At 68.0% G+C, this 89,988-nt stretch carries 83 protein-coding genes, 1 tRNA gene, 1 pseudogene and 2 riboswitches (1 of these 87 running past the window's edge); of the genes and pseudogenes, 21 read left to right on the top strand and 64 right to left on the bottom strand.

Going from position 1 to position 89,988, the window contains the following annotated elements; all coding sequences use genetic code 11:
• The 27 genes from CJ179_RS52755 to CJ179_RS54030 all read right to left on the bottom strand — a co-directional run.
• Nucleotides 1–1,257: condensation domain-containing protein (locus CJ179_RS52755; protein ID WP_257015602.1), on the bottom strand; the 1,257-nt coding region annotated here is incomplete at its 3' end.
• Nucleotides 1,244–2,101 carry a 3-hydroxyacyl-CoA dehydrogenase family protein gene (locus CJ179_RS18510; RefSeq protein ID WP_072947114.1) on the bottom strand — a complete coding sequence of 286 codons (858 nt, stop codon included), beginning with the start codon at nt 2,099–2,101 and terminating at the stop codon, nt 1,244–1,246. The genes CJ179_RS52755 and CJ179_RS18510, both read right to left, overlap by 14 nt.
• Nucleotides 2,098–6,549 (bottom strand): condensation domain-containing protein, encoded by a 4,452-nt coding sequence (locus CJ179_RS18505; RefSeq protein WP_072947159.1) that lies wholly within the window; start codon nt 6,547–6,549, stop codon nt 2,098–2,100. Before CJ179_RS18505 ends, CJ179_RS18510 begins: the two co-directional genes overlap by 4 nt.
• A 44-nt stretch (nt 6,550–6,593) precedes the next feature.
• A complete protein-coding gene (locus CJ179_RS18500; protein ID WP_373560145.1) occupies nt 6,594–15,722 on the bottom strand; it encodes an amino acid adenylation domain-containing protein in 9,129 nt (3,042 codons plus the stop codon).
• On the bottom strand, nt 15,715–17,289 hold the full coding sequence (locus CJ179_RS18495; protein ID WP_095862460.1) for an amino acid adenylation domain-containing protein: 1,575 nt from the start codon (nt 17,287–17,289) through the stop codon (nt 15,715–15,717). The genes CJ179_RS18500 and CJ179_RS18495 overlap by 8 nt, the downstream gene beginning before the upstream one ends.
• Nucleotides 17,286–18,338, bottom strand: coding sequence for an HAD family hydrolase (locus CJ179_RS18490; RefSeq protein ID WP_095862737.1), 1,053 nt, complete (start codon nt 18,336–18,338; stop codon nt 17,286–17,288). Before CJ179_RS18490 ends, CJ179_RS18495 begins: the two co-directional genes overlap by 4 nt.
• Complete coding sequence (locus CJ179_RS18485; protein ID WP_072947116.1) at nt 18,335–19,345, bottom strand: 3-oxoacyl-ACP synthase; 1,011 nt, start codon at nt 19,343–19,345, stop codon at nt 18,335–18,337. Before CJ179_RS18485 ends, CJ179_RS18490 begins: the two co-directional genes overlap by 4 nt.
• Entirely contained in the window at nt 19,342–20,439 is a 1,098-nt protein-coding gene (locus tag CJ179_RS18480; RefSeq protein WP_072947117.1) for an acyl-CoA dehydrogenase family protein, read from the bottom strand. Before CJ179_RS18480 ends, CJ179_RS18485 begins: the two co-directional genes overlap by 4 nt.
• A complete protein-coding gene (locus tag CJ179_RS18475) occupies nt 20,436–20,735 on the bottom strand; it encodes an acyl carrier protein (protein WP_072947118.1) in 300 nt (99 codons plus the stop codon). The genes CJ179_RS18480 and CJ179_RS18475 overlap by 4 nt, the downstream gene beginning before the upstream one ends.
• 44 nt (nt 20,736–20,779) lie before the next feature.
• A complete protein-coding gene (locus CJ179_RS18470; protein WP_095862459.1) occupies nt 20,780–21,922 on the bottom strand; it encodes an LLM class flavin-dependent oxidoreductase in 1,143 nt (380 codons plus the stop codon).
• Nucleotides 21,919–22,833, bottom strand: coding sequence for an LLM class flavin-dependent oxidoreductase (locus CJ179_RS18465; RefSeq protein WP_095862458.1), 915 nt, complete (start codon nt 22,831–22,833; stop codon nt 21,919–21,921). Before CJ179_RS18465 ends, CJ179_RS18470 begins: the two co-directional genes overlap by 4 nt.
• A gap of 2 nt (nt 22,834–22,835) precedes the next feature.
• The gene (locus tag CJ179_RS18460; protein ID WP_095862457.1) at nt 22,836–23,633 is read right to left on the bottom strand and encodes a DUF1684 domain-containing protein; all 798 of its coding nucleotides are present in this window, start codon (nt 23,631–23,633) and stop codon (nt 22,836–22,838) included.
• Nucleotides 23,630–24,994 (bottom strand): NtaA/DmoA family FMN-dependent monooxygenase, encoded by a 1,365-nt coding sequence (locus CJ179_RS18455; RefSeq protein ID WP_095862456.1) that lies wholly within the window; start codon nt 24,992–24,994, stop codon nt 23,630–23,632. The genes CJ179_RS18460 and CJ179_RS18455 overlap by 4 nt, the downstream gene beginning before the upstream one ends.
• Before the next feature lie 4 nt (nt 24,995–24,998).
• On the bottom strand, nt 24,999–26,132 hold the full coding sequence (locus CJ179_RS18450; protein ID WP_095862455.1) for an LLM class flavin-dependent oxidoreductase: 1,134 nt from the start codon (nt 26,130–26,132) through the stop codon (nt 24,999–25,001).
• Nucleotides 26,125–27,783, bottom strand: a complete 1,659-nt coding sequence (locus tag CJ179_RS18445; protein WP_095862454.1) for an ABC transporter ATP-binding protein — start codon at nt 27,781–27,783, stop codon at nt 26,125–26,127. Before CJ179_RS18445 ends, CJ179_RS18450 begins: the two co-directional genes overlap by 8 nt.
• A complete protein-coding gene (locus tag CJ179_RS18440) occupies nt 27,780–28,700 on the bottom strand; it encodes an ABC transporter permease (RefSeq protein WP_095862453.1) in 921 nt (306 codons plus the stop codon). Before CJ179_RS18440 ends, CJ179_RS18445 begins: the two co-directional genes overlap by 4 nt.
• A complete protein-coding gene (locus CJ179_RS18435; RefSeq protein ID WP_072947126.1) occupies nt 28,693–29,685 on the bottom strand; it encodes an ABC transporter permease in 993 nt (330 codons plus the stop codon). Before CJ179_RS18435 ends, CJ179_RS18440 begins: the two co-directional genes overlap by 8 nt.
• Nucleotides 29,686–29,688: 3 nt before the next feature.
• On the bottom strand, nt 29,689–31,320 hold the full coding sequence (locus CJ179_RS18430) for an ABC transporter substrate-binding protein (protein WP_095862452.1): 1,632 nt from the start codon (nt 31,318–31,320) through the stop codon (nt 29,689–29,691).
• Nucleotides 31,321–31,475: 155 nt separating this feature from the next.
• The gene (locus CJ179_RS54035; RefSeq protein WP_310794466.1) at nt 31,476–31,559 is read right to left on the bottom strand and encodes a putative leader peptide; all 84 of its coding nucleotides are present in this window, start codon (nt 31,557–31,559) and stop codon (nt 31,476–31,478) included.
• A gap of 4 nt (nt 31,560–31,563) precedes the next feature.
• Nucleotides 31,564–31,657, bottom strand: a riboswitch (SAM riboswitch).
• 46 nt (nt 31,658–31,703) lie between these two features.
• On the bottom strand, nt 31,704–33,098 hold the full coding sequence (locus CJ179_RS18425) for an NtaA/DmoA family FMN-dependent monooxygenase (protein WP_095862736.1): 1,395 nt from the start codon (nt 33,096–33,098) through the stop codon (nt 31,704–31,706).
• A 15-nt stretch (nt 33,099–33,113) separates the two neighbouring features.
• Nucleotides 33,114–34,172 carry an LLM class flavin-dependent oxidoreductase gene (locus CJ179_RS18420; RefSeq protein ID WP_072947128.1) on the bottom strand — a complete coding sequence of 353 codons (1,059 nt, stop codon included), beginning with the start codon at nt 34,170–34,172 and terminating at the stop codon, nt 33,114–33,116.
• The gene (locus tag CJ179_RS18415; RefSeq protein ID WP_095862451.1) at nt 34,169–35,230 is read right to left on the bottom strand and encodes an LLM class flavin-dependent oxidoreductase; all 1,062 of its coding nucleotides are present in this window, start codon (nt 35,228–35,230) and stop codon (nt 34,169–34,171) included. Before CJ179_RS18415 ends, CJ179_RS18420 begins: the two co-directional genes overlap by 4 nt.
• On the bottom strand, nt 35,227–35,763 hold the full coding sequence (locus CJ179_RS18410) for a GNAT family N-acetyltransferase (RefSeq protein WP_095862450.1): 537 nt from the start codon (nt 35,761–35,763) through the stop codon (nt 35,227–35,229). Before CJ179_RS18410 ends, CJ179_RS18415 begins: the two co-directional genes overlap by 4 nt.
• An 11-nt stretch (nt 35,764–35,774) precedes the next feature.
• Entirely contained in the window at nt 35,775–36,746 is a 972-nt protein-coding gene (locus CJ179_RS18405) for an ABC transporter substrate-binding protein (RefSeq protein WP_095862449.1), read from the bottom strand.
• Nucleotides 36,747–36,782: 36 nt separating this feature from the next.
• On the bottom strand, nt 36,783–37,565 hold the full coding sequence (locus CJ179_RS18400; protein ID WP_072947132.1) for an amino acid ABC transporter ATP-binding protein: 783 nt from the start codon (nt 37,563–37,565) through the stop codon (nt 36,783–36,785).
• Nucleotides 37,562–38,554 (bottom strand): amino acid ABC transporter permease, encoded by a 993-nt coding sequence (locus tag CJ179_RS18395; RefSeq protein ID WP_072947133.1) that lies wholly within the window; start codon nt 38,552–38,554, stop codon nt 37,562–37,564. The genes CJ179_RS18400 and CJ179_RS18395 overlap by 4 nt, the downstream gene beginning before the upstream one ends.
• Nucleotides 38,555–38,700: 146 nt before the next feature.
• On the bottom strand, nt 38,701–38,775 hold the full coding sequence (locus CJ179_RS54030) for a putative leader peptide (protein ID WP_369426197.1): 75 nt from the start codon (nt 38,773–38,775) through the stop codon (nt 38,701–38,703).
• A gap of 7 nt (nt 38,776–38,782) precedes the next feature.
• Nucleotides 38,783–38,879: riboswitch (SAM riboswitch) on the bottom strand.
• Nucleotides 38,880–39,091: 212 nt separating this feature from the next.
• On the opposite strand from CJ179_RS54030, the gene CJ179_RS18390 reads away from it, so the two are divergent.
• Both CJ179_RS18390 and CJ179_RS18385 read left to right on the top strand, forming a co-directional pair.
• Nucleotides 39,092–39,859 (top strand): sulfite exporter TauE/SafE family protein, encoded by a 768-nt coding sequence (locus tag CJ179_RS18390; protein WP_072947134.1) that lies wholly within the window; start codon nt 39,092–39,094, stop codon nt 39,857–39,859.
• Nucleotides 39,860–39,935: 76 nt separating this feature from the next.
• Complete coding sequence (locus CJ179_RS18385) at nt 39,936–40,724, top strand: HAD-IIA family hydrolase (RefSeq protein ID WP_095862448.1); 789 nt, start codon at nt 39,936–39,938, stop codon at nt 40,722–40,724.
• A 24-nt stretch (nt 40,725–40,748) separates the two neighbouring features.
• Here CJ179_RS18385 and CJ179_RS18380 read toward each other — a convergent pair whose 3' ends face one another.
• Both CJ179_RS18380 and CJ179_RS18375 read right to left on the bottom strand, forming a co-directional pair.
• Nucleotides 40,749–41,267: an LppA family lipoprotein gene (locus CJ179_RS18380; RefSeq protein WP_257015600.1), complete on the bottom strand. Its 519-nt coding sequence runs from the start codon at nt 41,265–41,267 to the stop codon at nt 40,749–40,751.
• A gap of 11 nt (nt 41,268–41,278) precedes the next feature.
• The gene (locus tag CJ179_RS18375) at nt 41,279–42,949 is read right to left on the bottom strand and encodes an alpha/beta hydrolase (protein ID WP_095862446.1); all 1,671 of its coding nucleotides are present in this window, start codon (nt 42,947–42,949) and stop codon (nt 41,279–41,281) included.
• Nucleotides 42,950–43,043: 94 nt separating this feature from the next.
• Here CJ179_RS18375 and CJ179_RS18370 point away from each other — a divergent pair, with 94 nt between their 5' ends.
• The gene (locus CJ179_RS18370) at nt 43,044–43,364 is read left to right on the top strand and encodes a WXG100 family type VII secretion target (RefSeq protein WP_095862445.1); all 321 of its coding nucleotides are present in this window, start codon (nt 43,044–43,046) and stop codon (nt 43,362–43,364) included.
• On the opposite strand, the gene CJ179_RS18365 is transcribed toward CJ179_RS18370, so the two are convergent.
• The 13 genes from CJ179_RS18365 to CJ179_RS18305 all read right to left on the bottom strand — a co-directional run bounded on the left by CJ179_RS18365 (nt 43,361) and on the right by CJ179_RS18305 (nt 56,744).
• On the bottom strand, nt 43,361–44,389 hold the full coding sequence (locus CJ179_RS18365) for an alpha/beta fold hydrolase (protein ID WP_072947139.1): 1,029 nt from the start codon (nt 44,387–44,389) through the stop codon (nt 43,361–43,363). The two genes, CJ179_RS18370 and CJ179_RS18365, sit on opposite strands and share 4 nt — an antisense overlap.
• A 65-nt stretch (nt 44,390–44,454) precedes the next feature.
• Complete coding sequence (locus CJ179_RS18360; protein WP_083395786.1) at nt 44,455–45,438, bottom strand: ABC transporter permease; 984 nt, start codon at nt 45,436–45,438, stop codon at nt 44,455–44,457.
• 2 nt (nt 45,439–45,440) lie between these two features.
• Nucleotides 45,441–46,940, bottom strand: a complete 1,500-nt coding sequence (locus tag CJ179_RS18355; RefSeq protein ID WP_257015666.1) for a sugar ABC transporter ATP-binding protein — start codon at nt 46,938–46,940, stop codon at nt 45,441–45,443.
• Nucleotides 46,941–47,018: 78 nt separating this feature from the next.
• Nucleotides 47,019–48,326 carry a sugar ABC transporter substrate-binding protein gene (locus CJ179_RS18350; protein ID WP_179377611.1) on the bottom strand — a complete coding sequence of 436 codons (1,308 nt, stop codon included), beginning with the start codon at nt 48,324–48,326 and terminating at the stop codon, nt 47,019–47,021.
• Nucleotides 48,319–49,491, bottom strand: a complete 1,173-nt coding sequence (locus tag CJ179_RS18345; RefSeq protein ID WP_218834829.1) for an agarase — start codon at nt 49,489–49,491, stop codon at nt 48,319–48,321. Before CJ179_RS18345 ends, CJ179_RS18350 begins: the two co-directional genes overlap by 8 nt.
• 430 nt (nt 49,492–49,921) lie before the next feature.
• Nucleotides 49,922–50,494, bottom strand: coding sequence for a TetR/AcrR family transcriptional regulator (locus CJ179_RS18340; RefSeq protein WP_072947141.1), 573 nt, complete (start codon nt 50,492–50,494; stop codon nt 49,922–49,924).
• A 255-nt stretch (nt 50,495–50,749) separates the two neighbouring features.
• Nucleotides 50,750–51,547, bottom strand: a complete 798-nt coding sequence (locus CJ179_RS18335; protein WP_083395783.1) for an oxidoreductase — start codon at nt 51,545–51,547, stop codon at nt 50,750–50,752.
• Nucleotides 51,548–51,608: 61 nt separating this feature from the next.
• Nucleotides 51,609–52,493, bottom strand: a complete 885-nt coding sequence (locus tag CJ179_RS18330) for an alpha/beta fold hydrolase (RefSeq protein WP_095862442.1) — start codon at nt 52,491–52,493, stop codon at nt 51,609–51,611.
• A gap of 25 nt (nt 52,494–52,518) precedes the next feature.
• A complete protein-coding gene (locus tag CJ179_RS18325; protein WP_167372206.1) occupies nt 52,519–53,346 on the bottom strand; it encodes an SDR family NAD(P)-dependent oxidoreductase in 828 nt (275 codons plus the stop codon).
• Between the two features lie 112 nt (nt 53,347–53,458).
• On the bottom strand, nt 53,459–54,256 hold the full coding sequence (locus tag CJ179_RS18320) for an SDR family NAD(P)-dependent oxidoreductase (RefSeq protein ID WP_072947143.1): 798 nt from the start codon (nt 54,254–54,256) through the stop codon (nt 53,459–53,461).
• Between the two features lie 3 nt (nt 54,257–54,259).
• A complete protein-coding gene (locus tag CJ179_RS18315; RefSeq protein WP_083395781.1) occupies nt 54,260–54,724 on the bottom strand; it encodes a nuclear transport factor 2 family protein in 465 nt (154 codons plus the stop codon).
• A gap of 26 nt (nt 54,725–54,750) precedes the next feature.
• The gene (locus CJ179_RS18310) at nt 54,751–55,851 is read right to left on the bottom strand and encodes a maleylacetate reductase (protein ID WP_095862441.1); all 1,101 of its coding nucleotides are present in this window, start codon (nt 55,849–55,851) and stop codon (nt 54,751–54,753) included.
• Nucleotides 55,848–56,744 carry an intradiol ring-cleavage dioxygenase gene (locus tag CJ179_RS18305; RefSeq protein WP_072947145.1) on the bottom strand — a complete coding sequence of 299 codons (897 nt, stop codon included), beginning with the start codon at nt 56,742–56,744 and terminating at the stop codon, nt 55,848–55,850. Before CJ179_RS18305 ends, CJ179_RS18310 begins: the two co-directional genes overlap by 4 nt.
• A gap of 466 nt (nt 56,745–57,210) precedes the next feature.
• Between CJ179_RS18305 and CJ179_RS18300 the strand changes: the two genes are divergently transcribed.
• Together CJ179_RS18300 and CJ179_RS18295 are read left to right on the top strand one after the other, a co-directional pair.
• Nucleotides 57,211–57,630 (top strand): cupin domain-containing protein, encoded by a 420-nt coding sequence (locus CJ179_RS18300; RefSeq protein WP_179377610.1) that lies wholly within the window; start codon nt 57,211–57,213, stop codon nt 57,628–57,630.
• Between the two features lie 158 nt (nt 57,631–57,788).
• The gene (locus CJ179_RS18295; protein ID WP_244163735.1) at nt 57,789–58,466 is read left to right on the top strand and encodes a cupin domain-containing protein; all 678 of its coding nucleotides are present in this window, start codon (nt 57,789–57,791) and stop codon (nt 58,464–58,466) included.
• 66 nt (nt 58,467–58,532) lie between these two features.
• Here CJ179_RS18295 and CJ179_RS18290 read toward each other — a convergent pair whose 3' ends face one another.
• The 3 genes from CJ179_RS18290 to CJ179_RS18280 are packed head-to-tail and all read right to left on the bottom strand — an operon-like array spanning nt 58,533 to nt 60,673.
• Entirely contained in the window at nt 58,533–59,756 is a 1,224-nt protein-coding gene (locus CJ179_RS18290; RefSeq protein ID WP_083395780.1) for an O-succinylhomoserine sulfhydrylase, read from the bottom strand.
• A complete protein-coding gene (locus tag CJ179_RS18285) occupies nt 59,753–60,172 on the bottom strand; it encodes a rhodanese-like domain-containing protein (RefSeq protein WP_072947168.1) in 420 nt (139 codons plus the stop codon). The genes CJ179_RS18290 and CJ179_RS18285 overlap by 4 nt, the downstream gene beginning before the upstream one ends.
• A 48-nt stretch (nt 60,173–60,220) precedes the next feature.
• Nucleotides 60,221–60,673 carry a hypothetical protein gene (locus tag CJ179_RS18280; protein ID WP_072947149.1) on the bottom strand — a complete coding sequence of 151 codons (453 nt, stop codon included), beginning with the start codon at nt 60,671–60,673 and terminating at the stop codon, nt 60,221–60,223.
• Between the two features lie 213 nt (nt 60,674–60,886).
• Between CJ179_RS18280 and CJ179_RS18275 the strand changes: the two genes are divergently transcribed.
• Both CJ179_RS18275 and CJ179_RS18270 read left to right on the top strand, forming a co-directional pair.
• Entirely contained in the window at nt 60,887–62,278 is a 1,392-nt protein-coding gene (locus CJ179_RS18275) for an FAD-dependent oxidoreductase (RefSeq protein ID WP_095862439.1), read from the top strand.
• Between the two features lie 145 nt (nt 62,279–62,423).
• Nucleotides 62,424–63,179: an amidohydrolase gene (locus tag CJ179_RS18270; RefSeq protein WP_072947151.1), complete on the top strand. Its 756-nt coding sequence runs from the start codon at nt 62,424–62,426 to the stop codon at nt 63,177–63,179.
• A 15-nt stretch (nt 63,180–63,194) separates the two neighbouring features.
• On the opposite strand, the gene CJ179_RS18265 is transcribed toward CJ179_RS18270, so the two are convergent.
• The 5 genes from CJ179_RS18265 to cobF form a co-directional block, all read right to left on the bottom strand.
• Nucleotides 63,195–63,959: a hypothetical protein gene (locus tag CJ179_RS18265; protein ID WP_095862438.1), complete on the bottom strand. Its 765-nt coding sequence runs from the start codon at nt 63,957–63,959 to the stop codon at nt 63,195–63,197.
• Between the two features lie 96 nt (nt 63,960–64,055).
• Entirely contained in the window at nt 64,056–64,538 is a 483-nt protein-coding gene (locus tag CJ179_RS18260) for a DUF456 domain-containing protein (protein ID WP_072947153.1), read from the bottom strand.
• A complete protein-coding gene (gene purT / locus CJ179_RS18255; RefSeq protein WP_095862735.1) occupies nt 64,535–65,746 on the bottom strand; it encodes a formate-dependent phosphoribosylglycinamide formyltransferase in 1,212 nt (403 codons plus the stop codon). The genes CJ179_RS18260 and purT overlap by 4 nt, the downstream gene beginning before the upstream one ends.
• Nucleotides 65,747–65,803: 57 nt before the next feature.
• Nucleotides 65,804–66,670 carry an Fpg/Nei family DNA glycosylase gene (locus tag CJ179_RS18250; protein WP_072947155.1) on the bottom strand — a complete coding sequence of 289 codons (867 nt, stop codon included), beginning with the start codon at nt 66,668–66,670 and terminating at the stop codon, nt 65,804–65,806.
• 55 nt (nt 66,671–66,725) lie between these two features.
• Nucleotides 66,726–67,466 (bottom strand): precorrin-6A synthase (deacetylating), encoded by a 741-nt coding sequence (cobF, locus tag CJ179_RS18245; protein WP_072947156.1) that lies wholly within the window; start codon nt 67,464–67,466, stop codon nt 66,726–66,728.
• 131 nt (nt 67,467–67,597) lie between these two features.
• Here cobF and CJ179_RS18240 point away from each other — a divergent pair, with 131 nt between their 5' ends.
• The 5 genes from CJ179_RS18240 (at nt 67,598) to CJ179_RS18220 (ending at nt 71,041) form a co-directional block, all read left to right on the top strand.
• Nucleotides 67,598–68,356 (top strand): thymidylate synthase, encoded by a 759-nt coding sequence (locus CJ179_RS18240; RefSeq protein WP_244163864.1) that lies wholly within the window; start codon nt 67,598–67,600, stop codon nt 68,354–68,356.
• Complete coding sequence (locus CJ179_RS18235; protein ID WP_074933895.1) at nt 68,356–68,847, top strand: dihydrofolate reductase; 492 nt, start codon at nt 68,356–68,358, stop codon at nt 68,845–68,847. The genes CJ179_RS18240 and CJ179_RS18235 overlap by 1 nt, the downstream gene beginning before the upstream one ends.
• Before the next feature lie 75 nt (nt 68,848–68,922).
• Nucleotides 68,923–69,249, top strand: a complete 327-nt coding sequence (locus CJ179_RS18230) for a cupin domain-containing protein (protein ID WP_012689167.1) — start codon at nt 68,923–68,925, stop codon at nt 69,247–69,249.
• The gene (locus tag CJ179_RS18225; RefSeq protein WP_095862436.1) at nt 69,246–70,316 is read left to right on the top strand and encodes a tellurite resistance/C4-dicarboxylate transporter family protein; all 1,071 of its coding nucleotides are present in this window, start codon (nt 69,246–69,248) and stop codon (nt 70,314–70,316) included. Before CJ179_RS18230 ends, CJ179_RS18225 begins: the two co-directional genes overlap by 4 nt.
• The gene (locus CJ179_RS18220) at nt 70,313–71,041 is read left to right on the top strand and encodes a hypothetical protein (RefSeq protein ID WP_072947169.1); all 729 of its coding nucleotides are present in this window, start codon (nt 70,313–70,315) and stop codon (nt 71,039–71,041) included. Before CJ179_RS18225 ends, CJ179_RS18220 begins: the two co-directional genes overlap by 4 nt.
• Before the next feature lie 12 nt (nt 71,042–71,053).
• Here CJ179_RS18220 and CJ179_RS18215 read toward each other — a convergent pair whose 3' ends face one another.
• Complete coding sequence (locus CJ179_RS18215) at nt 71,054–71,677, bottom strand: Tat pathway signal protein (protein ID WP_072947170.1); 624 nt, start codon at nt 71,675–71,677, stop codon at nt 71,054–71,056.
• A gap of 117 nt (nt 71,678–71,794) precedes the next feature.
• On the opposite strand from CJ179_RS18215, the gene CJ179_RS18210 reads away from it, so the two are divergent.
• A complete protein-coding gene (locus CJ179_RS18210; RefSeq protein WP_072947171.1) occupies nt 71,795–73,441 on the top strand; it encodes a GAF domain-containing sensor histidine kinase in 1,647 nt (548 codons plus the stop codon).
• An 8-nt stretch (nt 73,442–73,449) separates the two neighbouring features.
• Here the strand turns inward: CJ179_RS18210 and CJ179_RS18205 are convergent, their stop codons facing one another.
• Together CJ179_RS18205 and CJ179_RS50600 are read right to left on the bottom strand one after the other, a co-directional pair.
• Nucleotides 73,450–74,085 (bottom strand): response regulator transcription factor, encoded by a 636-nt coding sequence (locus tag CJ179_RS18205; RefSeq protein WP_072947172.1) that lies wholly within the window; start codon nt 74,083–74,085, stop codon nt 73,450–73,452.
• Nucleotides 74,082–74,282: a hypothetical protein gene (locus tag CJ179_RS50600; RefSeq protein ID WP_143548911.1), complete on the bottom strand. Its 201-nt coding sequence runs from the start codon at nt 74,280–74,282 to the stop codon at nt 74,082–74,084. Before CJ179_RS50600 ends, CJ179_RS18205 begins: the two co-directional genes overlap by 4 nt.
• On the opposite strand from CJ179_RS50600, the gene CJ179_RS18200 reads away from it, so the two are divergent.
• Nucleotides 74,257–75,120 carry a nitroreductase family protein gene (locus CJ179_RS18200; RefSeq protein WP_095862734.1) on the top strand — a complete coding sequence of 288 codons (864 nt, stop codon included), beginning with the start codon at nt 74,257–74,259 and terminating at the stop codon, nt 75,118–75,120. The two genes, CJ179_RS50600 and CJ179_RS18200, sit on opposite strands and share 26 nt — an antisense overlap.
• 23 nt (nt 75,121–75,143) lie before the next feature.
• The gene (locus CJ179_RS18195) at nt 75,144–76,094 is read left to right on the top strand and encodes an acyl-ACP desaturase (protein ID WP_095862435.1); all 951 of its coding nucleotides are present in this window, start codon (nt 75,144–75,146) and stop codon (nt 76,092–76,094) included.
• A gap of 14 nt (nt 76,095–76,108) precedes the next feature.
• On the opposite strand, the gene CJ179_RS18190 is transcribed toward CJ179_RS18195, so the two are convergent.
• From CJ179_RS18190 to CJ179_RS18180, 3 genes are all read right to left on the bottom strand, one after another.
• The gene (locus CJ179_RS18190; protein ID WP_095862434.1) at nt 76,109–76,999 is read right to left on the bottom strand and encodes a universal stress protein; all 891 of its coding nucleotides are present in this window, start codon (nt 76,997–76,999) and stop codon (nt 76,109–76,111) included.
• A gap of 50 nt (nt 77,000–77,049) precedes the next feature.
• Entirely contained in the window at nt 77,050–78,090 is a 1,041-nt protein-coding gene (locus CJ179_RS18185; RefSeq protein WP_012689174.1) for an LLM class F420-dependent oxidoreductase, read from the bottom strand.
• Nucleotides 78,091–78,163: 73 nt separating this feature from the next.
• Complete coding sequence (locus tag CJ179_RS18180; protein ID WP_072947175.1) at nt 78,164–79,048, bottom strand: universal stress protein; 885 nt, start codon at nt 79,046–79,048, stop codon at nt 78,164–78,166.
• A gap of 248 nt (nt 79,049–79,296) precedes the next feature.
• On the opposite strand from CJ179_RS18180, the gene CJ179_RS18175 reads away from it, so the two are divergent.
• Both CJ179_RS18175 and CJ179_RS18170 read left to right on the top strand, forming a co-directional pair.
• Nucleotides 79,297–79,770 carry an Rrf2 family transcriptional regulator gene (locus CJ179_RS18175; RefSeq protein WP_095862433.1) on the top strand — a complete coding sequence of 158 codons (474 nt, stop codon included), beginning with the start codon at nt 79,297–79,299 and terminating at the stop codon, nt 79,768–79,770.
• A gap of 1 nt (nt 79,771) precedes the next feature.
• Nucleotides 79,772–80,953, top strand: coding sequence for a globin domain-containing protein (locus tag CJ179_RS18170; protein WP_095862432.1), 1,182 nt, complete (start codon nt 79,772–79,774; stop codon nt 80,951–80,953).
• Nucleotides 80,954–80,971: 18 nt separating this feature from the next.
• On the opposite strand, the gene CJ179_RS18165 is transcribed toward CJ179_RS18170, so the two are convergent.
• A complete protein-coding gene (locus tag CJ179_RS18165) occupies nt 80,972–82,480 on the bottom strand; it encodes a hypothetical protein (RefSeq protein WP_095862431.1) in 1,509 nt (502 codons plus the stop codon).
• Between the two features lie 118 nt (nt 82,481–82,598).
• On the opposite strand from CJ179_RS18165, the gene CJ179_RS18160 reads away from it, so the two are divergent.
• Complete coding sequence (locus tag CJ179_RS18160) at nt 82,599–82,859, top strand: hypothetical protein (RefSeq protein ID WP_005251602.1); 261 nt, start codon at nt 82,599–82,601, stop codon at nt 82,857–82,859.
• Nucleotides 82,860–82,863: 4 nt separating this feature from the next.
• Here CJ179_RS18160 and CJ179_RS18155 read toward each other — a convergent pair whose 3' ends face one another.
• Nucleotides 82,864–83,652, bottom strand: coding sequence for a M23 family metallopeptidase (locus CJ179_RS18155; protein ID WP_072947179.1), 789 nt, complete (start codon nt 83,650–83,652; stop codon nt 82,864–82,866).
• Between the two features lie 113 nt (nt 83,653–83,765).
• Nucleotides 83,766–85,238, bottom strand: coding sequence for a D-serine/D-alanine/glycine transporter (cycA, locus tag CJ179_RS18150; RefSeq protein WP_072947180.1), 1,473 nt, complete (start codon nt 85,236–85,238; stop codon nt 83,766–83,768).
• Between the two features lie 133 nt (nt 85,239–85,371).
• Between cycA and CJ179_RS18145 the strand changes: the two genes are divergently transcribed.
• Nucleotides 85,372–85,623, top strand: a complete 252-nt coding sequence (locus tag CJ179_RS18145) for a hypothetical protein (protein WP_095862430.1) — start codon at nt 85,372–85,374, stop codon at nt 85,621–85,623.
• A gap of 86 nt (nt 85,624–85,709) precedes the next feature.
• Here CJ179_RS18145 and CJ179_RS18140 read toward each other — a convergent pair.
• Both CJ179_RS18140 and CJ179_RS18135 read right to left on the bottom strand, forming a co-directional pair.
• A pseudogene (locus CJ179_RS18140) lies at nt 85,710–86,847 on the bottom strand (RNA-guided endonuclease TnpB family protein).
• An 87-nt stretch (nt 86,848–86,934) separates the two neighbouring features.
• Nucleotides 86,935–87,705, bottom strand: coding sequence for a dienelactone hydrolase family protein (locus CJ179_RS18135; RefSeq protein WP_095862429.1), 771 nt, complete (start codon nt 87,703–87,705; stop codon nt 86,935–86,937).
• A 71-nt stretch (nt 87,706–87,776) separates the two neighbouring features.
• Here CJ179_RS18135 and CJ179_RS18130 point away from each other — a divergent pair.
• Nucleotides 87,777–87,849, top strand: a tRNA-Arg gene (locus CJ179_RS18130).
• Nucleotides 87,850–88,156: 307 nt separating this feature from the next.
• Here the strand turns inward: CJ179_RS18130 and CJ179_RS18125 are convergent.
• Nucleotides 88,157–88,576 carry a hypothetical protein gene (locus CJ179_RS18125; RefSeq protein WP_072947184.1) on the bottom strand — a complete coding sequence of 140 codons (420 nt, stop codon included), beginning with the start codon at nt 88,574–88,576 and terminating at the stop codon, nt 88,157–88,159.
• 54 nt (nt 88,577–88,630) lie between these two features.
• Here CJ179_RS18125 and CJ179_RS18120 point away from each other — a divergent pair, with 54 nt between their 5' ends.
• Nucleotides 88,631–88,789: a hypothetical protein gene (locus CJ179_RS18120; RefSeq protein ID WP_241031324.1), complete on the top strand. Its 159-nt coding sequence runs from the start codon at nt 88,631–88,633 to the stop codon at nt 88,787–88,789.
• A gap of 5 nt (nt 88,790–88,794) precedes the next feature.
• Here the strand turns inward: CJ179_RS18120 and CJ179_RS18115 are convergent, their stop codons facing one another.
• Together CJ179_RS18115 and CJ179_RS18110 are read right to left on the bottom strand one after the other, a co-directional pair.
• A complete protein-coding gene (locus CJ179_RS18115; protein WP_095862732.1) occupies nt 88,795–89,670 on the bottom strand; it encodes an amidohydrolase family protein in 876 nt (291 codons plus the stop codon).
• 62 nt (nt 89,671–89,732) lie between these two features.
• On the bottom strand, nt 89,733–89,988 hold the final stretch of the coding sequence (locus CJ179_RS18110; RefSeq protein ID WP_095862428.1) for a ribonuclease H. The gene runs 287 nt beyond the window's last position; only the last 256 of its 543 coding nucleotides appear in the window; its start codon lies off the right edge, out of view — the gene reads right to left on this strand; its stop codon occupies nt 89,733–89,735.

Genomic DNA, 89,988 nt, shown 5'->3' with positions numbered 1-89,988 from the left:
CGACACCGCCACCCCACCCCCACCCGCCACCACACCCCCCGCCAAAATCTCCGGCAACAACCGCACCCCCACACCTGACACACCACACACCAACCCCACACCCGACCCCCACACACCCACCCCACCCAAACCCACACCCGGATCCGCGGCTGCGGCGGTGAGGATTCGGGCGAACTGCTGGGCGTCGGCCGGGCCGTGCACGTCGACGACCCAGGTGCCGTCCCGGTCCTCGAGTTCCACGAACGCTCCGTTGCCGGCGCAGTGCCACCGCTGCACGACGGCGACGGCACTCTCCCCGATGCGCTCGACACCGAGGGGTTCGCGCATTCCGCCCGTCACCGACCACGGTTCTCCCACACCGTCTTCGGAGGCGAGGAACCGGTGCCTGCGGGATCTGCGGAGTTGCAGGCCCACGTGCCGGGTCAGTGTGTCGAACGTGAGATCCGGTGTGAGGGTGAGTCGCACGGGTGTGGTGGAGCCGTGCTCCCGGTGTCCGATCACCACGTCGTCGATGCCGGTGCGGCTGTGGGCGTAGACCGCCAGCGCGGCGAGCAGGACGGCTGCCGGGCCGCCGCCGCTGCGGCGCGCGAGCCGCACGAGGGTGCCGTCGGCGGGAATGGTGACGCGGCGCTGGCCCTCCGGACCGGGTGGGATCTCCTGTCGCGCCGCTCCGGCCGACAACTGCTCCCAGTAGTGCCGGTCGTCCGCCCAGGCGTCGCTCTCGCGGTACCGGGCATCGGATGTCAGCTGGATGATGGGCGCCGCGAACGACAGGGTCTCCGGCGGCGCGGTCGGGGCCGCCTCCCCCAACTCATAGGCCTCGGCGGTGCGGCGGACGATCGCCGCCATGCCCGGCTCGTCGTTGACCAGGCGGTGGTAGCGCTGGAACCAGCCGTATCGGCCGTGCGGTAGCCGGAACAGGACGTGCACGTACAGCGGCCCGGCGGCGGGGTCCATCGGACGGGCCAGTTCCCGGTCGATCCACGTCGTGGCGAGCAGTCCGGGGCCGGTGACGTCGAGGACGTCGGGACCGGTGACCGCGGTTCCGGCGATCTGTCCGGGCTCGGGGCCGTCGAGGACGAATGTGGCATGCAGGCCATGGCATTCGGACAGTGTCCGGTGCAGTGCGCGGCAGAACCGGTCTTCGTCGAGTGGGCCCTCGAGTTCGAGGTACTGGCCGAACGTGTTGTCGGCGAGGTGGGCGCGGAGTACCGCGATCTGGTCGTAGGTGAGGGGCAGCACCTCACCGGTACTCATGGAATCCCCGTCCGGTCTTGCGCCCCAGGTGTCCGGCCTCGACCAGGGCGACGAGCGTCGCGGGCGGGCGGTAGTGGTCGTCGCCGGTCAGCTCGCGTAGCGCGGTCATCGTGTCCTGGACGTTGTCCAGGCCGATCAGGTCGGCGGTCCGCAGCGGTCCCATCGGGTGGCCGAGGCAGCCTTCGAACAATGCGTCGGTGGTCTCCGCGTCGGCGATGCCGTCGCCGACGGCGGCCGCCGCCTCGGCGATGCAGAGCATGAGGACCCGGTTCAGCAGGAATCCGGGGCCGTCGCCGACGACGATGCCGGTCTTTCCCAATGAGGTGAGGAGAGCCAGCGCACGGTCCAGCGACTGCGGCGACGTCCGCGGGCCCCGCACCACCTCGACGGTGTCCTTGAGCGGTGCCGGGTTCATGAAATGCAGCCCGACCACCTGTTCCGGCCTGGTGGTGCTCGCCGCGAGCCGGTCGACGGGGATGCCCGACGTGCACGACGCGAGGAGGGCGTCGGGTGCGCAGACCCGGTCGAGTTCGGCGAATATCTTCTCCTTGAGGTCGATTCGCTCGGGGACGCACTCGATGACGACGGCGACGTCGCACAGATCGGTGAGCTGCCCCGTCCAGTGCACCCGCGCGGTGACCTCGGCGGGTTTCGGACCGCCGGCCCGGCCGAGGAGTATCGCCAGCCGCAGTGAGTCGCGCATCCGGGACCGGGCCTGTTCGACGGCCTGCTGGTCGGAGTCGACGACGGTGACGTCGTGGCCGGCCCGAGCCAGACTTTCGGCCACCCCGGCGCCCATGGTTCCCGCCCCCACCACACCGATGCTCAGTGCATTTCCGCTCATCGCACTGCCCCCGAGGTGAAGCCGGTGGTGAAGCCGGTGTCGTCCTGATGCACGTATTCCATCGCCACCTCCTGGGTGGGCAGGTCGGGGTGAGCCACCAGTCCGGCGTGCAGCCGGCGGAGGTCGGTGAGCATCGCTCCGACGGTGCTCGCGTCGAACAGGTCGGTGGCGTAGTCGAGTTGGAGGGTGAGCGCCGATGGACCGCGGGTCCACGACAGCCCGAGTTCGACGGGTGACCGGTCCGCCAGGACGTCGCCGCCTGCGCGTTCGCCGTCGCAGCGCACCGGGAAGTGCTGCGCCGCCGGGTCTACCGCGCCGCGGTCCGAAGACAACTCGCGGTGCACGGTCTCCACCAGTTCCGGGTAGGTGGGTTCCGCGGACAGGTCCACGGCCACGATCCGCGGCGTCGCCCCCGGCTGCGCGAGCGCGGCCACCGCCACCTCGTCCTGCGCGGTGTACCAGGCGAGCAGGGTGAGCCAGGCGGCGAGCAGTTCCGGGAGGTCCGGGTATCCGTCGAGCGTCGCCGTCACCCGTGCCACGGAATAGATCGGCGGTACGGCGCCGTCGGCGGGCTGCCGGGGCCGGTCGGCCGGGACCAGTGGTGGCGCAACCGAAAGCGGAACAGGCGATGCAGTCGCAGGTGCCGGTGACGAGTCTGCGAGGAACACCGAAATCGTCTGCGTGCGAGATGATCCCACGATTCCCTCCAGGATGCGGACGTATTCGTCGCACAGCCCGGCGGCGGTCTGTTCGGTGAACAGTTCCGTGCTGAACTCGAGTCCCGCGGCCATGTTGTCCTCGCCGCCCCGTTCCGTGGTGACGAGGGTGAGGTCGAATTTGGCCGTGCCGGACGGCACCCCGCCGAACGCGATGGCGGCGGGGTCGTCCTGGTCGAACAGCGTCTCGGTGAGTCCGTGCTGCGACTGCAGCGCCGGCAGTTCCTGGTGGACGTGGCAGACGTCGAACAGTGGTGTCCGGCTGAGGTCGCGGTCGCCGGTGAGTGCGGTGACGACGCGGTCGAACGGGATCTCCTGGTGTTCGAGGGCACCGAGCACGACGTCCCGCACCCGTACGCACAGTTCCGAGATGCTCGGTTCCCCGGACAGGTCGGCGCGCAGGGCCACCGTGCTGTTGAAGTACCCGATCATGCCGGACAGTTCCGGCCGGTTGCGTCCGGTCGTCGGCGTCCCGACCACGAGGTCGCGCTGGCGGCTGCGGCTCGCCATGAGGAGGTAGAACGCGGACAGCAGCACCACGAACAGCGACACGGACTCCCGCCGCGCCACGTCCCGCAGGCTCCGGGTCAGTTCTTCGGAGACGGTGAACGTGTGGAACGCCCCGGTGAAGTTCTTCCGCTCCGGGCGCGGGAAGTCGGTGGGCAGCCGCAGCAGCGGAACGTCGTCGAGCACTGTTTTCCAGTAGTCGAGTTCGCCGTCGAGCGCGGCGCTCGCGATCAGCTCCCGCTGCCACAGGGCGTAGTCCCAGTACTGGACGGGGAGCGGCGCGAGGTCGGCGGGGCGACCGGCGCGGCGGGCCGCGTACAGGGCGGGCAGTTCCTGCTCGAAGATCCTCGGCGAACCCCCGTCGTTGACGGAGTGGTGGGTGGTGACCTGCAGGACGTGCTCGTCCGGGCCGAGCCTGATGAGCAGTGCCCGCACGAGCGGATCGGTGGCCAGGTCGAACGGCGCCGCCGCGGCCTCGTGCACCAGTGCCCGGGCCGCGGCCACCGGATCCGGTTCCCCCGACACGTCGGCGGTGCGGAAGAAATCGCCGAGGGAGTCGCGAATCCGCAGTTCCGGCTCCCCGTCGACCTCGACGTAATTGGACAGCAGCACCCGGTGCCGTGCGGCGAGGTCGTCCCACATTCCACGGACGGCGGATTCGTCGATCGGACCGTGCAGGTCGCTGACCATCGGGAGGTTGTAGATGGTGGTGGCGGCGTCGAGCTGATGATGGAACCACATGCGTACCTGGCCGAACGACATCACGTGCCGCCCGCGCGGTGTGATCGGGGGCAGCCCGCCGGCCGCGGATGTGCCGCCGGCCAGGAGGGCGGCGAAGTCCGACACCTTCGGCCGCTCGTAGAGGTCGATGAGTTTGGGCCGGACCCCGTACCGGTCCGACACCCGGTCGACGAGTTGCATGCCGATGAGCGAGTTTCCGCCGAGGTCGAAGTAGTCGTCCTCGGCGTCGACGTCCCTCTCGGTGTGGAGCAGCTCGCGCAGTGTGGTCTGCAGCCAGTCGAGGCTGTCCTCCGGTGCCGCCGTCACCGGTTCCGGGTTCGGCTCCGCCGAAGGAACGTCGGGTGTGCCCGTCCAGTAGGGCCTGCCCGGAAGGTCGAACCAGCACCGTGAACCGCGCAACGGGTGACCGGGCAGGCGCACGCGCCAGGCGGACTCGTCGCTCGCGTCGACGGCCGTCCAGTCGAGGTCGACTCCACGCTCGTACAGACCGGCGAGGAGGTCCGTGACCGCGTCGGACGTGTCCGGCGCACGAAGTATGTCGGCGTCCCGGAGCGCGTCGGCGAGTAGTGCGCCGAGGCGCCCCGCCGGGCTCGGCTCGACGAAGACGACGGGTCTGTCGGCGAGCATTCCCTGTGCTACGGCGACGAGTCTGTCCGTGTCGAACGCGGGGTTCGCGGCCGCGGCGGCGAGGTCGGCGGCGTCCACCGCCGCCAGTGGGTCCCGCAGGTACCGGGCGGCGTAGCGGGCCACTCCGCCGCTGAGGACTGCGTCGACGGTGACGCCGGCGGCGCGGAGTTCCCGGTGGACGGCGATCTGCCCGGCGAGGAGGTCCGCCTCGTCGCCGGTGGCGGGAAGCTCCGGCGGCAGGTCGCGGCCGCGCAGCGCGGCAGGCATCCGGTCGGGTGACAGCAGCAACGCCACGGCCGGGCGTGGACGAGTGGCCGGTGCGGGGTTCTCGCCGCGGCCGCCGAGTTCCGCGGCACGTACGGCGAGCGACCGCGAGAGTTCGGCAATGCTGCGTGCCTGCACGGCCACCCGGTGGTCGTGGTGCGGCCGGCCCCGGTTGAGGGTGAAGGCGACGTCGTCGAGGTCGTACGCGCGCACGGCCGTTGCCAGTTCGGCGCACAGCGTCGCCAGCGCGCCCACGCTCTTCGCCGACACCCCCACCAGCCGCGTGGTGCCGGTGTCGGGTCGGACGGTGACGGCACGCTCCGGTGGCTGTTCCACCACGCAGTGCGCGTTGATGCCGCCGAGGCTGAACGAACTCACCCCCGCCCGCCGCGGCCCGGTGTCGTCGCTCCACGTCCGGGCCCCGGTGACCACCTCGATGCCGCTGCCGGCCAGATCGACTCCGCCGGTGGGGTGTTCGAAGTGCAGCGACGGGTACAGCTCGCCGTGCTCGACGGCCATGATCGCCTTCACGAGCCCGGACACCCCGGCCGCGTGGTCGAGGTGCCCGATGTTGGTCTTCACCGAACCGATCGGCAGGACGCCCGGGCGGTCCCGGAAAGCGGCCGCGATCCCTTCGAGTTCGACGGCGTCGCCGAGCGGGGTTCCCGAACCGTGCGCCTCCAGGTACCCGGCGTCGTCCGGGGTGAGGCCCGCGTTCTGCCAGGCCCGGGAGATGACGGCCACCTGCGCCCGGGCGCTCGGGGAGCTGATGGTCGCGGACGAATGGCCGCTGGACATCGTGGCGGTGCCGCGGATCACGGCGTGGACCGGGAGGCGGTCGGCGCGGGCGCGGGCGATCGTGGTGAGCAGAAGCGCCGCCCCGCCCTCCCCGACCGCGGTGCCGTCCGCGGTGGCGTCGAATGCGCGGCAGCGGCCACCGGGTGACATCAGTTCCGCGGATCCCTCCGCCATGTCGGCGCGGATACCGTTCACGCGCAGGCTCACTCCGCCGGCGATGGCGAAGTCGGCGTCGCCCGACCGCAGCTCCCGGCAGCCGTGGTGCACCGCGATGAGCGATCCGTTGCATCCCGAATCGACGGCGTAGCAGGGGCCGGTGAGGCCGAGGTGGTACGCGATCCGGGCAGGGACGGCGAACGGAACGTTGCCCAGGGTGCTCAGCACACCCGGTTCCGCCCACATCGCCGGATACGTCGACGCGGCGGCACTGAACACCACCGCGGTCGCGCTGTCCCGGAAATCGGTCACCGAGTAGCCGGCGTCCTCGACCGCCTGATACGCGAGGACCAGCGCGAGCCGCTGCTGCGGATCGATCAGCGACGCTTCCCGTTTCGACAGGGTGAAGTAGGAGTAATCGAACGTGGAGATGTCCTCGACGAATCCCATCGGGTGGTAGTGGGACGGAGGGCCCAGCCCGGTCGCCTCGGCCCGGGACCGCGACAGGGGACGCACCGAATCCCGGCCCGCCGCGAGGTTGGCGCGGAATTCCGCCAGGTTGGCGGCCTCGGGGTAGCGCGCGGCGATGCCGACCACGGCGATGTCGTCGTCACCCGGTGTGGAATGTCGCATGGTCACCGATGTGGAACGTCGCATGATCACGGTTGCCTCCTCCCTGCTGGTCAGAACTCGTAGGTGGCGGGCGCGGGCGCCTCGCTGTCGGTGGAATGCGAGAGCGCCTCGGCCTGCGCCGCCACGGTGACGAGGTCGAACAACTGGCCCACCCGCAGGGCGCCGGGCCACTGTCCGTCGAGACGCCGCTGCAGTTCCACGACGCGGTGGGAGTTGCCGCCGACGTCGAAGAATCCGTCTTCGGGACCGAAGTCGTCGTGCCCCAGCACGGCCGCCCAGTGTTCGGCCACCGACCGTTGCAGTGTCGTCCAGCGTGGCCGCACCGCCGGCTCCGCCTCGGACACGAGTGCGCGCAGCGCGTTCTCGTCCACCTCGCCGCCCGCCGTTCGCGGGACGGCCCCGAGTGCGACGAAACGGGTGGGCACGGAGCGGGCGTCGAGCCGTCCGGCGCTGAACTCCCGCAGGTCCTCCGCCATCGGCAGCACGGCCGCCGCGGCCGCAGGCACCCAGAAGGCGGTGACACCGGTTGCGGTCGTGAGGACCACGGCCTCACGGACCGCCGGGTGACTCTCGACGACGTCCGCGACCGACCGTGCCGGGGATCCGGCGGCGTCGACCGTCAGCAGTCGTCCGGACCGGTTCCACCGGGCGAGCGCGCCCGTGCGGACCATCCGGGAGCCCGGGGATCCGAACGGGTTCGCCACGAACGTGGTGGCCGCCGCGCGCGCCGACGTGTGGGACTCCCGCGTGTCGGCGACATACACCTCGCCGCTCACCTCCTCGGGGGTGAGCTGCAGCCGGGGATCGAGCACGAACGTCCCGGCCGCGGTACTCCATTCACGGATGCGGGTGTGCTCGTCCGGGGTCAGCAGGTCGACGTCGCCGACGGGGAAACTCGGATCCGCGACGAACGCGGCGAGGATCCGGGTGAACCTTCCGGCGAGGGCCTGCACGGTCGCCTCGTCGAAGAGGTCGGTCGTATAGGTGAATCCGGCCGTCAACCCTTCCGGTGTTCCGCAGTCGTCGTACCGCTCCCGCACCGTCAGGTGCAGGTCGAAGAGGGAGACCTCGACGTCGGGTTCGAGGACCTGGGCTTCGAGGTGCGGGAGCGTGAGATCGGGGTGCTCGGTGTTCCGGAACTCGAGCAACACCTGGAACAGGGGTGAATGAGACTGGGAGCGAGGCGGGTTCAGCGCCTCCACCACCCGCTCGAACGGCACGTCGGCGTGGGCGTAGGCCGCGAGATCGGTCTCGCGGACCCGTGCGAGCAGAGTGTCGAACGTCCCCGACACGTGGGTCCGCAGCACGAGCGTGTTGACGAACATGCCCACCACGTCGTCGAGGACGGCCTCGCCACGGCCGGCGACCGGTGACCCGATCACCACGTCGCCGGAACCACCCGAGCGGGACAGCAACACGGCGAGGGCCGTGTGCACGATCATGAACACGGTGCACCGCCGGGTCCGCGCCAAGGCCACCGCCTCGCGGTGCAGGTCGGCGCCGATCGTGAATGTCACCCGGTCGCCGGCGGCCGATCGGCGGGGCGGGCGGTCACGGTCGGTGGGCAAGTCGGTCACGGCGGGCGCATCGGCGAGCGCCGACCGCCAGTAGTCGAGTTGCCGGGAGAGCAGGGAGTGTGGGTCGTCCTGCGAGCCGAGGAGTTCCCGCTGCCACACGGTGTAGTCGGGGTACTGCACCGGCAGCGGCTCCCATCCCGGCGCGCAGCCCTCGGACCGCGCGGTGTAGGCCGTCAGCACGTCGCGGGCGAGCGGGACCATCGAGAACCCGTCGGCCGCGATGTGGTGCACCACGACGACGAGGACGTGCTCCCGGTCGCCGAGTGTGAACAGCCGTGCCCGCATCGGCACTTCGGCGGCGACGTCGAATCCTGCGGACACGAGTTCCGAGATCTGTCCGGGTACCGGATCTTCGGACGTCGACACGGTGAGTTGCGCGATGTGCCCCGCGCCGACGATCACCTGGGTGGGTCCGGTGTCGCCGTACGGGTACCGGGTGCGGAGCGATTCGTGCCGCTCCACGACGTCGGCGAGGGCGGCGGTCAGCGCGTCGACGTCGAGGTCGCCCGACAGCCGGACGATCATCGCGACGTTGTACGCGGGCGAGGACGGGTCGAACTGATTGAGAAGCCACATCCGGTGCTGCGCCCACGACAGCGGCACCGGGTCGGGGCGCCGGGGCACCGCCACCGCGGGCCGGACCTCGCCGCCCGCGGTCTCCCGGGCGATCCGCGCCGCGAGCGCCCGCACGGTCGGGGCCTCGAACACGTCCCGCACACCGACGTCCGCACCGAGCGCGGAGTTGATGCGCGCAACCACCTGTGTTGCGGTCAGCGAGTTGCCCCCGGACGCGAAGAAGTCGTCGTCGGCTCCGACGACGCCGGTCCCGAGGACCTCGGCGAACACGTCGGCCACCGCGGACTCGAACGGGGTGCCGGGCGCACGGAAGATGCGAGGGGCGAATTCGGGTTCCGGCAGCGCGTGCCGGTCGACCTTGCCGTTGGCGCCGAGCGGAAGCCGGTCGAGGACGGTCACCGAGGCGGGCACCATGAACGGGGCGAGCACCGATCCGGCGAACTGCAGCACCTCCGTGGTGTCGAGATCCGCGCCGTCCTCGGCCGTGACGTACCCGGCGAGGACCGCCTCGGCGGCGGGTGTGCGGCGCACCACGACCACCGCCTGCGCGACACCGGGGCAGCGGGTGAGCGCCGCTTCCACCTCCCCCGGCTCGACCCGCTGGCCGCGCAGCTTGACCTGGAAGTCGTTGCGGCCCAGATATTCCAGCCGCCCGTCCTTCGTCCACCGCATCAGATCCCCGGTGCGGTACATGCGCGAGCCCGGATGGTCGAACGGGTTCGCGACGAACGCGGCGGCGGTCGCTCCGGCCCGCCGGTGGTAGCCGCGTGCCAGACCGTCCCCCAGCACGTACAGCTCACCCACCACACCGACGGGCACCGGCCGCAACCACTCGTCGAGGACGAGTTCGCGGACGCCACGCATCGGGTGGCCGATCCGCACGGGGTCGCCCGGGGTCATCGGGTCGCCGATGTTCGACATCACCGTCGTCTCCGTCGGGCCGTAGCCGACGAGCAGGGTGCGCCCGGCCGCCCAGCGGGCCAGCAACTCCGGCGGGCAGCGCTCCCCGCCGACGACCAGGGCGCGCAGCAAACGCAGACCGCGCGGGTCGATCGTGGCCAGGACCGCCGGGGTCGCGAACGCGTGGGTGATCCGTTCTGCCGCCAGCAGTTCCGTCAGCGCGGCGCCGCCGTACACGTGCGGCGCCGCGATCACCAGTCGCGCGCCCGCGCCGAACGCCATCAGGTATTCGAGCATCGTCGCGTCGAACCCGGGCGACGCGAGATTCAGCACACGCGACGCGTTCGTCGTCGCATACCGCGTGCGCTGATCGATCGTGAAGTTCTGCAACCCCGCATGGGGGATCACGACGCCCTTCGGCGCGCCCGTCGACCCGGACGTGTACATCAGATACGCCGGGTGGTCCGGTCGCAGCGGCACGACCCGGTCCTCGTCGGTGATCGACCGGGACTCCCATCTCCGCGTCGGACCCGGGTAGTCGAGGAGCAGCCATTCCACGCCGTCCGGCATCCGGTCGCGCTGTTCGGCGACGGTGAGTCCCACCACGGCCCCGCAGTCGGCGAGGATGTCGGTGATCCTCGCGGACGGCAGGCTCGGATCCACCGGCACGAACGACGCACCCGATTTCGCCACCGCCCACACCGCCACCACCAGTTCCACGGATCGGACGAGCCCGATCGCCACGTGGTCCTCCGGCCCGATTCCGCGGCGGATCAGCACCCACGCGAGACGGTTCGACCAGTCGTCGAGTTCGCGGTACGACATCACCGCGTTGCCGTACGACAGCGCGACGGCGTGCGGGTCCCGGGCGGCCGCGGCGGCGAGGATCTCCGGCAGCAGCCGGGTGGTGCCGGTGGGCCGCCCGCGCACGGGCACCAGCGCCTCGCGTTCGCCTGCGGACAGCAGATCGAACCGGGCCAGCGGAACGTCCGGGTCCGCGACCACCGTGTCGAGGAGCCGCACGTACCGTTCGGCGAACTTCCGGACGGTCGCGGCGTCGAAGATGTCGGTGGCATAGGTGAATCCGGCGCTGATCCCGGCGGGCGCCCCGTTCTCCCCGAACCGTTCGGCCAGCGTCAGCTGCAGGTCGAACGTGGAGACGGAGACACCGAGGTCGATCTCGTCCACGTCCAGTTCCGGCAGGCTCGGGGTGGGCCGCTCGACGTCCTGGAATTCGAACAGCACCTGGAACAGCGGGGCGTGGGCGGTGGTGCGTGGGAGCGCGAGCGCCTCGACGACCCGCTCGAACGGCACCTCCGCGTGCGCGAACGCCTCCAGATCGCGGTCCCGCACGGCGGCGAGCACCGCGGCGAATGAGTCGGCGCCGCGGACCGGGGTGCGCAGCGCCATGGTGTTGACGAACATCCCGACCACGTCGTCGAGGACGGCCTCTCCGCGCCCCGCCACCGCCGATCCGATCATCACGTCGGCGGTGCTCCCCAGGCGGGACACCAGGACCGCGAACGCCGCGTGGGTCACCATGAACACCGTCGCATCGTGTTCCCGCGCCAGGGCGACCACCTTCCGGTGCAGGCGGTCCCCGATGTCGAACGCCTCCCGCGCGCCGGCGAGCGTCCGGTGCTCGGGGCGTGGGCGATCCATCGGCAGGTCCGTCACGATCGGCGCGTCGGCGAGCGCGGCACGCCAGTACCCGAGTTGGCGGGACATCAGCGAGTCCGGATCGTCCTCCGCTCCGAGCAGGGTCCGCTGCCAGACGCTGTAGTCGGAGTACTGCACCGGGAGCGGCACCCAGTCCGGCGCGTCCCCCCGCGCCCGCGCGGTGTACGCGGACGTCACGTCCCGGGCGAGCGGTCCCAGCGACAACGCGTCCGCCGCGATGTGGTGGACCACCAGGGCCAGGGCGTGATCACGCGGACCGATCTCGAACAGGTGCGCCCGCAACGGAACCTGCGCGGTGACCTCGAAGCCCGCGGACAGTGCCGCGGCGAGCCGGTCCCGGAGTTCGCTCTCCCTCGACACCGGGACCGCGCGGAGGCGGCGCACCGCGTCCGCCGCCGGAATCACCGACTGCACGGGCGTGTCGCCGCGCATCGGGAAGATCGTCCGCAGCGCCTCGTGCCGGTCCACTACGTCCGTCAGCGCCGCGTGCAGTGCATCGACGTCGAGGGGGCCGCGCAACCGGAAGGCCGCCGCGATGTTGTAGGCGGGCGACGTCGTGTCGAACTGGTCGAGGAACCACATCCGCGTCTGCGCCAGCGACACCGGCGCCGCCGCGGACCGGTCGGTGGCCACCAGCGGCGGCCTGCTCGCCGAGTCCGCCCGCGCCACACGGGCGGCGAGCGTCCGCACCGTCCGCGCCTCGAAGACGTCGCGCACTCCCACGGCCGCACCGAGCACAGCCTGAATCCGCGCCACGACCTTCGCCGCGACAAGCGAGTTGCCGCCGAGCGCGAAGAAGTCGTCGTCGACGCCGACCGCGGGCACGCCGAGCAGCGCGGCGAACACGACCGCGATCGCCTCCTCGGCGGGGGTGCCCGCTGCCACGAAGTCGGCGCCGGAGTCGTTGGCGGGCGCCGGAAGTGCCGCCCGGTCCAGTTTCCCGTTCACGGTGAGCGGCACGCGCTCGAGGACCGTCACCGACGCCGGGACCATGTACGAGGGCAGCGCGGTTGCCGCGAACTCCAGCACGGCCCCCGGGTCGACGACCGCACCCGCCTCGGGCACCACGTACGCGGCGGGCGCCGGTCCGGTCACCGGATCCTCGTGCAGCGTCACCACGGCCTGCGCGACACCGTCGCACCGGCCCAGCACCCACTCCACTTCGCCGAGTTCCACCCGGAAGCCGCGGATCTCGACCTGCAGGTCGTCGCGTCCGAGGTAGTCGAGGCTTCCGTCCCGCCGCCACCGCACCACGTCCCCGGTCCGGTACATCCGGTCCCCCGACGCGTCCGCGACGAAGCGGGACGCGGTGAGCCCGGCGCGGCCGAGGTAGCCGCGTGCCACCTGTGGTCCCGCCACGTACAGTTCGCCGGCCACACCGACCGGCACCGGATGCAGCCGCGCGTCCAGCACCGACACCCGAAGCCCGGGAATCGCCCGTCCGATCCCGCTCGTCCACGCGGCGGCGGCGAGCGCGCGGCCGAGCGGGAGGTGGGTGACGTGCACCGTCGTCTCGGTGATGCCGTACATGTTCACGAGCACGGGCGCGTCCTCGCCGCGGCGGGAGTACCAGCGTTCCAGCTGCCCGAAGTCGAGCGCCTCGCCGCCGAGCACGACGTAGCGCAGCGACGTCGGGCCTGCGGCGGCGTCGGCCTCGGTGGCCTCGATCAGCTGGGAGAACGCGGTCGGGGTCTGGCTCAGCACCGTCACCCGCTCGCGGCGCAGCAGCGCGAGGAACGCGGGGGGTGTCCGGGCGGTGTCGAGGTCGACGACGACGAGGGTGCCGCCGTGCAGCAGCGCGCCCCACAACTCCCACACCGAGAAGTCGAATGCCGGGGAGTGGAACATCGTCCACACGTCGGCGTCGTCGAACCGGAACAGGTCCCGGGTGCCGGTGAAGAGGGAGACCACGTTGCGGTGCGACACCGCAACGCCTTTCGGCCGCCCCGTCGATCCCGACGTGTAGACGACGTAGGCCAGCGAGTCCGGATCGGCCGGTGCCCGTTCCGTATCGGTCAGCGGGTCCGCGGAGCGGCCGTCGATTTCGGGGTCCGCCGAATCGAGAAGCAGGACCGGAACATCCGAGACGGGCAGCGTGGCCGCGGAGTCCCGGGTCGCGAGCACGCACACCGGACGGGCGTCGGCGACGACGAGGGCCGAACGCTCACCGGGGTGATCCGCGTCGACGGGCACGTACGCGGCCCCGGCCTTGACGACCGCCACGAGTGCGACGACGAGCGCTGCCGTCCGCGGCAGTGCGACGGCGACCATCGACTCCGGGCCCACCCGCAGCGAGAGGAGTTGCCGGGCAAGGCGGTTCGACCGGGCGTCGAGGTCGCCGTACGTGATGCGCTCACCACCCGACACGACGGCGGTGGCGCCGGGGTTCCGTGCGGCCCGGTCGGCGAACAGCGCGCCGAGCGTGGTTTCGCCGGCGGCGTCCGTCTGCCGGATCGACCATTCCCGTACGAGGGCCTGTTCGGCCGGATTGGCGAGGTCGATGTCGCCGACCGCGACGGACGGATCCGCGACACCCGTCGCGGCGGTGCACACGAACCGCCGAGCGAGCCCGTCCACGGTGGCGGCGTCGAACAGGTCCGTCGCGTAGGCGAAGCGGGCCGTCGTGTCCGACACCGTCACCCGCAGATCGAGGTCGCCGAGTTCCCCACCGGAGTCCGAGAATTCGAGCAGCACCTGGAAGAGCGGTGCGTGGGACGCGGACCGCGGCGGGTCGAGTGCCAGGGCGACGGCCTCCACTGGCACGCCACGGTGGGCGAACGCCTGCGCGGCGGCGTCCCGGACCGTGTCGACGACGTCGCCGAACCGGTCGGCGCCGCGCACCCGGGTCCGCGATACCACCACGTCGGCATCCGTCCGCGTGCCGAGGACGACGTCGCCGGTACGGGCCGATCGTGCCAGCACCAGTGCCAGGGCCGCGTGCGCGACGGTGGCGGCGTCCGTGCGGTGCGCCTCGGCGAGCGCTGTCAGCCCGCGCCGCAGTTCCGGGTCCAATTCGACGTCGACGGCGGCGCTGCGCCGGGACGGCCGTGCGGGGCGCGGACGATCGGTGGGCAGATCCAGCAGTGGGGGCGCGCCCGCCAGGGTGCGCGTCCAGAAGTCGAGCCGGGCCGTCTCCTCGTGGACGGTGCCGACGGGGGCGTCCGGGTCTGCCGCGAGGAAGTCGCCGAGCAGGTCCACGAACCGCCGGTGATGGGCACCGACCTCGCCGGCGTCGTAGCGGTGGGGGTTGGCCAGGAAGTGGACGACGGTCCGGACCGGGGAGCCGCTCTGGTACACGTTGACGAGCAGGTCCTCGACCGGTCCGGACGTGACGATGTGGTATTCGCCGACGAGCGGCCCGAGGGCGAGTTCCTGATGGAAGAGCATCACGTTGACCATCGGTCCCGACAGCGACTCCGCGGCAGCGGCGCCCGCGTCGCGCCGGATGTCGCCGAGCCCGAAACGCTGGTGCCGCAGCGCACCCATCAGGTCCAGTTGCACCCGCTCGACCAGTTGTCCCACGGTGTCCTCGGAGCGGATCCGCACGGGAAGCGGCACGACACCCGCGACCATCCCGCCGGACCGTCGCAGGATTGCGGTGGTGCGCGCCGACACCGGGATCTTCACGAGCACGTCCCGGCGGCCCGTCATCCTCGACAGGTAGCAGGCGAACGCGGCGATGATCGCGGCGGTTCCGTGGGTGCCTGCGCCGCCCAGCGCTCGCTCCGCGGCGTCCGGGAGAGGCCCCGCGGCGTCGGTGCTCGTGGCGACCGCGGGCCCGGTCCGCCGCGCCAGGGTCGATCCGGGTCCGAGACCGCTGATCCGATCGGCCCAGTACTGCCGGTCCGCCGCGAAGCGACTCGACGACCGGTACTGCTGGTCGGCGTCGTACAGATGCCGGGGGTCCGCGGCCTCGCCCGGTGCCGGTTCCCGGCCGAGCACCTGCGCGGAGTACCGGGCCGCGATGCGGTTGAGCATCGTCATCGCACCGTAGCCGTCCAGGGCGACGTGGTGAATCTTGCTGTACCACAAGTAGTGTTCGTCACCGACCCGGAGGATCGACGATTCGACGAGCCGGTCGCGGGTCGGATCGAGCGGGGTCTCGCAGTCGGCGCGCATCCACCGGCGGGCGGCGTCCACCGGTTCGGGGTCGTCGCGGAAGTCGACGAACCCGATCGAGCGGTCCGCGGCGGGGTCGACCATCTGGAACGGCTGACCGTCCCTGTCCATCAACCGGAGAAACGGTGATCCGAATTCGTCCGCGGTCGCGACGGTGGCCGCGCGCAGGACGTCGACGTCCAGGTCGCCGTGCACCTCGACGTACTGGGCGATGCACAGCGGCACGTCGGGGGCCAGTTGCTGCGCCAGCCACGCCTCGTACTGCGCGGAGGACAGCGGGAACGGTGTCTCGGCGTTGCCGGCCGTCCCGGGACGGTGCTCAGGCAACGCCACCACCTCCGCCGGGGAGCAGCCGGCGCAACGCCGCCTCGTCCACCTTGCTGCTCGGGGCGAGCGGAAGCGCGCCGAGCGCGAGGAAACGGTCGGGCACGGCCTGCGCGACGAGGCGTTCGGCGCAGTGCGCGATCAGGTCGCGGGGTGTGGGCAGCACGGTCGCCGTGGCCGCGGGCACCCAGAACGCGGTCAGTGTGGTCTCCCCGTGTTCGTCGGCGGTCGCGAGGACCACGGCCTGGTGGATCGCGGGATGACTTTCCAGCGCGGCCTCCACCGCGTGCCTCTCGACGCGGGCGCCCCGCACCTTCACCTGCCCGTCGAACCGGCCGCAGAATTCGATGTCGCCGTGCGGGTCGACGCGCGCGAGGTCGCCCGTGTGATACATCCGGGCGCCCGGCCGCTCCGCGAAGGGGTCGGCGACGAACCGGGCCGCGGTGGCGCCCGGGCGGGACGCGTAGCCCTCGGAAATCTGGGGACCGCCGATGTACAGGTCCCCGACCGCCCCGTACGGCACCTCGACCAGTTTCGCGTCGAGGACGTACGCCGTGCTCGCGCCCAGCGGTCTGCCGATCGGCGCGATCGAGGCGGGGACGTCGCGCACCGGATGGGCGAGACAGCTGACCGTGGTCTCGGTCGGACCGTACTCGTTGCTCAGCGGAACACCCGGCAGCACCGCCCGGTGCTGGGCGACGAGCACCCCCGGAAGGGCTTCTCCCGCAAGCGTCACCAACCGCAGGCGCTCGCACAGCGGGGCGAGGTGCGGCAGCAGCAGCCGGTAGAACGACGGAGTCGCCACCAGGTGGGTGGCCCGCCACGTCCGGGCGAGCGCGGCGACCGCCTCGGCGTCCATCAGTTCGTGCGCGGCAGGGAGCACGCTGGTGCCGCCGGCGCACAGCGCCCAGAGGGTCTTCAGCAGGGAGCCGTCCCACGTGAGGCGGAACGCGGAGAACGTGACCAGGTCGTCCTCGTCGTAGTCGTAGTTGCGGCCGTCGACCATGCTCGCGAGATTGGCGCGGCTCGCGACGACGGCCTTGGGGATGCCGGTGGAACCGGACGTCGTGATCACGTACGCCGGGGTGGCCGCGGGCACGTCCGCGGGAAGTTCGGCCGCCGGTTCGTCTCCGGGCGCGGGGCTCGCATCCCGGTCGTGCAGTGCCGGAACACGTCCGCCCGCACTACGGGCCAGTGCCCGAATCGTCTCCGGCGACGTCTTGGGATCCGCGGACCCGAAGACGATGGCACCGCAGTCGATGTCGCCGAGGAGTGCGCGGAGTTGCCCCACCGGATGTCCGGGCTCGATCACGCACCACGCCGCGCCCAGCCGCAGAGCCGCGATCATCCCGACGACCGTCTCGACGCTCTGCCGCTGATGGATCAGCACCACCTGGCCCGGTCGCACGCCGAGGGCCGCGAGCCTGCGCGCCAATGCCTCGCTCGCCGAGTCGAGTTCGCGGTACGTCAGCGCACGGTCGCCCACCACGACCGCGATCCGGCCGGGAACCCGCCTGCACTGGCGGAGGATCCCGGACGTCACTCCGCCGCTCGAGACCACGTCCGTCATGGCGTCACGTCTCCCGAGACGACCGTGACGTGATCGGCGTTCGGTGCCGCCGCACTCCGGATGTCGTTGCACAGCAGCAGCATCCGGCCGGGATTCGGGTCGACGACGTCGAAGCCCGCGAATCGCAGCGTCACCAGCATGACCCGGTTGACGTCGGTCGGCACGAACTCGGCGAGCGCCCGCCTGCCGTGGGCGCGGGCCCGCTCCACGACGTGCCGGATCAGCGCCGTCCCGACGCCACGCGACATCACCCGGCACGACATCAGCAGCAGTTGCAGGACGGAATCGTCGCCGCGGATCTCCGAGACCGCGAGACCGATCGTGCCGTACCCGCCGAACCGGTCGGCGAGCGACGCGACGAGCACCTCGTGATCGTCGGAGGCGCAGAGCCCGCGCAGTTCGTCGATCCCGAAAGTGCGTCCCGTCGTGTTGAGTTGATGAGACCGCACGGTCAGTTCGTGCGCGCGTTCGAGGTCGTCCTCGTTCGCCCTGCGGACCGTCATGACCAGGTCCAGCGCGCCCAGGAACTCGGTGTTCGACCCGTGGAACTCCTGTTCGCTCACCTGCCGGATCCGTTCGGCGCGGTACAGCGCCCTCCGCTGCCTCGCCTCCGCGGTGACGGCGGGCGGGGTCAACTCGGGAAGGTCGGGGAACGACGCGATCTGCTCGGCGGGATAACACCGCACCGGGGGCAGCGCCTCGGACACCTCGGCGCGCTCGACGGGATCGTTGTCGACGAAGGCAATGGTGTCGAGACCCAGGTTCAGGGTCTCCGCGATGCGGCGCACGGCCTCCGACTTCGGGCCCCACCCGACGTCGATGGCGCAGAACAGTTCCTCGATGCCGTGCATCCGCAGGTGCGCGGCGGCGGGTTCGAATTCGCCGCGGCTCGCCACGGCGTGCAGGATTCCGCGCCGATCGAGCACGTCCAGGGCGCGGAGGGCGTCCGCGGTCGGCACCGGGGCGTCCTGTTCGAGGACGACGCCGTCCCAGATGGTGTCATCGAGATCCCAGACCATGCACTTGACCGTCGGCGCCATCGCGATCACGCCCCGCGCCCGGGCCGGTCCGGCAGGCGCCGGAGCAGCGCACTGCTCCACGCCGCGACCGGACTGCTGTTCATGATCACGCAGTAGTCGCCGGGCGCCTGCGCGGACGCCACGCGCTCGAGATTCGCCACCACGTCGACGGAGCCGAGATGGCCGTACCGGGCCAGGTTGTCGCGGCAGACGGGATCGATCGCGACGTCGAGTGCCTCCTGCCAGAACGCGAACGCACCGAGCGACAGGTTCTGCATGAGGAACACGCCGATCCCGTCCTGCTGCACCCCGTTCCGGGCCAGCAGCTCCGCGTTGATCTCCGTGAACCGCTTCCTGCTCTCGACCGCCAGGCGAAACGAGTACGTGGGTTCGTCGGCGCATTCCTCGACCCAGTCGGCTTCGCGGACGTCGCGGTAGTCGATGTGGAACAGGTCGGCGTATTTTCCGTCACTGCGGATCATCTGGTCGACGAGTTCGTACCGTCCCGTCCCCGACGTCGTCAGCAGGACCGCGGCGGCGCCGTCGCCGAGGAGCGTCATCGGCGGCCGGTACCGCGACCGGGTGGGTGTCTTCGCCGCCGCGACGACGAGCACGTTCTGGCAGCGGGGGTCGCCGCGGAGCATCGCCGACGCGAGCGTGAACGCCGCCGAGACGGACACGCACCCGAGGTCCCCCACCCCGGTCGTGAACGCCTGGGTCGCGCCGAGTCGGTGCTGCAGCCGCGTCGCCTCGGACGCGAGCAGATACTGCGGAACCCGGCCCTGCACGAGCAGCAGCGCGTCGAGCTGGGTGGCGTCGAGGCCGGACGTGCGGAGCGCCTCCTCCGCCGCGGCCTGCGCCAGATCCACCTCGGCGAGACCGATTCCGATCCGCACCGTGTCGATGCCCAGTGCCAGCGCGTGCTCGCGCTGCGCGATCGGGAGTTCGTCGAGTTCCGGCAGTCCCGCCACGGTCACCTCGTCGTCGGGGAACCACAGCGCGACGGACTCGATCGTGACCGGCGGGTCTGCCGTCATCGCACACCTCCCCCGAGCACGTAGTCACCGATCTGGAGTTCGGCGACCTCGGTCGAGCCCTCGATGATCTGCATGACCTTCGCGTCACGGAAGAAGCGGCCCACCCTGCTGCCGGGGGCACACCCGGCGGCACCGAGCACCTGGACCGCCTGCTGGCTCACCGATGCGGCGACGCGGGCGGCGGCGTACTTCGCGGCGATCGTCGTGAACAGCGCGCTCGGCTCACGCGCATCGCGTTGTTCGGCGGCCCGTTCGCACAGCGCGCGGGCGCCGGCCGCGTCGACCCAGCTGCGCCCGAGGATCGCACGGACCGAGTCGTGCTCGGACAACACGGCACTGCCCTGCACCCGGGTGGAGGCGTGCGCGACGGCGTCGGCGAGGCACCCGCGCGCCATGCCGGCGCACCCCCACGCCACGGTGTACCGGCCGTGGTCGAGGGCCGTTCCGACCACGTGGGACAGTCCGAATCCCGGCGGTGCGATCAGGTGGTCGGCGGGGACGACGACGCCGTCCAGCGCGATGTGCGCGATCCGGGCGCCGCGCATGCCCAGCTGACCGTGGAGCGGTTCGACGGTCACCCCCGGCGCGTCCGTCTCGACCAGTGCGGTGGTCAGCCCGGCCTGCGACCGGCCGAGGACGAGCAGGACGTCCGCCACCTCGCCGAACGTGACCCACAGTTTCCGCCCCGTGATGCGGTGGTCCGTGCCGTGCTCCTCGAAACTGGTAGCCACAGAGGAGAGGTCGCTGCCCGCCCCGGTTTCGGTGGCGGCGAATCCGGCGAGGAGCTCACCCGTCGTCAGGGCGGGCAACCACCTCGCCCGCTGTTCGGCGGTGCCCCACCGATCGACCGCGGCGTTCACCATCCCCTGCACGGTCAGCAGCGACCGCAACGACGTGCAGACCGCCCCCAGTCTTTCTGCGACCGAGCCGAGTTCGGCGGCGTTCAGGCCCAGCCCCCGGCACTCCGTCGTCCGGTCCAGCCCGAGGACACCCGCCTTCGCGGCGGCCTCGATGACCTCGACCGGCAGCCCGGTCTCGTCCCAGTTGCCGGCGTCGATCTCGGCGGAGGCGACCAATGTGTCGATTCCGATCACGGCGACGCCCCGTCCGTCGCACGAAGCTGCTCGCCCCGCTTCCTCCGTATGAACCCCGCAACCCGGGCCGCAGTGCGGAAGTTGTCGAGGTCGAGATCCTCCACCTCGACCACGACGTCGTGGGAGCCTTCGATGTACGTGACGATCTCCAGTGCCCGCAACGAACTCACCAGTCCCAGGGTGAAGTAGTCGTCGTCGGGACCGAGTTCCGTCGACGTGATCGAGCTCAGGTACTGCCGTAGCTGCTCGACCAGCTCGTCATGGGACTCGGGCACAGGTGCATTTGCTGTGTCCATGGGCCTGGGATTCCCAATTGGACCAGCGTTCAATCATCGCGCTCTCAGGCGGCGAGCAACCTCGGCAGTCCCCACTCGGCCGCGAGCAGTTCGTAGGAGCGCAACCGGTCGGTGTGATCGTGGGTGACGCTGGTGATCACCAGTTCGTCGGCGTCGGTGAGCCTTCGCAGACTGTCGAGTTTGTCCGCGACGGTGGCCGGTGCCCCCACGAACTGGGTGATCAGCCGGTCCTCGACGAGCGCGCGTTCCGTGTCGCCCAGCGGTGCGGTGTGCGCGGGGTCGGGGTACGGGATCGCGCCGTGCCCACTACGGATGCTGTGCGTCCAGTGCCCGAACGTCGACGCCAGTTCCTGCGCGGTCGCGTCGTCCTCCGCCACGACCGTGTCGGCGGAGACGACGACGTACGGCTTCGGCAGACTCGGCGACGGGCGGAACGCGGCGCGGTAGGCCTCGACCGCTTCGAGGGTCGTCGACGGGCTCACGTGATAGTTCGCGCCGAACGGCAGCCCCAGCCGGCCTGCCAGTTCGGCGCTCGGCCCCGCGCTGCTCCCGAACACCCACACCTCGACGTCCGCGCCCTCACCGGGACTCGCGTGCAGTTCGATCCCGTCCGGGGTGCGGTACGTGCCGCCGAGCAGTGCCAGGATGTCGTCGACCTGCTGGTCGAATGCGGGCGACAGCGCGCCGGGCTGCTGCAGCACCGACTGCGCCGCCGCGAGCCGCGGGGACAGCAGGAGCCCGGACGGGTCGAACGGCGCCGGGATCACCACGCCGTCGCGGATCTCGGTCTCCCTGCGGGGCGGGGCCGGCTGGTTGTTGCGTTCGGCAACCGCTTTCAACGCCTCGGCCCGCCGCTGGCCCGACCGTCCGAGCCCGAGGTCCAGGCGACCCGGGTACAGCGCGTCGACTGTGCCGAACGCCTCGACGACGGCGGCCGCGGTGGTGTGCCCCAGCTGCACGGCGGCGGCACCGATCCGGAGCGTGCTGGTCGCCGCGGCCAGGATCCCGACGAGCACGGCCGGCGAGGAACTGTCGACACCGACGAAGTGGTGCTCGGCCACCCAGTACCGCTTGTATCCCCACGCCTCGGCGTGCTGGGCGAGGTCGACGGTGTTCCGCAGCGCCGTGCGGGCGGTGGCGCCCTCGCTGACGGGCGACAGATCGAGAACGGACAACGGAGTGGTCATGAGGGCACTTTCTGGAGAGAGCGGGGATTGACGGCACGATGGCTGGGCGGGGCACCGAGTCCGAGGTGCTGCCGCAGCGTGGCGGTGGTGTAGTCGGTGCGCAGAACACCACGGTCCTGCAGCAACGGCACCACCGTGTCGACGAACGGGTCGAGTCCGTCCGGGCTGAGAAGGGAGGGCAGGACGAACCCGTCCGCGGCGTCCTCGCGGACCCACCGGACGATCCGGTCCGCGACGGATACGGCGGTGCCCGCGAACGTCGCGGTGAACAGGACCTTCACCGCACCGGCGGGCCTGCCTGCGTCGACCGTCCGGCGCGCGACGTCGGTGTAGGCGGCGTGAGCGGACTCGAACGTGCCCAGCGGAGCGATGATCACGTCGCCGTGGCGGGCGGCGAGATCCCGGGCTTCCGGGCCGTCGCCGGACACGATCACCACCGGTTGCGCCTGCGGGCTGCGGGGGACGGTGAAGCGTCCGCCGATGTCGAAGTGCCTGCCCCGGTGATAGAACGCGCCTGCGGTGGGATCCGACACGAACCGCCCCGCGCCGCGGTCGAGGGTCACGACGCCCTCGGCCCAGGAATCCCACAGGGTGCGGGCGGTGCCGACGAACTCGGCGGCCCGCCCGCCGGCAGGGGCCACGGTGTTCCACGCCGCCCGGCCGCCGGACAGGTGATCGAGCGAGGCGAACCGGCGGGCCACGTCGAACGGTTCGGCGGAGGTCGTGTCCAGCGTCGCCGCGAGCCCCACCGCGTCCGTGAATCCGGCCAGCGCGTTCGCCGCGATGACGCCGTCGGCGAGGAAGAAGTCGAACCGTCCCCGTTCCGCGGTGCGGGCGGCGTCCGCGAGGACGGCGAAATCCGTCCGGCCCGCGGGCGCCGCCGCCCCGAGCACGACCTGCTTGTCGGTCATGCCTACCGCGGGTTCTTCTCGCCGGCCTCGACCGCGAGCGTCAGCCGGTTCTCGGCGGGCGCGACCGGGCAGGTGGCGTAGTCGGTGAACGCGCACGGCAGGTTGGACGCCCGGTTGAAGTCGAGGATCACCCGGCCGTCCGCGGCGGGGGCGTCGACGGCCAGCGACCGTGCCGCGGGGTACGTGCTGACCCCGCTGGTGGCATCGGTGAACAGCACCTGCAGCCCACCGTCCTTGCCCGCGAACGCAACGAGTTCGTGTGCGGCGCCGTCGTACTCGAAGGCGAGCGACCCCAGCGCCGTGTGGTGGTGCTCGAGCCCTTCGACGACGGCACCCGTCGTCACGACGCGGGACTGCGGGAACGGGGTGAACGTTGCCGGCACCGCCCACTGCCGTGCCGGCAGGAACGCCGGGATGCCGGTGAACGCGGCGAGGGTGGCGGCCTCGGGGTCGTGGATCCGCAGGGCGACGTCGCCGGTCCGGCGGATCACCTCGACGGTGCGATTGCCGTGGCGTACGAGCAGACCGGGGGCGCCCTCCTGCGGTGCGAGCGTCGCCGTGCCGTCGACCGTCTCGCCGTCGATCTCGAGACCGGCGTCGGCCGGGGCCGTGACGATCAGGCCGTCCGCGTCGGCCCGCCACTTGCCGGGCAGGTCGGGGAACGTGGTGTCGGTCTCGACGAGCCAGTGCAGCGCCGTGAGGCTCAGCCAGCCCAGCGGTTCGCGGAAGTAGTCCTCGCGCGCCGAATGCCAGTCCTGCCAGCCCTGCTCGAATGTCGCGTCTTCGGTGACTGCGGTCATGATGCCCGAACTCCTTCTGTCTGATGATGCGGATGGCGCAGTCCGAGATGGCTGCGCAGGGTCGTCCCCGAGTACTCGGAGCGGAAACTGCCGCGGTTCTGCAACTCCGGGACCACCTTCTCGACGAACTCGTCCAGCCCGGCCGGAGTGAGGTGCGGTACCAGGATGAAGCCGTCGCACGCGTCGGCCTGCACGTAGCGGTCGATCTCCTCGGCCACCTCGGTGGGGGTTCCGACGAACTGCTGGCGGGTGGTGACGGCGATGATCAGTTCCCGGATGCTGAGTTTCTCGGCTTCCGCCTTCGCCCGCCACTGGCCCGCGATCTCGCGCGGGTCCTTCGCGTGGCGGACCCGGCCGCGGGTGATGGTCGAGTCTTCCGCCGGCTCGACGTCCGGCAGCGGTCCGTCCGGGTCGTACCCGGAAAGATCACGCCCCCAGACCTGTTCGAGGAACGCGATCGCGGTCTGCGGTCCCACCTGCTGATGCCGGATGTGGTCGGCGCGTTCGGCCGCGTCCGCCGCGGAGTCGCCCAGTACGAACGTCGCTGCGGGCAGCACCTTGAGGTCGTCGTGGCCGCGCCCGTACTTCGCGAGCCTGCCCTTGACGTCCGAGTAGAACTTCCGGCCGTCCTCGAGTGATCCGTGGATGGTGAAGATCGCGTCGGCCTGGGCGGCGCCGAATTCACGGCCCTCGTCGGAATCGCCGGCCTGCAGCAACACCGGGTGCCCCTGTGGGCTCCGGGGAACGGTGAAGCGTCCCCGGATGTCGAACTGTGCGCCGGAGTGCGTGACCTCGCGGATCGACTGGTCCGGGGCGAACACTCCCCGGGCACGGTCGATCTGCAGTGCGTCCCGATCCCAGCTGTCCCAGAACTTTCGGGCGCCCTGGATCACTTCGCCGGCGCGGACGTAGCGGTCGGCCTTGTCGAGATATCCTCCGCGCCGGAAGTTCTCCCCCGTGAACGCGTCCGAGGACGTCACCATGTTCCAGGCGGCCCGGCCACCGGACAGGTGGTCGAGTGAAGCGAATTGCCGTGCCAGCTCGTACGGTTCGTTGAACGTCGTGTTGATCGTCCCGGCCAGGCCCAGATGGGTCGTCGCGCCGGCGAGTGCGCCGAGCACCGTCAACGTGTCGGGGCGGCCCACCACGTCGAGGTCGTGGATCCGGCCCCGGTGCTCGCGCAGGCGCAGGCCCTCGGCGAGGAAGAAGAAGTCGAACAGGCCGCGTTCGGCGGTCTCCGCGAGGTGCACGAACGAGTCGAAGTCGATCTGGCTCTTCGATTCGGGGTCGCTCCACACGGTGGTGTTGTTGACGCCGGGAAAGTGTGCGGCGAGGTGAATTTGCTTGCGCTGGTTGCTCATGCTGTCAGTCCTGTCCGGCGAAGCGGTTGGCGGGACGGGTGAAGCCGAGTCGTTCCCGGAGCAGTCCGCCGCCCGGGGCCGGGTCGTTCGAGCGCAGCAGGGGCAGGACGCTGCAGGTGATGGCATCCAGGCCGGACGGCAGCGCCAGCGGCCGCAGGGTGACGCCGTCGACGTCCCCGGTGGCCGCCACGTCCGTGATCAGCCGGGCCAGTCCCGGCGCGTCGCCGCGGTAGAGAACCGACGCCGGCTCGTACCGGGCGCCGGACCAGTTCTCGAGTTGCGCGAGGTCACGCTCGGCGGCATCGGCGGTCTCGGCGATCACCACCTCGACGTCGAGCAGGATCCGCAGCGTCGCGGGGTCGCGACCGGCCTCGGCCGCAGCACGTCGCACCCGGACCGCGACGTCGCGCGCGGCGTCGACGGTGGGCGCGGCGATGCGGATCACGTCGGCGCGGGCGGCGGCGACCCGGGTGGCGTGCTCGTCCCGCGCACCGATCACGATCAGCGACTGCCCCTGCGGCGACCGCGGCGTGATCGAGGGACCCTTGACGGAGAAGTGGTCTCCCTCGAAATCGATGTAGTGCAGCTTGTCCCGGTCGATGAAACGGCCGGTGGCCACGTCGCGGATCTCGGCGTCGTCCTCCCAGCTGTCCCACAGCAGGCCGACGATCTCGATCGCGTCGGCCGCCTCCGCCCACAGATTCTCGGCGTCCTGCGCGTCCTTGCGCCCGAACAGATCCGCCTGGACCTGACCGGAGGACACGTCGACCTGCCACCCGGCCCGGCCGCCCGACGCGTGGTCGAGGCTGGCGATCGCCTTGGACACGTGGAACGGTTCGGTGTGCGTGACGGTCACCGTGGGGACGAGGCCGATGCGCTCGGTGGACGCGACGGCTCGGGCGGTGATCGCCACGGCGTCCAGTTGCCCACGCTGATCGGCATGTCCGGTCGTGGCGATCGCGAAGGAATCGCCGACGAACGCGAGGTCCACGCCGGCCGAGTCGGCCTGCCCGATCAGGCCGGTCCAGTAGGCGGCGGTGAAGAGGTCCTCGGCGCGCGAGTCCTGGCGACGCCAGGACTGCGGATGAATCCCCGTGCCGTACAGATCGACGGCGACGAGACGGTGTGGCTCAGGCATGAATCGATTCCTCCAGCTGTGCGGAACGTGGGCGCCCGACGGACCGTCCCGGGATGGCGTCGAGCAGCTGCCGGGTGTAGTCGTGGCGCGGGTTGTCGAATATGTCGGCCGCGGTGCCCGATTCGACGATGCGGCCGGACCGCATCACCGCGACCGTGTCGCTGATCTGCCGGACCACGGCGAGGTCGTGCGAGATGAAGAGGTAGCTCAGCCCGAGGTCGCGTTGCAGGCTCTCGAGCAGTCCGAGGATCTGCGCCTGCACCGAGACGTCCAGGGCCGACACCGGTTCGTCCAGCACCACGAGTTCGGGGCGCAGAGCGAGCGCGCGGGCGATGGCGACCCGTTGACGTTGCCCGCCGGACAGCTCGGCCGGCCGGCGTTCGAGGTAGGTGCGCGGCAACGCGACCTGTTCGAGCAGTTCGGCCACCCGCGCGGCCCGCTCCGCCCTGGTTCCGACACCGAACGCACCGAGCGGTTCCGCGACGATGTCCGCGATCGCCAGCTTCGGATCGAGGGAGGCGTACGGGTTCTGGTACACGATCTGCACCCGCCGGCGCAGTGCCCGCAGCGCGCCGCCGCGCAGACCGGTGATGTCCCGGCCGTCGAACTCGACGCGGCCCGCGGTGGGCGACTCCAGCCGGATCGCGATCCGGGCCACCGTGGACTTGCCCGACCCGGACTCCCCCACCAACGACAGGGTGCGCCCGCGGGGAACCTCGAACGACACGTCCCGGACGGCGTCGATCGACGTGCGCCGGTCGATCCTGAACGTCCTGGACACCTCGGAGACGCGCAGCAGGACGTCGGGGCCGGCTCCGCCCGCCTCCTCGCCGCGGGTGCGGTCCTGTCCCACCGACAGGCTCGGCGCCGCGGCCAGCAGGGTGCGGGTGTACTCGTGCTGTGGGTTCTCGAGGATCTGACGGGTGGGGCCGGCTTCCACCACCTCGCCCTGGCTCATCACCACGATCCGGTCGGCCCGGTCGGCCGCGACACCCAGATCGTGCGTGATCAGCAGGACCGCGGTGCCGGATTCGGCGATCCGCGCGTCGAGATGATCGAGGATCCGGCGCTGCACGGTGACGTCGAGGGCGCTGGTCGGTTCGTCCGCGATCACGAGTTCGGGGCTGCACGCCAGGGCGATCCCGATCAGGACACGCTGCCGTTGCCCGCCGGACAGGTCCTGCGGGTACTGCCGCGCCCGCACCTCGGGCTCGTCGATCCCGGCCTCGGCCAGAATGCGCACCGCCTCGATGCCTGCCGTCCGCCGGTCGGCGAGACCGTGGATCCGGAGCACCTCCGCCACCTGGGCGCCGACCCGCAGGACCGGGTTGAGCGACGTCGTCGGGTCCTGCGGAACGAGGCCGATCCGGGCGCCGCGGACGCGTTCGAGTGCGCGTTCCGACTTGGTGTCGAGACGCTCACCGTCGAACGTGACGGTGCCGGCGACGGCCCGCCCGGATCCGCTGAGCAGTCCGAGAATGGCGTGCGCCGTGGTGGATTTCCCGGAGCCGGACTCGCCGACCACGGCCACCACCTCACCGCGCGCGACCGTGAGGTCGACGCCCTGCACGGCCACGACGGGTTCGCTCGCGCTCCCGTACGCCACCCGCAGTCCGGAGACCTGCAGCAGCGGAGTGTCGTTCGCGCTCATCGCACTTCTCTCTGTTCGAGTGCATGCCCGAGCCGGTGCGCCGACAGCACGACGGCCACGATCACCAGTCCGGGCAGGGTTGTCATCCACCACGCGGTGGCGAGGTAGTTCCGTCCCTCGGAGATCAGCGAGCCCCATTCCGGGGTGGGCGGCACCGCGCCGAACCCGAGGAAGCTCAGCGACGACACCGCGAGGACCGCCATGCCGAATTCGACCGCCGCCAGCGCGACGACGGGCGCGTACGAGTTCCGCAGCACGTGGCGGCGCAGCACCGTGTGCCAGCGGACACCCGACGCGAACGCGGCCTCGACGTACAGCGACCGCCGCACCCGCAGCACCTCCGACCGCATCACGCGGGCGAAGTTCGCGATCAGCGACACGCCCACCGCGATCGCGACGTTGACCGTGCCGAATCCCAGTGCGGTCACCAGTGCCAGCGAGAGCAGCAGCGCCGGGATCGAGAGGAGGACGTCGACGACCCGCATCAGGACGGCGTCCAGAGCACCTCCGAGGGCCCCGGACAGCAGTCCGATCAGCGAACCGACGACCAGTGCGATGCCCACTGCCAGCAGTGTCGCGGTCAGCGACAATCCGGCTCCGTGCACCACCCGGGTGTACACGTCGCGTCCGATGTTGTCGGTGCCGAACCAGTGCGCGGCACTCGGCGCCTGCAGCTTCTGCGCGGGCACCCCGACCAGCGGGTCGCCGCTCGCGAACACCGACGGCGCCACCGCGAATCCGACCGCGACGAGGAGCACCGCCGCCGAGGCGACGAGCACGAGGTTGCGACGCCACCACGCCACCACGCGGCGTCCGCGGCCGTGCGGACGGGGCGCGACTGTGGGAGGCGCGTCGACCGGCGGAGGGCCGAAACCCTCGGCCTCCTCGATCAGTTCTCTGGTGAGGATGTCAGACATGAACCTTCTCCTCCACATTCGCGACGGTGTCGCTGCGCTCGGAACTCCGCCTGCCCTCGACGATCCTGGGGTCGATCAGCGGGTAGAGCAGATCCACGGCGAGATTGACGAGGACGTAGACGAGCGAGCTCAACACCACGATGCCCTGGACCACCGGAATGTCCTGCGCCATCACGGAAGTCTGGGTGAGCCGCCCCACCCCGGCGCGGGAGAACACCGTCTCGACGACGACCGATCCCGCCAGCAGATTGCCGACGAGCACACCGGCGATGGTGAACGCGGGAATGCTCGACAGGCGCAGCGCGTGCCGGGTCTGGATCTGCCAGCGCGACGCCCCCTTCGCCCGCGCGGCCTCGATGAACGGCTGCCGCCACGTGGTCTGCAGACTCGCCGCGAGCACCTGGGCGATGACGGCCCCGGTCGGGAGCGCGAGCGTCACCGCCGGCAGCACCAGCGTCGCGACCCCCTGATCGCCGAACGCGGGGAAGGCCTTCAGCCTGAACGAGAACAGTTGCAGCAGAATCAGGCCCACCCAGAACGTCGGCACCGCGACACCGAGCGGGGGCAGGGAGAACAGCAGGTTCCGCACCCAGTGGACCCGCGTGTAGGTGGCGAGGAACGCGACCCCCGCCCCGAACACGACGGCGAGGACCAGCGCCGCGGACGCCAGCGCGAGAGTGCTGGGCACCGCGTTGCCGATGGCCTCGGTCACCGACTGCCCGGTGGCGATCGAGTACCCGAAGTCACCGCGGACGGCGTGGCTCAGCGAGTTCCAGTACTGCACCCACACCGGCTGGTCGAGTCCGTACCGCGCCTGCAGTTCCGCGACGGCCGCCGCGTCGACCGTCGTCCCGGTGGACGCCGAGTCGACGGCGATGCTCACCGGGTCGGACGGCAGGAGGAACAGCACGGCGAACGACACGGTGAACGTCGCCCACAGGACGGCGATCGCCTGCAGCACGCGGAGTCCGAGGTAGCGAATCATGGCTCAGCGTCCGCTGATCCAGGTGTCGAAGAACTGGAGCCGGGCCGAGGCCTCGAACTTCAGGTCCTGCACGTTCGGGCCCGCGCCGATCGCTTGCGACAACTCCACCGTGGGGATCCACAGGCCGTTGTCGAGGACCTGCTGCTGGGCGTCGGCGACGAGCGCGCTCCGCGCGGCGGGATCGGTGGTGGCGAGCTGCTTCGCCAGCACGTCGTCGAGCGCGGGAATCGGGCCGCGGCTGTTCAGGTTGCGACCTTCGAGCCCGAACTGGGTGCGCAGGATGTCGCCGTCGGCACGGGTGCTGTTGTAGTAGGTGGCGTCGAAGTCCTTGGAATTCTGGCGGGCGGTGGCCTCCGGGGTCGACACGAGGTCGAGCTGCAGGTCCACTCCCACCGCTCTGAGCTGCTGCTGCACCAGTTCGAGGATGGCCTGGTTGCCGGCGAACACGGAGCTGAACAGCACGGGGAAGGCGAGCTTCTGACCACCCTTCTCGCGGATGCCGTCGGCGCCGGGCACCCAGCCCGCCTGATCCAGGATCGACTTCGCCTTCTCCGGGTCGTACGTCACGTCGGGCAGTGCCACGTAGCCCGGGGTGCGGCTGGCCAGGGTGCTGGTGGCCGGCTTGAAGTTGGGGCCGAGCACGGTGTCGACCAGTTCCTGCCGGTTGATCGCCGGCACCAGCGCGCTGCGCACGACGGGGTCGACGAGCGGTCCGCGGGTCACGTTGGGCTGGAAGCCGAACGGGGTTCCGGGATTCGAGGTGGTGAGCACCTGCCCGCCCGCACCTTCGATCTGCGGGGCGTCCTGCGGCAGCGCGTCGCTGATCGCGTCCAGCTGTCCCGAGGACAGGCTGCCCGTGCGGACACCGGATTCGGGGACGACGGTGAACTCGATGGTGTCGAGGTAGGCCTCGCCGTCGTGGGCGAACACGTCGGAACCCCAGTTGTATCCGGCGCGCTTGGCGAGGGTGACCGACTTGTCCTGCTGGTAGTCGGCGTACGTGAACGGCCCGCTGCCCGAGATGTTGCCGGTGCACCGCTCTTCGGCGGACTTCGCGACGGACGCGTCGGACAGGATGCCGAGCTGCGGGGTGGACGACGCCTGGAGGAACTGCGCGTTGGGTGCGGCGAAGTCGACCTGCGCGGTCTGCGGGTCGATCACGGTGGTGCCCGTGTACCCGGTGAGGTAGCTGGCACCCAGTGCGGCCTTGGCCCCGGTGAGGGTGTTCACGATGGCGTCGAGGTTCTTCTTCACCGACTCCGCGGTGAAAGGCGTTCCGTCACTGAACGTCACCCCCTCCTTCAGATGGAACGTGAAGGAGGACGCGTCGGCGTCGGTGTCCCAGCTCTCGGCCAGCCACGGCTTCAGTTCGCCCGTCTCCGGGTCCTGGTCGGTGAGCGAGTCCACCACCTGCCGGGCCACGTAGATCGTCTGGTTGGTGCCCGACTGCGCGGGGTCGGCGCACGTGGGTGCCTGGGACAGGCCGTAGCGGAGGGTGCCGCCGGGCTGGGGCGGGCCCGCGTCCGCGGAGGAACTGCTGGAGCCGCCACCGCAGGCGGTGAGCGCCGTGGCCAGCACGGCGGCGGCGCCGATACCTGCCGCGATGCGGCCGCGGTGGGACGAGGACAAAGGCACTGATGGCACCGAGAACTCCGTGATCTCGAAGAAGTGCCGTGCGCGCTACCCGTCGAGTGGGCAGCGCTCACGCGCACAGAAAGGTGAGGGACACCGGATCCGACGCGGATGCGGTGTGTAGAGCAAGAACCCCGGATGTCTGCCGGGGTGTCAGATCAGCTGTGACAGATCGAGGTGGACAGCCGACAGAGATCGACGTGCAGACGCCCCCAGGCGCTCACGAAGCCTTCGGTCAACATGGTTCCTCCATCGATCCCGGCGGTAGCACCCGCACCCGCGGGGCGGGGGGTTGCTGCGACGTCAACGAGCCAGGTCTCTCGGTCGCTCTGGATGGTCGTTACCGAGTGTAAGAGATCGCCGGTCGCCGCGCCACACGGCCCCCGCTACCCGACTGCCTGCCGGGGCGGGAGTTCCCGTCGCGACAGCGGCGGGCGGAGACCGAGATGCTCACGCAGGGTCGCGCCTTCGTATTCCGTTCGGTACGAGCCGCGCTCCTGCAGTTCGGGTACGAGCAGGTCGACGATCTCGTCGAGTCCGGTGGGCACCAGGTACGGCGAGATGTTGAATCCGTCGGTCGCCCCGCTGCGAACCCACCGGGTGAGTTCGTCGGCGACCTGCCCCGGGGTGCCCGCGAAACCGGACCGCTGAGTGGTCGCGATCGCGACCTGCCGCAGCGACAGGTTCTGCGCCTCCGCCAGGGCGCGCCACTCGCGGGCGATGGCGAGCGGGTCCTTGCCGTCGCGGGCGGCCCCGCGGGTGACGGAGATCGGTGCGGGCACCGGATCGAATTCGGGCAGTGGACCGTCCGGGTCGCGATCGGACAGATCGCGGCCCCACACCTGACCGACCAGCGACAGCGCCGTCTGCCCGGTGTACTGGCCTTCGCGGACCCAGCGGACCTTGTCCTCCACCTCGGACGCGTTCTCCGCGAGCACGATCTGGGTGCCCGGCAAAATCTTGACGTCGTCCTCGGGGCGCCCCGCGCGGCGCAGTCTCGCCCGGATGTCCTCGGCGAAGCCGAGCGCCTCGTCGAAATGGGTTCCGTGGCGGGAGAAGATCACGTCGGCGTGCGTGGCCGCGAAGTCCCTGCCTGCCGGTGAGTCGCCGGCCTGGAAGATGACGGGATGGCCCTGGGCGCTGCGCGGCAGGGTGGGGGTGATCGTGACGTCGAACTGCGACGTGCGCCGCGACACGTCCTGCACACTGCCCGCGGTGGCCCAGGACGGCGCTTCGGTGCTCGTCGCGACGGCGCCGTCGGCCCACGCGTCCCAGATCGCCCGCGCGGTGCCCAGGAACTGCCCGGCCCGCTCGTACCGGTCGGCGTGATCGAGGAAGCCGCCGCGCCGGAAGTTCTCACCGGTCCACGCGTTGTCCGTGGTGACGGCGTTCCAGCCGGCGCGTCCGCCGGACAGCAGGTCCAGCCCGGACAGTCGCCGGGCGAGGTCGGCCGGTTCGTTGTAGGTGGTGTTCTGGGTGGCCACCAGCCCGATGTGCCGGGTGATGCCGGCCAGCGCCGAGAGCTGGGTGATCGCATCCGGCCTGCCCACGATGTCGAGATCGAGGATCTTGCCTTCCTGTTCCCGCAGGCGTAGACCCTCACCCAGGAAGAAGGCGTCGAACAGGCCCCGCTCGGCGGTCTGTGCCACCCGACGGAACGTTTCGAAGTCGATCTGCGATCCGCTCGTCGGATCCGACCAGATCGTCGTGTGGTTGACGCCCTGGAAGAAGACCCCGAAATGCACCTGGGCTTCGGGCCGGGCGTATGAGTCGTCGGTCATGATCTCCACAACCTTTCAGCGAGAGGATTCTGCGAGGCGCTCGGCCCGGAATCGGTTGGCGGGGCGGTCGAGTCCGAGCGTGCTGCGCAGAGTCGAACCGGGAACGGGACGGTGGGCGGCACCGGCGCGCAGGAGTGCCGGGATCACGTACCGCGCCAGCACCGGGAGGTCCTCGTCGACCACGGCGGGATGCAGGCGCACACCGTCGACCTGCGAATCCAGTGCGCGCAGCAGTTCCACCAGTCCGGTGGCCTCGCCGGCGAACGACAGCCGCTCACTCGACGGGGCGGGAGTGGCTGCGCCCAGCGCCACGTCGAGTTCGGCGAACACCAGCGCCGCCCCGCGGTCCTTCGCCCGCGCGGCGGCGTCGGCGATGTCACCGGGCGTCGTCCCGGACACCAGCACCACGTCGACCTGGGTCGGATCGGTCTGCCCGTCGAGTCCGAACACCACCAGTTGCCCCTGCGGCGGCCGCGGCACGATCGCCGGACCCTTCACCGAGTACGTCTCGCCCCGGAAGTCGATGTAGTGCAGCCGGTCGCGGTCGACGAAACGGCCGGTGGCGTAGTCGCGGATCACCGCGTCGTCCTCCCAGGAATCCCACAGGTTCCGGACCACGGCGATCGCGTCCCGCTCCTCCCGCGCGAGGTCGGCGGGTGCGGTGATCTCGGTCCGGCCCAGTGCGCCCGCGACCCGCGGGTCGGTGTCGCGTGCGGCGATCCAGCCGCCGCGGCCCCGCGACGCGTAGTCGAGTGTCGCGAGCTGGGAGGACGTGTGAAACGGTTCGGCGTAGGTGGTGCCGACCACCGGTACGAGACCGATCGTGCTGGTGGTCGCGGCCACGAACGCGGCGCGGTTCACGGCGTCGATCCGGCCGACGGGTCCCCCGACGGCGCCGGGCGGCAGCAGCGAATCGTCGAAGGAGGCGAATGTGAAACCGGCGTTCTCCGCCGCAGCGACCCGGTCCGCCACCGTTCGCCCGGTCAGCAACCGGTCGGGTGTGTGCGCGGCGCGCCGCCAGGCCTCGGGATGCGTTCCCTCGCCGTCGAGTTCGATGCCCAGATGCAGGCTCATGGCCGTTCCTCCTCTGTGTCGGCCGCGAGGGGGCGGCTCGGAATGGTCTCGCGCAACACGGGCGCCACCTCGGCCTGGAACAGCTCGAGGCTCTCGCGGTGCTGTTTGTCGCTGCCGACGCGGTCGGCGCTCAGGTGGATCACCTCGTGGCCGAACTGCTCGTGGTAGCGCTGCACCTTGTCGATCACCTGCTGCGGGCTGCCGATCAGCGCGGAGCTGCGTTCGACGAAGTCCTCGAGGGTCTCGAATACCACGGGAAGTCCTGCCTTGCGGGCGAAGTCGAGCCGGGCGGCGTGAATCGGCCGCCACACGTCGAGCGCGTCCTGCGAGTTCGGTGTGACGTAGAACCCGGCGGTCCCGGCGCCGACGAGGGCGTCGGCGGGATCGTGACCGTAATGGGTCCACCGTTCGCGGTAGTGCCGGACGAGTTCGGCGTAGGAGTCGATGGGATACGTCACGTTCGCGGAGAAGATCGGATCTCCGTGGCGGGCGGCGAGATCCACCGATTCCTTGCTCGTCGCGCTGCCGTGCCAGATCCGGATCCGCCGCTGCAACGGGCGGGGCAGCGCGACGGCGTGCTCGAGCGACGGCCGGAACGTGCCCTCCCAGGTGACGTCCTCGCTCTCCCACAACTTCCGGAACAGCTCGTACCCTTCTCGGTTGCGGTCCCACTGGTCGTCCGGCGTGACGTGGAACAGCTGTGCCTGCGCGGTGCCGTTTCCCTTGCCGATGATGAGCTGCAGCCGGCCACCCGACAGGTTGTCGAGCGTCGAGTAGTCCTCGAACGCACGGACCGGGTCGAGCAGGCTCAGCGTGGTCACCGCGGTCCACAACTGCAGGGTGGTGGTCCGCGCCGCGATGGCGCTGAGCACCACGGGCGGCGACGAGGACAGGAAGGGGTGTTCGTGGCGCTCGCCCACCGCGAAACCGTCGTACCCCAGTTGCTCGGCGAGGACGGCCGATTCCACGACCTCCCGCAGCCTGGCCGCGGTGCCGATCTTCTCCCCGGTCACCGGATCCGGGTGGTGAGTGATCAGGCTCATCAGCAGAAACTTCATACGGACTCGTACTCCTTTGCGGCGCAGTCGGAAGGCAGGGCGGTGTGCAGGAGCTTCTCGAATCCGTGGACCCCGATTTCCTGCGGTGGGAGGGAGCGGTCGAACAGCGCCGTGTACCCCGCGGCCAGGTACAGGGCCACCGCCTCGGGTTGCCGCGGCCCGGTGGTGAGGAAGATGCGCGAGTAGCCGGCCCGGACGATCTCGGCCTCGAGTTCCCGCAGCACGATGCGCCCGAGTCCGCGCCTGCGGTGCGAGGACGAGGTCCAGATCCGCTTGAGTTCCGCGGTCGTGCCGTCGTAGCGGCGGAAGGCGCCGCCCGCCACCGACGTCCCGTCCTCGACCACGACGAGCAGCGCGCCCCCCGGTGCGGCGAACTCCTCCGCCGGATACGTGCTGAGGTCCTCGTACATCTGGTCGCGGGACCGCCCGTACCGAGTGCTGTATTCGGTCGCCAGTTCTTCGAGCAGCGGCGCGGCCAGTGGATCGGCCTGATCGACGAACACGGTCTGCACGGGGTCGGTCCTCTCGCTCACTGTTCCTCCTGTCAGCTGGTCTTCGGGAGCCCGGGCGGGTTGACGACCGACGTGTTCACGGCCTCGTTCGCGATGTTCCAGCGGTCGAGAACCTGTGCGTACGTGCCGTTCTCGATGACATGGTTGATGGCCTCGTTGACGGCGGTAATCAGCCCGTTGTCCTTCTTGGTGAGCACGGCGATCTCACCCTGGAGTGCGTCGCCGGCGCCCGAGAACGTTCCGGCGATCTCGGTCTCCCCGGCCTGCGCCACGTGGAACGACGAGGAGGGGTTGGGGCCGAAGTAGGCGTCGATCCGCCCCGACGCGAGCGGCAGGTAGTAGTCGGTGGCGTTCTGGTAGTAGGTGATGTCGGTGGGTTCGAGACCGGCCGCCACGTTCTGCTCGCTCCACTTCACCAGCAGCGCTTCCTGATTGGTGCCGGAGGAGACCGCGATCTTCAGGCCCGCGACGTCCTTGGGTTCCTTGATCTGGATGCCGCTGCCCTTCTTCGTCTCGAACGCGACCGTGTCGAGGCGGTATGTCGAGAAGTCGTACTTCTCCTTCCGCTCCTCGGTGACGGTGACGTTGGAGATGAAGGCGTCGGCTTCCCCCGAGTCGATCCGGACGAAGTTCTGCGCCCAGTCCGCGGCCTGGAGATCGACCTTCAGGCCGAGGACGTCGCCGATCAGGTATGCGAAGTCGGTTTCCGAGCCGATGAGCGTCTTGTCGTCGTCGGCGTAGAAGCGCAGCGGCGGGGCGGAACCGGCACTGCCCGTGACGACGAGCGTGCCGCGGTCGCGGATCTGCTGGGGAACCTTCGCGGCGATCGACTCGACCTCGTCGGTGGTGATGCGATTCTGATCGGCGGTGAGGTTGTAGCCGGCGGCCGAGGTGGGCCCCGATCCCTCGTCCTCGACGTCGCCGCCCCCGCACGCGGCGGCGAGGAGCGCGACGGTGGTGAGAGCCGAGGCCAGAATCTTCTTACGGAACCGTGCGGTGGACATGTGTGCCTTTCGGGGATCCACACCGGGGTGTGGAGGTCAGAGAACTCGGGAGAGAAAAGCTTTGGTGCGGTCGTGCTGTGGGTCGTCGATGACCTGCTCGGGCGGGCCCTGCTCCACGACGACGCCGGCGTCCATGAAGACGGCCGTGTCGGCGACCTCCCGCGCGAAACCCACCTCGTGGGTGACGATGACGAGGGTGGCGCCGTCGCGTGCCAGTTGCTTGATGACGGCGAGAACCTCGCCGACCAGTTCCGGGTCGAGCGCCGACGTGGGCTCGTCGAACAGGATCACCGCAGGGCGCAGTGCGAGGGCCCGGGCGATCGCGACCCGCTGCTGCTGGCCGCCGGACAGTTGCCGCGGGTACTCGTGGGCCTTGTCACCCACGCCGACCCGTTCGAGGAGGGCGATCGCCTCGGCCTCGACCTCGGCCCGGTCACGGCCCTGCGCCGACACCGGTGCCTCGACCACGTTCTCCAGCACCGTGAGGTGGGGGAACAGGTTGAAGTTCTGGAACACGAATCCGATCCGGGACCGCTGCTTCAGGATGTCGCGTTCCCGCAGTTCGTGGAGTTTGTTGCCCTTGCGCCGGTAGCCGATGAGGTCGCCGTCGATCCGGATGGTGCCCCGGTCGACCTTCTCCAGGTGGTTGAGCGTGCGGAGCAGCGTGGACTTGCCGGAACCCGACGGGCCCAGGATCACCGTCACCTCGCCCTTGCGGACCAGCAGGTCCACACCCTGGAGGACTTCGAGTGCGCCGAAGGACTTGTGGACTCCGCGAACCTCCACCGCGAACTCTGCCTGCTGGGTGTCGGTCGTCATTTCGTGGCCCCTCTCGGTACGGAGACGCCGGCGTCGCGGATCTCGGCGAATTTCCGGGTGACCTTCTGCCACGGAGTCGGGGGCAGTGCCCGAGCCGATCCGCGGGCGTAGTGCCGCTCGACGTAGTACTGGCCGACCGACAACAGCGTGGTCAGGATGATGTACCAGATCGTCGCGACCATCAGCAGGGGCACGACGCGACCGTTGCGGCCGAAGATCACCTGAACCTGGTAGAACAGTTCCGCGATCGCCATCGTCGACACGATCGACGTGCCCTTGAACAGGCTGATCACCTCGTTCGCGGCGTTCGGCAGGATGCCGCGCATCGCCTGCGGCAGAACGATCTTGAAGAACTGGCGACGACGCGGAATGCCCAGCGACTGCGCCGCCTCGATTTGCCCGTGGTCCACCGAGATGATGCCGGAACGGATGATCTCGGCGGAGTACGCGGCCTGGTGCAGGGCCAGACCGATGACGGCGGCGGTGAAGCCGCTGATGACGCCGTTGACCTCGAACGTGAAGAAGCCCGGTCCGAACGGAATTCCCAGCGACAGAGTCTGATACAGGTACGTGATGTTGAACCAGAACAGGAGTTGCACGATCAGCGGGATCGACCGGAACGCCCAGATGTAGACCCAGGCGATCACCTGCAGCACCGGGTTGTGCGACAGGCGGCTGACCGCCAGCACCACACCGAGCGCGAATCCGAGGACCGTCCCCCAGAGGGTCAGCTTCACCGTCATCCACAGGGCCTGCAGCACGGAGCCGGCGGTGAAGTACTTGCCGAACGTCGCCCAGTCCCACCCCGGGTTGGTGGCGAGGCCGTGGACGAACTGGGCGAGCAGCACCAGCACGGCGGCGCTGACCACCCACCGCCACGGGTGCCACCGCCGTGCGACCTCCAGCGCGGCGTCCGCGGGCCGGTCACCATTGCCGGACGGTTCGGAATCAAGGGGCGCGGCCGAACGCGCCCGGACGGGGGCGCTCACGCTCGCTCACCACTGGGAACAGACATCACTGAGGCGGCCTTTCACCTGGAGACGGGACGGGGAAGAGGGCGCGTCTTCCGCGGGATGCGGGCGCGCGTCAGGCGCTCACCTGGCGTTTTACCCGGTGAGCGTGCGGTGAGACCTCGTCAACAGTGGCAGGAGGTGGTACGGCACAGGTCGATGTGCCGTCTGCGCCACGCAGGGCGCGCGGGGTAGTTCATGTGCTGCCTTCCATCGATCCCGGCGGTAGCACCCGCACCCGAAAAATTCGGAAGGGTTGCTGCGACGTCAACGAGCCAGGTCTCTCGGTCGCTCTGGATGGTTGAAGCGAACACTAGCTGCATTCCCGGACGTCGTCAACACGGGGCATTTCCCTGCAACACAGGGGAAATGGCGTCGAGCGGACGCAAGAATCACCGTGCGCAGAAGTGCTGACAAGTGGTCGGAGATGCGGTTGGATGAGACGAGCAGTCGCGTATCGCCACCGCCGCGTGACCCGGCTGCCGGGCCGTCCGAGGCCCTTGTAACGTCGCCTCGGTGACACCACTCGAAGTCATCGCGATCCTGGTAGCCGGCGTCGGCGCGGGCGCGATCAACGCCATCGTCGGCAGCGGCACGCTCATCACCTTCCCCACCCTGGTGGCTTTCGGGTTCCCTCCGGTGACCGCGACGATGTCGAACGCGATCGGCCTGGTCGCCGGTGGCGTGTCCGGCACGTGGGGGTACCGGCGGGAGCTGGCCGGGCAGGGGCCGCGGTTGCGGTGGCAGATCCCGGCGTCCCTGTGCGGTGCGGTTCTCGGCTCGTGGCTGCTGCTGCACCTCCCCGAAACGGTGTTCGAACTCGTCGTCCCGGTGCTGCTGATCCTCGCCCTGATCCTGGTGGTGCTGCAGCCGAAGATCCAGGCCTGGGCGAAGCAGCGTGGCAGCCACGAGGCGGGCCTGAGCACGGCGCGACTCACCCTGCTGACCGTCGGCACGTTCGCCGTCGGCGTGTACGGCGGATACTTCACCGCTGCGCAGGGCATTCTGCTGATGGGCGTGATGGGCGCGATCCTGCCGGAGAGCCTGCAACGGATGAACGGCGCGAAGAATCTGCTGTCGCTCATCGTCAACGTCGTCGCGGCGACCGCGTACACGCTCGTGGCCTTCGACCGGATCAGCTGGGCGGCCGCCGGCCTCATCGCGGTGGGCTCGCTGCTCGGAGGCGTCCTCGGCGCCCGCTACGGCCGCCGCCTGTCCCCCACCGCACTACGGGGAACCATCGTCGTCGTCGGTCTCATCGGCCTGTTCCGGCTGCTCGCATAGTCACGCATGCACCCTCCCGCTCCCCCATACTGAGTCGGTGAGCAACGAAGTAGAGCACCCGGGCTGGACCTATCTCATGGACATGGACGGCGTTCTCGTCCACGAAGAGCATCTGGTCCCCGGCGCCGACCTGTTCCTGGCCGAACTCCGGGAGTCCGGCACCCCGTTCATCGTCCTGACCAACAATTCCATCAGGACTCCGCGCGATCTCCGCGCCCGGCTGCTCCGCACCGGCCTGGACATTCCCGAGGAATCGATCTGGACGTCCGCCCTGGCCACCGCGACGTTCCTGGCGAACCAGCGCCCCGGCGGCAGCGCCTACGTCGTCGGCGAGTCCGGGCTCACCACCGCACTGCACGACATCGGATACGTCCTCACCGAGAACGATCCCGACTACGTGGTCCTCGGCGAGACCCGCACCTATTCCTTCGAGGCCATCACCACCGCAATTCGACTGGTGGAGAGAGGCGCTCGCTTCATCGCCACCAACCCCGACCCCACCGGACCGTCGCGCGAGGGTTCCCTTCCGGCCACGGGATCCGTTGCGGCACTGATCAGCCGGGCCACCGGCCGCGACCCGTACTACGTGGGCAAGCCGAACGCGCTGATGATGCGCTCGGCCCTGCGGGCCATCGGCGCGCACTCCGCGAACACACTGATGATCGGTGACCGCATGGACACCGACATCGTCTGCGGTCTCGAGGCCGGGCTGCAGACCATCCTCGTCCTCACCGGAATCTCGACGCGGGATTCGGTGGAGTTGTTCCCCTACCGCCCCACCGCCGTGCTCAAATCGGTCGCCGATCTGGTCGGCCGCACGTCGGATCCGTTCGGCGATGCGGCTGCGCCACCCGTGAGTACTTAGTAACCGCCGGACGTTAACAAGTACTCACGGGTGGCGGCAGCCGGTGACGCCGCGGAGGGAGGCTGCCTTGTACGTCCCGAACGTGATCCGGTTCCCGTCTCCACCGGCGAACGTCACATCGTGACGTCCGGGCTCGTCGACGTGGACGTCGACCCGATCCATCCCGGCGTCGGCGGCGACCTCGCGGACCGCCGCCAGCACCACCGGCCAATCATCGTCGCGGATCGGGTTGTCGGACAGTAGCGCTCGCGTGGTGACGGACTTCCCCTCCGTGTAGGCATACGGTCCGGGGCATCCGCCACCCTGGCTGCGTTCACGATGCCACCGCCACTGGACATCCGGAGCGATCGCGCCGACGGCTTCGCTGATCCGCACCAGCGCATCGGTGACGTGTCTCTCGGTGACGGCGAGCGTCGGCCTGCCGCTCAGGCTCTCGGCCGCCGCCGCGATCTCCTCGTCGCCGAAGTTGTACGGGTTGTCCGTCATGCCACCACATCCGCTCGTCAGGATCGCCGCGCCGATCACGGCGACCGTCTTCGTCACCCACCGGATCGTCACCGGAGCGCCAGTTCCGGCAGACCCGCCGCGATCACGGCCATGTTGTAGCCCGACGCCCGGAGTTCGCCGTTGTCACTCGGCCGTGGATACTCGCTGTGCCCGTTGGCATCTTCCCGCCGGACGCCGTCGGGGGTCGTCGCCGCACGCACCGACAGTTGCTCGAGATCGGTCTGCACCGGATCCGGTCCGAGCCGGCCGAACCCGTCAGCCACGGTGATCGGGTCGTCGTGCGCGCGCATCACGAACCCGTGGCCGGGTGCCAGCCCGAGGTCCGATTCGTCGTTCGCATCGAAGCCGGGCGAACCGTAGAACACGGCGTCGTCCACCGGTTGCCGCGGTCCCGCTACCTGCAGGGCCAGGCCCTGGGTGTACGAACCATACGAATGTCCGAGGGCGGTGATGTGCGGGTCGGGCGTCCGCGAGGCGACGTCGAGACCCTCGTAGAACGAGGCGAGCTTCGGGGCTCCCGCGGTCGCGCGGTCGGACTGCCATGCGTCGAGGAGCCATCCGCGCCCGAGGTTCTGGTCGATGAACGGGACGTCGTAATTGCCCGGGCCCGTGGTGGTCGGCGGCTGATACCCGAGCCATGCGATCGTCGACACCGTGTCGCCGGTGTGTCCGGACAGGTCCAGCTGCCGTTCGATTTCCGCCTTCAGCGCCCTCGCCTCGTCGGTCATTCCGGCGAGGGAGCCGACGGTGGTGTCGATGCCCGGGGTGGTGACGGAGATGTGGTCGGCGGTGTCGGGGTCGCCGAGCGCGAACGCGGCCATCGTCCGTTCACCCGACTGCAGGTCGAGCAGCATCAGCCTGCCGTCCGGGTGGTCGCGGACGAGTGCCTCGAGGTGGTCGAGGTCCTGCAGCTTCTGCTCGACATACCACAGGCGTGCATCGTCGTCGGTGAACGCGCCACCGAACACGTTGTGGTCCAGCCTCTCCCGGAGGCGGTCCCGTTCCCACTCCCACCGCGACCGCTCGTCGGCGAATCGGCTCACGTTCGCCTCGTGCCGCACCGCGGACGGAATGCCGTCACGGGCGCCTACCCACTCGGGATGCCGCTCGATCACCTCGCGCCGCTGAGCTGTGGGCAGGGCATCCCAGTACTCGCGGTTGGCGAGCGGGGAACCGTCTGGTGGCGGCGCGGGGGCGGACAGGCCGCGACCCACCTCACCGGGTTCGACACCGCCCTCCGCGACCCGCGTCAGGACGGCAGCCGCGTCGGCGACGAGGTCCTCCGCCTGCAGGATCAACGCCCGGGCCGCGGCACCCAGTTCGGCGCGGATTTCCTCGCGCCCCGACGCGTCCAGCACGTCGACCGGTGGTCCCGGTGCGTCCTCGACGTCCCCGTTGTCCGACACTGCCATACCGTGGGCGAGAGCAGTGTCCCGGACGCCGTCGAGTTCGGTCTGCAAGTGCGTGACCGCGTCGACCAACTCGCGGACCAGCGATTCGACGACAGCGACCGACGCCGCCTCGCCGCTCAGTTCATCCGCGGCGATCCGGAACCGCCGACGTGCGGCGTCCGCGGCCTCGTCCTGCCACGCCGGCAACCGGCCGATGTCGGCGAGACCGTCCTGCACGAACGCGATGGTCGCCGCCCGCTCGGACAGCGACCGTTGCACGGCCTGCAGCGCGCGGACGTCCCACTGGGTTATGTCCCTCAGATTCACGATCCCCCCCCAGGATGCATAATGCCCGTACCCTAGCGGATCGATCGCGCCCGCGGGAGTCCGATCTCGTCTCGACCGACACGAAGGATCGAAAATGAGCGGTTCCACCCACGTCGACACCGGTACCCTGCGCGCAGCGGCCGGTCAGCTCGACGCCCTGTTCGACGATGCACTCTCACGGCTGAACCCCATCGACGCTGCCGTCGCCGACTCGGGGGCTGCGTGGCCGGACGCGGCCGGTGCCGGGTTCGCCCTGTTCACGTCCTACCTCGACGGCAGGCAGGAGTCGTTGCAGCGCACCCTCGCCGAGATGTCGGCGACACTCGTCGAGTGCGCCCGCCGATACGACACCCAGGACGCCGCGACCGCCGAGCGCCTCCACGCGGTCGCGCCGGCCACGAGCCTCGACCTCTAGGCCCTCCGGGCTCGTGCGCCGTTCTGGTTGCTGGAACAACCAGAAAGGCGCACGGGCGGCGGAGCCGCCCAGAAGTCGATGATCTCCGCGGCCATCTCTTCAGGACACTCCTCCGGCAGGTGATGTCCGATTCCCTCGAAGACGCGGTCGCGGACGTCGGTACTGAACTGACGCATCGTGTGGAAGAGGTTGTCCGCGTCGGCGTAGGACCCGCCGAGAGTCAGGATGGGCATGTCGAGCCGCTTCTGTTTGCGCGCCTCGCTCGCCGCGCGACCGCGTGGGCTGAACACCTCGCGGTAATAGTTCAGACCTGCCCGGACCGCCCCCGGTTTGGAGAAGACCCGTAGGTACTCTTCGAATGCTTCCGCATCGATGACCCAGGTGCGCGCGAGCTTGGACGGGCCGAAGAACCAGCTGAGGAACTCTCTTTCCCGGCCGTGAATGAGTGCCTCCGACAATCCTTCGACTCGGTTGAAGTAGAAGTGCCACTGGCGGGCATTCAGACTGTCGTCCGGATAGCCGCGCTCGGGCAGCGGTGACACCCAGGGAATATGAGCGTCCGAGAGAACCAGAGTTCGGACGTCCTCCGGATAGGCTGCGGCGTGCGCGTGCGCGATCCAACTCCCCGTGTCGTGGCTGACGATGTCGAGGCCATCGGGACCGGCGAGCCCGAGTTGCTCGATGAAGACGTGTACGTCCTCGGCAACGTTGTCCAAACCATATCCCTCACTGGGCATATCGCTGTCGCCAAATCCGCGCGGGTCGATGGCGTAGACGCGGCGCCCGGCCTCCACGAGGAGGGGAATGATGAAGCGCCACGCGTACCAGCTTTGCGGCCAGCCCGGTATGAGCAGGACGGGTTCGCCCTCGCCCGCGACGACGTAGTGCAGTCGCACTCCCTCCGCGACGGGGACGAGGCCGTGCTTCAGATCATGCTTCTGGATACTCGTTTTGCTGCGCCTCGGCACCGCATAGGGCGGGGTCGCGGTTCCGAACCGTGTCGATGGGGTGGCATTGTCGGACATGACAGCGTATTACCTCCATGTGTCGAGGATGTAGGGCATGAGCATGCGGCAGTCGGGAGATCCCGCTATTTGATGAAGCTGTATCGGCTTCTGTCGATCGTCAATGCGACCGACGCGACCACTACGAGCCCCTTCACGATCTCCTGGGTGAAGTTGTTCACCCCGGTGAGGTCCATGCCGTTCGACAACAGGGCGATGACGACGACGCCCAGTACCGTCCGGTGCGCTCCTCCCAGTCCCCCGGAGAGGGCTGTCCCGCCCATGACGACCGCGGCGATCGAATCCAGCAGGAGCGCGTCACCGGCGCTGGGCGAGCCGGCTTGGACTTGGCCGGTGAGGATGACCCCACCCAATCCACACAACGCACCGCCGAGCACGAACGCGAGAACTTTGTACCTGCGCAGGTTGATTCCGGACAGTACGGCGACCGGTTCGCCGCCCCCGATCGCATAGAGATACCGCCCGAACTTGGTTCGGAACGACACGGCGGTCAGGAGGGCCGCCACAGCAAGCACGATGAAAATCACGTTGGGTATCCCGAGGACCGATTTCGAATTGACGAAGCCGGGAAGGGCCGTGCTGGAGTAGACGATCGCACTGCCCCCGGACAGGTGGCCGGCAACTCCGGCACATACCGACATGGTTCCGAGTGTGACGAGGAACGAGGGCACCTTCAGTCCCGTGTAGATGACGCCGTTGGTGAATCCGATTGCGGCACCTGCCAGGACACCCACGACGATGGCGCCCAGGAGCCCGACCCGATCGACCGCTGCCGCGGTCACGAGCCCTGACAGCGTCACGTTCGCCCCGACCGACAGATCGATCGATCCGATCAGGATGACAACCGTTCCAGCCAATGCGACGAGAAGGAGGACCGCGGCCTGCCGTCCGATGTTCGTCGCGTTGTCGAATGTCAGGAACTGAGGGCTGGTGATCGTGAAGTACGCGATGATCGCAAACACCGAGACGAACGGGTATACGAGCGTACTGTTTTTTCGCAGTGTTTCCGATATGTCGAGGGTGGTTCGTTCGAGAGTCGCGTTTGTCATGATCAGACCATCTCCTTGACGATATCTCGCTCGTCGGGCTTTGCGCTCGCCGGGCTCTTCAGCGACGCAGTGATTGCACCCGATCGCATTACCAGAATCGTGTTCGACAGCCCGATGATCTCGGGCAGGTTGTCCGACACGAGGATTACGCTTCCACCTGATTCCGCAAACGAGCGGACCAGTTCGTACAGCTCTTCTTTGGCGCCGACATCCAGCCCGCGACAGGGGTCGTCGAGCACGAGGATGGAGGGCTCGCGTTCGAGACATCGAGCGAACACCACCTTTTGCTGGTTACCCCCGGACAGCCGCCCGATCGGCACATCCGGGCCCGGTGCCTTGATTCGCAGCCTCGCGATCCAGCGCTGTGTCATCGCGCGACCTCCCCGCAGGTTCAGGATCGAGGTGCTGCGGTAGGTGAGCTTGTCGAGCAACGTGAGTGTCAGATTCTTTTCGACGCTGTGCGAGAGAATGACGCCTTCGGCTGTCCGCTCCGCCGGAACGTACTGGATTCCCTGCCTGATCGCGTGGGAGATCGAGCCGTTTCGTAGGGGCGCACCTGCGATCTCGATGGACCCCTGGTCTCTTTTCTGGATACCCGCCACGGCACGTGCGAGATCGGATTTCCCGGAGCCGAGCACACCGGCCAATCCCACGATCTCCCCCTGGCGAAGCTGGAAGTTTACCTCCCGGAATCGTCCCGCACTGGACAGACCAGCAACGTCGAGAACCACAGGACCGAGGGTGTCGCGTTGGTCGGCCTCCTTGTAGTACTCGACATCTCGTTTGCGCCCGACCATCAACTCGTGCAACTGGTCGTCCGTGGTGTCGGCGATCGGCAGTTGAGCGATCAGCGAACCGTCCCGAAGCACCGCGACGTCATCGCAGAGCGCCTGAAGGTCTGAGAGCCGATGCGACACCAGCACGAAGGTCGCGCGATCTCGCCATCTCCGCACGTTGTCGAAGAGGAGTTCTGTTTCTACAGCCGACAGAGCGCTGGTCGGCTCGTCCAGGAGGATGATCGGGTGCGCATCGTGCGCAGCCGTCGTCGCGAAGGCCTTGCCGATCTCCACCAGCTGCCTCTGGCCGAACGACAGGTTCTGGGTAGCCTGAGTGGGATCGATGTCCACGCCGAGATCCCGAAGCACCTTCGCGGCCTCGGCGATCATCGAACGGCGACGCAGAATTCCGTGGTGGATGAATCGCTTCTCCCGGCCGAGGAACATGTTTTCGTACACCGGTAGCGACGGGATGAGACCTTGCTCTTGGAACACTGTCGCCACGCCGTGCTCGGCGGCTTCGAGGGGATGCCCGTAGCCCACAACCGAGCCTGCGATCTCCATCGTGCCGCTGTCGGGCCGATTCGTTCCGTTGATGATCGACAGAATCGTCGACTTACCGGCGCCGTTCTCGCCGACGAGGCCCAGAACTGTGTTGGGACGGACACTGAGGTCGACTCCATCGACTGCCGTGAACGAGCCGTACCTCTTGGTGATTCCGGTCATCTCGAGAGCGAGAGCCTCAACAGCCGGATCGAGCGAATCGGAAAGGGTCTGACTGAGATTGATTTCCACGGTTCCTCCTCAGGACTTGAACGGGCCGGACCGGTAGCGATCCGCGTAGTCCGCTGCCACTCGACGGAACTCGGTGTTGAAGCCCGGCTCCGAGTACGCTCCGTTGAGGGAACGGCCGGCCTTGTCGAGACCGCGCCAGTGCAGTTCGGGATCGATGGGAATCATCAAGTTCTGGGGATCCCAGTCGCTCGGATTCAGGGTGCGACTCATCTTCGCGACGTCATAGGGCAGTCCGCCTCGGTAGACCTTGTCGTACGCGTCTTCCGCGTTCTCGCGGGTGATCAGGGTCGATTCCTGATACATCATCCGCTCTGGCAGGGTGGGCTTCCATCCGTTGAGCGCATCGAAGGCCGCCACCGCCGAGTAGGCGGCCAGATGTGGCGGCACCGACATGTGCGTGACCGCCATGTTGGGCCCGGTCATGATCTTCTGCAGGTTCTCCTTGTTTCCGTCGATGCCGGAGACTTTGACGTGCCGCATGTTTCGCTCCTCGAGGACACTGAGGACGCCGTTGGCCTGCGCGTCACTCTGCGCGAACACCGCGACCATGTCCGGATACGCAGTGACCATGTTCAGCATCACGGATCGCGACTTCTCGCGATCCCACTCTCCGAACAGGCCGCCGACGAGTTCGATTCCAGGGTTCTCCGCGAGAGCGCGAGCCAGCCCCGCACTCCGGTAGAGATCGGGCGTCGAGCCTCTCAGACCGGCGATGTGAACCACTTTTCCCGTGTTCCCGATCTGCCGAAACAGCTCGGTCGCCACCTCGTACGCGATCTTCTCCGACGGCGGCGTGACGTGAGTGACCAAGTAGTCCCCCACGTCGATCGGCGTCAACCACGGCTGGAGTTCCCACGACGGCACCCAATAGGTCTGATTCTCTTGGATGGTCCGGGCCATCGCGGGAACGATCCCGGCAGTCGCGGGTGCCCCGATCAGCATCCGGCTACCGGTCGCCTTCACGGTCTGCAATTGCCCGACCTGCTTCGCCGGATCGTTGTCGTGGTAGAACTGGCGGGCGTTGCACTGCAACGCCTTCGTGGCCGCCTCGTATCCGGCGTTCCAGCTGTTCCAGTAGTCGTTCGTGAGACCGTAGATTTGTTGCGAGATGCGCCCGGTCTGAAGGTCGATACCAGTCGCCGACTGGATTGTGCCACTCGCGGCGGCTGACTCTCGATTGCAGGCCGCGAGAAGCGGAGCAGCCGCTATGCCGGCGCCTGCCAACGTCGCGAGCTTCAGAAACGATCGGCGGGCAAGAGGATCCCTGAGCCCATTCGCTGCGTTGATGAGCTTCTGCTCGTCGGAAACCCTAGGCATCGGACATCCTTGCCGCGACATCGTAGATTGCGCCGTTGAACGCGCGGACCGGGTCGACGAGGTCCCCGTACGGCTCGTCCTCGTGATCTTTCAGTCCCCAACCGCGGGCGTCATTCTCGATGTAGCCGCACCAGTGCCAACCAACCAACCACGGCTCACCGAGGACGCGGCCAATGCTCTGGACGTAGTCGTCACCACGCGCAGCGTGATCCTGCAGTGCAGTGCGGTCCGGGTTCAGCACGGTGGGGGCACAGTTGCCGATGTCGGCGATGAGGACGGGCTTGTCGATCCCGGCGGACCACTTCGCGAGATCGTTGCGCATCACTTCGTGGTCTTGGCGCTCATCCGTGAAGTACTGGATCGACAGAACATCGATGAACGGCCGCGCGGCGTCGAGAACCGGCTGCGGAATACCCTTGTTTCCGTTGTATCTGTCCCCCAGGATCAGGTGATTCGGATCCTGCGCTTTGATGTGACGGGTCACCGTCTCGTAGTACTTGTGCGCAATCTCGTACAGCCGTTCGTCGCGCTCCCGGGGACTCAGCCCCTGCACCGAGGGAAAGTCGCTTCCGGACGCGTGGGGCAGCCACGCCGGGATGTCTACGAGGAAGTATCCGAGCAACTTCTCGTTGCCGGCCTGGTCGAAGCAGACCTGGCGCGCTTGATACTCGACGAAGTCTTCCCAATCAGACGAGAAAACGTCCGGATGGATCGGGTTGCCGTTCCAATCCTCGATCTGCGCGACCCGCAGGTTCTGAACGAAGGGCATGCCCGCGATCTCGTAGTCAGCACTGCTGAAACCCTGTGAGTGCTGCAAGTCGAAGGTCTTGTTCCAGTCCGTGATCAGCTCCCCACCACCACTGACCCACTGCTGTGTCCAGCCGAGAGTGTTGAAGCCCCAGTCCCTCAGATCGCGGACGACGCCTTCTCGGATCCAGGTCTCGCGGTCGCCGTACTTCTCCCGCCAGATATGCGCGTTGTAATGGTGCTTGAGGTCTGTGTCCTCCGCGTGATTGACACCTGCCGAGAGGAATCCGTTTCCCGCCGGGTCGATGAACCACCATCGGCCGTCGATCCTCTCTACCCTGAAGAAGCCTGTAGCCCTCGAAGTAACCTCGGGGGTCCCGCCCCACGGGTCGAGACGCCTGGGCGCACGTGCACTCATATTGTTCCTTTTCTGGTGATCCGATGTCCGGCCTCGACGAGGCGCAGAATTACCCGAGACAATTACTCTCGGTGAGGTCCGCACTGGGAAAGTTGGGTGATCCCCAACACATTGCGATGCGTGCAAGAGTGCTACGTCACAGATGAATTGTCAACGGCCGAAGGGGGATGCGCGAAGAATTCCCCGGAAGGCAGGATCGAAACCATCCAATATGGGACCCTACCTGCATAAATAGAATAATTCGCCGATCAGACGCGATATTCAGAATTCGTATTCAGAAGGCCTGTTCAGAATCGGTGATCAGAATCGCCGTTCTACGTCTGAACACACGTGAATTCCGCATTTCACTCGGCACGAATAGTTGCAGCTTTACTGGGCCGAAATCTGCTCGACAGCCGGAAATTTCACCTACGGACGGATGATCCGCACGTCACCACGAGGCGACGATCGAATCGACGAGGTCGCGCAGCTCGCCCCTGCTCGTGCCATGCTTCGCCTGCACTGCCATTCCCTGAACGACGGTCGAGACGAACAAAGCAGCCTTAGCCGGCGTCATGCCGCGAGGCAGCGGCTCACGGCGCATTGTCGCGGCGAATCGCGCTTCGAGCGAAGCCCGGGTCTGGTCGCGGCTTCGAATCAGTTCGAGCCGAACATCGTTCGACTCCACGCACGAAAGTGCGGAATTGGTTTCGAGGCACCCTGGAGGCGTGTTCAAATCCGTGTGCAGCTCGGCCAAACCGTAGAGCAGCTTCTCGACGATTCTCCGCGGAGTGGGCTCGGCCAACGCATCGTCACGAAAGGACAGATACTTCTGCTGGTAGCGTGCGACCGCGCGCGCGAACAGATCTTCCTTGCTGTCGAAGACGCGATAGAAGCTGGCCCGGTTCAATCCGGTCGCACAGAGGAGTCCGGCCAGGGACGACCCTTCGTATCCACGGAGCCAGAACAGACGAAGAGCCCCCTCGAGTGCACGGTCTTCGTCGTATCCTCGCGGAGCGCCCATCAGAGCACACACCCGGTCGTTGCCACACATGCAGTTTCACTGCCCAGCAGGAACATCGGTATCTCCAACGAAGTACGCCACTCACGACTAGTACGTTCTAGTAGGGAAGATTAGATTCTCGGACCAGGCTCGGTCAAGGTCACGCCGATTTTCGATCCGGAGAACCGAGTTCGGCGGCGGATCAACAGTCAGTCCGTTGATCCGCCGCCGACGCGGACTACGCCCCCGGAACAACCCGCACTTCACTCGACTCCGTCATACGCTACGCATCGATCCACCGTCGATTGCGTACTCGGCGCCGATCACGGAGGGGCACCGGTCGGACACCAGAAAGCCGACCAGCTCGGCCACTTCAGCGGTCGTGGCCACGTCACCCAGGGGAACACCGCCGAAGAGGCCCATCAACTCCGCCTTCCCCTCATCCAGAGAGTTCGCGAAATCCTGCGACATCTCCGTCTCCACGATTCCCGGGGCGATGCTGTTGACCCGAACTCCGAACGGTGCCACCTCGACGGCGAGCGCCTTGCTGTACGCGGTCAGCGCCGCTTTGCTCGTCGCGTAGGGAACTGAGGCGCCGAGGGCGAATCTCCGTTGGATGGAGCTGATGTGGACGACCGCACCGGATCCCTGGCCCTTCATCGCGGGAACGAGCTCTCGGTCGATTCGGACCGCCGCCATGAGGTTCGTCTCCAGAGCGACGTCCCAGTCGTGCTCCCCCATCGCGAGAACTCCGCCGTCCGACAATGTCGCGGCGCCGGCCGAGTGGACGACGATGTCGATGCCGCCCAGCCGATCCAGCACTGCGTGTGCCACGCGCTCGGCCTCGTCGGGCCGCGTGAGGTCACCGGTGATCAGGTCCGGAAGCAATGGGTTCTGTGCGGGCAGCGAACGGGCCACGGTCGCCACTCGGGCGCCGCGTTCGCGCAGATGGTGGGAGATTGCGGCCCCGATGCCGCGTGAGCCTCCGGTCACCAGGACGCGCTTTCCGTCGAATTCGCCGTGCGGAATCGACTCGGGTGCGGTGTCCCGAACCCCGTTGTCCGATACGGACATGTTTACTCCATTTCACTTGCGCCCCGTGGTGCGCGACCATGCGCACCACTGGCCGTACTGGTTACGCCGGAACTTCTTTCAGGAACGATTGGACAGACTCGAGGAACTCGGCGGGGCGCTCTTCCGGAAGCCAGTGACCGCAGTTCGGCACCACGACGCCGCGGACGTTGTCCGCTACCGCCTCCATCGAGCTGACACACAGATCCCGAATGCTGTTCGCGCCCCCGAGCGCGAGGACCGGAATGGTCAGCTTGGTCTTCGACAGTTCGGCATTGTCGATACCGTCCTGGTAGAAGGCCCGGTACAGCTCGAGCCGCAGACCACCCGGGCCCGAGTAGCTCCGCGCGTAGACGTCGATGTCCTCGTCCGTGATGCCGTCGAGGTTGTACATCTGCATGCGGTAGAACCACCGCAGATACTCGCGCTCCTTACCACTGATCAGCATTTCGGCGACGTGGCTCGCTGCGTGGAACGACAAGTGCCACAGTCGAAGCTCGTCGCGCTGATCCATGAAGTACTCGATGCCCTTGTCCCCCGCGACACCCTTGAGTGCCATTTCGCAGAAGACGAGACTGCGGACCTCGTCGCGGTGAGTCGCCGCGTATGCATACGCGACGGCGGCACCGTGGTCATGGCCCGCGACGTGAACGGGCCCCAACTCGAGCTTCTCCACCAGCTGGTGGATGTCCTGAGCCACCGTCTTCTTGTCATATCCCGTCAGCGGCTTTTCCGGGACGCCGGAGTCGCCCAGGCCACGAAGATCGGGCACGATGACCGTGAAGTGATCGGCCAGCTGGGAAATGACCTTCCGCCACATGTACCAGGTCGAGCCCCAGCCGTGCAGAAGCACCAACGGCGGCCCGTCGCCTCCGCGAACGTAGTGCAACCGGACCTCGTCGAGGTCGATCATGTGATGTGAGAACCGTGGGTCCAGTTCGTATGCCATGGTGATTCCTTTGGGAGAGGGTGTTTCAACGGAACAAGACGCCACCGTTGACGTCGATGGACGCCCCGGTGACATAACGTGCTTCGTCCGAGGTGAGGAAGAGAACAGCGTTGGCGATGTCGACGGGATCCGCCGACCGCCCCAGCGGGATGTGGGCATACTCCTGATCGCGGAACTCTTCGAAGGTGATCGATCTCTTGGCGGCCTCTTCGACCAGGGCCTGGCGGTGCAGGTCGGTGTTGGTCATCCCCGGCGCGACGGTGTTCACGGTGATACCGTCGCCCGCCACCTCCGCGGCAAGGGATTGCGCCAGGACGATGATTGCCGCCTTCGACGCACAGTAGGCAGAGAACAGTGGCTGGCCGACGCGTCCCCAGAACGAGGCGATCAGCACGATCCGCCCGCGCCCCTGCCCCTTCAGTACCGGCACCGCGGCCTTGGCGAACAGGAACGGCCCTGTCACGTTGATGGCGAAGACACGATTCCATTCGGCTTCCGGCAAGGTGACGACGTCAGCGGGGTTGTTCACGACGCCTGCGGCGATGACGACGTTGTCGAATGCTCCGAACTGTGCGGTTGTCTCGGATACGACACGTTCGCAGTCTGCTAGCGAGGTGATGTCGGCAACTGTGCCGACTACGGTGACGGCCGGGTACTCGGCCGCCAGACTCGCCGCCGTTTCGGTGACGGCCGGATCGATGTCGGCTATGACGACGTTCGACCCCTCCTGCGCGAGGCGCTCCGCGGTGGACTTTCCGATCCCTTTCGAACCGCCGACGACGATGGAAGTGTGACCGTTGAAGCGCGCCGTGACTGACGGCTTCAACTCGTGTGCGGCCGCTTCGAGCGACATTGTTGAACTCCTCTGCTGTGATTGTGCGGATTCGAAGGTGTTGTTCTCGCGCATCTCTCGATGAGAGTGTGGAGGTGAGTGGGCGGATCGGCGCGGTGTCGCGTTCGGCGGATCAGAGGATGCTGCCGATCGAGCCACCGTCGACGCCGTACACACTCGAGGTCACGTAGGAAGCCAGGTCCGAGGCGAGGAACACGACGACGTTGGCGACCTCGGCGGGCGTCCCGATCCTCGCCAACGGGAGATGCCGTGACTTCATCTCCGCCTCGATCGATTCCGTTCGGTCGACACCGTGCACTGCGGCGAAGGTGTCTGCGAGTCCGCCTGCGCGCTCCCACATCGGTGACATGATCGCGCCCGGTGCAACGGCGTTGACCCTGATGACGGGTCCTTCGGCCTTCGCCAACGACGTCGTGAGGGACAGGATCGCTGCTTTCGATGCCGCGTAGTCGGGACCGCCGATGATGGGCTGCCGGCCGAGATCTGACGCGTTGTTGACGATTGCTCCGCGCCCGGCGGCACGCATGAGGGGAAGCACGTAGGAGATCGCACGTACCTGGCTCATGAAATTCAGTTCCATGCTGTTCATCCAGTCGGTGTCGGAGAGGGTGTCGAAGACGCCGAGGCTGCCGGCTCCCACGTTGTTGAACAGCACGTCGACCCGGTCGGCGAACGGGTGCAGTACCTGGGCGAAGCCACTCTCCACGCCGCTCTCGCTCGCGAGGTCGGCGACGGCGTAATGCGTGACGGTCCGGTCGAGTTCATCCGACAGTGCCTTCAACCCGGCTTCATCGCGGTCGACCAGCGCCAGGTGCGCCCCCTCGGCGGCGAAAGCCCGTGCGGTCGCGGCTCCGATACCTGATGCGGCGCCGGTGATCAGAACGATCTTGCCGCTGAGGCCAGTATCCATTGTCTATCGCCTCTCTCGAGTCTTGTGTGATGGGGGCAGTGCTGTGTTCAGGTCGTCGGAGGTGTGAAGATCTTCGGCGTCTGCAGTACTTCCGCGGAGCGGAGTCGGCTGGTAGGCCAGCAACCTCCATCCCGAGCCCGAGTACTTCCACACGGCAAGGCAGCGGTTTCGCAGCCTCTTCGGTCTGCCGCCTGCTGTGATGTGGGCGTTCATCTCTCCTACGACGAGTGCGACATCGCCGACGATTCGGACGAAATCGATGGGATGCTCGATCTTGTGGTAGACGTAGAATCCACTGCGCACCTTGTCGAGATACGTCTCGAGGGTGTCGGTGTCGCCTGACGAGTGCGAATAGGCGAGATCGGGATGACACAGTCTCGCGAAGGTGTCGAAATCCTGACCGACTACCGCGTCGTATCGTGCATCCTCGAGTTCGCGGATCGTGAGTGTGTCTGTGGTGTTTGCCATGTGAAGCTCCTGGCTCGACGGCAGAACTATCGTGCCGATTCGGTTCGAAGGTCGGAAACGGTGGGCCGCCGGCCGGCGAGCGCATCCTGCAGGAGGCCCCGGAGGCCTTCCTCGGTCACCTCACGCGGATTCGAGTACGGGTTTCTCAGTGCCTGCTCGACGACGGTGTCGATGTCGCTCGCGGTCATGCCGATCTGCGTGAGAGCGTGCGGAATGGGGAGGCTCTGTGTGAGTTCCCACAGAGCGACCGCCGCCGAAGTATCGGTGTGGAGGGCTCGCCGAACTGCGGCCTGCGCCGCCGGAGCGCTCGACTCGTTGTACGCCATCGAATAGGGCAGCACGATCGCGTGTGTTTGCGAGTGGGGCAAGTTCAGCGACCCGCCGATCGCGTGGCAGAGCTTGTGGTGGAGTGACATGGTGGTGGCGCCGAGACTGGCGCCGCACAACCACGCGCCGTACAGGGCTCGAGTACGGTGGTCGATGTTCTGTGGATCTGTGACCACTCGTGGGAGCGCCTCGGCGAAGGCGCGAATTCCCTCCTCTGCCATCAGTGAGATGATCGGCGACGCATCCGGCGCATACAGGGCTTCGACCGCGTGGGCCATTGCATTCATCCCACTTGCCGCCGACAATTCGGCAGGAAGTGTGGTGGTGAGTCCCGGGTCGTACAGGACGAGTGCGGGGAGCACGGACGGGCTCGAGCCGGTCTGCTTGTGACCGTCGCGAGTCGAGCCCCAGACCGGCGTCATCTCCGATCCCGCGTACGTGGTCGGAATCGCAATGATGGGCATTCGGTGTTGGAGCGCAATTGCTTTGCCCAGTCCGACTGACGAGCCACCGCCGACCACGACGCACGCGTCCGCACCACGGTCGACTGCGAACCGGACGGCATCGTCGGCCACTTCTACCGGTACGTGCATCTCGGCTCTGTCGAAGATGCCGGCGCCGCGGTCGTCGAGACGGGCGAGCACCGATTCCGCCACGGTTCGTTGCTCCGGGGTGCAGACGACGATCGCCCGCTCGATTCCAAGCTCTGCGATGTGCGATCGAAGTTGGCCGAGTACATCGATACCGAAGCGAACCCTCATCGGGAGGGCGGTGTATCCGAATTCGGACTGGAAACTCATGACGAGGCCACCATCCGTTCGCCCTCTTGACTGAGAGTCACATCGAAATGCACTGCGCGATAGGGACTGTCGAACTCCAATTTCGCGGCCCGGTCCGGATCGTCGATGACGACGAACTGGCGGATGAGGCTTTCCTTCACACCGAACACGACGTCGGAGTCCAGGTAGGCGCTGTCGTCGACGAAGAGATGAGTGGTGACAGGCTGATACCCCTCGGCGGCGACGATGAAGTGCATGTGCGCGGGCCTGTTCGGATGACGGCCGGTCCGTTCGAGAAGCACACCCACGGGCCCGTCGTCTGGAATCGGATAGAACCGCGGGACGATCGTCCGGAACCAGAATCTTCCGTCCTCGTCGGTACGGAACAATCCCCTGAGATTGCGATGCGGTTGAATGGCCGGCTGCTGGACGTCGTAGAAGCCGTCCGCATTGGCCTGCCACACGTCGACGGTCGCACCGGCCAGGGGTGTGCCCTCCGGCCCCGTGACCCGTCCCGTCACGAGGCATTGCTCCCCGCCGCCGTCGAGCGCGATGTTCGCGCCGAGTTCGCGATCCGGGGATTCCACCATGTGAAACGGCCCCAGCACCGTCTGCTCGGTCGTATCGTCGAGCGCCCGGTGGTTGATGGTCTCCACCAGCGTCGACACACCCAGCACATCCGACAGCAGAATGAACTCCTGCCGCACGTCGTTGCAGCTCTGCCCGGTTGCGGTCAGGAAGTCGACTCCTACTCTCCACTCCTCGTCCGTGAGCTGGACCTCCTTCACGAATGCGTGGAGGTGCGTCACCAGCGAACTCAGGATCTCGCGCAACCGCGGACCGGTGCCGTCGCCGAAGCTGTCCACCACTACCTCGGCGGAGCGTTCCTCACTGAACAATCCTCTACGGCTCATGTTCGGCCGTCCTTCCGTCAACGTTCTCGACACTTCAACCGGCTCCTATGCCGTTCAGTGCGGGCGACCCCTCGTGGGGTACCGCACCCAGTCCGTTGCCTTCGATGGGAACGGGGGGAGCATCAAATTTCACTCACACTGAATATTGTGACATGGAGCATGCCCATCCGGAAAGGGATTGTCAACTGCACTGAAATTCCTGGAGTCGCGCGCCACACGAATCCCGATCGACAGTGACGCCAGTGGACACCCGGGAACAATGCCGAAGAAATCGTGGTTGAACTGTGTCGACTCTAGTGAGACGCGGGGACGGCGCAGCAGGCCGATGATTGACAGCCTCGCCAGCCTGAGTGCATGATCGAGTTCAGAATATTGAGCCAGAGTGAAATCTATGTCGGACCCCGCCACCGCGGGCGTCACAGGATTTCGACAGTCGCTTCACAATCACCCGCACAACAGGAGAATCATGTTCATCAAGCGTGCCGACCAACTCGAGCCGGAAATTGTCCACGACACCGGCGCTGTCTATTGGATCGTCCCCGAGGGATCCATGCGCGACGAGACCGAAGGGTCGTCGTTCTTCGACTTCGTCTCCGAATTCACCGTGCAGCCCGGCGCCCAACTACAGCCGCACTACCACGACACTTTCGAGTTCTACTACATCCTCTCGGGCCGGGCGGTCATGCAGATCGAGGACGAGGCCAGCCATGTCCAGCGGGGAGACCTCGTCAAGATCCCGCGGAACGCCCGGCACACCATCTGGCCGACCGGCGACGAAGAGATCCGCGCGCTCTGCTTCTCGACGTCATTCCAGGCGCCCGGTGAGCGATTCGTCCCGTGCGAATTGCCACGGGTCGAACCCGCCGCCGAACCCACCCGGCCCTGACAGCGACCCCACAAGGCTGAGATTCATCGACACTGAAGCATCAATCCACCATTGCACGATTAATGTAGTCTCATTGTCGAGATTCGGTCTTCGGAGGCCTCGCCTCGCGAGAACATGAAGTGATAGTGGACAGGGCGTCAGTGAGAACGGAGCCGGCAGTGGACGAAGCAATTGGTGTTGCCTTCAAGCGAGCGCGTCTGCAGAAGAAGATGTCGCTGCGCCAGGTAGCGGAACCGCTCGGAATCTCGACGAGTCTGCTGTCACAGGTCGAGAACCAGAAGACTCAGCCCTCGGTCAAGACCCTGTTCGGGCTCGCCGCAGTGCTTGGTGTGTCGCTGGACGAGATCGCCACTGGCGGTACCGGATTGGACGGCGCGGAAGTCAGACTCGCGCAGAACCAGGACGCTGCCGCCGGTATCCAGCGCGCTGTCGACAACCCCGTGCTCGAGATGGAAAAGGGGGTCCGTTGGGAGCGCTTGGCGACCGGCGGGCGCACCGACATCGAACCCCTCTTCGTAACCTACGAACCGGGCGCCTCGAGTTCCGTCGACGGCAAATTGATGCGGCATGCGGGGGTGGAGTTCGCCTACGTCCTCGAGGGCACGCTGAGGCTCAAACTGGATTTCGACGAACACGAACTGCGGGCCGGGGATTCGTTCTGCTTCGATTCGTGCCGCCCACACCTCTTCTACAACGCCGGCGACGTTGCTGCACGCGGTGTCTGGTTCGTCTTCGACAGCGTAAGTCGATCGAGTGATACGACCGCGCTGAACGGCGCGTTGCGCGCCCGAGGCATCGAGCCCGGCAGAAGCACGTCGCCCCACGCACCGCTCTAGGCCCTCCGGGCTCGTGCGCCTTTCTGGTTGCTGGAACAACCAGAAAGGCGCACGGGCGCGAAGCGCCTATCCCAGTGCCTGCTCCAGGTCGGTCAGGAGGTCGGCGGTGTCTTCCAGTCCGACGGACAGCCGGACGACGCCGTCGGTGATGCCCACTGCCGCACGACCTTCCGGGCCCATCGCCCGGTGGGTGGTGGTGGCCGGGTGGGTGATGAGCGACTTGGAGTCGCCGAGGTTGTTGGAGATGTTGACCAGCCGCAGGGCGTCGAGGAGTTCGAACGCCCGCTTCTTCGCTTCGCTCTCGGGCGCGTTCAGCGCGAAGGTGACGACGGTGCCACCGCCGCTCATCTGCCGCTTGGCGAGGTCGTACTGGGGGTGCGACTCGAGATACGGGTACTTGACCCAGTCGACGGCGGAGTGGCCCTCGAGGAACTGGGCGATCTCCAGTGCCGAGCCGACGGAGTGCCGCACCCGGATCGGCATCGTCTCGAGCCCCTTGAGGAGCGTCCACGCGTTGAACGGGCTCAGTGCCGGCCCGGTGTGGCGCATGAGGTTCTGGACGGGTCCCTCGATGTAGTCCTTCGGACCGAGGATCGCCCCGCCGAGCACGCGGCCCTGGCCGTCGATGTGCTTGGTGCCGGAGTAGACGACGATGTCGGCGCCCAGTTCCAGGCTGTGCTGCAGCAGCGGGGTCGCGAACACGTTGTCGAGCACGACCTTGGCGCCGGCGGCGTGTGCGAGTTCCGCCACCCGGGGCACGTCCACGAGTGTCTGCATCGGGTTCGATGGTGTCTCGAAGAACACCGCGGTGGTCGGCTCGGACAGAGCCTTCTCCCATTGGTCGAGGTCTTCACCGTCGACGAACACCGTCTCCACACCCCAGCGGGGCAGGATCTCGTTGCACACCACGAAGCAGGAGCCGAACAGGCTGCGCGCCGCGACGAGTCGGTCGCCTGCCTTGAGCAGCGCACCGAGTGCGGTGAACACCGCGGACATTCCGCTGGCGGTGCCGAAGCAGGCCTCCGCACCCTCGATGAGGCGCAGCCGCTCCTCGAACATCTTGACGGTGGGGTTGCCGTACCGGGAGTAGACGAAGTGGTCGATGTCGCCGGTGAACGACGCCTCGGCCGCTCCCGCGCTCTCGAACACGAAACCGGAGTTCAGGAAAATCGCTTCGGACGTCTCTTCGAAGCCGGAACGGAGGGTTCCTCCGCGCACGCTGATCGTGCCCTGGCCGATGTCGTCCGGCAGCGCCTTCTGAAACGCGCCGCCTTGAGGAATTGCACTCACCACTGCCTCCACGGCAGGCCCAGAGCCCGCCAGCCGACCGCCCCACGATGACCGTCGGCGTCCAGGCCGCCTTCGAAACCGTCGAGCACGTTGTACGACGGGCCGATGCCCGCCGCTGTCGCGGCTTCCGCCGCACCGATGGACCGCTGGCCGGAGCGACACAGGAAGATCACCGGGGCGTTGTCGCCGCCCGCGATCCCGGCCTCCTTCAGCTGGTCCACGAAGTTGTCGTTACGACTGCCCGTCGGGTAGCTGACCCATTCGATCAGCACGGTCTTCCGCCCGAGGGAGGTCGTGTCGGGGACTCCGACGTATTTCCACTCGGCGTCCGTCCGCACGTCTACCAGCACCGCGTCGGGATTGTCGCGGAGCAGCTCCCAGGCATGCTCCGGCGTTATGTCGCCTGCGTAACTCACCATGTCAGCTTTTCACAACCCTGTTCTGTGCGCCCTTCCGGGCAACGGTCAGTTGCAGACGACCCATGTCTCGCCGTCCCGCGTCAATTGCCAGGTATCCGTCGTCTCGCCCTTGCCGTCGTCGGCGCTGACCCGGACCTCTGCCCGGGCACGGTCGCCGTTGACCTCGGACGACTCGACGCCCTGCAGCGTGACGTCGCCTTCCCTGCCCCGGAGCACGGACCGGTCGTCGGACCACGTCGGGCAGACCAGCGTCTTCTGCAGATCGGCGTCGTCGTGGTTGTGGGCCTGGATGAAGTCGGCCACCGAACGGTTGATGCGGTCCGCTTCCGTGACGTTCTCGTCGGCGGGCGAGAGCATGCTGGACACCACGATGGCGACGAGGATGACGACGATGACGGTGACGGCGGCGATGAACGGCACCGCCGTGATGCGCCGGGGATCCACCGGATCTTCCGCGCCTCCCACGTCGTGCTGAGGCGATTCGCTCGAACCGGACATGACTTCCCTTCGATCTCGGCTGGCCACGAGTGTATAGAGCTGCCCCTACAAATCGTGTTTGTGACCCCCCAACGCGGAGGCGACTACCCTCTACAGGCGTGAGTCCCGAGAATGGGCTTTGCCCTGTCTGCTGCACCTCGGCCACCCGATTAGGCTGGGCTTAATTTAAGCTGAGGTTTCGTTGTCCGCCCTTCAGAAGGTAGTTCGCTCCAGATGACTGATCAGACACGTCCGTTGCGCGTTGCGATCGTGGGTGCCGGCCCCGCCGGTATCTACGCAGCCGACGCACTCATGAAATCCGATGCCGCGTCTGACGGCGGGATCAGCATCGACCTCTTCGAGCGGATGCCTGCCCCCTTCGGTCTGATCCGGTACGGCGTCGCCCCCGACCACCCGCGCATCAAGGGCATCATCACCGCCCTGCACAAGGTGCTCGACAAGCCGTCGGTCCGCCTGCTGGGCAACATCGACTACGGCAGCGACATCACCCTCGAAGACCTGCACAGCTTCTACGACGCGGTGATCTTCTCCACCGGCGCCAACGCCGACCGCGCCCTCAACATCCCCGGCATCGAACTCGACGGCAGCTACGGCGCCGCCGACTTCGTCTCCTGGTACGACGGCCACCCCGACGTCCCGCGCACCTGGCCCCTCGAGGCCGAGAAGGTCGCCGTCCTCGGTGTCGGCAACGTCGCCCTCGACATCGCGCGCGTCCTCGCCAAGACCGGCGACGAACTGCTGCCGACGGAGATCCCCGCCAACGTCTACGAGGGACTCAAGGCCAACAAGGCCGTCGAGGTCCACGTGTTCGGTCGCCGCGGACCGGCGCAGGCCAAGTTCACCCCCCTCGAGCTGCGTGAACTCGACCACTCGCCGACGATCGAGGTCATCGTCGATCCCGAGGACATCGACTACGACGAGGGCTCCGAGCAGGCGCGCCGCAACTCCAAGCAGGTCGACATGGTCGCCAACACCCTGCAGGACTGGGCCATCCGCGACGTGGGCAACCGCCCGCACAAGCTGTTCCTGCACTTCTTCGAGTCGCCCACCGAGGTGCTCGGCGAGGACGGCAAGGTCGTCGGTCTGCGCACCGAGCGCACCCAGCTGGACGGCACCGGCAACGTCAAGGGCACCGGCAAGTTCAACGACTGGGACGTCCAGGCCGTGTACCGCGCCGTGGGTTACCTGTCGCAGAACATCGCGAAGCTGCCGTTCGACGAGCAGGCGGGCACCGTCCCGAACGAGGCCGGACGCGTCATCGCCGACGACACCGCCGAGGGCACCGCCCGGTTCATGCCGGCCACCTACGTCACCGGCTGGATCAAGCGCGGCCCGGTCGGCCTGATCGGCCACACCAAGGGCGACGCGAACGAGACCGTCGCGAACCTGCTCGAGGACCGGACCGGCTTCCCCGAGCCCGCGAACCCGGGCGAGGACGCGATCATCGAGTTCCTCGAGGGCAAGCAGGTCCCCTACACCACCTGGCAGGGCTGGTACCGCCTCGACGCGCACGAGCGCAGCCTGGGCGAGCCCGAGGGCCGCGAGCGGATCAAGGTCGTCGAGCGTGAGGACATGCTCAAGGCCAGCGAGCCCGACAAGGCCTGATCTTCCGACTCGGTGCGAAGGGAACCTCCCGCGGGAGGTTCCCTTCCGTCGTCTCGGACCAGGTGTCTCCGGATGGCCGCGAGGCTCACCCCGGTTGCCGACGCGATGCCCCGCGCCGTCGCCCGCAGAAGGCAGGATATGAGTCGTGTTTGACGCCCACGTTCACATCATCGATCCCCGGTTCCCGGTGGTCGAGAACCACGGCTACCTTCCGGAGCCGTTCACCGTCGCCGACTACCGGGCCCGCACGGCAGGCTTCGGCGTGGACGGCGGCGCCGTCGTCACGGCCTCGTACCAGGGCACCGATCAGAATTACCTGAAAGCCGCGCTCGAGGAGCTCGGCCCCAGCTGGGTGGGCGTCACCCAGATGGAACTCGACACCACCGACGAGAGCATCCTCGAACTCGACCGCGCCGGGGTCCGGGCCGTCCGGTTCAACCTTCGGCGCAGCGCGACCGACGTGAAGCTCCTCACCAAACAGGCCCTGCGGGCGTACGAGCTGGCCGGCTGGCACGCCGAATTCTACGTGGACGCCACGCTGCTGCTGTCGCTCGAGCCGGTGTTCGCGAAGCTGCCCGCCGTGTGCATCGACCACCTGGGAATGTCGACGCGGGGCCTGCCGTACCTCCTCGATCTCGTCGACCGGGGAGTCCGGGTGAAGGCCACCGGGTTCGGGCGGACCACCATCGAGAACGTCGGCGACGTGCTGCGCAAGATTCACGCCGTCAACCCCGAGGCGCTGATGTTCGGCACCGACCTACCTGGCAGCCGATCCCGAAGAGTGTTCCAGGACAGCGACATCGACATCGTCGCGGACGCCGTCGGCGACGACTTCGACAAGGTCATGGGCGGCAACGCGCGCGCGTGGTACCGCTGCGACACTCCGGACGGACGCTGCTAGCACGCACGCCCCTTGTCAACAGCCTTCCATCTGCACGCTGTTCATCGACACCATCTCGGCCACCGGCGGCGTCTGCGGTTGCGCCACCAACCACGTGTTGTAGTTCTGCATCTCGTCGCAGTCCAGCTGTTCGCGTCGTTCAGCGCGCCGCTCCCGCTGCCGATCGTCCATCTGGTCTTCGTTCCGGTCGACGGCGATGCCACCGGTGGTCGAGCCGTTGGCCTGCCGTTCGAGCCCGCGGACGCCGTCGGGGGTCATGATCCAGCCGAGGGTGTAGTCGGTGCCGTCGTGGTTGGTGGTGGCCCGGAACAGCCCGTCCTCCGCGGCGACAGGTTTGGCGGTGAACGCCTTGTCGGCCATGCCCGGCGCGCTGACCTGCCCCGTCACGGTGCCGTCGCTCATCGACGCCGTGAGCGTCGCTCCGTCCGGCGAAGACATCGACGCTTTGTCACCCTCCATGGTGCCGGTCATCCACGTCCACATCTGGTCCCCGTCGCACAGGAAGGCGACCATGTCGTCGCCCGACCTGGCCAGCGCGATGTACGCGTCGGTCCCGTCGACCGACCCGACGTACGTCGGGTCCATCTGCGGGGTCATCACGAAGGGTGACGGAATCTTCTCCATCATGTTCGACGCGGGCGCCGCTTCGCCGCTGCTCGTGGCCTCCGCGGCGCTGGTGGCGCTCGGCGCGGACGAGTCGGACGAGTCGTTGCCGCAGCCACTCAGTGCGAGGGTCGCGGCAGCGAGCGGAGCCAGGATCCAGGTCGTCTTCTTGTTCACGGCGCATTCCTCCGCTAGCCGGGAAGATCAACATCCGCATTTCATCATCGCAGGTGGAGGTCGCTCCTGGATACCCCCGGCGACGATTTCGGCGACCTACGTCGCGACCACCGCGGTCAGCCACACCCCCGACGCGATCAGGGCGCCGAGCAGTTCGATCAGCATCGACAATCCGACGGCCTTGCACGCATGCCACGTCGACGCCCACGCCCGGTTGTGGGCGCGCAACCGGTACAGCTCGGCCACATACGTTCCCGCGATGAACCCGAGAAACAGTCCCACCACGGGAACGACGAAGAACCCCACGATCCCGAGCAGCCCACCGACGATCAGCGACACGTTGGGCACGCCGGCGCTGCGCATCCGCTTGCCGGGCCAGGTGTATTTGACGACACCGCTGATCACGAGGAACAGCGTGGCGACCGCGAACACCGTCCACGCCGTCGCACCGCCGGTCAGGATGGCCCACACCAGGATTGCGGCGAAGATGAGGATCGTGCCGGGCAGGATCGGGATGACGATCCCGACGAGCCCGACCACGATGGCCAGGCCGACGAGGACTTCTGCGCCCGGACTCACGCGACGGGCTCGACGCGGGACGCCGCCTCCCGCGCACGGCTGCGGGCGGTCTCGACGTCCGGCCCCGTGGACACGGCGACGCCCATCCGCCTCCGAGCGAAGCTCTCCGGCTTGCCGAACAGCCGCAGGTCCGTCTGGGGGACGGCCATCGCGTCGGCGACACCCTCGAAGCCGATCCCGGCGGCATCGAGTTTTCCGTAGATCACCGCGGACGCACCGGGTGTCGTGAGGGTGGTGTCGACGGGCAGTCCGAGGATCGCGCGGGCATGCAGTTCGAACTCCGAGAGTCGTTGCGTCCGAAGGGTGACCAGTCCCGTGTCGTGCGGGCGGGGACTGACCTCCGAGAAATACACGTCGTCGCCCTTCACGAACAGTTCCACGCCGAAGATCCCGCGCCCGCCCAGCGCCGACGTCACCTTCTCCGCCACCTCGCGCGACCGGGCGAGCGCCGTGTCGCTCATCGGCTGCGGCTGCCACGACTCCACGTAGTCACCCGAATCCTGCAGATGCCCGATCGGCTCGCAGAAGAAGGTGCCCACCTCGCCGTCGGAGCCGATCGCCCGGACGGTGAGCTGGGTGATCTCGTAGTCGAAGTCGACGAACCCCTCCACGATGACGCGGCCGTAATTGACGCGGCCGCCCGCGAGCGCGTAGTCCCAGGCCTTCTCGACGTCGTCGGCGGCACGCACCGTGGACTGCCCCTTGCCGGACGAAGACATCACCGGCTTGATCACGCAGGGAAAACCGATGCGTCCGGTGGCCGCCCGGACCTCGTCGAGCGATTCCGCGAACTCGTACGGCGACGTGGGCAGTCCCAGTTCCTCCGCCGCGAGGCGCCTGATCCCCTCGCGGTTCATGGTCAGCTGCGTCGCCCGCGCGGTGGGCACCACGACCGCGACGCCGCGCTCCTCGACAGTGGCCAGCGCATCGGTGGCGATGGCCTCGATCTCGGGCACCACGAAATGCGGCTTCTCGGCGTCGACGAGCCGAAGCAGCGCCTCGGGGTCGCTCATGTCGATCGTGTGCGCGCGGTGCGCCACCTGATGGCCCGGTGCGTTGTCGTAGCGGTCGACGGCGATCACCTCGACCCCCAGCCGTTGGAGGGCGATGATCACCTCCTTGCCCAGCTCACCCGACCCGAGCAGCATGACCCGGGTCGCGCCTGCCGTCAGAGGGGTACCGAACCGTCCGGGTGCCTGTTCACGCATGGTCACAACTATATGCGGGCACAGTTTCTCTATGCGGGCGCGGTTTCGCACCAGCGCCTACTTCAGCAGCCGCGACATCCGGCGGTCGGCGAGCACCTTGCCTCCGGTCTGGCACGTCGCGCAGTACTGAAAAGACTTCTCCGCGAACGACACTTCCCGCACGGTGTCACCGCAGACGGGGCAGGGCAGACCGGTTCGGGCATGGACGCGCATCCCGGACCGCTTCTCCCCCTTCAGCCGTGCCGCGTCCTGGCCGAGCGACCTGTCGACGGCGTCGGTGAGCACGGAACGCATCGCGTCGTACAGCACGTGCACCTGGTCTTCCGGCAGGGTGCGTGACGTCGCGAACGGGGAAATCTTTGCGGTGTGCAGGATTTCGTCGGAGTAGGCGTTGCCGACGCCGGCGAGCAGCGACTGGTCGACGAGCGCGTTCTTGATCCGCGCCGACGTGGTGGACAGCAGCGCCGCGAACTCGGGTTCGGTGACGGCGAGGGCATCGGGCCCGAGCCGGGCTATCCCCTCCACCTCCTGCGGGTCGTGCACCAGCCACACCGCGAGCCGCTTCTTCGTGCCAGCCTCGGTCAGGTCGAACGCCGGCGTCGCGCCCTCCGGGGTGAAGAAGTGCACCCGCAGCGCCAGTGGGCCCTTGCCCGGTTTCGGCGGCGCAACAGACGGGTTGTCGGTCCAGCGCAGCCAGCCCCCACGCGACAGGTGGGTGACGAGCCACAACCCGGAGCAGTCGAGCGCGAGGTGCTTGCCGAACCGGGCGGCACCCGTGACGTCGCGGCCCTGCAGGGCGGTGATCGGGGGGTCGAACGTCTTCAGCACGCTCAGGGCCGCCACGTCCACCCGGCCCACGACCGCTCCCACGGCGTGTTCACGCAGGAACTCGGCTAACGCCTCCACCTCGGGCAGCTCGGGCATGTTCCCAGGCTAACGGCATGTGAGCGGGAAAGTGTGCTCCTCCACACTTTCGCACTCACCTGCGGAGGAGGTAGGTGTCCATGATCCAGCCCTTGCGTTCGCGCAGTTCGGCGCGCACCCGCTGGATCTCGTCCTCGACGTCGCGCAGGCGACCGGAGATCAGCACCTCGTCGGGGGTGCCCAGGTAGGCGCCCCACCAGATCTGGACGTCGTCGCCGGGGACCTGCGTGAACGTGCAGTGGGCATCGAGCATGACCACCGCGTTGTCGACGCCGTCGGGCAGCCCCTCGGCGAGGCGGCGTCCGGTGGTGACGTGGACGGGTTCGCCGATCCGGTTGAGCACGATCCGATGCTGGGCGGCCAGCGACTGCACGCTGGTCACGCCCGGGATCACCGAGTAGTCGAACGACACGTTGCCGCGGGCGAGCACCCGCTCGACGATCCGCAGCGTGCTGTCGTACAGCGACGGGTCGCCCCAGACCAGGATCGCCCCGACCCCCGGCTCCGACGCGAACTCGGCCTCGAACAGCGCCGCCCGGCGCTCGTGCCAGTCGTCGACGACACCCTCGTAGTCGGACGGCGTGCGGTCGCGGGGCGGGTCGACGATGTCCACGACGCGGTACGGGCCGGCGACGTGCTCCTCGAGGATGCCGGTGCGGAGATCGACGAGGTCCTGCTTCTCGTCGCCCTTGCCGATGACGAAGAACACGTCCGCCTTGTTCATCGCCTTGATCGCCTGGACCGTCACCTGGTCGGGGTCGCCGGCGCCGATTCCGATCACGAAGAGTTCACGCATGTGGCGAGGCTAACGCTCGTGCGCCTTTCCGGTTGCTCCAGCTACCGGAAAGGCGCACGGGTGGCGGAGCCGCCTATGCTCGTACCGTGACATCTGTGCCGACCCCGTACGAAGACCTGCTCCGACTCGTCATGGACACGGGCACCCCGAAGGCCGACCGCACCGGGACCGGCACGAAGAGCGTCTTCGGGCATCAGATGCGCTGGAACCTCGCGGACGGGTTTCCGTTGATCACCACGAAGAAGGTGCACCTCAAGTCGATCGTGTACGAACTGCTGTGGTTCCTGCGCGGCGATTCCAACGTGAAGTGGCTCCAGGACAACGGCGTCACGATCTGGGACGAGTGGGCAGACGCGGACGGCGAACTTGGCCCGGTCTACGGCGTGCAGTGGCGCAACTGGCCGACCCCGTCCGGCGAGCACATCGATCAGATCAGCCAGACCATCGAGACACTGAAGTCGAACCCGGATTCGCGTCGCATCATCGTGTCGGCGTGGAACGTCGGCGACATCCCGCAGATGGCGCTGGCGCCGTGCCACGCGTTCTTCCAGTTCTACGTCGCGGACGGCAAGCTGTCGTGCCAGTTGTACCAGCGCAGCGCCGACATGTTCCTGGGCGTGCCGTTCAACATCGCAAGTTACGCGCTCCTCACCCACATGGTGGCGCAGCAGGCCGGGCTCGAACCGGGCGACTTCATCTGGACAGGCGGCGACTGCCACATCTACGACAACCACGTCGACCAGGTCACCGAGCAGTTGAGCCGGGAGCCGTTGCCGTATCCGACGCTGAAACTGAACCGGCGGGATTCGATCTTCGACTACACGTTCGAGGACGTGGAGATCGTCGACTACCGGCACCATCCGGCCATCAAGGCGCCGGTGGCCGTCTAGTGGCCCGCGAGGTCAAGCTGGTCTGGGCGCAGGGTGTCGGCGGCGTCATCGGTCGCGACAACACGATCCCGTGGCACGTCCCCGAGGACATGGCGTACTTCAAGAAGGTGACGCAGGGCCACCCCGTGATCATGGGCCGCAGGACGTGGGACTCGCTGCCCCCGCGATTCCGGCCCCTGCCGGGTCGGCGCAACATCGTGATCAGCCGTCAGCCCGACTGGGCTGCGGAGGGGGCGGAGTCCGCCGACGGCATCGCCTCGGCGCTCGCGCTCACCGACGAGGACGTCTGCGTCATCGGCGGCGGCCAGATCTACACGGCGGCAATGCCGTTCGCCACGCAGCTGCTGGTCTCCGAGATCGACGTGACGATCGACGGCGACGCCTGGGCACCCCCCATCGACGAGTCCTGGCACGCACAGGACACCGGTGAGTGGCTCACGTCGGCGAAGGACGGCACCCGGTACCGCTGGATCACCTACACCCGGCGCTGACCGGCCATCTGTTTGCCACCGCACCGTTACCCCATTCGACGGGTGACGATGGGCGCAGTGGTTCATACTCACAGCATGGACAAGAAGTCACTGACCGCCCTTGCCCGTCAGCAACTGAAGTTGGCAGGCGGGACGTCCAGCGGCCGCAGTTCGCAGACCGTGTACGGCGGGCATCGGCGTAGCCTCCGGCAGACCGTCGTCGCCCTGGCCGCGGGTCAGAAGATGGCCGAACACGAGAGCCCGGGCGAGGCCACCCTGTTCATTCTCAGCGGCAAACTGAACCTCGTGGCCGGCGAGGACTCGTGGAAGGGTTCCACCGGCGATCTGCTGGTCCTCCCGACGGACCGGCACAGCGTCGAGGCCATCGAGGATGTCGCGTTCCTGCTCACCGTCGCCATGTGACGGTCGTGCGCGATCGTCTCGAGGATTCCGTTCGGAGCCTGAACCCGGGCTACTTCGCGATCGTCATGGCCAGCGGGATCATCTCGGTGGGCATGAAACTGGGCGGATTCGACGTGCTCTCGGTTCTGCTGTTCATCGTCTGCGCCGCGGCCTACGTGACGCTGGTGATCCTCACGATCTGGCGGATCGCGGCGTATCGCCGTCAGGTCGTCGACGACCTGACGGACGCGAGCCGCGGATTCGGTTTCTTCACGTTCATCGCCGGGACCGATGTGTTCGGCGTGCGCCTGGCGATGGACGGCCACCACGCTGCCACCGCGGTGCTGCTCACCGTCGCCGGGCTGACCTGGATCGTGCTCGGCTACGTCGTCCCGTGGACCGCCGTCCTGGGCACGTCCGAACGTCCGGTGGTGGCACGTGCCAACGGAACCTGGTTCATCTGGGTGGTCGCCGCGCAGTCGGTGGCCGTGGCCGCCGCGACCCTCGAACCGGTGTACGACGGCGCCCGCCGGTTCCTGGCCGTGGTCGCCGTCTTCACCTGGTCGGTCGGGGTGTGCCTGTACGGCGCGGCGGGGATCTTCGTCGCCGCGCGGATGTTGCTGTATCCGCTGCGGCCGCGCGACCTCACGGCGCCGTACTGGGTGGCGATGGGTGCGTGTGCGATCACCGTCCTCGCCGGCGCCCGCATCGTCGAGATGGAGGACGCGCCGATGGTGAACGCCACACGTGGGCTCATCGGCGGATTCGCGGTGGTGTTCTGGGCGTTCGCGACCTGGCTCATCCCGGTCCTGGTGGCCGCCGGATGGTGGCGTCACATCGCGAACAAGGTGCCGCTGCGCTACGACGCCACCGTGTGGAGCATCGTCTTCCCCCTCGGCATGTACGCGGTCGCCGGCATCTACCTGGGCCGGGCGGATCACATCCCGCTCGTCGGTATGGTCGGTAGTGCCGAACTGTGGTGTGCATTCACCGTGTGGTGCGTGGCGTTCGTCGTCATGGTGGTGCATCTCTGGCGGTCGGTGGTGCAGGTCGGACCGGCAACAGTGGAGACGCAGGAGAGCGCATGACGGAAACCCCACCCGTGATCGAGGTATCGGTGGCTGCGGCGCCGTCGGTCGTATGGCCTGCCCTGCGCGACCCGGAGTTGCTTCGCCGCTGGCACGGCTGGGACTGCGAGGGCCTGGACGACGAGATCAGGGAAATCTACTTCGGCGACGACGTGACGGAGGACGCCGAGGCCTTCATCCTCGCCCTCGGCGGCGCCGACCGGTTCAGCCTCCACGAGCTCGACGGCACCACGCTGGTGCGGATCACCCGGCCGCCCCGGGGCGCCGATCCCGCCGCCGACGACTGGTACGACGACGTCACCGAGGGCTGGACCACGTTTCTGCAGTTCCTCAAGTTCGGCATCGAACGGCACGGACTCGACGAGCGTCGCACACTGTTTCTGCAAGGCCCGGTCGCGGACGGAGATTCGGCGCGGCACCTGCTCGGCCTCGACAAGCTCGCGGGCCTGACGGTGGGCGATCACTTCACCGCGGTCGCCGACACGGGCGACCTGCTGCACGGGGTGGTGTGTTTCGTCGGCGAGCACCAGACCGCGGTGAGCGTCGACGATCTCGGCCCCGGACTGTTGCAGTTCGGCGAGCAGCCCGTCAACGCGGCGCGTCCGAACGGCGGTGCGCAGATCCTCCTGGCCGCCTACGGCCTGGACGACGAGGAGTGGGCCGAACTCGCGCAGCGCTGGACGGAGTGGTGGCAGGCCCGGCCGGGGGCCGAACCTGCCACCTGAGTTGTCGACCGGTCAGGCGAGCACGGTGCCCAGGGTGGGCCACCAGATCGTGCTCTTGACGACGTTCGGCCCCACCTGGTGGTTCAGCGAGCCGTACACGGCCGCGACGACCAGGCCGCTGCCGAGTCCGGCGACCGGGGCCGTGGACACGACAGTGGGCACCGCGACGTTGTTCTGGTCCAGCTTCACGATGCCGCTGGCACCGGTGGCGAAGCTGTAGTACACGACGTCGAGTTCGGCGCCGGTCTGGTCGTTCGCGATGACGCCCGGTCCGCCGAAGAAGCCGAAGCGGAACTGGTTGCTCATGTTGGTCGCCACACCCGCTCCGTACAGCTGTCCGAGAACGGGACCGCCCTGCCCGGTGTCGGAGTACGCCGGGACCTGGAAGATCTGACCCGGCAGGGCGATGTTCGTCGCCGCCGTGTCGGTCGGGGATGCGGCAAGTCGCTCGATGGCGGCCTCCGCCTCGGGGTTTCCGGCGGCCACGGTGCGCAGCTTCGTGATCGCGGTCGCCGGGTCGACGACGGGAGCGGAATCTGCGGGCTGCGCCGACACGACACCGGTGAACATCATCGTCGCTGCCACTGCAGCGGTCAGACCTGCCGCGATACGTCGTGCGAAGTGCCGTCGATTCATTCTTCTTCTCCCTCGTCACGTCAATGGGTAAGCATTAGTTCGGATGAGTAAACACTCGAGCTCTTATCGACGCCGTGGTTCGCGGTGTTACGCCTCCCTCAGACCTATGCTGCTGGCATGGGATCGGATGGTGGGCACGAGGCGAGGATCAGTGAGTTCCGGGAGGGGCTCGCCGACGTGGTCCCCACCCGCCGAAGTCTGCAGCGCCTGTTCGAGGCGGTCCTCGTGGTCGGGTCGGGGCTGGAGCTGGATTCCACCCTGCAGCGCATCGTCACTTCGGCCACGTCCCTCCTCGGGGCCCGCTACGGCGCGCTCGGTGTCCACGCCCCCGACGGCGGGCTCTCGGAGTTCGTCTACGAGGGCATCACGCCGGAGGAGCGTGCGCGCATGGGCCACCTGCCCGAGGGCCGCGGGCTGCTGGGACTGCTGGTCCACGACCCCCGCCCGGTGCGCCTCGCCAACCTGGCCGATCACCCGGGGTCGATCGGCTTCCCGCCCAATCATCCACCGATGAAGAGCTTTCTGGGCATGCCGATCATGATGCGGGGCAAAGTTTTCGGAAGCATCTATCTCACCGAGAAACTCAGCGGACCCGAGTTCACCGACGAGGACGAGGTCATTCTGCGCGCGCTCGCGACGTCGGCAGGCGTGGCGGTGGAGAATTCCCGGCTGTTCGAGGAATCGCGGACGCGGGAGCGGTGGTTGACGGCCGTCGCGGCGATCACCTCCCGGCTGATGGTCGGCGGATCACTCGACGAAACGCTGCACACGCTCGCCGCCGAGGTACGCGAACTGTCCAGCGGTGACGAGGTCTTCATCGTCGTCACGCTCGGCGAGGGCGCGGTGGTCGGGGCGGACAGCACGGTGCGGCCGCTGCGCACCAACTTCCGAAGCGCCACCCAGGCCGAACCGTTCGCCGAAGTGCTGCGCTCCCGCACCCCCGCACTGCTGACGGGGATCGACGGTCTCGCACCGTTCTCCGCCGAGGCGGGCCGGGCCGCGGTGCTGCCGCTGTCGACGGCGTCGGGGGTCGGCGGGGTCCTGGTGGTCACGGCGCGCGGCACCGCTCCGTGGGATCCGGACGAGGTGGCCCGGCTCGAATCGGTGGCCGACCTCGCCGCCGTCGCGGTGGAGTTCGCCGATCAGCAGAGCAAGCAACGTCTGCTGTCGGTGCTCGCCGACCGCGACCGGATCGCGCGCGACCTGCACGACAACGTGATTCAGCGGTTGTTCGCCACCGGCATGAGCCTGCAGAGCACGCACGCGGTCGGGGACGTTCCGGACGGCGTGCGCTCCATCGTCTCCACTGCGGTCGAGCAACTCGATCGGACGGTGCGCGAGATCCGCACCACCATCTTCGATCTGCAGGCCACCGGCATCGCGTCGGCGACCAGTCTGCGCCGCCGCCTGCTCGACGTGATCGGCGACCTCACCTCCCATTCGCCGGTCGCGCCGAACGTCCAGTTCACCGGCGCCATCGACACTCTCGTGCCCAGCCGCATCCACCCGCATGCGGAGGCGGTGTTGCGCGAAGCCCTGAGCAACGCGCTGCGGCACGCGCGGGCCACCACCATCGACATCTCGGTGGCCGCCGCGGACGACCTCGTTGTCACCGTCGCGGACGACGGCATCGGGATCGCCGACGGCGCCCGGCGCAGCGGACTGGACAATCTCGATCGGCGCGCCGAGCACTGCGGCGGCACCTGCACCGTCGATTCCGCCGACGGGGGAACCGTCGTCACGTGGCGGGTACCGTTGACGTGACGAAACTGTCAGTGCTCTTTGCGTAACTCGGTGGCCAGCACCGCCGCCTGCGTGCGCCGCTGCATCCCCAATTTGGACAACAGCCGCGACACGTAGTTCTTGATCGTCTTCTCGGCGAGGAAGAGCCGCTCGGCGATCTCCCGGTTGGTGAGCCCCTCGCCGATCAGGTCGAACACGGCGCGTTCCTGCTCGGACAGTTGCGCCAGCGGGTCGTCCCGGCGGGCGGACCTGATCCGGTTCATCAGCGCCGACGTCGCCCTGCTGTCGAGCAGCGAACCGCCCTCCCCGACCGTCCGCACGGCCGCCACCAGGTCGGTGCCGAGGATCTGCTTCAGGACGAATCCGGACGCCCCGGCCATGATGGCGTCGAACAGCGCCTCGTCGTCGGAATACGACGTCAGCATCAGGCACCGCAGTTCGGGCAGCGCAGCGCGCAGGTCCCGGCACAGCTCGACACCGTTGCCGTCCGGCAACCGGACGTCGAGCACGGCGACGTCGGCGCCGCTGCCCGGGATCCGCGCCATCGCCTCACCGACCGACGCGGCCTCCCCGACCACCTCGAGGTCGGGCACGCTGCCGAGTAGATCGACCAGGCCTCGTCGCACGATCTCGTGGTCGTCGACCAGGAACACCCGCGTGGTCATGTGTGCACCTCCACCGTCTTCTCTTCGAACCGTACCGCGCACACCCCGGGTATCCACCGATCCGGGACCTCTCCCGCACACAACGGGACCTTCGACCCCAGCGCGGACACGCCGGCGACCGGAAGGCTGAGGATGCGGGGGAACACCCGGACACCACTACTGGAGGTCGCGATGAACAGCTGGTCGCTCAGTGACATCGAGGTGGTCTCCCGCGCCATCGTCTCGGCTCCGTCGGTCCACGACACGCAGCCGTGGGATCTGCGGCTGGAGGGCAGGTGCGCGCAGATCAGCGAGCGCCGCGGCTTCACGGACACACCGCGCGCCGACCGCGTGATCTCGTGTGGCGCTGGTGTCGCGAACGTGGAACTCGCGTTGCGGGCACTCGGCAGACAGATCGAGACCGATCTGCTGCCCGATCCGCGCCGGCCCGAACTCGTCGCAACCCTTCGCGCAGTGGGGACGGCTTCGCCGTCGAGCACCGATTTGAGGCTCTTTTCCGCCATGGCCCGCCGCCGAAGTCATCGAGAGGCGTTCGCCGACATACCGGTTCCCGCGGCCACCGTCGCCGACATCGTCGGCGCGGCCGAGATGGAGGGTGTCTGCGCTCGCCTGCTCGCCGCGGACGAGGCGCCCGCGCTCGCCGACGTGCTCCTCTATTCCGCCGACCGGGTTCGGCAGGATCCGGGCCACCAGCGCGATCTCTTCCCGTGGACGTCGCATTGGCTGCCGCGGGGCGGTCACGAGTCTTTCGACACGATCCGCACCGTCGTCACCCGCGGCGTCCCCGATTCGGCACGCCTCGCCGCCGCCATCGAGAGCGAGACCGTCCTCGTGTTCGCATCGGACACGCAGGAGTCGATCGACCTGGTCCGCACCGGAATCGCGGTCGAACGTGCATGGCTCACCGCCGTCGACGCCCGGCTCGGCGCCTCCGTTCTCTCCCACCCGCTGCGCGTCGACGACTCGGCTCCTCGGCTCGCGAATCGGCTGAACCTGCCGGGCCATCCCCAGCTGATCCTGCGAATCGGATACTGACAGAACAGAAACGGAGCGCCATTGTGAGCCGCGTACTCACGGACCGCGAACTGCTGCACGAACTCGAGGACGTTGCGGAAGACAACGTCAACCGGCACCTCGCCATGGCCAGGGACTGGCACCCCCACGACTACGTTCCGTGGGACGACGGCCGCAACTTCGCGGCGCTGGGCGGCGAGGACTGGGATCCGGAACAATCCCAGCTCAGCGACACCGCGCGGGCGGCGATGATCACCAATCTGCTGACCGAGGACAATCTGCCGTCCTATCACCGCGAGATCGCCCAGCACTTCTCACTCGACGGCGCGTGGGGCACGTGGGTGGGCCGGTGGACCGCGGAGGAGAACAAGCATTCGATCGTGATGCGGGACTATCTGGTCGTGACACGAGGGGTCGACCCGGTAGCGCTCGAGCATGCTCGAATGGCCCACATGACACAGGGCTTCGATCCCGGCGGCGGGTCGATGCTCGATTCGGTGTCGTATGTGACGTTCCAGGAACTGGCCACCCGGGTGTCGCACCGCAACACGGGTAAGGCATGCGGTGATCCGGTCGCGGACCGCATGCTCGCCCGGGTGGCAGCCGACGAGAACCTGCACATGATGTTCTATCGCAACATCGTCGGCGCAGCCCTGGACTTCGCTCCCGATCAGGCGATCGCCGCGATCCACAAGGTGGTGACCAACTTCCAGATGCCCGGCGCGGGCATGCACAACTTCCGCCGCAACGCGGTCCTGATCGCGAAGGGCGGCATCTACGACCTGCGCCAGCACCTCGACGACGTCGTACTGCCCGTGCTTCGAAAGTGGAACATGTTCGAGCGCAACGATTTCGGTCCGGACGGGGAACGCTGCCGCGAGGAGCTGGCGACGTTCCTGCACGGCATGGAGGCCAAGGCATCCCGGTTCGAGGAGTCCCGGGATCGCGCACTCGCCCGCGAGGCCCGTCTCGGCGAACGCATCGCGGCCCGCTGACGCACCTCGAAGACCTAGCTGTCCGGCCGGACGATCATCACCGGGCAGTCCGCGGTGTGGAGCAATGCGTTGCTGGTGGAGCCCAGCAGCATTCCCTTGAAACCACCCCGGCCGCGGCTGCCCACGACGATCAACTGCGCCTTCTCGGCGAATTCGCTGAGCACCCGCACGGGGCGGTCGCGCGCGACGACGCGTTCGACCGTCACGTCCGGATACCGCTCCTGGTACCCGGCGAGGCGCTCCGACAGCACCACTTCCTCGCCCGTCTGAATGCTGCTCCACAGCGGGTCGTCCGGGCTGGCGCCGAGCGACGGCTGCACACTCACATCGCTCCACACGTTGACCGCGACCAGGCTCGCACCCCGGGCGGCGGCCTGCTCGAACGCCACTTCCAACGCGGCCCTGCTGCTTTCCGAACCGTCGACACCGACCACGATCGGTCCCTCGGTCGGCGGCTGCCCGTCCATGGTGCGCCCCCGCACGACCACCAGCGGGCAGTGGCCGTGCGCGGCGACCGCGGACGTCGTGGAACCGATCAGCAGGCCGGTGAACTCGCCGTGCCCGCGCGAGCCGAGCACCACCATGTGGGCGTTGGCGGACAGTTCGATGAGTGTCTGACTCACCTTGGCCTCGAACTGTTCGGTGGTGATGTCGAGCGGCTCGTCCACCGTCTGCTTGGCGTGCACCCGCGCACTGCCCAGCCGGGCCTTCGCCGTGTCCTCGAGTTCTTCCTTGAAGCTCTCGGCCAGATACGGCTCGGTGTAATAGAAGGCGGGAATGTGGACCACTGTCACGATGTGCAGCGGGAGCGACAGTGCGGCGGCGGCCCGCGCGGCCCACGCCACGGCGGCCGACGCCGACTCGGATCCGTCCACACCCACGACGATCGGCTTGATTCCGGTCATGGTCACCTTTCCTGATTCTTCCGGCTGTGCACTGCTGAGGTGTGCGGGTGCTACCCGCAGATCTTGCGGAGCTTCTCGACCAACGCGACACGACCCGCACGATCCGCGGCGAGCGGTGTGACGGTGAGCGTGGTGACCCCGGACTCGGCGAACGCGGCCACCCGCTCCGCGACGTAGCTCTCCGGACCGATCAGCGACACGGCCCGCACCAGGTCGTCCGGCACCGCGGCGGCGGCCTCGTCCTTCTTGCCCGACAGGTAGAGGTCCTGGATGGTCTCGGCTTCCTTCTCGTAGCCGTACCGGACCGCGAGGTCGTTGTAGAAGTTCTTGCCCTTCGCGCCCATGCCGCCGATGTACAGGGCCAGACCGGGGCGGACCCAGTCGAGCATGTGGTCGACGTCGTCGCCGATAGCGAGGGCGGGCGACGCGAAGACCTGCAGGTCGCCGAGGCTCGGGTCGCGCTTCGCCTTACCCTTGGCCAGCGGCTCGCCCCATACGCTCGCGGCCTTCTCCGGGTGGTAGAAGATGGGTTCCCAGCCTTCGGCGATCTCGGCGGTCAACTCCACGTTCTTCGGTCCGAGGGAGGCGATGACGATCGGGATGCGGTCACGCACAGGGTGGTTGATGATCTTCAGCGGCTTGCCCAGCCCGGTGCCCTTCTCGGCGGGCAGCGGAATCTGGTAGTACTTGCCCTGGAACTCGACCTTCTCGCGGCGCCACACCTTGCGGCAGATCTCGACGACCTCGCGGGTGCGTCCGAGCGGGGCGTCGTATTTGACGCCGTGGAAACCCTCGATCACCTGCGGACCGGAGGCGCCGAGTCCCATCACGAAGCGTCCGTCCGACACGAAGTCGAGGCCGGCGGCCGTCATCGCGGTCAGGCTCGGCGTGCGGGTGTAGATCTGGAAGATGCCCGAAGCGAGTTCCAGGGTGGTGGTCTTGGCGGCGAGGTAGCCGATCTGGCTCACCGCGTCGAACGAGTAGGCCTCGGGCACGAACGCGATGTCGAGTCCGGCTTTCTCCAGGTCGGCGACCTCGTCGACCGTCTCGGCGAAACCGCCGCTGTAGTTCAAGCCCATACCTATGCGCACGTCGTTCCCCAATCCTGGCGTTACCTGCAACCTGTTCCTGCTTCGTTCCAGAACACTACTGCGCGTAGTCGCCTCAGGGGCGTGCAGGCCTCACGACGACTACCGGGCAATGCGCACCACCGACCAGGCTGTTGCTGGTCGAACCGAGCAGCATCCCCTTGAATCCTCCGCGCCCCCGGCTGCCGACGACCAGCAGTTGCGCCTTCTTCGACCAGTCGAGCAACCGTGCCCGCGGATTGTCGATGTACACCTCGCGGGTGACCCGCACGTCGGGGTATTTCTCCTGCCAGCCGGCGAGGCTCTCGGCGAGGACGGCACGTTCGTCCTCCTCGAGTCCCTGCGGCACGAGGGCCGCGGCCCGCGGATCCTCGAACGCCTTCGATCCGAGGTCGCTCCACACGTGGACGGCCACGAGCGGAGCATTCCGCATCGACGCTTCCTGGAAGGCCACCGAGATCGCCCGCTCACTGGTGGCGCTGCCGTCGACGCCGACCACGACGGGCCCGTTCGCGTGGGCGTCGCCGCGGACCACGACGACCGGGCAGTGCGCGTGGCTGGTGACGTTGATCGCCGTGTTCCCGAGCAGCGCGGTGGCCGCCGCCCCGGACCCGGACGCGCCGACCACCACGATCCGGGCGTTCTCGGACAGGTCGACGAGCCACTGAGCGCTGCTCCCGATCGACAGTTCGGTGCAGACCTCGATGATGGGATTGACCGCGAACGCCCGCTCCTGCGCCTCGGCGAGAATCGCCTTGCCACTCGCCTCGACCCACTCGTACACGCCGCCCGAATCCATGTACGGGCCACCGAACCCATACGGAGCGAAGTCGAGTGCGTGGATGATCTTCAGGTTCAGTCCACGTTCGGTGGCGAGTTCGGCAGCCATCCGGACAGCGGACTTCGAGCTGTCCGATCCGTCGACGCCGACGACGACGCTGTTGCGGTCCCGTGTGCTCATGGCTTCACACTATCCCCGGCCTCCTTTTCGCGTCTGCCGCCCTTCACCTTTCGACGTGGGGACTTAAGTCCCCATCGATTCGGGCTCTCCGGCCGTAGCCGCAGCGGCCCGATTAGGCGATGATGAGAAATGGAGGCGTGTGTCTCGTCGAATATTACTGGGCCACTGACTTTTTCGGCCCAGAAAATCTCGAGCGATCTCGGTCACAAATTTGGTACCCGAGATGCGAATTAAAGTACGTTCGGGTCATGCAACTCACACAGTTCACCGACCTCGGACTGCGGGTGGTCATGCGACTGGCCGTGGCCGGGGACGGCGAACGGCCGGGTAGCCGGGCGATCGCCGAGGAACTGTCGGTGTCGTACACCCACGCCGCCAAGGTGATCACCAGGCTCGGCGAACTCGGCATCGTCGACGCACGCCGCGGACGCGCCGGCGGCCTGGCCATCACCGAACTCGGGCGCACCGCGTCCGTCGGCTGGCTCGCCCGCCGACTCGAAGGCGACGCGGAGGTCGTCGACTGCGACGGCGCCCAGCCGTGCCCGCTGCGATCGGGGTGCCTGCTGCGGTCGGCGCTCCGGCGCGCGCAGAACGCGTTCTTCGAGTCGCTGAACGGCCTCACCGTCGAAGACCTCACCCGAACCCCCACCGGAACCGTGCTGCTCGCCCTCCCCCGGGTGGCCACCTCAACTTCCCAGTTTTCTCGAACGATCGGAGAATGACATGCTCTCGCCCACCTCGACGGACGTCATCCGCGCCACCCTGCCCGTGGTCGGCGCCGCGATCTCGGACATCACGACGCTGTTCTACCGCAAGATGTTCGACGCTCATCCCGAACTCGAACGAGACCTGTTCAACCGCGGGAACCAGAAGCAGGGCGAACAGCAGAAGGCGCTGGCCGGCGCCATCGCCGCGTTCGCCGCCCTCCAACTCGAGCCCGATCAGGCGCGTGTCGACCTCATCCTGTCGCGGATCGCCAACAAGCACGCCTCGCTGGGGATCGAACCCTCCCAGTACGCGATCGTGCACACCCACCTGTTCGCGGCCATCGTCGAGGTCCTCGGCGACGCCGTCACTCCCGAGGTCGCTGCCGCCTGGGACGAGGTGTACTGGCTGATGGCGGAGACCCTGATCGCGATGGAGGCCGGACTGTACGCCTCGGCGGGAGTGGCCGCCGGTGACGTGTGGCGCGACGTGCGGGTCCGCGAGCGCAGGCACGAGTCCGCGGACACGGTGTCGTTCGTGCTCACCTCCGTCGACGGCTCGCCGCTTCCGTCGTTCGCTCCGGGGCAGTACCTCTCCGTCGCCGTTCGCCTGCCGGACGGCGCACGCCAGATTCGCCAGTACAGCCTGTCGTCGGCCCCGTCGCGCGGCGACTGGAGGATCTCGGTGAAACGCGCCGGCGAGGTGTCGAACTTCCTGTACCACAATGTCTTCGAAGACGACGTCTTGACGGTGTCGACGCCGTTCGGCGATCTCGTCCTGCAGGACGACGACGCACCACTGCTTCTGGTGTCCGCGGGCATCGGGTGCACCCCGATGATCGGGATGCTCAGCCACCTCGCCGACACCGACGACAGCCGCCCGATCTCGGTGCTCCACGCCGACCGGTCCGCCAGCAGTCACGCGCACCGCGCGGAGCTCACCGAACTGGTGGAACGTCTGCCGTTCGCGGTGATGCACCGCTGGTACGAAGACCTGGGCACCCGACGTCCCGTGGGCGGCCTGCGGGAGGGACGGGCCGACCTCGGCGAGGTCACGATCGCGCCCGGCACCCGCGCCTACCTGTGCGGCCCGCTGCCCTTCATGCTGGGAATACGCGAAGCGCTCCTCGCCAAGGATGTGCCCGCCGAGAACATCCACTACGAGGTGTTCGGCCCCGACAGCTGGTCGGCCACCGTGTGACTGCAGGCGCGGCGCCGTTCACACCGGCCAGGTGTGGACGGGGCTGCCCTCACGCATGTTCTCCACGTACTGACGCAACATAGCGGCCAGGGCTTCCCGGCGGCTCAGGCCGGCGTTTTCGTGCCGGACCACCTGCGCGCGCTGCCACGACGCCCCCGTCTGCCGGGTGAGGCACCGGCCCTCGATGACGCTGAGGTACCGGTCGCGGGCCTTCGCCGACAACCCGAACGCCGCGAGTCCTTCGTCTGCGATGGGCAGCAGCCGCCGCAGGACGAGTTCGTCGGCGCCCGCGAACCCGACACCGGGCCAGTACAGTTCGGCGTCCATGCCGTATTTCGCGCCGGCGTGCAGGTTCTCCTCGGCGGCGTTGAACGACATCCGCGACCACACCGGCCGATCCGATTCGGCGAGCCCGCGCAGCGCGCCGTAGTAGAACGCGGCGTTCGCCATCGTGTCGAGCACGGTCGGGCCCGCGGGCAGCACCCGGTTCTCGATGCGCAGGTGCGGTTTGCCGTCGTCGCTGTCGTACACCGGGCGGTTCCACCGGTAGATGGTGCCGTTGTGCATCTGCAGTTCGTTGAGGTCCGGCACCCGGCCCGCGTCGAGTTCGGCCGACGGGTCGACGTCGGACACCTCCGGCAGCAGCGCCGGGAAGTACCGGGAGTTCTCCTCGAACAGGTCGAAGACCGACGTGATCCACCGCTCGCCGAACCACACGCGCGGCCGCACACCCTGGTTCTTCAACTCCAGCGGACGCGTATCGGTGGCCTGCGCGAAGATCGGGATGCGGGATTCGTGCCACAACGCCTTGCCTGCCATGAACGGTGCGTTCGCCGCGAGCGCCACCTGGGCGCCTGCCAGGCACTGCGCGGCATTCCAGTGGGCGGCGAATTCGTCCGGCGCGACGCGCAGGTGCAACTGCAGCGACGTGCACGCGGCCTCCGGGAGCACCGAATTGGCGTCCACCTTCAGCTGTTCGGCAGACCGCCCCTCGAGCGGCACGCCCTCGAGGTCGAGTTCGATGTCCTCTCCGCGCGCGGCGAAGATCTGGTCGTTGAGCTGCTCGTAGCGGGGGTTCGCGGTGATCCACTCGCGGCCGAGATGCTCGAGTTCCAGCGTCGGCAGCATGCCGACCATCACCAACTGGGCGTCGTGGCCGTGGATCCGGGCGTCGGCGACGTGCAGCGACGCCCGCAGGGTGCGTTCGAGCTCGAACGTCCCCTCACCGTTCAGCGGACCGGGGCGGACGTTCATCTCGACGTTGAACTGGCCGAGCTCGGTCTGGAACACGGCATCGTCGTCGATCGACTCGAGGACCGCGAGATTGGACATCGCGGGCGTCATGTCGGAGTGGACGAGATTGAACTCGATCTCCATGCCCAGCATGGGCCTCGGCGGGTCGACGTCGTCGGCGAACGCCCCCTCCCGCAGCATCCTCTCGAGCGCGTCGACGCACATGAGCACCTTCTGCCGGAACAGGCGCCGGTCTTCTCGGGTGAATGTCCGAGACGTCACTTCGCGACCCATACCACTCCCCAACTGCGCGTCGAACTGCGCTCACGGGGGAGCATATCCGTTCAGCCCGCGCGAATGCGGGATGGCGGGCTAACCTCGAACCAGACGCTGGTGAGCGGAAGGACCGGAGATGACGCCTGATACCGACTCCAAGAAGAAACCAGAGTTCTCCGTGGGCACGCGCGTGAAAACGCGGCACTCGGCCGATCACGAACTGGCCGAGAAGAAGTGGCCCCTGGAGGCCGGCGTCATCGTCGACGATTTCGCCGGCGTCCAGGACATCAGCAACGATTCGTACGGCCGGGACTGGGCCGTGTCACGCCGCTGGGCGATCGCCCTCGACAGCGGACCACTCGTGTTCCGCAACGACGACGATCTCGAGCCGGAGTAGGCCCTTACGCGTTGGCGCCCGCGTTGCCCCAGGTGACGGACACGCCGCGCTCCTGCAGCCAGCGGCCAGGATCGATCTTGTTTCCGTTCGCGTCGTGCACCTCGAAGTGCAGGTGCGGTCCGGTGGACTGGCCGCGGTTGCCGACGTGGGCGATTTCCTGCCCTGCGGTGACGCGCTGCCCCACGCTCACGGTGTAGTCGTTGACGTGTCCGTAGACGGTGACGGTGCCGTCGTCGTGCAGCAGACGCACCCACAGTCCGAAGCCGGACGCCGCGCCGGCGTCGATGACCTGGCCGTCGGCCGCTGCGAGCACCGACGTGCCGATGGGCGCCGCGATGTCGATGCCGCCGTGGTGGGCTCCCCAGCGGGAACCGAAGTCGGAGGTCAGCTTGCCCGACACCGGCTGAACCGTGTGGGGCTTGACCGGGTTGACGGAGGACAGCCACTGCTGAGCCTGGGCGCCGAGGTCCGGGCCCCCGAGGTTCTGGGCGGCGGTGCCCAGGTCTGCGGGCAATTCGAAGCCGGCGGGAAGGACACCGGCCGGGATCTCGAACGGCAGGCCCGGCAGGGTCTGCGCACCGTTCGTCTCGTGGGAGTCGACGGGGGCGGCGGCGGCGTTTCCGGCACCCAGCTGGGCTGCACCGACGACGATGGCTCCGGTGGCGGCCGCGACAGTCGCGGCCTTGATGCCCACACCCGCTCCGGCCTGCTGGTTGCGATGGCGCCCGCGCGCCGCGTCCGGATCGATCTCGAAGCGAATGGAAGACCCGCTCGCCCGGTGGTGGGAACCCACAGTAAATACCTCGTCAGTCGTCGGATTGCAGCCCTCCCCGTCCGGGGTGGGCTCCTCTGTCTGGCGACGAATGTAACAAAACGATATAGGTCCGCGCCACCGTTACCGAACGTTTATGTTCGGCGCTCCTCGAGTTCCGCCTTGAAGGCGGCGTACCGAGCGCGGTGCGGGGCGCGCCGGCGAATTACCGCCCACGCGATCCCGAGCACGATGAACCATACCGGGGTGACGAGGAGCGCCTCGAGGGTGTCGTCCTCCTGGGTCAGGGCCCAGATGAGAAAGACGAAGAACGCCAGCACGACCCAGCACATCACCACCCCGCCGGGCATCTTGAACTTCGAGGCCTCGTGCAGTTCGGGGCGGCGCTTCCGGTACACGAGATAGCTGGCCAGGATCATCGTCCACACGAAGATGAACAGCACCGATGAGATTGTCGTCACAGTCGTGAACGCCTCGATGACCGAGTCGCCGGAGAACAGCAGCGCGATCGCCGACAGCAGGAAGGCGCACGAGAACATCAGCGCGTTGGCCGGGACCTTGCGGGAGCTGAGCCTACCGAGTCGGGCCGGTGCGTCCCCCTCCTGCGCGAGGCCGTAGACCATCCGGGACGTCGAATAGATTCCCGAGTTGGCCGAGGACGCCGCGGACGTCAGCACCACGAACTGGATGACTCCCGCCGCGATTCCCAGACCTGCGAGCGTGAACATCGCCGTGAAGGGGCTCTCCCCGGGGACGACCTCACGCCACGGCGTGACCGAGATGATCACGATCAGCGACACCACATAGAACAGCAGGATGCGGATCGGGATGGAGTTGATCGCCTTCGGCAGGTTCTTCTCCGGATCCTTCGCCTCGGCCGCCGTGGTGCCGACGAGTTCGATACCGACGAACGCGAAGACCGCGATCTGGAATCCGGCCACGAAGCCCATCGCGCCGGTCGGGAACATGCCGCCGTCGTTCCACAGGTTGTCGAATCCCGCCTCCGAGCCGCCCGGCGACGTGAAGTGCGTGAACACCATCACGAGTCCGACGACGATGAGGCTGAGGATGGCGATGATCTTGATCAGCGCGAACCAGAACTCGGTCTCGCCGAACGCCCGGACTGTCGGCAGATTCAGCAGCAGCAGCGCCGCGATGGCGATCAGCGCCGGGATCCACAGCTGGAGGTCGGGCCACCAGTACCGCACGTAACCGGAGATCGCGATGATGTCGGCGATCCCCGTGACGATCCAGCAGAACCAGTACGTCCACCCCGTGAAGAACCCGGCCCAGGGGCCGAGCAGGTCTGCCGTGAAGTCGGAGAACGACTTGTAGTGCAGGTTGGAGAGCAGCAACTCCCCCATTGCCCGCATCACGAAGAACAGCATGAAGCCGATGATCATGTAGACGAAGATCACCGACGGTCCGGCCAGCGAGATCGTCTTCCCGGACCCCATGAACAGGCCCGTGCCGATTGCTCCGCCGATCGCGATCAGCTGGATGTGCCGGTTGGCGAGCTGCCTGGAGAGATGCGGTTCGCCGCCCGCTCCCGTCCCTGGGTCGCCGCCCGATCCGATCGAGTCCGTCGAGGAAGTGCGGTCAGCCATGGAACACCTGCAACCCTTCTCAGTCCTTGCTGTCACCGTCCGAAAGCGTGCGTCACGTTACGCCGGGGACTTGACAGAAGCCGAGTAGCTAAGGCTAACCTCATTTCGTTACTTCGAGGCGAGGAGCCTGCACATGATCGAGGACCTGATCGAGATCGCGTACGCCCAGGGCGCTGTCACCTGTGTGGCTCAGGCCGCAGGCGGCGTCGACGAGTACGAACTCGCTCGGGTCGATTCGGTCGCGTCCAGCGTCACGGTGTCGGTACGGGCCGACGGCAAATTCGCGAAGGCCACGAGCATCGAGGGATACCTCAGCCTCGGCCAGGTCGTCCGGGCGTGCGGACTCGACTACGGGCACGCCACCCGCCAGTACATCCACTGTTGACGTCCTCTCGGCCGTGAACGACCGAGATTCCCCCCGGGACTCGCGTCCCGAGGTTCCTGTTTCACCGACGGTTGCCTCCCCGCACCTCATGTGCGGGGCGGTCTCACACCGTCTCCGCAGGCTGCCACCGCCAGTCCGACGGCCAAAATATTCCTTGCCGCGTTCACATCCCGATCATGGACCGCGCCGCACCGGCACGTCCACTCCCGCACGTCCAGCGGCATCGCCAAGGCGACCGCCCCGCACACCGAGCAGGTCTTCGACGACGGATGAAACCGGTCGATCACCACCACCCGCCGCCCATACCAGTCGGCCTTGTACTCGAGCATCGACCGGAACTCGGACCACCCCGCATCCGAGATCACCCGAGACAACAACCGATTCTTCACCATATTCCGCACACTCAGATCCTCGATGGCGATCACTTGATTTTCGCGCACCAAACGAGTGGAAAGTTTGTGCAGATAATCGCGGCGCCGATCAGCGATCCGACCATGAATCTTCGCGACCTTCAGTCGGGCCTTCGCCCGGTTCCGGGACCCTTTCTCCTTCCTGGCCAGCACATGCCTTCGCCAGCCGCTCACGATCCGTGCGCTCGTGTCGCGGGTTGGTGATCTTCTCCCCCGTCGACAGCGTGTACAGGCTCGTGATCCCGGCGTCGAGCCCGACCACCCGATCGGCCGGCTCGAGTTCGCTGATCGTGTCCTCGACGAGGATCGAGATGTGGTACTGACCACGAGCATTACGCGACACCGTCACCTGCGACGGCACCGCCCCCTCCGGCAGCGGCCTCGACCACCGAACGTCCAGGGGTTCGGACTGCTTGGCCAACCGGATCTGCCCGCCGCGGTAGGTGAAGCAGTTCGAGAAGTAGGTCGCCGACTCCTTCGACTGGCCCTTCTTCTTGAACTGCGGGTAGCCGGTCTGCTTGCGCCAGAACCTCTCGAACGCACCCTGCAACTGCCGCAGCGACTCCTGCAGCGGCCCCTTCGACGGCTCCGCCAACCACTCCGTCTCGACATCGCGTTTCCATCCGGTGAGCATCTTCGAGGTGTCCGCGTAGGTGACCCGTCGCTGCTCCTGCGACCAGGCACGCGAGCGCTCGGCCAACGCCCGGTTGTAGACATACCGGGTGCACCCGAACGTCCGAGCAAGCTGTTCCGCCTGCACCACAGTCGGATAGAAACGAAACTTGAACGCCCGCTTCACCACCCTCCCCGCCATAACCCAGACACTAACCCCAGGGTCCGACACAACCAGATCAGCTATCCCGGACCTCAAGGACCGGGTCTGCGCCGAAAGACTCACGGATCAACCCAGGTGCTCCCCGAAGAAACCGTCGATTCTGGTCCACGCATCGGCGGCGGCTTCCGGGTCGGGCACCATCCCCGTGACCTTCATCAGGGGACGCATCACCTTCGGTCCGGCCAGTGCGTCGTTCAGGAACGTATGGCCGGCCGTCGGATACTCCTTCACGTCGTGGACCACACCGGCCCGGGTCAGCGCCGACTCCAACTTGGCCGCCGCGTTCCGCAGGGCGAAGTCCTTCCCGCCGTAACTGGCCACCACCGGACACGCCCCCGCCACCGCCGCGTCCAGGTGACGCGGCAAGACCCCGTAGTTCGGGGCTGCCGCGTCGAACCCGGTGCGCAGGGTCATCAGGGCGAACCCGCCGCCCATGCAGAACCCGATGACCCCGATCTTCCCCGTGCAGTCCGAAGACCCGGACAGCCACTGACGCGCAGCCTCGATGTCCCCGTACGCCCGGCCCTTCCCCGAGAGCATCGCCCGCATCGTCGACACCAGGCAACGTCGCGCACCGCCCGCACTGAACAGATCCGGCGCCAGAGTCAGAAACCCCGCCGACGCCAGCCTGTCCGCCTGACGCCGCATCACGTCGTCCAAACCGAACGCCTCGTGCACCATCACCACACCCGGCCACGGACCCTCACCCGACGGCCTCGCCAGATAGCCGTGCAAGTTCGGCGAACCGTCGTGCCGCGCAGCGAGGTCGGTCAAGTCGATCTCGGACATGTGCGTCTCCCGTTCCGTCGTCACTTCCAGAACTTCTGCGACAACCATGCCCTCCCCATCGCGAGCGCACCACCATTCCCGCTACACTCACCTCGGTGTGCGCCCCGCGCGTGCACCGCGCCTTCGTAGCTCAGGGGATAGAGCAACCCTCTCCTAAAGGGTAGGTCGCAGGTTCGAATCCTGCCGAGGGCACTCTCCTGCATACGGTCGTCCACGCGCCTCTGCTGCGGTAACGCAGGTCACGCCGCGGGCGATACGACGGGTAGGTCGGGACGACCGAGGAGAGTCTCATGAACCGGGTGGACATCGCCATGTTCCCACCGCCGATCGCCAACCTGCTGCGCCTGTTGGCCGCGCCGACGAGCAACGGGGCGGGATCATGATCGGCATGCTGCCCGACCTGCCGTACATGGGGTTGGACTGGGAGTTCTTCTTCCCGACCAATCTGTACATCGCGTTCATCAACTGGTGGAATCCTTTCTAGCGCACGGTAGCCCGGTCAGCGGGGCCCGCGTACGCGCCGCCACCACCTGGCCTTCCGCTCCGCCTTCTCTGCCTCCTCCATCTCGTGCCGCATCTGCTTCAGGACTGCCGGGGCCTCGAGCGCGCTGAACGCCCGGGATTCGGTTCTGAACTCCTTCAGGTACGTGCAGCACACGAATCCAGGGCCGAGCGAGCCGAGAGAGAAGGGAATCGACACCAGCAACCAGTTCCCGCCGTACGCGTGGCCGAGCGTCACACAGATCAGGGCGACAGCACCCAAGGCGAACTGGAGATACAGGAACTTCCCGCCCTGCCGCCTGGCATGTTCCATCCCCGACAGGTGATAGTCCATGTTCAGCCTGTGGATCTCGATCTCCCGCTGGGTCCGAATGATGTAGTCGTCGAACGTCTCGCCGTCATTGAGATAGTCATCCATCGGGCCGCCTTCGTCGCGTGGGAATCGCAGCGTAGGCGTGCCCACCGACATGTCGTGGACAGCCATAATCTTTGCGTAAGGGCGACGCCGCCATCATGGTCTTTCAGCGACGACGGCGACTACGACCGGCCGACGCTCCGGGACGAGACCGTCGGTCACGGCACCTCTCTCAGCGTCGGCAGCGACGGCGAGGTCGACGAGGGCGGCGAATGACGGTGTCAGTCGATCGCGAAGAGCCGCGCCGCGTTGTCGTGGCACACCGCCCGCAGCCACGGCTCGCCGAGGTCGAATCGGGTGAGACCCTCGAGCGCGTCGAGGTACGGGTACGGGATGTTGGGGAAGTCGCTGCCGAACACGATTCGTTCCTGCAGTTCCGACAGGCGGTGCACCTGGTCGCGCGGAAACGGTGTGGCCGCTTCGGTGTAGTCCGTGAACGTCATCGTGGTGTCGAGATACACATTGGAGTACTGGTCGGCCAAGTCCAGGAATTCCCGGTACTCCGGCAGCCCCATGTGGGCGATGATCAGGTACAGCCGCGGGTACCGCGACAGCAGTTCAGCGATCGGGCCCGGGCCCGTGTGGGTGCCGGGCGCGGGCCCCGATCCGCAGTGGATGACCACGGGGACACGCGCCTCCTGCAGCACACCCCACACGAGGTCGAGGAGGGCATCGTTCGGCGAGTAGTCGCCCACCTGGATGTGGGACTTGAACACACGCGTCCCCGACTCGATCGCCTCCGCGACGTACGCGGCCGCGGACTCCTCCGGGTAGAACGTGGACGTCCGCAGGCAGTCGGGGGTCTGCGCGGCGAATTCGGCCGACCACTGGTTGAGCCACGCGGCCATCTCCGGCTTGTGCGGGTAGATCATCGACGTGAACCGGCGGACACCGAACCCGCGGAGGTGCTCGACGCGGACGTCCTCTTCGTGCCGGTAGTGGATGGGCCACTCACGTCCGGTGAGGGGACCGACGGCGTCGAAGTAGCCCCACACCTTCTCCATCACGTTCGCGGGCATGAAATGGGTGTGGACGTCGATGATGCCGGGCAGCCCCAGCGCACGCCAGAACTCCCGCACCCGCAGATCCTCGGACAACACTCTTCTCCTCGACGCAGTGCCGGACTACGGAACCCCGGCGGATCGGAACGGGGGCCGACTCAGAACAGCGTGAACGCGTCCTCGGGCTCGGGTGCCGGCGCGACAGGCGCCGGTGCAGCGGCAGGGGCGGGGGCAGCGGCAGGGGCTGCGACCGGCGCCGGCGCGACCGCACCGGATGCGACGGCACGGGCCGCCTCGCCGGCGAGGACGTCGGCCATCTCGTTGTAGTGGTTGCCGACGTGGCCACGCACCCATCGGAAACGCACGGGCCCGGGGCGTTCGTTGATGGCCCGGTCGATGGACTGCACCAGCGCG

The sequence above is a fragment of the Rhodococcus sp. ACS1 genome (assembly GCF_002300155.1).
Taxonomy (GTDB): Bacteria; Actinomycetota; Actinomycetes; order Mycobacteriales; family Mycobacteriaceae; genus Rhodococcus_F; species Rhodococcus_F koreensis.
The sequence above is the reverse complement of the archived record's forward strand: the minus strand, read 5'-3'. Positions and strand labels throughout refer to the sequence as shown.

Bases quoted from the DNA above. Each gene is read 5' to 3' on its own strand.
- CJ179_RS18510 (WP_072947114.1), bottom strand. From the start codon at position 2,101: ATGAGCGGAAATGCACTGAGCATCGGTGTGGTGGGGGCGGGAACCATG.
- CJ179_RS18495 (WP_095862460.1), bottom strand. From the start codon at position 17,289: ATGACGGACGTGGTCTCGAGCGGCGGAGTGACGTCCGGGATCCTCCGC.
- CJ179_RS18485 (WP_072947116.1), bottom strand. From the start codon at position 19,345: ATGACGGCAGACCCGCCGGTCACGATCGAGTCCGTCGCGCTGTGGTTC.
- CJ179_RS18475 (WP_072947118.1), bottom strand. From the start codon at position 20,735: ATGGACACAGCAAATGCACCTGTGCCCGAGTCCCATGACGAGCTGGTC.
- CJ179_RS18470 (WP_095862459.1), bottom strand. From the start codon at position 21,922: ATGACCACTCCGTTGTCCGTTCTCGATCTGTCGCCCGTCAGCGAGGGC.
- CJ179_RS18465 (WP_095862458.1), bottom strand. From the start codon at position 22,833: ATGACCGACAAGCAGGTCGTGCTCGGGGCGGCGGCGCCCGCGGGCCGG.
- CJ179_RS18460 (WP_095862457.1), bottom strand. From the start codon at position 23,633: ATGACCGCAGTCACCGAAGACGCGACATTCGAGCAGGGCTGGCAGGAC.
- CJ179_RS18455 (WP_095862456.1), bottom strand. From the start codon at position 24,994: ATGAGCAACCAGCGCAAGCAAATTCACCTCGCCGCACACTTTCCCGGC.
- CJ179_RS18450 (WP_095862455.1), bottom strand. From the start codon at position 26,132: ATGCCTGAGCCACACCGTCTCGTCGCCGTCGATCTGTACGGCACGGGG.
- CJ179_RS18445 (WP_095862454.1), bottom strand. From the start codon at position 27,783: ATGAGCGCGAACGACACTCCGCTGCTGCAGGTCTCCGGACTGCGGGTG.
- CJ179_RS18440 (WP_095862453.1), bottom strand. From the start codon at position 28,700: ATGTCTGACATCCTCACCAGAGAACTGATCGAGGAGGCCGAGGGTTTC.
- CJ179_RS18435 (WP_072947126.1), bottom strand. From the start codon at position 29,685: ATGATTCGCTACCTCGGACTCCGCGTGCTGCAGGCGATCGCCGTCCTG.
- CJ179_RS54035 (WP_310794466.1), bottom strand. From the start codon at position 31,559: ATGTTGACCGAAGGCTTCGTGAGCGCCTGGGGGCGTCTGCACGTCGAT.
- CJ179_RS18425 (WP_095862736.1), bottom strand. From the start codon at position 33,098: ATGACCGACGACTCATACGCCCGGCCCGAAGCCCAGGTGCATTTCGGG.
- CJ179_RS18420 (WP_072947128.1), bottom strand. From the start codon at position 34,172: ATGAGCCTGCATCTGGGCATCGAACTCGACGGCGAGGGAACGCATCCC.
- CJ179_RS18415 (WP_095862451.1), bottom strand. From the start codon at position 35,230: ATGAAGTTTCTGCTGATGAGCCTGATCACTCACCACCCGGATCCGGTG.
- CJ179_RS18405 (WP_095862449.1), bottom strand. From the start codon at position 36,746: ATGTCCACCGCACGGTTCCGTAAGAAGATTCTGGCCTCGGCTCTCACC.
- CJ179_RS18400 (WP_072947132.1), bottom strand. From the start codon at position 37,565: ATGACGACCGACACCCAGCAGGCAGAGTTCGCGGTGGAGGTTCGCGGA.
- CJ179_RS18385 (WP_095862448.1), top strand. From the start codon at position 39,936: ATGGACATGGACGGCGTTCTCGTCCACGAAGAGCATCTGGTCCCCGGC.
- CJ179_RS18370 (WP_095862445.1), top strand. From the start codon at position 43,044: ATGAGCGGTTCCACCCACGTCGACACCGGTACCCTGCGCGCAGCGGCC.
- CJ179_RS18365 (WP_072947139.1), bottom strand. From the start codon at position 44,389: ATGTCCGACAATGCCACCCCATCGACACGGTTCGGAACCGCGACCCCG.
- CJ179_RS18360 (WP_083395786.1), bottom strand. From the start codon at position 45,438: ATGACAAACGCGACTCTCGAACGAACCACCCTCGACATATCGGAAACA.
- CJ179_RS18355 (WP_257015666.1), bottom strand. From the start codon at position 46,940: ATGACCGGAATCACCAAGAGGTACGGCTCGTTCACGGCAGTCGATGGA.
- CJ179_RS18350 (WP_179377611.1), bottom strand. From the start codon at position 48,326: ATGCCTAGGGTTTCCGACGAGCAGAAGCTCATCAACGCAGCGAATGGG.
- CJ179_RS18345 (WP_218834829.1), bottom strand. From the start codon at position 49,491: ATGAGTGCACGTGCGCCCAGGCGTCTCGACCCGTGGGGCGGGACCCCC.
- CJ179_RS18340 (WP_072947141.1), bottom strand. From the start codon at position 50,494: ATGGGCGCTCCGCGAGGATACGACGAAGACCGTGCACTCGAGGGGGCT.
- CJ179_RS18335 (WP_083395783.1), bottom strand. From the start codon at position 51,547: ATGTCCGTATCGGACAACGGGGTTCGGGACACCGCACCCGAGTCGATT.
- CJ179_RS18330 (WP_095862442.1), bottom strand. From the start codon at position 52,493: ATGGCATACGAACTGGACCCACGGTTCTCACATCACATGATCGACCTC.
- CJ179_RS18325 (WP_167372206.1), bottom strand. From the start codon at position 53,346: ATGTCGCTCGAAGCGGCCGCACACGAGTTGAAGCCGTCAGTCACGGCG.
- CJ179_RS18320 (WP_072947143.1), bottom strand. From the start codon at position 54,256: ATGGATACTGGCCTCAGCGGCAAGATCGTTCTGATCACCGGCGCCGCA.
- CJ179_RS18315 (WP_083395781.1), bottom strand. From the start codon at position 54,724: ATGGCAAACACCACAGACACACTCACGATCCGCGAACTCGAGGATGCA.
- CJ179_RS18310 (WP_095862441.1), bottom strand. From the start codon at position 55,851: ATGAGTTTCCAGTCCGAATTCGGATACACCGCCCTCCCGATGAGGGTT.
- CJ179_RS18305 (WP_072947145.1), bottom strand. From the start codon at position 56,744: ATGAGCCGTAGAGGATTGTTCAGTGAGGAACGCTCCGCCGAGGTAGTG.
- CJ179_RS18300 (WP_179377610.1), top strand. From the start codon at position 57,211: ATGTTCATCAAGCGTGCCGACCAACTCGAGCCGGAAATTGTCCACGAC.
- CJ179_RS18280 (WP_072947149.1), bottom strand. From the start codon at position 60,673: ATGTCCGGTTCGAGCGAATCGCCTCAGCACGACGTGGGAGGCGCGGAA.
- CJ179_RS18275 (WP_095862439.1), top strand. From the start codon at position 60,887: ATGACTGATCAGACACGTCCGTTGCGCGTTGCGATCGTGGGTGCCGGC.
- purT (WP_095862735.1), bottom strand. From the start codon at position 65,746: ATGCGTGAACAGGCACCCGGACGGTTCGGTACCCCTCTGACGGCAGGC.
- CJ179_RS18250 (WP_072947155.1), bottom strand. From the start codon at position 66,670: ATGCCCGAGCTGCCCGAGGTGGAGGCGTTAGCCGAGTTCCTGCGTGAA.
- cobF (WP_072947156.1), bottom strand. From the start codon at position 67,466: ATGCGTGAACTCTTCGTGATCGGAATCGGCGCCGGCGACCCCGACCAG.
- CJ179_RS18240 (WP_244163864.1), top strand. From the start codon at position 67,598: ATGGACACGGGCACCCCGAAGGCCGACCGCACCGGGACCGGCACGAAG.
- CJ179_RS18230 (WP_012689167.1), top strand. From the start codon at position 68,923: ATGGACAAGAAGTCACTGACCGCCCTTGCCCGTCAGCAACTGAAGTTG.
- CJ179_RS18220 (WP_072947169.1), top strand. From the start codon at position 70,313: ATGACGGAAACCCCACCCGTGATCGAGGTATCGGTGGCTGCGGCGCCG.
- CJ179_RS18215 (WP_072947170.1), bottom strand. From the start codon at position 71,677: ATGAATCGACGGCACTTCGCACGACGTATCGCGGCAGGTCTGACCGCT.
- CJ179_RS18210 (WP_072947171.1), top strand. From the start codon at position 71,795: ATGGGATCGGATGGTGGGCACGAGGCGAGGATCAGTGAGTTCCGGGAG.
- CJ179_RS18205 (WP_072947172.1), bottom strand. From the start codon at position 74,085: ATGACCACGCGGGTGTTCCTGGTCGACGACCACGAGATCGTGCGACGA.
- CJ179_RS18200 (WP_095862734.1), top strand. From the start codon at position 74,257: ATGAACAGCTGGTCGCTCAGTGACATCGAGGTGGTCTCCCGCGCCATC.
- CJ179_RS50600 (WP_143548911.1), bottom strand. From the start codon at position 74,282: ATGTCACTGAGCGACCAGCTGTTCATCGCGACCTCCAGTAGTGGTGTC.
- CJ179_RS18190 (WP_095862434.1), bottom strand. From the start codon at position 76,999: ATGACCGGAATCAAGCCGATCGTCGTGGGTGTGGACGGATCCGAGTCG.
- CJ179_RS18180 (WP_072947175.1), bottom strand. From the start codon at position 79,048: ATGAGCACACGGGACCGCAACAGCGTCGTCGTCGGCGTCGACGGATCG.
- CJ179_RS18175 (WP_095862433.1), top strand. From the start codon at position 79,297: ATGCAACTCACACAGTTCACCGACCTCGGACTGCGGGTGGTCATGCGA.
- CJ179_RS18170 (WP_095862432.1), top strand. From the start codon at position 79,772: ATGCTCTCGCCCACCTCGACGGACGTCATCCGCGCCACCCTGCCCGTG.
- CJ179_RS18165 (WP_095862431.1), bottom strand. From the start codon at position 82,480: ATGGGTCGCGAAGTGACGTCTCGGACATTCACCCGAGAAGACCGGCGC.
- CJ179_RS18160 (WP_005251602.1), top strand. From the start codon at position 82,599: ATGACGCCTGATACCGACTCCAAGAAGAAACCAGAGTTCTCCGTGGGC.
- cycA (WP_072947180.1), bottom strand. From the start codon at position 85,238: ATGGCTGACCGCACTTCCTCGACGGACTCGATCGGATCGGGCGGCGAC.
- CJ179_RS18145 (WP_095862430.1), top strand. From the start codon at position 85,372: ATGATCGAGGACCTGATCGAGATCGCGTACGCCCAGGGCGCTGTCACC.
- CJ179_RS18135 (WP_095862429.1), bottom strand. From the start codon at position 87,705: ATGGTTGTCGCAGAAGTTCTGGAAGTGACGACGGAACGGGAGACGCAC.
- CJ179_RS18125 (WP_072947184.1), bottom strand. From the start codon at position 88,576: ATGGATGACTATCTCAATGACGGCGAGACGTTCGACGACTACATCATT.